Annotated in this window: 83 protein-coding genes, 1 tRNA gene and 7 pseudogenes; 52 read left to right on the top strand and 39 right to left on the bottom strand. The window is 44.6% G+C overall.

All coding sequences use genetic code 11. The features are described 5' to 3' along the window. Positions 1 to 23: 23 nt before the first annotated feature. The 8 genes from LG003_RS07670 to tccC all read left to right on the top strand — a co-directional run bounded on the left by LG003_RS07670 (position 24) and on the right by tccC (position 14,315). Positions 24 to 491 (top strand): DUF6392 family protein, encoded by a 468-nt coding sequence (locus LG003_RS07670; RefSeq protein ID WP_262980463.1) that lies wholly within the window; start codon positions 24 to 26, stop codon positions 489 to 491. 108 nt (positions 492 to 599) lie between these two features. Next, a complete protein-coding gene (locus tag LG003_RS07665) occupies positions 600 to 1,067 on the top strand; it encodes a DUF6392 family protein (protein WP_262980462.1) in 468 nt (155 codons plus the stop codon). Between the two features lie 108 nt (positions 1,068 to 1,175). Continuing rightward, positions 1,176 to 1,301 carry a DUF6392 family protein gene (locus LG003_RS07660; RefSeq protein ID WP_387440124.1) on the top strand — a complete coding sequence of 42 codons (126 nt, stop codon included), beginning with the start codon at positions 1,176 to 1,178 and terminating at the stop codon, positions 1,299 to 1,301. 97 nt (positions 1,302 to 1,398) lie between these two features. Then, positions 1,399 to 1,932, top strand: a complete 534-nt coding sequence (gene abiEi, locus LG003_RS07655; protein ID WP_262980461.1) for a type IV toxin-antitoxin system AbiEi family antitoxin — start codon at positions 1,399 to 1,401, stop codon at positions 1,930 to 1,932. Then, positions 1,925 to 2,845 carry a nucleotidyl transferase AbiEii/AbiGii toxin family protein gene (locus tag LG003_RS07650; RefSeq protein WP_262980460.1) on the top strand — a complete coding sequence of 307 codons (921 nt, stop codon included), beginning with the start codon at positions 1,925 to 1,927 and terminating at the stop codon, positions 2,843 to 2,845. Before abiEi ends, LG003_RS07650 begins: the two co-directional genes overlap by 8 nt. Positions 2,846 to 3,372: 527 nt before the next feature. Then, positions 3,373 to 6,270: an insecticidal toxin complex protein TccA gene (tccA, locus tag LG003_RS07645; protein WP_158537773.1), complete on the top strand. Its 2,898-nt coding sequence runs from the start codon at positions 3,373 to 3,375 to the stop codon at positions 6,268 to 6,270. A gap of 88 nt (positions 6,271 to 6,358) precedes the next feature. Continuing rightward, a complete protein-coding gene (gene tccB / locus LG003_RS07640; protein ID WP_112878021.1) occupies positions 6,359 to 11,050 on the top strand; it encodes an insecticidal toxin complex protein TccB in 4,692 nt (1,563 codons plus the stop codon). Between the two features lie 133 nt (positions 11,051 to 11,183). After that, the gene (gene tccC / locus LG003_RS07635) at positions 11,184 to 14,315 is read left to right on the top strand and encodes an insecticidal toxin complex protein TccC (protein WP_112878020.1); all 3,132 of its coding nucleotides are present in this window, start codon (positions 11,184 to 11,186) and stop codon (positions 14,313 to 14,315) included. A 134-nt stretch (positions 14,316 to 14,449) separates the two neighbouring features. On the opposite strand, the gene LG003_RS07630 is transcribed toward tccC, so the two are convergent. The 4 genes from LG003_RS07630 to LG003_RS07615 form a co-directional block, all read right to left on the bottom strand. Beyond that, a complete protein-coding gene (locus LG003_RS07630) occupies positions 14,450 to 14,776 on the bottom strand; it encodes a type II toxin-antitoxin system RelE/ParE family toxin (RefSeq protein WP_262980459.1) in 327 nt (108 codons plus the stop codon). Between the two features lies 1 nt (position 14,777). Next, positions 14,778 to 15,044, bottom strand: a complete 267-nt coding sequence (locus LG003_RS07625; RefSeq protein ID WP_112878018.1) for a ribbon-helix-helix domain-containing protein — start codon at positions 15,042 to 15,044, stop codon at positions 14,778 to 14,780. 94 nt (positions 15,045 to 15,138) lie between these two features. Beyond that, positions 15,139 to 15,270, bottom strand: coding sequence for a hypothetical protein (locus LG003_RS07620; protein ID WP_262980458.1), 132 nt, complete (start codon positions 15,268 to 15,270; stop codon positions 15,139 to 15,141). A 147-nt stretch (positions 15,271 to 15,417) separates the two neighbouring features. After that, on the bottom strand, positions 15,418 to 15,819 hold the full coding sequence (locus tag LG003_RS07615) for a hypothetical protein (protein ID WP_262980457.1): 402 nt from the start codon (positions 15,817 to 15,819) through the stop codon (positions 15,418 to 15,420). A 242-nt stretch (positions 15,820 to 16,061) separates the two neighbouring features. Between LG003_RS07615 and LG003_RS07610 the strand changes: the two genes are divergently transcribed. From LG003_RS07610 to LG003_RS07565, 10 genes are all read left to right on the top strand, one after another. Beyond that, positions 16,062 to 18,566: a type VI secretion system Vgr family protein gene (locus tag LG003_RS07610; protein ID WP_262980456.1), complete on the top strand. Its 2,505-nt coding sequence runs from the start codon at positions 16,062 to 16,064 to the stop codon at positions 18,564 to 18,566. 21 nt (positions 18,567 to 18,587) lie between these two features. Further along, positions 18,588 to 21,137 (top strand): DUF2169 family type VI secretion system accessory protein, encoded by a 2,550-nt coding sequence (locus LG003_RS07605; protein WP_262980455.1) that lies wholly within the window; start codon positions 18,588 to 18,590, stop codon positions 21,135 to 21,137. Then, positions 21,134 to 22,192: a pentapeptide repeat-containing protein gene (locus LG003_RS07600; protein ID WP_158537772.1), complete on the top strand. Its 1,059-nt coding sequence runs from the start codon at positions 21,134 to 21,136 to the stop codon at positions 22,190 to 22,192. Before LG003_RS07605 ends, LG003_RS07600 begins: the two co-directional genes overlap by 4 nt. Before the next feature lie 29 nt (positions 22,193 to 22,221). Then, positions 22,222 to 22,857: a DUF3540 domain-containing protein gene (locus LG003_RS07595; RefSeq protein ID WP_112878014.1), complete on the top strand. Its 636-nt coding sequence runs from the start codon at positions 22,222 to 22,224 to the stop codon at positions 22,855 to 22,857. Beyond that, on the top strand, positions 22,858 to 23,382 hold the full coding sequence (tssE, locus tag LG003_RS07590; protein ID WP_112878013.1) for a type VI secretion system baseplate subunit TssE: 525 nt from the start codon (positions 22,858 to 22,860) through the stop codon (positions 23,380 to 23,382). Positions 23,383 to 23,385: 3 nt separating this feature from the next. Further along, positions 23,386 to 25,254 carry a type VI secretion system baseplate subunit TssF gene (tssF, locus tag LG003_RS07585; protein ID WP_262980454.1) on the top strand — a complete coding sequence of 623 codons (1,869 nt, stop codon included), beginning with the start codon at positions 23,386 to 23,388 and terminating at the stop codon, positions 25,252 to 25,254. Continuing rightward, complete coding sequence (gene tssG, locus LG003_RS07580; RefSeq protein ID WP_112878011.1) at positions 25,251 to 26,336, top strand: type VI secretion system baseplate subunit TssG; 1,086 nt, start codon at positions 25,251 to 25,253, stop codon at positions 26,334 to 26,336. The genes tssF and tssG overlap by 4 nt, the downstream gene beginning before the upstream one ends. A gap of 46 nt (positions 26,337 to 26,382) precedes the next feature. Further along, positions 26,383 to 29,016, top strand: a complete 2,634-nt coding sequence (tssH, locus tag LG003_RS07575; protein WP_112878010.1) for a type VI secretion system ATPase TssH — start codon at positions 26,383 to 26,385, stop codon at positions 29,014 to 29,016. Between the two features lie 266 nt (positions 29,017 to 29,282). Further along, complete coding sequence (locus tag LG003_RS07570) at positions 29,283 to 29,453, top strand: hypothetical protein (protein ID WP_155416494.1); 171 nt, start codon at positions 29,283 to 29,285, stop codon at positions 29,451 to 29,453. Between the two features lie 51 nt (positions 29,454 to 29,504). After that, positions 29,505 to 30,410: a hypothetical protein gene (locus tag LG003_RS07565; protein WP_262980453.1), complete on the top strand. Its 906-nt coding sequence runs from the start codon at positions 29,505 to 29,507 to the stop codon at positions 30,408 to 30,410. Between the two features lie 497 nt (positions 30,411 to 30,907). Here LG003_RS07565 and LG003_RS07560 read toward each other — a convergent pair whose 3' ends face one another. The 10 genes from LG003_RS07560 to LG003_RS07515 form a co-directional block, all read right to left on the bottom strand. Next, the gene (locus LG003_RS07560) at positions 30,908 to 31,894 is read right to left on the bottom strand and encodes a type VI secretion system-associated FHA domain protein (protein ID WP_112878009.1); all 987 of its coding nucleotides are present in this window, start codon (positions 31,892 to 31,894) and stop codon (positions 30,908 to 30,910) included. A gap of 139 nt (positions 31,895 to 32,033) precedes the next feature. Beyond that, positions 32,034 to 32,555, bottom strand: coding sequence for an Hcp family type VI secretion system effector (locus LG003_RS07555; protein ID WP_112878008.1), 522 nt, complete (start codon positions 32,553 to 32,555; stop codon positions 32,034 to 32,036). Positions 32,556 to 32,586: 31 nt separating this feature from the next. Further along, a complete protein-coding gene (gene tssC / locus LG003_RS07550; RefSeq protein ID WP_262980452.1) occupies positions 32,587 to 34,095 on the bottom strand; it encodes a type VI secretion system contractile sheath large subunit in 1,509 nt (502 codons plus the stop codon). Beyond that, positions 34,082 to 34,639, bottom strand: coding sequence for a type VI secretion system contractile sheath small subunit (gene tssB / locus LG003_RS07545; protein ID WP_112878006.1), 558 nt, complete (start codon positions 34,637 to 34,639; stop codon positions 34,082 to 34,084). Before tssB ends, tssC begins: the two co-directional genes overlap by 14 nt. A gap of 100 nt (positions 34,640 to 34,739) precedes the next feature. Next, positions 34,740 to 35,753 (bottom strand): type VI secretion system protein TssA, encoded by a 1,014-nt coding sequence (gene tssA / locus LG003_RS07540; protein WP_262980451.1) that lies wholly within the window; start codon positions 35,751 to 35,753, stop codon positions 34,740 to 34,742. 11 nt (positions 35,754 to 35,764) lie between these two features. Next, positions 35,765 to 39,304 carry a type VI secretion system membrane subunit TssM gene (tssM, locus tag LG003_RS07535; RefSeq protein WP_112878004.1) on the bottom strand — a complete coding sequence of 1,180 codons (3,540 nt, stop codon included), beginning with the start codon at positions 39,302 to 39,304 and terminating at the stop codon, positions 35,765 to 35,767. 16 nt (positions 39,305 to 39,320) lie between these two features. Further along, positions 39,321 to 40,487 (bottom strand): type IVB secretion system protein IcmH/DotU, encoded by a 1,167-nt coding sequence (gene icmH, locus LG003_RS07530; RefSeq protein WP_112878003.1) that lies wholly within the window; start codon positions 40,485 to 40,487, stop codon positions 39,321 to 39,323. Continuing rightward, positions 40,484 to 41,833 carry a type VI secretion system baseplate subunit TssK gene (gene tssK / locus LG003_RS07525; RefSeq protein ID WP_262980450.1) on the bottom strand — a complete coding sequence of 450 codons (1,350 nt, stop codon included), beginning with the start codon at positions 41,831 to 41,833 and terminating at the stop codon, positions 40,484 to 40,486. The genes icmH and tssK overlap by 4 nt, the downstream gene beginning before the upstream one ends. Before the next feature lie 25 nt (positions 41,834 to 41,858). Continuing rightward, on the bottom strand, positions 41,859 to 42,386 hold the full coding sequence (tssJ, locus tag LG003_RS07520; protein WP_112878001.1) for a type VI secretion system lipoprotein TssJ: 528 nt from the start codon (positions 42,384 to 42,386) through the stop codon (positions 41,859 to 41,861). A 13-nt stretch (positions 42,387 to 42,399) separates the two neighbouring features. Next, positions 42,400 to 42,792: a DUF4150 domain-containing protein gene (locus LG003_RS07515; protein WP_112878000.1), complete on the bottom strand. Its 393-nt coding sequence runs from the start codon at positions 42,790 to 42,792 to the stop codon at positions 42,400 to 42,402. 292 nt (positions 42,793 to 43,084) lie between these two features. Here LG003_RS07515 and flhD point away from each other — a divergent pair, with 292 nt between their 5' ends. The 8 genes and pseudogenes from flhD (at position 43,085) to LG003_RS07475 (ending at position 52,264) form a co-directional block, all read left to right on the top strand. Further along, on the top strand, positions 43,085 to 43,447 hold the full coding sequence (flhD, locus tag LG003_RS07510; protein WP_112877999.1) for a flagellar transcriptional regulator FlhD: 363 nt from the start codon (positions 43,085 to 43,087) through the stop codon (positions 43,445 to 43,447). Next, positions 43,440 to 43,949: pseudogene (flhC, locus tag LG003_RS07505) on the top strand (flagellar transcriptional regulator FlhC); the annotation flags it as partial. The gene flhD and the pseudogene flhC, both read left to right, overlap by 8 nt. 406 nt (positions 43,950 to 44,355) lie before the next feature. Further along, positions 44,356 to 47,157, top strand: a complete 2,802-nt coding sequence (locus tag LG003_RS07500; RefSeq protein WP_262980449.1) for a two component system sensor kinase — start codon at positions 44,356 to 44,358, stop codon at positions 47,155 to 47,157. A 1-nt stretch (position 47,158) separates the two neighbouring features. Then, the gene (locus tag LG003_RS07495) at positions 47,159 to 47,794 is read left to right on the top strand and encodes a two component system response regulator (RefSeq protein ID WP_112879802.1); all 636 of its coding nucleotides are present in this window, start codon (positions 47,159 to 47,161) and stop codon (positions 47,792 to 47,794) included. 347 nt (positions 47,795 to 48,141) lie between these two features. Continuing rightward, positions 48,142 to 48,678, top strand: a pseudogene (locus tag LG003_RS07490) (IS4/Tn5 family transposase DNA-binding protein); the annotation flags it as partial. Next, positions 48,645 to 49,274 (top strand): annotated as a pseudogene (locus LG003_RS07485) (IS1634 family transposase); the annotation flags it as partial. The pseudogenes LG003_RS07490 and LG003_RS07485, both read left to right, overlap by 34 nt. A gap of 12 nt (positions 49,275 to 49,286) precedes the next feature. Continuing rightward, entirely contained in the window at positions 49,287 to 51,944 is a 2,658-nt protein-coding gene (locus LG003_RS07480) for a DUF637 domain-containing protein (RefSeq protein WP_262980448.1), read from the top strand. Between the two features lie 2 nt (positions 51,945 to 51,946). Continuing rightward, positions 51,947 to 52,264, top strand: coding sequence for a YacL family protein (locus tag LG003_RS07475; RefSeq protein WP_262980447.1), 318 nt, complete (start codon positions 51,947 to 51,949; stop codon positions 52,262 to 52,264). A gap of 240 nt (positions 52,265 to 52,504) precedes the next feature. Here the strand turns inward: LG003_RS07475 and LG003_RS07470 are convergent, their stop codons facing one another. Then, positions 52,505 to 52,924 (bottom strand): GFA family protein, encoded by a 420-nt coding sequence (locus LG003_RS07470; protein WP_262980446.1) that lies wholly within the window; start codon positions 52,922 to 52,924, stop codon positions 52,505 to 52,507. 479 nt (positions 52,925 to 53,403) lie between these two features. Between LG003_RS07470 and LG003_RS07465 the strand changes: the two genes are divergently transcribed. From LG003_RS07465 to LG003_RS07430, 8 genes are all read left to right on the top strand, one after another. Next, a complete protein-coding gene (locus LG003_RS07465) occupies positions 53,404 to 54,639 on the top strand; it encodes a multidrug effflux MFS transporter (protein WP_262980445.1) in 1,236 nt (411 codons plus the stop codon). After that, positions 54,632 to 55,570, top strand: coding sequence for a 3-hydroxy-3-methylglutaryl-CoA lyase (locus LG003_RS07460; RefSeq protein ID WP_262980444.1), 939 nt, complete (start codon positions 54,632 to 54,634; stop codon positions 55,568 to 55,570). Before LG003_RS07465 ends, LG003_RS07460 begins: the two co-directional genes overlap by 8 nt. After that, positions 55,567 to 56,310 carry an alpha/beta hydrolase gene (locus LG003_RS07455; RefSeq protein ID WP_112878231.1) on the top strand — a complete coding sequence of 248 codons (744 nt, stop codon included), beginning with the start codon at positions 55,567 to 55,569 and terminating at the stop codon, positions 56,308 to 56,310. Before LG003_RS07460 ends, LG003_RS07455 begins: the two co-directional genes overlap by 4 nt. Further along, positions 56,307 to 58,472, top strand: a complete 2,166-nt coding sequence (locus tag LG003_RS07450; RefSeq protein ID WP_262980443.1) for an isocitrate/isopropylmalate dehydrogenase family protein — start codon at positions 56,307 to 56,309, stop codon at positions 58,470 to 58,472. The genes LG003_RS07455 and LG003_RS07450 overlap by 4 nt, the downstream gene beginning before the upstream one ends. Then, positions 58,472 to 59,149 carry an RraA family protein gene (locus tag LG003_RS07445; protein WP_112878233.1) on the top strand — a complete coding sequence of 226 codons (678 nt, stop codon included), beginning with the start codon at positions 58,472 to 58,474 and terminating at the stop codon, positions 59,147 to 59,149. The genes LG003_RS07450 and LG003_RS07445 overlap by 1 nt, the downstream gene beginning before the upstream one ends. Next, positions 59,146 to 60,027 (top strand): DUF6282 family protein, encoded by an 882-nt coding sequence (locus tag LG003_RS07440; protein ID WP_112878234.1) that lies wholly within the window; start codon positions 59,146 to 59,148, stop codon positions 60,025 to 60,027. The genes LG003_RS07445 and LG003_RS07440 overlap by 4 nt, the downstream gene beginning before the upstream one ends. 439 nt (positions 60,028 to 60,466) lie before the next feature. Next, entirely contained in the window at positions 60,467 to 60,697 is a 231-nt protein-coding gene (locus LG003_RS07435) for a hypothetical protein (protein ID WP_112878235.1), read from the top strand. Further along, positions 60,687 to 60,839, top strand: a complete 153-nt coding sequence (locus tag LG003_RS07430) for a hypothetical protein (protein WP_158537779.1) — start codon at positions 60,687 to 60,689, stop codon at positions 60,837 to 60,839. Before LG003_RS07435 ends, LG003_RS07430 begins: the two co-directional genes overlap by 11 nt. A 437-nt stretch (positions 60,840 to 61,276) precedes the next feature. Here the strand turns inward: LG003_RS07430 and LG003_RS07425 are convergent, their stop codons facing one another. Both LG003_RS07425 and LG003_RS07420 read right to left on the bottom strand, forming a co-directional pair. Next, positions 61,277 to 62,107 carry a phosphoenolpyruvate hydrolase family protein gene (locus tag LG003_RS07425; protein ID WP_262980442.1) on the bottom strand — a complete coding sequence of 277 codons (831 nt, stop codon included), beginning with the start codon at positions 62,105 to 62,107 and terminating at the stop codon, positions 61,277 to 61,279. A 10-nt stretch (positions 62,108 to 62,117) separates the two neighbouring features. Then, on the bottom strand, positions 62,118 to 62,312 hold the full coding sequence (locus tag LG003_RS07420; protein WP_240000803.1) for a Tm-1-like ATP-binding domain-containing protein: 195 nt from the start codon (positions 62,310 to 62,312) through the stop codon (positions 62,118 to 62,120). Between the two features lie 85 nt (positions 62,313 to 62,397). Between LG003_RS07420 and LG003_RS07415 the strand changes: the two genes are divergently transcribed. Continuing rightward, positions 62,398 to 63,438, top strand: coding sequence for an IS630 family transposase (locus LG003_RS07415; RefSeq protein WP_262980441.1), 1,041 nt, complete (start codon positions 62,398 to 62,400; stop codon positions 63,436 to 63,438). A gap of 72 nt (positions 63,439 to 63,510) precedes the next feature. Here LG003_RS07415 and LG003_RS07410 read toward each other — a convergent pair whose 3' ends face one another. Further along, positions 63,511 to 63,753 (bottom strand): SymE family type I addiction module toxin, encoded by a 243-nt coding sequence (locus LG003_RS07410; RefSeq protein WP_112878236.1) that lies wholly within the window; start codon positions 63,751 to 63,753, stop codon positions 63,511 to 63,513. A gap of 102 nt (positions 63,754 to 63,855) precedes the next feature. Next, positions 63,856 to 64,155, bottom strand: coding sequence for a helix-turn-helix transcriptional regulator (locus tag LG003_RS07405; protein WP_112878237.1), 300 nt, complete (start codon positions 64,153 to 64,155; stop codon positions 63,856 to 63,858). A gap of 19 nt (positions 64,156 to 64,174) precedes the next feature. Here LG003_RS07405 and LG003_RS07400 point away from each other — a divergent pair. The 3 genes and pseudogenes from LG003_RS07400 to LG003_RS07390 form a co-directional block, all read left to right on the top strand. Then, positions 64,175 to 64,503: pseudogene (locus LG003_RS07400) on the top strand (transposase); the annotation flags it as partial. A 632-nt stretch (positions 64,504 to 65,135) separates the two neighbouring features. Further along, positions 65,136 to 74,129 carry an insecticidal toxin MCF gene (gene mcf, locus LG003_RS07395; protein ID WP_262980440.1) on the top strand — a complete coding sequence of 2,998 codons (8,994 nt, stop codon included), beginning with the start codon at positions 65,136 to 65,138 and terminating at the stop codon, positions 74,127 to 74,129. 181 nt (positions 74,130 to 74,310) lie between these two features. After that, positions 74,311 to 74,460: a hypothetical protein gene (locus LG003_RS07390; protein ID WP_238399278.1), complete on the top strand. Its 150-nt coding sequence runs from the start codon at positions 74,311 to 74,313 to the stop codon at positions 74,458 to 74,460. A 396-nt stretch (positions 74,461 to 74,856) separates the two neighbouring features. Here LG003_RS07390 and LG003_RS07385 read toward each other — a convergent pair. The 5 genes from LG003_RS07385 to aspA all read right to left on the bottom strand — a co-directional run bounded on the left by LG003_RS07385 (position 74,857) and on the right by aspA (position 80,434). Then, positions 74,857 to 74,932, bottom strand: a tRNA-Phe gene (locus tag LG003_RS07385). A gap of 128 nt (positions 74,933 to 75,060) precedes the next feature. Next, positions 75,061 to 75,633, bottom strand: a complete 573-nt coding sequence (gene dicD, locus LG003_RS07380; protein ID WP_112878239.1) for a division control transcriptional repressor DicD — start codon at positions 75,631 to 75,633, stop codon at positions 75,061 to 75,063. 17 nt (positions 75,634 to 75,650) lie between these two features. Then, positions 75,651 to 77,378, bottom strand: a complete 1,728-nt coding sequence (locus tag LG003_RS07375) for a protein-disulfide reductase DsbD (RefSeq protein ID WP_262980439.1) — start codon at positions 77,376 to 77,378, stop codon at positions 75,651 to 75,653. Positions 77,379 to 77,567: 189 nt separating this feature from the next. After that, positions 77,568 to 78,869: an anaerobic C4-dicarboxylate transporter gene (locus tag LG003_RS07370; RefSeq protein WP_112878241.1), complete on the bottom strand. Its 1,302-nt coding sequence runs from the start codon at positions 78,867 to 78,869 to the stop codon at positions 77,568 to 77,570. Between the two features lie 140 nt (positions 78,870 to 79,009). Next, entirely contained in the window at positions 79,010 to 80,434 is a 1,425-nt protein-coding gene (gene aspA, locus LG003_RS07365; RefSeq protein ID WP_112878242.1) for an aspartate ammonia-lyase, read from the bottom strand. 377 nt (positions 80,435 to 80,811) lie between these two features. On the opposite strand from aspA, the gene LG003_RS07360 reads away from it, so the two are divergent. The 5 genes from LG003_RS07360 to LG003_RS07340 all read left to right on the top strand — a co-directional run bounded on the left by LG003_RS07360 (position 80,812) and on the right by LG003_RS07340 (position 86,386). Then, a complete protein-coding gene (locus LG003_RS07360) occupies positions 80,812 to 81,300 on the top strand; it encodes an FxsA family protein (protein WP_011148252.1) in 489 nt (162 codons plus the stop codon). Between the two features lie 197 nt (positions 81,301 to 81,497). Continuing rightward, a complete protein-coding gene (locus tag LG003_RS07355; protein WP_036809429.1) occupies positions 81,498 to 81,791 on the top strand; it encodes a co-chaperone GroES in 294 nt (97 codons plus the stop codon). Positions 81,792 to 81,840: 49 nt separating this feature from the next. Then, positions 81,841 to 83,487, top strand: a complete 1,647-nt coding sequence (gene groL, locus LG003_RS07350) for a chaperonin GroEL (protein WP_112878243.1) — start codon at positions 81,841 to 81,843, stop codon at positions 83,485 to 83,487. Positions 83,488 to 84,113: 626 nt separating this feature from the next. Next, positions 84,114 to 85,022 (top strand): LysR family transcriptional regulator, encoded by a 909-nt coding sequence (locus LG003_RS07345; protein WP_112878244.1) that lies wholly within the window; start codon positions 84,114 to 84,116, stop codon positions 85,020 to 85,022. A gap of 1,019 nt (positions 85,023 to 86,041) precedes the next feature. Beyond that, positions 86,042 to 86,386 (top strand): DUF4156 domain-containing protein, encoded by a 345-nt coding sequence (locus tag LG003_RS07340; protein ID WP_158537780.1) that lies wholly within the window; start codon positions 86,042 to 86,044, stop codon positions 86,384 to 86,386. A 58-nt stretch (positions 86,387 to 86,444) separates the two neighbouring features. On the opposite strand, the gene epmB is transcribed toward LG003_RS07340, so the two are convergent. Continuing rightward, entirely contained in the window at positions 86,445 to 87,473 is a 1,029-nt protein-coding gene (gene epmB / locus LG003_RS07335; protein WP_112878246.1) for an EF-P beta-lysylation protein EpmB, read from the bottom strand. Between the two features lie 37 nt (positions 87,474 to 87,510). On the opposite strand from epmB, the gene efp reads away from it, so the two are divergent. Both efp and sugE read left to right on the top strand, forming a co-directional pair. Beyond that, entirely contained in the window at positions 87,511 to 88,077 is a 567-nt protein-coding gene (efp, locus tag LG003_RS07330; protein WP_036776062.1) for an elongation factor P, read from the top strand. A 235-nt stretch (positions 88,078 to 88,312) separates the two neighbouring features. Next, positions 88,313 to 88,627 carry a quaternary ammonium compound efflux SMR transporter SugE gene (sugE, locus tag LG003_RS07325; RefSeq protein ID WP_112878247.1) on the top strand — a complete coding sequence of 105 codons (315 nt, stop codon included), beginning with the start codon at positions 88,313 to 88,315 and terminating at the stop codon, positions 88,625 to 88,627. 155 nt (positions 88,628 to 88,782) lie between these two features. On the opposite strand, the pseudogene LG003_RS07320 reads toward sugE, so the two are convergent. The 5 genes and pseudogenes from LG003_RS07320 to frdA form a co-directional block, all read right to left on the bottom strand. Beyond that, positions 88,783 to 89,655 (bottom strand): annotated as a pseudogene (locus tag LG003_RS07320) (Rpn family recombination-promoting nuclease/putative transposase); the annotation flags it as partial. A 184-nt stretch (positions 89,656 to 89,839) separates the two neighbouring features. Then, positions 89,840 to 90,193 carry a fumarate reductase subunit FrdD gene (gene frdD / locus LG003_RS07315; protein WP_262980438.1) on the bottom strand — a complete coding sequence of 118 codons (354 nt, stop codon included), beginning with the start codon at positions 90,191 to 90,193 and terminating at the stop codon, positions 89,840 to 89,842. Between the two features lie 16 nt (positions 90,194 to 90,209). Then, positions 90,210 to 90,602, bottom strand: coding sequence for a fumarate reductase subunit FrdC (gene frdC / locus LG003_RS07310; RefSeq protein WP_112878249.1), 393 nt, complete (start codon positions 90,600 to 90,602; stop codon positions 90,210 to 90,212). Positions 90,603 to 90,618: 16 nt separating this feature from the next. Further along, positions 90,619 to 91,353, bottom strand: coding sequence for a succinate dehydrogenase/fumarate reductase iron-sulfur subunit (locus tag LG003_RS07305; protein ID WP_112878250.1), 735 nt, complete (start codon positions 91,351 to 91,353; stop codon positions 90,619 to 90,621). Continuing rightward, the gene (gene frdA, locus LG003_RS07300) at positions 91,346 to 93,142 is read right to left on the bottom strand and encodes a fumarate reductase (quinol) flavoprotein subunit (RefSeq protein ID WP_262980437.1); all 1,797 of its coding nucleotides are present in this window, start codon (positions 93,140 to 93,142) and stop codon (positions 91,346 to 91,348) included. The genes LG003_RS07305 and frdA overlap by 8 nt, the downstream gene beginning before the upstream one ends. A gap of 698 nt (positions 93,143 to 93,840) precedes the next feature. On the opposite strand from frdA, the gene LG003_RS07295 reads away from it, so the two are divergent. Both LG003_RS07295 and epmA read left to right on the top strand, forming a co-directional pair. Then, positions 93,841 to 94,125 carry a fascin domain-containing protein gene (locus LG003_RS07295; RefSeq protein ID WP_205072943.1) on the top strand — a complete coding sequence of 95 codons (285 nt, stop codon included), beginning with the start codon at positions 93,841 to 93,843 and terminating at the stop codon, positions 94,123 to 94,125. A gap of 139 nt (positions 94,126 to 94,264) precedes the next feature. Beyond that, complete coding sequence (gene epmA, locus LG003_RS07290; protein ID WP_112878252.1) at positions 94,265 to 95,242, top strand: elongation factor P--(R)-beta-lysine ligase; 978 nt, start codon at positions 94,265 to 94,267, stop codon at positions 95,240 to 95,242. Positions 95,243 to 95,285: 43 nt separating this feature from the next. Here the strand turns inward: epmA and glpQ are convergent, their stop codons facing one another. Beyond that, positions 95,286 to 96,362, bottom strand: coding sequence for a glycerophosphodiester phosphodiesterase (gene glpQ, locus LG003_RS07285; RefSeq protein WP_112878253.1), 1,077 nt, complete (start codon positions 96,360 to 96,362; stop codon positions 95,286 to 95,288). A 179-nt stretch (positions 96,363 to 96,541) separates the two neighbouring features. After that, on the bottom strand, positions 96,542 to 97,894 hold the full coding sequence (gene glpT, locus LG003_RS07280) for a glycerol-3-phosphate transporter (protein ID WP_112878254.1): 1,353 nt from the start codon (positions 97,892 to 97,894) through the stop codon (positions 96,542 to 96,544). Positions 97,895 to 98,399: 505 nt separating this feature from the next. Between glpT and LG003_RS07275 the strand changes: the two genes are divergently transcribed. The 3 genes from LG003_RS07275 to LG003_RS07265 all read left to right on the top strand — a co-directional run bounded on the left by LG003_RS07275 (position 98,400) and on the right by LG003_RS07265 (position 100,987). Further along, positions 98,400 to 98,831 carry a DUF29 domain-containing protein gene (locus LG003_RS07275; RefSeq protein WP_112878255.1) on the top strand — a complete coding sequence of 144 codons (432 nt, stop codon included), beginning with the start codon at positions 98,400 to 98,402 and terminating at the stop codon, positions 98,829 to 98,831. 450 nt (positions 98,832 to 99,281) lie between these two features. Beyond that, positions 99,282 to 100,409: a hypothetical protein gene (locus LG003_RS07270; protein WP_240000801.1), complete on the top strand. Its 1,128-nt coding sequence runs from the start codon at positions 99,282 to 99,284 to the stop codon at positions 100,407 to 100,409. Then, a complete protein-coding gene (locus LG003_RS07265) occupies positions 100,406 to 100,987 on the top strand; it encodes a tetratricopeptide repeat protein (RefSeq protein ID WP_262980436.1) in 582 nt (193 codons plus the stop codon). Before LG003_RS07270 ends, LG003_RS07265 begins: the two co-directional genes overlap by 4 nt. Before the next feature lie 198 nt (positions 100,988 to 101,185). Here LG003_RS07265 and LG003_RS07260 read toward each other — a convergent pair whose 3' ends face one another. Together LG003_RS07260 and LG003_RS07255 are read right to left on the bottom strand one after the other, a co-directional pair. Beyond that, a complete protein-coding gene (locus LG003_RS07260; protein ID WP_262980435.1) occupies positions 101,186 to 102,286 on the bottom strand; it encodes a glycerol dehydrogenase in 1,101 nt (366 codons plus the stop codon). Positions 102,287 to 102,746: 460 nt separating this feature from the next. Next, positions 102,747 to 103,409 (bottom strand): annotated as a pseudogene (locus LG003_RS07255) (L-fuculose-phosphate aldolase); the annotation flags it as partial. On the opposite strand from LG003_RS07255, the pseudogene LG003_RS07250 reads away from it, so the two are divergent. Continuing rightward, positions 103,384 to 103,739, top strand: a pseudogene (locus LG003_RS07250) (L-fucose operon activator); the annotation flags it as partial. The pseudogenes LG003_RS07255 and LG003_RS07250 overlap by 26 nt on opposite strands. 123 nt (positions 103,740 to 103,862) lie before the next feature. Here LG003_RS07250 and LG003_RS07245 read toward each other — a convergent pair. After that, positions 103,863 to 104,537 carry a 7-cyano-7-deazaguanine/7-aminomethyl-7-deazaguanine transporter gene (locus LG003_RS07245; RefSeq protein WP_112878260.1) on the bottom strand — a complete coding sequence of 225 codons (675 nt, stop codon included), beginning with the start codon at positions 104,535 to 104,537 and terminating at the stop codon, positions 103,863 to 103,865. A 182-nt stretch (positions 104,538 to 104,719) separates the two neighbouring features. Between LG003_RS07245 and tusA the strand changes: the two genes are divergently transcribed. Further along, positions 104,720 to 104,974, top strand: a complete 255-nt coding sequence (tusA, locus tag LG003_RS07240; RefSeq protein ID WP_011148230.1) for a sulfurtransferase TusA — start codon at positions 104,720 to 104,722, stop codon at positions 104,972 to 104,974. A 274-nt stretch (positions 104,975 to 105,248) separates the two neighbouring features. Here tusA and LG003_RS07235 read toward each other — a convergent pair whose 3' ends face one another. The 4 genes from LG003_RS07235 to rsmD all read right to left on the bottom strand — a co-directional run bounded on the left by LG003_RS07235 (position 105,249) and on the right by rsmD (position 109,583). Beyond that, positions 105,249 to 107,534 carry a zinc/cadmium/mercury/lead-transporting ATPase gene (locus tag LG003_RS07235; RefSeq protein ID WP_262980434.1) on the bottom strand — a complete coding sequence of 762 codons (2,286 nt, stop codon included), beginning with the start codon at positions 107,532 to 107,534 and terminating at the stop codon, positions 105,249 to 105,251. 144 nt (positions 107,535 to 107,678) lie between these two features. After that, positions 107,679 to 108,305, bottom strand: coding sequence for a lysoplasmalogenase (locus tag LG003_RS07230; RefSeq protein WP_262980433.1), 627 nt, complete (start codon positions 108,303 to 108,305; stop codon positions 107,679 to 107,681). 388 nt (positions 108,306 to 108,693) lie between these two features. Next, positions 108,694 to 108,975 carry a DUF1145 family protein gene (locus LG003_RS07225; RefSeq protein WP_112878263.1) on the bottom strand — a complete coding sequence of 94 codons (282 nt, stop codon included), beginning with the start codon at positions 108,973 to 108,975 and terminating at the stop codon, positions 108,694 to 108,696. A 23-nt stretch (positions 108,976 to 108,998) separates the two neighbouring features. Then, positions 108,999 to 109,583 carry a 16S rRNA (guanine(966)-N(2))-methyltransferase gene (gene rsmD, locus LG003_RS07220; RefSeq protein WP_262980432.1) on the bottom strand — a complete coding sequence of 195 codons (585 nt, stop codon included), beginning with the start codon at positions 109,581 to 109,583 and terminating at the stop codon, positions 108,999 to 109,001. Between the last annotated feature and the right edge of the window lie 301 nt (positions 109,584 to 109,884).

Below are 109,884 nucleotides of genomic sequence, written 5' to 3'. Positions count from 1 at the left end.
CAAGAACGGGGGTTGTATAAATAATGACTGTCAACGTTGAAGCCCTAATTAATAGTTTGGGGAAAACTTATCAGGAAATTTTTGATGAAGGATTAATTCCTTATAAAACTAAGCCATCAGGTTTCTCTGGTGATGAAGTGGTATGTCTGGATATGGTAAGAGAGGGAGTTTTTCTGGCGTTTTATCGCGAGGGAAAGCGTTTAAAAGAAATTACATTGACTCTATTTGATGAAAAGAAACCCTTATATCAATTTTCGAATGAGTTACCATCTCCTTTAGTTTCTCAAATGTCACGACAGTGGGTTCATGAGCAGTTTGGGGAGCCTGAAAAATCACAGCCTCCAGAGGTAATAATGAAGCGTCAATTTGGATGGGCTGATTTATACACTGTTTTGGATTTTCGCATACCAACCAGTATGCAGGTTGATTACGATCTGCTGGAACAAGTGAAATCAATTGCATTCTTACCCACATCAGAAGTCCGTTGGTAATCAATAAGTTATGAGTGGTTATTTTTGAAAGCCAATTCATTTGCGAGCAGTTTGGAAAGTTAAGTCTTAGATGAATTGGCTAAATCAAGAGCTGAGGTTATATAAATAATGACTATCAATGTTGAAGCATTAATTAATTGTTTAGGTAAATCTTATCAGGAAATTTTTGATAAAGGGCTAATCCCTTATAAGACAAAACCGACAGGTTTTCCCGGAGATTCTGATATATCTCTTGATATGGTTAAAGAAGGGATTTTCTTATCATTTTTGCGGGAAAATAAAATACTTACTGAGATAACGTTGACTTTAATTGATCACAAACGACCTAATTTTATATTTCCTAATGAATTGCCTTCCCCTTTGATACTGCTGATGTCTAGGCAATGGATTCATGAACATTTTGGTGAGCCAGAAAAATTACTTCCGCCAAGGAAAAGGTTAACGAGAGAAATTGGCTGGACTGAGTTATATACCTTATTGGATTTTCGTATTCCAACTAGCATGCAAGTTGATTATGATTTGCTGGAGCGGGTCAGATTGGTGACTTTTTTACCCACATCAGAAGTCCGTTGGTAATCAACAATAGATGGACGGTTATCTTCGAAAGCCAATTCATTTGCGAGCAGTTTGGAAAGTTAAGTCTCAGATGAATTGGCTAAATCAAGAGTTGAGGTTATATAAATAATGACTATCAACGTTGAAGCCCTAATTAATAGTTTGGGGAAAACTTATCAGAAAATTTTTGATGAAGGATTAATCCTTTATAAAACCAAACCCGCTCTGTCTTTACTGATTTATGTTAACACATAACCCCCATTAAAGGGGTTTATGTGTGTAGATATAATTGCTACAATATACATCTATACACAAAACCCCCTTTAAAGGGGGTTAATGTGGAGATGGAGAGTTGGATAAGGTCACTGCAATTAAAACATTAGACGAATTCGGTAAGATGGGTAAAAACATCTTTCTTTTGCGGGACTTGGAAGTCATTTTTGCTGATGAAACGTTACGAACATTGAAGAAATCCATCGACCGTCTTATCAAATCGGGGTTATTGGTGCGCATCACCAAAGGGATTTATGCAAATGCTCGCATGAGCTTGGGAGCGTATCCGTTGGAAAGTATCGCAATCAATATCAGGCGTGGAGAATATAACTACATCAGCCTTGAGTCTGCGCTGTCCCAGTATGGAGTTATCTCGCAAATCCCTATTGATAGACTCACGATCATGTCAACAGGCAGATCAGGGGAGTTTGAGACTCCCTGGGGGGTCATTGAGATTACGCACACGAACAGGAGGCCAAGCGAAATTCTGAAAGGAACGCTGGAAAGCCGGGGGCCGATGCGTATCGCTAAAAAAGAAACAGCTATTCGTGATTTAAGGCGAGTAGGCAGAAACACATATCTGATCCAACAGGAGGAATTGGAATATGCCTGATAAAGCTGATTTTAATATTATTGTCGATGAAATCGTTACTCAGGATGGGCTTGCCAACATCAGGCCCGTGGTTGAGAAAGAACTGCTGCACTATGACATTTTATATTGCTTGGCTAAAGATGGTTTACTGAAGACCTTGACTTTTCAGGGGGGAACGTCGCTAAGGCTATGCTATGGTTCTAACCGGTTCAGTGAGGATTTAGACTTTGCTGGTGGCCGAAACTTTTGTTCGGCAGACTTGAACAGGATTAAAGAGAGCGTCGAAAAGTATCTGGGGGAACGTTACGGTCTTGAGGTTACGGTAAAGGAGCCGAACGAACTCAGAAAAGAACCTGAGTATGCCGATGTGAAAATCGATAAATGGCAAGTTTCCGTCACTACAGCACCAGAGCGGAAGGATTTGCCAAAACAGCGTATCAAGATTGAGATTGCAAACATTCCGGCGTATACCAAGAATCCGCGCCCATTAACACGCAATTACTCTGTTTTACCTGATGGCTACTCAGAAACAATCGTATCGGTGGAAGAGTTAACTGAGACCATGGCTGATAAGCTGGTTTCATTCCCCGCAACAACCAAACATATTCGTCATCGTGACATGTGGGATTTGGTCTGGTTGAAACAGCAGGGGGTTGCCCCTGATGTCAGCCTGATCGAACGCAAGCTGTCGGATTATCATTTAACTGAATTTGCTGATTTGCTCCAGGCACGACTGGACTCTATTCAAGCGCTCATCGCCTCAGGCACATTCCAGGAAGAAATGAAACGCTTTATCCCTGCGCCAGTTTACAGCAGGACTATAGGGAAGGCTGATTTCATGCGCTACCTCGAAAACACACTGAAAGAACTACTCATTACAGTGCAAAAAGGGTTGTATGCAGAGGAAAACAACGACATTCCTTTTAAGATGTAAGGATTTTAGACATAAAAAAAGCCAGTTACAGCTCTGGCTGAGCCTGTAATTTGATTTATTCACTTCTCATTACCTTTCAATAGAATATTTTGTTTAGAAAAATAATAAAAACACATCAAGAATATTCATCACATTGATATAAAAGACTATTCTCCTGCTATTATCTCAGTCATGTATTAATATTCCAGCACACTGGTATTACCTTATTAAAAGTGAGTTCTTACAAACTATTATTAATGATTTTGTAAATTAATCATAAATATAAGTAAATATTTACTCTAAATAATTATATAAAGGTAAAGTTATTTTATTGTCTGTATTTTATTTTTTAATGTAAGCAAGTTTTGTGATTTATTATATTTTTCCTCACACATCATCACTGTGTATAGCGCCTTTAGAAGGCAGGAGGACCTGATGTTCTAAAGGCACATGTTTGATCTGGTCCCTCTCTTATACATAACGATGGTGATTATTTTTTTGCGCGAAAAAACCTGTTTCTCATGATAAACCTCAATTCAGGAGTCCGTATGAATCAACTCGCCAGTCCCCTGATTTCCCGCACCGAAGAGATCCACAACTTACCCGGTAAATTGACCGGCCTTGGTTATACCTCAGTGTTTGATGTGGTACGTATGCCGCGTGAGCGTTTTATTCGTGAGCATCGTGCTGATCTAGGGCGCAGTGCTGAAAAAATGTATGACCTGGCAGTGGGCTATGCTCATCAGGTGTTACATCATTTTCGCCGTAATTCTCTTAGTGAAGCTGTTCAGTTTAGCTTGAGAAGTCCGTTCTCTGTATCAGGCCCGGATTACGCCAATCAGTTTCTGGATGCAAACACGGGCTGGAAAGATAAAGCACCGAGTGGTTCGCCGGAAGCGAATGATGCGCCGGTAGCTTATCTGACTCATATTTATCAATTGGCCCTTGAACAGGAAAAGAGTGGCGCCAGTGCCATTATGAATACGCTGGTGGAGCGCCGACCCGATATCGGGGCTTTGTTAATTAATGATAAAGCGATCAATGAGGTTGTACCGCAATTACAATTGGTTAATGAAATTCTGTCCAAAGCCATTCAGAAGAAACTGAGCTTGGCTGATTTGGAAGCGGTAAATGCCAAACTCTCCACCACCCGTTACCCGAATAATCTGCCGTATCATTATGGTCATCAGCAGATTCAGACAGCTCAGTCGGTATTGGGTACCACGTTGCAAGATATCACCTTGCCACAGACGTTGGATCTGCCGCAAAACTTCTGGGCAACAGCAAAAGGAAAATTGAGCGATACGACTGCCAGTGCTTTGACCCGACTGCAAATCATGGCGAGTCAGCTTTCGCCGGAACAACAGAAAATCATTACAGAAACCGTTGGTCAGGATTTCTATCAGCTAAATTATGGTGACAGTTCGCTTACGAAGAACAGTTTCAGCGATATGACTATACTGACTGGCCGAACAAGTTTGACTGTACCCCAGGTAGAACTGATGTTGTGTTCAACTGTCGGGGGTTCTACGGTGGTTAAGTCTGATAATGTGAGTTCTAGTGACACGACAGCGACGCCATTTGCTTACGGTGCCCGCTTTATTCATGCCGGCAAACCAGAGGCGATTACCCTGAGTCGCAGTGGCGCGGAGGCGCATTTTGCTCTGACGGTTAACAATCTAACCGATGACAAGTTGGACCGTATCAACCGCATCGTGCGCCTACAAAAATGGCTGAATCTGCCCTATGAAGATATTGACCTGTTGGTGACTTCTGCTATGGATGCGGAAGCGGGAAATAGTGCGCTGTTGATGAACGACAATACGCTGCGTGTGTTGGGAGTGTTCAAACATTATCAGGCGAAATACGGTGTTAGCGCCAAACAATTTGCTGGTTGGCTGCGTGTGGTGACCCCGTTTGCCATTACACCGGCAACTCCGTTCTTAGATCAGGTGTTTAACTCCGTCGGCGCCTTTGATACGCCGTTTGTAATAGATAATCAGGATTTTGTCTATACATTGACCACCGGGGGAGATGGGGCGCGTGTTAAGCATATTAGCACTGCACTGGGCCTTAATCATCGTCAGTTCCTGTTATTGGCGGATAATATTGCTCGCCAGCAGGGAAATGTCACGCAAAGCACGCTCAACTGTAATCTGTTTGTGGTGTCGGCGTTCTACCGTCTGGCTAATCTGGCGCGTACATTGGGGATAGATCCAGAGGCTTTCTGTGCCTTGGCTGATCGATTAGATGCAGGTACAGACATCGTCTGGCAGCAATTGGCAGGAAAACCCATCATCACTGCACCGCAAAAAGATTCCCCATTGGTGGCGGATATTCTGAGTTTGCTGCAAGCGCTAAGTGCGATCGCTCAATGGCAACAACAGCACGATTTACCCGTTGAAACCTTACTTTTACTGTTGAGCAACAACTCTACCTTCACTGCTCAGGGCACTGACGATCAATTGAATTTTATCCGTCAGGTGTGGCAGAACCTGAGCAGTACGTTTGTGGATGCCTCGTTGTTATCCCGCAGTGGTGCGCCATTAGTTGATACCAATGGTCAGGCTATTGACTGGTTTGCTCTGCTCTTGGCAGGTAATAGCCCGCTTATTGATAAGGTTGGTCTGGTGACCGATGCAGGTCTGGAAAGTGTTATAGCAACTGTGGTCAATGCACAAAGTTTGTCTGATGCAGATAAAAAGCTGGCAATCACCACTCTGAAAAATACGTTGAATCAAGCACAGCGAACTCAGCAAGGCGTGGCCGTCAGTCTGTTGGCGCAGACTCTGAATGTGAGTCAATCATTGCCCGCATTGTTGCTGCGTTGGAGTGGAAAAACTGTCTATCAGTGGTTGAGTGCGACTTGGGCATTGAAAGATATCGTTAAAACCGCCGCCGATATTCCCGCTGACTATCTGCGTCAATTACGTGAAGTGGTACGCCGCTCCTTGTTAACCCAGCAATTCACGTTGAGTCCTGCAATGGTGCAAACCTTGTTGGACTATCCAGCCTGGTTTGGTGCTTCCGCAGAAACAGTGACCGATATTAGTTTGTGGATGCTCTATACCCTGAGCCGTTATAGCGATTTATTGCTCCAAGTGGGTAAAGCTGGTGGTACCGAAGATGATGTACTGGCCTACCTGCGCACGGCTAATGCTACCACGCAGTTTAGCCAAGCTGATGCTGCACAAACGTTAGCAACTCTGTTGGGTTGGGAGGCTAACGAACTGCAAGCCGCTTGGGCGGTATTAGGCGGGATTGCTAAAACCACTCCGCAACTGGATACGCTTCTGCGTCTGCAACAGGCACAGAACCAGACGGGTCTTGGTGTTACACAGCAACAGCAAGGCTATCTTCTGAGTCGTGGCAGTGATTATACCCTTTGGCAAAGCACCGGTCAGGCGCTGGTAGCTGGTGTATTCCATGTCAAGGGTAGTAACTGAGTACGTTCACTATCTGAGTGGATTTGATTTTTCCGTACGGCCCCAATGAGGCTGTTTCTAAACCGCCATTTAAGTAAGGCAGATAATTATGTTATCGACAATGGAAAAACAACTGAATGAATCCCAGCGTGATGCGTTGGTGACTGGCTATATGAATTTTGTGGCACCAACGCTGAAAGGCGTCAGTGGTCAGCCAGTGACGGTGGAAGACTTGTACGAATATTTGCTAATTGACCCGGAAGTGGCTGATGAGGTTGAGACGAGTCGGGTAGCACAAGCGATTGCCAGCATACAGCAATATATGACTCGTCTGGTCAATGGTTCTGAACCGGGGCGCCAAGCAATGGAACCTTCTACCGCTAACGAATGGCGTGATAATGATAACCAATATGCCATCTGGGCTGCGGGGGCTGAGGTTCGAAATTACGCCGAGAACTACATTTCTCCCATCACCCGGCAGGAAAAAAGCCATTATTTCTCGGAGCTGGAAACGACTTTAAACCAGAACCGACTCGATCCGGACCGGGTGCAAGATGCTGTTCTGGCGTACCTCAATGAGTTTGAAGCAGTGAGTAATCTGTATGTGCTCAGTGGTTATATTAATCAGGATAAATTTGATCAAGCCATTTATTACTTTATTGGTCGCACTACCACTAAACCGTATCGCTACTACTGGCGTCAGATGGATTTAAGTAAAAATCGTCAAGATCCGGCGGGAAATCCAGTAACGCCAAATTGTTGGAATGATTGGCAGGAAATCACCTTGCCGCTGTCTGGTGATACGGTGCTGGAACATACCGTTCGCCCAGTATTTTATAACGACCGACTGTATGTAGCTTGGGTTGAGCGTGACCCAGCGGTACAGAAAGAGAAAGACGCTAATGGCAAAGATATCAGTAACACCCATGCTTACAGCATAAAGTTTGGCTATAAACGCTATGATGATACTTGGACGGCACCAAATACTACCACGCTGATGACGCAGCAAACAGGTGAAAGTTCAGAAACACAGCGATCCAGCCTGTTGATTGATGAATCGAATATGGCATTACGACAGGTTAATCTGCTGGCTACTACCGATTTTAGTATTGACCCGACAGAGGAAACTGACAGTAACCCGTATGGTCGCCTGATGTTGGGGGTGTTTGTGCGTAATTTTACGGGGACTCCATATCAAAACCGTCCTGCTGTGTATGGTTATCTCTATTGTGACTCAGCCTTTAATCGCCATAGTCTCAAGTCGTTAAGTAAAAACTTTTTGTTCAGTACTTACCGTGATGAAACAAATGATCAGAATTGCCTGCAATTTGCGGTATACGATAAAAAGTATGTGATTACTAAGGTTATTACTGGTTCAACAGAAGATCCTGAAAATACGGGTTGGGTAGGTAAAGTTGATGACTTGAAGCAGGGTACTACCGGTGCCTATGTGGATATCGATCAAGATGGTCTGACACTCCATATCCAAACCACAACTAATGGGGATTTTATTAACCGCCATACGTTTGGGAGTGCTGACAGAGAGAACAATTCTACGTCTGGTTATGGCTTTTCATGGACAGGGGATGAGGGTTTTTACCTGGATTACGATGATGAAGACTATTACAGCTTCCATAATGCAGTAATCACCTATTATCCCCAGGGTTATGGTGGAGGGTCTACTCCTAATGGAACATGGGATATAAACCAGCCTGTTAATGATGCATGGAATTCCATATTCCTGCTTTATGGGCACCATTCTGTTACTGTGAAAAATGGCGGTATCGCTTGGGTAGGGGATGATCCTAGCAGTTATAACCTGTATATTCCGGATGGTACTCGTTTGGGGGATTGGGCCGGTGCAATAAATTATGCTATTAGTACTGATACCTTGATTGCCTTTTTCGCAGGTGCTGGTCATCTCACTTATATAAAAAACTTCAAGAAAATCGCCGATAACCGCAAATTCTATCAGGAAATCAATGCTGAGACGGCGGATGGGCGTAATCTGTTTAAACGCTACAGTGATCAAACTTTCAAACTTGCCAGCGGTGCGACCTATTCTACAACCTATACCCTGTCCGAAGCGGATTTCTCCACTGATCCGAATAAAAACTACCTACAGGTTTGTTTGAATGTCGTGTGGGATCATTATGACCGCCCATCAGGGAAAAAAGGGGCCTATTCCTGGGTCAGTAAGTGGTTCAATGTCTATGTCGCATTACAGGATAGCAAAGCGCCAGATGCCATTCCGCGATTGATTTCCCGTTACGATAGTAAACGTGGTTTGGTGCAATATCTGGATTTCTTGACCTCATCTTTACCCGCGAAAACCCGTCTTAATACCACCTTTGTGCGTACCTTAATTGAAAAGGCAAATTTAGGGCTGGATAGTTTGTTGGATTATACCTTGCAGGCAGATCCTTCTCTGGAAGCTGATTTAGTGACTGACGGCAAAAGTGAACCAATGGACTTTAACGGTTCAAATGGCCTCTATTTCTGGGAGTTATTCTTTCACCTGCCGTTTTTGGTTGCTACACGTTTTGCCAACGAACAGCAATTTTCGCCGGCACAAAAGAGTTTGCATTACATCTTTGACCCGGCGATGAAAAACAAGCCACACAATGCCCCGGCTTACTGGAATGTACGCCCGTTGGTTGAAGGACACAGCGATCTTTCTCGTTATTTGGGCGACTCTATAGACCCAGACACTCAGGCTTATGCCCATCCGGTGATATACCAGAAAGCGGTGTTTATCGCCTATGCCAGCAACTTGATTGCTCAGGGAGACATGTGGTACCGCCAATTGACTCGTGACGGTCTGACTCAGGCCCGTGTCTATTACAATCTGGCCGCTGAATTGCTAGGGCCTCGGCCGGATGTGTCGCTGAGTAGCACTTGGACACCACAAACCCTCGATACCTTGGCTGCCGGGCAAAAAACGGTTTTACGTGATTTTGAGCACCAGTTGGCTAACAGTAATACCGTTTTACCTGCATTGCCGGGCCGCAATGTGAGCTACTTGAAACTGGCAGATAATGGTTACTTTAATGAACCTCTCAATGTTCTGATGTTGTCCCACTGGGATACGTTGGATGCACGGCTATACAATCTGCGTCATAACCTGACCGTTGATGGCAAGCCGCTTTCGCTGCCGCTGTATGCTGCACCTGCTGATCCAGTTGCGTTGCTGGCTCAGCGTGCTCAGTCTGGTACCCTGACGAATGGTGTTAGTGGTGCCGTGTTAACAGTGCCACCGTACCGTTTCAGCGCTATGTTACCGCGGGCTTACAGCGCTGTGGGTACGTTGACCGGTTTTGGTCAGAACCTGCTTAGCTTGTTGGAACGTAGCGAACGGGCCGGTCAAGAAGAGTTGGCGCAACAGCAACTGTTGGATATGTCCAGCTATGCCATCACGTTACAACAACAGGCGTTGGATGGATTGGCGGCGGATCGTCTGGCGCTGCAAGCCAGTCAGGCGACGGCGCAACAACGTCATGACCACTATTACACCTTGTATCAGAACAACATCTCCAGCGCGGAACAACTGGTGATGGACACTCAAACGTCAGCACAATCCCTGATTTCTTCTTCCACCGGTGTACAAACTGCCAGTGGGGCACTGAAAGTGATCCCGAATATCTTTGGCTTGGCTGATGGTGGCTCGCGCTATGAAGGGGTAACAGAAGCGATTGCCATCGGGCTGATGGCTGCCGGACAAGCCACCAGCGTGGTGGCCGATCGTCTGGCAACCACGGAGAATTACCGCCGACGCCGTGAAGAGTGGCAAATCCAGTACCAACAGGCACAGTCTGAGGTCGACGCATTACAGAAACAGTTAGATGCGTTGGCAATGCGCGAGAAAGCAGCTCAGACTTCCCTGCAACAGGCGAAGGCACAGCAGGTACAAATTCGAACCATGTTGACTTACTTAACTACTCGTTTCACCCAAGCGACTCTGTACCAGTGGCTGAGTGGTCAATTATCCGCGTTGTATTATCAAGCGTATGATGCCGTGGTTGCTCTCTGCCTCTCTGCCCAAGCTTGCTGGCAGTATGAATTGGGTGATTACGCCACCACTTTTATCCAGACTGGTACTTGGAATGACCATTATCGTGGTCTGCAAGTAGGGGAGACGCTGCAACTTAATTTGCATCAGATGGAAGCAGCGTATTTGGCTCGTCACGAACGCCGTCTTAATGTGATCCGTACTGTGTCGCTCAAAAACTTATTGGGTGATGATGGTTTCAATAAGTTAAAAACCGAAGGCAAAGTTGATTTTACATTAGGCGAAAAGCTATTTGACAACGACTATCCGGGGCACTATTTGCGCCAGATTAAAACCGTGTCAGTGACGTTGCCGACGTTGATCGGGCCGTATCAAAACGTGAAGGCAACGCTCACTCAGACCAGCAGCAGTACATTGTTAGCAGCAGATATCAATGGTGTTAAACGTCTCAATGATCCGACAGGTAAAGAGGGTGATGCGACGCATATTGTCACCAATCTGCGGGCCAGCCAGCAGGTGGCGCTCTCTTCTGGCATTAATGATGCCGGTAGCTTTGAGTTGCGTTTGGAAGATGAGCGCTATCTATCATTTGAGGGGACTGGAGCAGTTTCCAAATGGACGCTCAACTTCCCGCGTTCTGTGGATGAACATATTGATGGCAACACATTGAAGGCGGATGACACTCAGGCGTCACTGTTGGCGAATATGGATGATGTACTGGTGCAGGTACATTATACCGCCTGCGACGGCGGCGTCAGCTTCGCTAGCCAAGTCAAGAAAACACTCTTTTAAATTAACTTTTAACTAAGACTTCCCACTCTGGTAGCCAGAGTGGGAGAGGATCTGTCATACCTAAAATCAATCTTGCTATCTTTCTCCATTTCATTGGAAGGGAAGCTTTAAAACAAAATAAAAGGAATATGATATGAGTACGTTTGATACTGCTCTTTATACTCAAACCCCAACAGTCAGTGTGTTAGATAATCGCGGCCTGTCCATTCGTGATATTGGTTTCCACCGTGTTGTGGCAGGCGGGGACACTGACACCCGCGTCACCCGTTACCAGTATAATGTTCGTGGACACCTGAATCAGAGTATTGACCCACGCTTGTATGATGCAAAGCAGACCAATAACTCGGTGAAGCCTAATTTTGTCTGGCTGCATGATCTGGCTGGTAATGCTTTGCGGATAGAGAGTGTCGATGCTGGCCGTACTGTTGCATTAAATGATATTGAAGGTCGTCCGGTAATGACGATGAATGCGACAGGTGTTCGTCAGACTCGTCTTTATGAAGACAACACGTTGCCCGGTCGCTTGTTATCTGTGAGCGAACAAGTTTCCGACCAAGAGACTTCTCAAGTGACAGAGCGCTTTATCTGGGCTGAGAATACAACAGAGGAGAAAGAGTATAACCTCTCCGGTCTGTGTATACGCCACTACGACACGGCGGGAGTGACCCGGTTGATAAGTCAGTCACTGGCTGGTGCTATTTTATCCCAATCTCACCAATTGCTGGCTGAGGGGCGGGAGGTGAACTGGAGCGGTGACGATGAAACTGTCTGGCAGCGGATGCTGGCAAATGAGGTCTATACGACACAAAGTACAACTAATGCCATAGGGGTTTTGCTGACCCAAACCGATGCGAAAGGCAATATTCAGCGTCTGGCTTATGATATTGCTGGTCAGTTAAAAGGGAGTTGGTTAACGGTGAAAGGCCAGAGTGAACAGGTGATTGTTAAGTCCCTGAGCTGGTCAGCCGCAGGTCATAAGTTGCGTGAAGAGCATGGTAACGGCGTGATTACGGAGTACAGTTATGAACCGGAAACTCAACGTCTGATTGGTATTACCACCCGACGCGCCGAAGAGAGTCAATCAGGGGCGAGAGTATTGCAGGATCTACGCTATGAATATGATCCGGTGGGGAATGTCGTCAGTATCCATAATGATGCCGAAGCTACCCGCTTTTGGCGCAATCAGAAAGTGGAGCCTGAGAACCACTATGTTTATGATTCTCTGTATCAGCTTATTAGTGCGACAGGGCGTGAAATGGCCAATATCGGCCAGCAAAGCAACCAACTTCCCTCACCCGTAATACCTGTTCCTACCGACAACAACACCTATACCAATTACCTTCGTACCTATACTTATGACCGTGGCGGTAATTTGGTCCAAATCCGACACAGTTCACCTGCGACTCAAAATAGTTACACCACAGATATGACCATTTCAAGCCGCAGTAACCGGGCGGTATTGAGTACATTAACGACAGATCCAACCCAGGTGGATGCGCTATTTGATTCAGGCGGTCATCAGAAGACGTTAATGCCAGGGCAAAATCTGGATTGGAATATTCGTGGTGAATTGCAACGAGTCACACCGGTGAGCCGTGAAAATAGCAGTGACAGTGAATGGTATCGTTATAGCAGTGATGGGATGCGGCTGTTAAAAGTGAGTGAACAGCAGACGGGTAACAGTACTCAAGTACAACGGGTGACTTATCTACCGGGATTAGAGCTACGCATAACTGGAGTTGCAGATAAAACAACTCAAAATTTGCAGGTGATTACAGTAGGTGAAGCGGGTCGCGCACAGGTAAGGGTATTGCACTGGGAAAGTGGTAAGCCGGCAGATATCGATAACAATCAGGTGCGCTACAGTTACGATAATCTTCTTGGCTCCAGCCAGCTTGAACTGGATAGTGAAGGGCAAATTCTCAGTCAGGAAGAGTATTATCCGTACGGCGGCACTGCGGTATGGGCAGCGAAAAATCAGACAGAAGCCAGCTACAAATTTATTCGTTACTCCGGTAAAGAGCGGGATGCCACTGGATTGTATTATTACGGCTATCGCTATTATCAGCCTTGGGTGGGCCGATGGTTGAGTGCTGATCCAGCAGGAACTGTGGATGGGCTGAATTTGTACCGGATGGTGAGGAATAACCCAATCACATTAACTGACCATGATGGGTTAGCACCGTCTCCGAACCGAAATCGGAATACATTTTGGTTTGCTTCATTTCTGTTCCGTAAACCCGATGAGGGGATGTCTGCGTCAATGAGACGGGGACAAAAAATTGGCAGAGCCATTGCCGGCGGGATTGCGATTGGGGGTCTTGCGGCTGCCATTGCCAGTACGGCTGGCGCGGCTATCCCTGTCATTCTGGGGGTTGCGGCCATAGGTGCTGGGATTGGTGCGTTGATGGGATATAACGTGGGTAGCTTGCTGGAAAAAGGCGGGGCATTACTCGCTCGACTCGTACAGGGGAAATCGACGTTAGTACAGTCAGCGGCTGGCGCGGCTGCCGGCGCGAGTTCAGCTGCGGCTTATGGTGCGCGGGCACAAGGTGTTGGTGTTGCATCAGCCGCCGGGGCGGTAACGGGTGCTGTGGGATCATGGATAAATAATGCTGACCGTGGGATAGGTGGCGCTATTGGGGCCGGGAGTGCCGTAGGCACCATTGATACCATGCTGGGGACTTCCTCCACTCTTACACATGAAATCGGGGCAGCGGCTGGTGGGGCGGCTGGTGGGATGATCACTGGTACGCAAGGAAGTACTCGGGCAGGGATCCATGCCGGTATTGGCACCTATTATGGCTCTTGGATTGGTTTTGGTTTAGATGTCGCCAGTAACCCCGCCGGACATTTAGCGAATTACGCAGTGGGTTATGCCGCTGGTTTGGGGGCGGAAATGGCTATCAACAGAGTAATAGGTGGCGGATTTTTAGGTAGGTTCTTAGGCCGGGCTGTCAGCCCATATGCCGCTGGTTTAGCCAGACAATTAGTGCATTTCAGTGTAGCCAGACCTGTCTTTGAGCCGATATTTAGTGTTCTCGGCGGGCTTGCTGGTGGCATTGGAACAGGCCTGCACAGAGTGATGGGAAGAGACAGTTGGATTTCCAGAGGGCTAGGTGCTATCGGCAGTGGTATCGATAATATTGCTGGTATGATTGGTAATCAGATCAGAGGCAGGGTCCTGACCACAACAGGGATCGCTAATGCGATAGACTATGGAACCAGTGCTGTGGGAGCCGCACGACGGGTTTTCTCTTTATAATAGTCAACATTGTTGTAGTAAACATCGCTAGATATCTTCGCCCAATATTGGGCGAAGATATCAGGGCCGGGAGCAGCCACTTTATTACCTCAACCATTAATCGCTGCTTTTGAGATTATAAGGTCATCACAGATCTATATGTCAGATTCTGAATCGCTTTGCAGAAAAGTTTCGTAATCCTGACCGCCGTAGAAGATGCCAATAATAGAAACTAATTCAACATCGCTATCAACATCAAAAGCAATCACGGTTCGTTTCTTGTAATTGGTAATCCGTAAGCCGGAACAAATATCATCACGTTGAGTCCCGCGATGAGGAAAAGTTTGCAAACTCTCGCAGAAAGCGATAATACCGTCGGTATAACGTGTTGCAGTGTCTGGGAAGGCAGTAACAGCCATATAGTGGTAAAGTGTCACCAATTGCTCTGAGGACTCTGGTGAAAAGACAACACGATAGCTCACTTTAATTCTGCTTGCGTTCAGTAGCTAATCTTGCTCGTACTTGGTTAACAGTCAGTGCTCGTGCCGGATCCGCTTTCATGGAATCGTACGCAGGGACGACTTGTTCGCGTAACCAGCTTTCAACCGCACGATCACGGGCCATTAACGCACGCAGGCCATCCCGAATAACTTCACTTTCCGTGGCATATTCTCCCGTCATGACCTTAGTTTTTACGATATCAGCCATTTCATTTGGCAATGTGATACTGAATTGTTGTGTAGTTCGCATGGCATACCTCCAGTTAGGTGTGTAGGATTTAATCCTACTCTGAAAATAAATATATGTCCAAAAAATAGACTCATAAAACAAAAAATTTTGGTGCCTATCTAGGTTGCAGATCGGCAATCATTCGCAACAGTTCTGGGCGATCAGGATGTACATTGCGCTCAATATTAACTTGGTGGGGCAAAGTTCTACGACGCATCGGATAAATAGTGCGGTATATACCCATCATCTTTCAAGTTGCCTCTTTGTTGGCGGCACTCACTCACCCCGGTCACATCGTTATCTATGCTCCCGGGGATTCGCTCCCTTGCCGTCGCGATCCATCTTGAAATCCATAGGGTATAGTTGATTTTCTTAATGAGTGACTGATTATTCTTTAATTTTTTAATGCGTTTATAATGCTCGTAGCTTGTTCTTTATCTTCTACCCCCATTCTGAATGAAGGATTTAAAGAAGTTTGAATAGTCGCTGTGACAAGATGAGTACCTTTAAATGATATTGTCATTTGGGTACCGATGTTTTTATTGATTAAAGCATCAAAGTGAGCAAAGCATTGTTTATCGTTTTTTATCGTTATTTCTATCTGGTCATTCCCCTCTTCGTCTGGCCCTAAATAATCGATTTTATCGGTACAAGCGTGAGTTAAGATAAAATTGCCACCGGATGAAAAGGCAAATTTCAATCCCTCTTCTGCTTGTGTTTGTCTGTTTGGGTTATTTTTACCGGAGCACCCGGTTATTACAGAGAGAAGTAATATAATAACAAACAAAATTTTCATGATTCCAACCCTGTTATATTGAATAATTACCTGAAATATACGCTATACCCGTCATCTTTCAAGCTGCCTCTTTGTTGGCTGCACTCGTTCTTTGAATTTCGTATCATCTGTTGCTCCATTTTACTTAACCATCATCAATTTCATGTTATCACCTGATGTTCTGCTTAGATCTGTAAGGTTTATGATCGTCTAAGAAGGTCAGCGTGAGTGTTGCTCCCTGACAGTGAGACGTGGAGAAGATTATGATGAGTCATACATCCGATTATCGTACAGATGTCCGCATTGTGGCGCATATACCACTTAATAAGTCTGACAGCGATAAATTGCATTTCAGAAAATTAATTGGTAGCGAATCGTTGTCGCAACTGTATCAGTTTAAAGTGGAGTTTCTTTGTCCACGTAATGATCTCGATATGAAGTCATTGTTGGGTAAAAGTATGGCTTTGGAGATCCCACTAATACAGGGTGGTTCCCGTTTCCTACATGGTGATATTACCCGTATTGAATATGTCGGACATCATTTACAGGAAGAAAACGATAAGTTATATATTTTCACGTTGCATCCTTCGCTCTGGTATTTGACACAAAACCGTGACTGCCGTATTTGGCAGGGGCAGAGTGTGCCGGATATTATTGCCAGCCTGTTGGCAGAATATCATATTAATATAGAGAATCGTCTCCGTAGCCATTATCGTCAATGGGAATATTGTGTCCAATATCAGGAAAGTACTTTTGATTTTATCAGTCGATTAATGGAACATGAAGGCATCTACTATTATTTCAGCCATCATGAAAAAGGACATACTTTAATTCTGGCTGACTCGCCAAATGCCCATCAGCCATTTAATGATGATTATGTCCAAATCCCCTATTTAGCAACACGACCCGGTGTGGTTGATCACCAGGAAGGTATTATGTGCTGGCGCACAGCACAGGAAATTACGCCACGAGTTTATACGTTGGATGATTACGATTTCCGTAAACCACGGGCGCATTTATTAGAAGTATGCAGTAATCCAGCATCATGTGCGGTTAATAAGGCGGATGTTTTTGAATGGCCGGGGCGTTATATCGACAATCAACATGGTCAATTTTATGCACAAATCCGCCAACAGGGATTTGAAGCGCGGCAACAACAGATGTACGGCAAGGCAACGGCGTGCGGATTAGCGCCGGGATGCACTTTTACTTTACAAAACAGCCCTTGTCCGCCTGATGCACAGCCCTTTCTGGTGACGCATGCGGAATATGAATTATATGACTGTACGCTGTATGACGAATTGGATGGGAGTTGTTGGGACCAAGGACCGTTCCGAGCCGCATTTCACGCAATACCCGCTAATGTTATTTGGCGTCCACAACGGGCAACGCCTTGGCCGAAAACCTATGGTCCACAAACGGCGGAAGTTGCCGGTCCAGTGGGAGAAAGCATCTGGACCGATAAATATGGTCGCGTCAAATTGAAATTCCGTTGGGACAGATATAGCCAGCCGGATGATAGAAGTTCTTGTTGGGTGCGGGTTTCCAGCAGTTGGGCTGGTTGGAAATATGGCAGCTTACAAATTCCACGTATTGGTGAAGAGGTAGTGGTTGATTTTATCAACGGCGACCCGGATCGCCCATTGGTGACTGGGCGGGTTTACAATGAAGAGTGCATGCCGCCTTGGCAGTTGCCCAACGATGCCACCCGAATGGGGTTTATGAGCCGCAGTAAGAAAGGCGGGGTAGAAAATGCCAGTTTTCTGTTCCTCGAAGATGCGCCGGGACGTGAATCATTCACCATGCACGCCGAACGCGACATGAATATCTCCGTTGAGCACGATAAAAATATCACCGTTGATGGTGTCTTAGCTCAGGAGATAAAAGGCGAAACTCATCTCAAGCATCATGGTGTATGTCATACCCTGAAAATGATGCCGGATATACAAACTTTCCGATTGGGGAAAACCGCGATTATCGGTGCCGGTGGGCGGGCAGATTTTATTGCGGGTGGTCGGTATGAACGTATTCAAGGTAAATCAGAGACGCAGGTCAGTCAGAATATTAGCCAACACGCCGGAGAAAATATTAGCCATCATGCCTTGGGAAATATTCTGTTCGATGCCGGTAAGCAGATCATCTATGGCGACAGCCTATATCTCAACCGAGAAAGCAACGATCCCAATAATCAGGCGCAGCAGAAGCTGATGACATTGCAGACATTAACCCCTGAAGAAATGGCGGATCAGCAAGCATCAAAGCAGCAGCAACAGCAGAAAATCCCGACCTCAGTAATTTATAAGAGAGGTGTCAGTGTCGAGATCAACGGTGTTGATCAGCAGCGTGTGGATAAAGATCAGAAAGTCGAGATCAATGGGGCGGTCACTCGAAGTATTGAGGGTAGCTGGCAAGAGCATGTTAAAGATAACCTGAAAATTCAGGCAGATGCGGATGCTTATCTTAATTGTGGCGGCAAGGTGTGCATTGAAACCAAAGATATGGTGCACAAGATTGAGGGGCACATAGAAACCCATGCCGGCAATACTTTAACCGTCTGTGGCACGACGGAAAATGTCAATATGCTCAACTATACCAACTCTTCCGTTGCCATGAAAAACGAGGGGGTGGTGATGTCGAATAATATGCTGAACATCGGTAATACCACGCTGCATATGTCAACCAATACTCTCAATCTTAGTTTGGGGCAGATAAATATCAATGCTGTGGCACTGAATCTGAGCCTCAGCGGTTTAACTATTTTTATCTGACATACCAAGACGGGAGAATGGATGATGAAAATCATGAAACCTCTGCGACTGGGTGTTTTGCACCGCCCGTGGCGTTGGCAACAGCAGAACTATCTGGGGGTGGCGGTGATGGCGCTGACGGATATGAGTGATTCGCCGCAAATCAGACCAGAGCCGGAACTGTGGCAATTGGTGGCTCAAGAGTTACAAAGTACCGGTGGGGTGTTGGATCTCTCTATTCCTAAACCCTGTGCAGAATTCTTTGCTACAGGTTATGCCTGGACAAATCATCAACCACAAAAAGAGGCCTGTATAGCGAAAATTCAGGTTGCCGATAAAGAAAAAAGCCTGATGGTATTTGGTGATCGCTACTGGCAGAACGGGCATCCTTCATCGCCACAGCCGTTCGAGAAGATGCACCTCGATTGGCAAAATGCCTTTGGCGGTCACTGTACCGCAGAAAACCCGTTGGGTAAGGGAGATGAACCTGTTACTCGTGAAGGGGTATTGTGGCATCCATTACCTAATGTTGAACTTCCTGATCAACTGCTACATTCACAGCATCAGCGTGTGCAGCCTGCCAGTTTTGCACCCCTCGATTTTAGCTGGCCGCAACGTAGCCGGCTGATGGGAAAAAAATACGATAAGCAGTGGCTGGCGCATGAATTCCCCGGTTTTGCCCGCGATACAGATTGGCACTTGTTCAATATGGCCGGATCGGATCAATGGCTGGATGGGCAACCCGTTTTACCGGCAGGCGCCACTTGGCGTATCTGGAATATGCATCCCACTTGGGCCGTACAACAGGGAAAGTTACCTTGCTGGCGGACGCGTTGTTTTATCACTCGTCAGCGTGGTGAGGAAATGCGCCTTGAGGAGATCCATTTACGTGCTACCACGGTGTGGTTTATTCCTCATTTGGAACGTATGGCGCTCATTTGGCACGGCGCTTGTCCAATTAATGAAGATGATGCAGCGGATGTGCATCAAATGCTGGTGGCGATGGAGTTGGCACAGGCTGAGCGGCCGGTTGCTCATTACCAACAGGTGATGGCGCAACGGGCAGAGAAAGAGAAGGGGGCGCTTTTTACCCTGCGAGAACAGGATTTGATGGATGAAAGCCTGATTGCGCCTTGGATAGATAATGACGTACAGGTTACCCCCAGCGCACTGGCAGAGACGATGACAAGGCGTGAAACTTATTTGCGTCGGCGGCATCAGGCGAGGAGTGAGAAGCAAGAGCAGGATATTAATCAACTGCTTGCAGAATTGCCTCAGGAAGAGGGAAAAGCGCTCACTGCTGATAAGTTACCGGAGCTGGTTGCCAGCTTGGAACGACAGGCAGAACGGATACAACAGCGGGTTCAGAAAAAAAGTGCTGCATATGCAGCGGCTGAACGTGCCAGTGCTCCAGCGGTTGGTCCTGCAAGTTACTACCGTATGCTGGACTTGTTGCATAAACAGTCACAGAAAAAACCGGAATGTCAGACACCAGAGGCGTTGAAATGTACGCAGCGCAGTTTACATCAGATGTATTTGCTATCTGCGGATACGCGTCCGCCGGCAGGCAGATTACAGGGTGAACAGGCTGAGGTGTTACGCCGCCATGTGATGGCTTGCATGGCAACAAAACGCGATCTCAGTGGGATGGATCTAACGGGTGCCGATCTTTCTGGTTTGGATCTGCGGCGAGCTAATCTACAGCATACTCTGTTGGAAAATGCCAATCTGGATAACTGCTGTTTAGATGAGGCTGATCTGAGTGAAGCTATGCTGGCTTATGCTTCATTGAATAACACTTCGCTAAATGCTGCTTGTCTGAATAATGCTTCCCTGACCGGAGCGAAGTGCCACAACGGTTATTTTATCGGCGCACGCCTTGGCGGTGTGTTGTTGGAACAGGCTGAACTGGTCATGTGTGATTTTTCCCAGGCCGCTCTAAGTGATATTACGTTACGTCAGTGTACGTTGCATCATTGTCGTTTCCCTCAGGCGCGGTTGAAAAACTGCCTGTTTATGGATCTCATACCGGAAGCGCTGGATTTTAGCCATGCCTATTTGACGCGTGTGACGGTCATCAATGGCGGCTTTACCGCAGTTCGTTTCAACCATGCGGTGATGGAAAGTTGTACTTTTCTAAACAGCGCGTTAGATCATGCTCAGTACCAGCATGCCCATTTAGACAGTTGTGTGTTTACGGGTAAAACGCATATTCGTGCTGGTCTGTTTCAGCATGCGCGGCTGACCAGTTGTAATTTTCGTCTTATTCTGCTTGAAGCGGCTGACTTTTCAGAGGCAGTACTACAAAACTGTGATTTCAGCGAAGCGGATCTCAGTTTTGCGCAAATGTGCGCCGTCAATGGCAGTCATTCACTGTTTATTCGTACTCTATTGACTAATAGTTATTTGCAGGGCGCTAATCTGATGGGCGCATTACTGCAAAAATCCCATTTAGCGGGCGCGGATTTGCGTCGCGCCAATCTGTTTCGTGCCGATATTTCTCAATCCAGTGTTGATGTGAATACGCAATTGCAGGGAGCTTTGCTTGATCAGTGCAAAACCCTGCCATGTGCCGGAGGCAAATTGATATGAAAACCTTAACGCCGGAACAATTGAGCGCGCTGATTTCCCAAGGGGAAATCATTCAGGATGTATCTCTGACGAGTGAGTTGCTGGCAGAGAGGGATCTGGCTGGTATGGTGTTTGTTAATGTTACCTTTGAAGGAACTGAGTTCCGTTGTTGCAGACTTGATGAGACCGTGTTTCAGCAGTGTCAGTTATCATATACCTCTTTTCAGGGGATGACGCTGAAAGGGTGTTCATTTCAGCAATGTAATTTGTCGCAAGTCTGCTTTGATCGCACTCATCTGGATAACTGTATATTTCACGATTGCCAACTGGAACAGTTCTCTTTGCAAGATGCTGCACTAAATTCTACCTATTTCATCTCTTGCCAGCTTAATCATGCACGTTTTGTCAATAGCACACTTGATAAAGTCACTTTGTACGATAGTGATATGCATAACGGTACTGTACATAATTGCCATTGTCAGAGTTTGACTTTGTTCGGTATGGATCTACGCAGTGTGACCTTTACAGGCAGCCGGTTTGAACGAGGGGTGTTTGCCCATTGTGATCTGCGCGAAGGGCAGTTTCGGGGACTCACCTTTCTGGCTTGCCAATTTACTGATAATCCGTTGGATCGTGCCGATTTCCGGCAGGCGATACTGACGCAAAGCTGCTTTAAAGGCGCATCACTGCGTGGCGCCTGTTTAGATGAGATAGAGGCCGAAGGGGCGCTATTTATTGAAAGTGATTTACGTGAAGCGCAGTGCCGGCAGGCAAAAATCAATCACGGCCAGTTTATTGCGGCCTGTCTACATCAAGCTGATTTCTCCCACAGCATGTTAGTTCAAAGTCAATGGCGCTATGCGCAAGCGGATAGCTGCTCTTTTGTCGCCTGCGATTTGAGTTATGCCGATTTCAGTTGGGCGGATATCAGTCATGCGGATCTGCGCCAGGCGCGTTTTAAGCGCACATTGATGCATCGGGCCTGTCAGCAGGGCAGTCGCTTCTCCGATCGTCGGGGGATTTTGGCGCGAGATGAGGCACTGTTTGCGGCAGAAACATGGAATGCGCGTGGTTAGCGCTTAACGGGATATCGGGATTTTTATTTATGAACGCAACGCAAAAATCATTTCCATTGGAGATTAATCTTCCTCAACAGGCTGTCGGGCAAGTTGTTAATACCTTGCCAACAGGGGAAGTGGTCGTGGAGTATCAGCAGCGTGGCTGGCAATGTGGTGTCGCCATCAGTTGTTTGTTAATACCGCAAATCGGTGATGAGGTGCTGATTCATGGTGATGATAACCATCGGCTATGGGTGCTGGCGGTGTTAAGTCGGGCTGATGAACAGCAACCAGTGACGCTCACTGTTCCGGGAGATTTGCATATTGCTCCGCAAGGCGAATTGATGTTCCACAGTGCTGAACAGATCACTATTGATAGTCAATCTGTGCAGATTAGTGCGCAACAGAGTGATTGCCATATCACCCATATGCGTTACAGCGGTGATGAGTTGACGGCTTGGGTCAATGTGGCCTGTCTGCTTGGCCAGCGTGTGGAGGCATTGTGGAAAACCGTGGTTCAAATCAGCCAGCGCGTATTGCGTAAGGTCGAACAGGCAGAACATGTACGTGTTGGGCAACTGGATTGCCAGGCCCGCGATTATGTACGTTTACATGCACGTAATACCATCATTACGTCGCAGGCAGTGACGAAAGTGGATTCTGAACAGATTCATATGGGCTAAATGATGAGCAGAATACCAGAGAAAAACGCCGGGGTATACCGTTCTCCTGCAATCTATGGCGCTCCTATGTTGCTTGAGCGTCTGACTGAAAATGGCAATGATGGGGAACAGGTACCGTTTGGCAATAGCGCTCAACAGCTTCGCCTTTCGGTACTGCATAATTTGCAGGCTCTGCTTAACTGCGATCACTACTCTTCTGGAGCCGATCTTTCATCTTGGCCGCATGTTAGTACCAGTACGTTAAATTTTGGCATCCGGGCGCTGGCCGGAAAGTTTATTTCTCAGGTGAACTGGGAAAGTATTGAGTGCGCGATACGTGAAGCCATTATCCATTTTGAACCGCGCATTATTCCGCAGGAATTAATCATCACGGGAATGCGGGGTGATCAGCAACTGAATGCTCACAATATTCTCTGTTTTGAAATCCGAGGACATCTGTTGGGTTTTTCTCGCCCATTAGCCTTCACTTTCAGTAGCCATGTTGATCTGGAAAACGGGCATTTTGAGCTGGTGGATGGAGGATAAATCATGCATGAAAAATTACTGGAGTATTACAACCGCGAGTTGGCATGGCTACGTGAAATGGGAGATGAATTTGCCCGTTATTATCCTGGCATTGCCGGGCGGTTAGGGATGCAGGGCAATGACATTACCGATCCTTACGTTGAGCGTTTGCTGGAAGGCGTTGCTTTTTTGACTTCGCGTATTCAACTCAAGATGGATGCTGAATTTCCACGTTTCTCTGCCCAGTTGCTAGAAGCGCTTTATCCTAACTATCTTGCTGGCTTGCCTTCAATGGCAATTGTTGAATTACAACCAGATCCCACTAAGGGGGATTTGAGTAAAGGTTTTCTGGTGCCGCGAGGTTCATTGATGGAAAGTCAGGCACTGAAAAAGAAGGGGATCAGTTGCCGCTATCGTACCGCGCAGGATGTGACTTTGCAGCCGTTGCGTTTATTACAGGTGGAATTGGGGGGAGTATCCGCGGATGTTCCTCTTTCTGCTTTTGGTGGTGCTAAGGTGCAGGGCACTTTGCGTATTCAGCTATCGTGCTTTGACAATGTGTCATTGGGTGAATTGCAATGTGATGCGTTGATGTTCTACCTCAGTGGCGGTGATATTCCCGCTTTACAACTATTAGAGCTACTGATGGTGCATTGTCAGGGGGTATTGTGCCAAATCCCCGGCAATGCGGTACAACGGTTATTGTTGCCACCTCAGTCACTGCGTCATGAGGGGTTTACTGCCGAGCAGGCGTTGTTGCCCGTTGATTTGCGCAATGTCGACGCGTATCGCCTGTTGCAGGAATATTTTGCCTTTCCGGCCCGTTTCCAGTTTTTCAGCATCAGTGGCTTGCAGCCGTTGCTAGCGCAGGCCGGTAAACAACAGCGATTGGAAATTCAGATCCTGCTGGATGTACGTTCGCTACAGTTGGAAAAGGTGGTGGATGTTAGCCACTTGGCTCTACATTGTACCCCTGCTATCAATCTTTTTCCCCGTACCGCTGAACCGATGACGCTCAATGAACAACAGCATGAATACCATGTTGTGGTCGATAACATGCGTCCGCTTGATTATGAGGTTTTTTCTGTCACAGCATTACGCGGTATTGGTACTCAGCATGACAGCAACGAACGCTATATTTTCCATCCCCTTTATCGTACCCAATGTAGTGATGCGTTAGTTAATGCGGGGTATTTTTCTATCCGCCGTGAATCGCGCCTGTTGCCTCAGCATGTGAATCGTTATGGCATGCGTTCTGATTATCTTGGCAGTGAGGTCTATCTCTCTTTGGCAGATGAGCATCATCCGCCTTGGCGCAGCGATTTGAAATATCTCAGTGCGGAAGTTCTGTGTACCAACCGTGATCTACCTTTATTACTGCAACGACAGGCGCAAGAGGGGCTGGTGATGCAGGATTCAGTTCCCGTTGCTGCTGTACGGTTGCGTAAAGGCCCTACTGAACCTCGTCCGGCATTGGCAGAGAGTAGTGCCTGCTGGCAGTTGATCAATCAATTACAGTTCAACTATTTCAGCTTGCAGAATTGCGCCACTGAACAAGGTGAAGCGGAATTACGGCGGTTATTACGTTTTCATGCCAGTCAGGCTGATGCGGTGATTGCTCAACAAATTAACGGCATCCGGAGTTGCCGCTTGCAAGCGCAGAATCGTCATATGGTTGGCACACCGCTATTTCGACGCGGGATTAGCGTGGCGTTGGAGATAGACGATCAGACATTTTCTGGCCGATCTCCTTGGCTAATAGGGAGCGTATTGGCACATCTATTTAGCCGTTTGGTGACAGTAAACAGTTTTGCGGAAACAACATTATCCAGTGTGCAACGGGGAGTTATCGGGTTCTGGTCGGCATGTGATGGAGTGAGGACATCGTTATGAAGATATTCGCCATACATGCCGACAATCAGATCGTACCGGCTGGAGAGAAAGCGCATGCTGCGTCATCTGCACTTGATGCGTATTTTTGGGCTGAAAGAGAAAAGAGGCCGTGGAATTTCGATCTGCTTCAGTTGTTGCGGCGGATTGATGCGCAGTCAGGTTCACCTTATCCACTGGGGCGTTCACCTTTACCGCGTGATGAACCCTTACGTTTGGGGCAACAGCCAGCATTATGCTTTGCGCCGGCAGAAATTGCGGCTATTGCACCTTATCCAAATGGCACTTGTTATCAGATTAATATCAATAACTTTGGCCTGTTTGGCCCGAATGGGCCTCTGCCTTTGCATGTCACCGAGTTTGCCTGGCAACGTCAGAAGCAACATAAAGATCATGCATTGAGTGCTTTTTTTAATCTGTTTCAGCACCGTCTGATCACTCTGTTTTGGCGTGCATGGGCGGATGCTCAACCTTGCCTCTCTTTTGATCGCAGTGATAACCGCCGCTTCGATTATTTTTTTGCCAGTTTGATCGGCCGGGGCCATTGCCTCCGGCACCAGCGGACACACCACTATATGGTGGGGCATCTGAACCGGCAGCTGCGTAACAAAGATGGCCTGTTGTGTCTGCTGCGTTACCACTTTGGCTTGCCGGTGACATTGCATGAAAACCAGTTTCATTGGTTGACGATAGACCGTGATGATCAGTTGCGGTTGCACAATGGTCATGCTGGTGCTCGGTTAGGCAGTACTACTCGTCTCGGTATTGCGGTGGCTGATGTGCAATATGCATTTTGTCTGGAACTTGGACCGCTCTCTTGGCCGGTATATCAGCGTTTCTTACCGGCTTCACGGTTTGCAACATCCTGTAGTGATGAGCTGCGGCAATTGTGTGACTGGGTTCGGTGTTATGTCGGCCTTGAATATGCCTGGAAGCTCAGAGTTACGCTGGATCATCAGCATTATCAAGGATGTTCGCTAGGAAGCGCTCAGTCTCTAGGGCAGAACTGTTGGTTAGGGCTGAATATCCACCATCATGATCGCAGTGATCTCTGTTTTAGCCCAGATAACCCTGCGCAGTCATAGCAGACTGTACTTGTTTTCTTTATCTACCAATATGGACGAGGATGTTATGTTGGATATCAATCGCCAATCACTGTTTAATAAACTGAATGCGCCGTTATTTCGAGCTTTGGACAGCGCCAGCACGTTTTGTAAATTGCGGGGCAATCCTTATGTGGAACTGGCGCACTGGTTGCATCAACTGATGCAGCAGGCAGCGGGTGATCTGCAACAGATCATGGGTTATTTTGCGCTGGATAAACAGCAAATGGCGCTGGACATTGTACAAACGCTGGATTCATTACCGCGTGGAGCCAGCTCGATTTCCGATCTCTCTACCCATATTGATGAAGCAGTGGAACAGGCTTGGGTATGTAGTTCTGTGACTTTTGCGGCAAGTGAGATCCGAGGGGCGCATCTATTGCTGGCATTGTTAACCACCTTTAATCTGCGCCAACATCTATTGGCGATTTCTGCTCAGTTTGCCCGGATTAATGCGGAGAGTCTGGCACAGGATTTTACCCGTATTCTGTGCGGCAGTACGGAAAATAGCCTACTGAAAACAGTGGCGGCAGAGAGTGGGGGAGAGCAGTTGGCATCCGACAGTGCGCTGCAATGTTATGCACAGGATATGACTGCATTGGCGCGTGCTGGACAAATTGATCCGGTTGTCGGGCGGGATAAAGAGATCCGCCAACTGATTGATATTCTGTTACGCCGTCGGCAAAACAATCCGTTGATTACCGGTGAGGCAGGGGTGGGTAAAACGGCGCTGGTAGAAGGGTTGGCGCTACGGATTGCATCGGGTGATTTACCACCGTCATTGTGCCATGTTCAGCTTTGGTCATTGGATATTGGCCGTTTAGAAGCAGGGGCGGGCCTGAAGGGAGAATTTGAAGCACGTTTGCAGGCGGTGATTAACGAGGTTCAACAAAGCCCAGTGCCCATTATTCTATTTATTGACGAGATTCACATGTTGATTGGCGCCGGTGGCGGGCAAGGGATAGGTGACGCGGCAAACCTGTTGAAACCGGCTCTGGCGCGTGGGCAGTTGCGCACTATTGGGGCGACCACTTGGGCAGAATACAAAAAGCACATTGAAAAAGATCCGGCGTTGACGCGACGTTTTCAGGTGTTGCAGGTTGCACAGCCGGACGAAGCATTAGCTTTACAGATGGTACGTAGCCTGTCCAGACAATTAGAACGACATCATGGCGTGTTATTGCTGGATGAAGCGTTAGAAGCCGCGGTATCGTTCTCTCATCGTTATATTCCGGCTCGCCAGTTGCCCGATAAAGCAATAGCCCTGCTTGACACCACTTGCGCACGGGTAGCGGTCAGTCAGCACAGCCCGCCGGCAGTATTGGAAGATTACCGCCGTCAGCTTGATGCACTTCAGATTGAATATGAGATTGTTTGCCGCGAACAGCAACTGGGTGGTGATGGCGATCATAGTGCACGTTTAGCACAGCTTGACGGCCAACGTCATGAATTGCAGGCAGAGGAGCAGCAAATCGCGCAGCGTTGGCAGGATGAAATGCGGCTGGCTCAGCAGATTATCAGCTTACGCCAGCAACTGATTGCTAATGATGAAGTATCGGCAGATGATGCGCAGCGTTTGGCTTGGCAAACACAATTACAAGATTGCCGACAACAATTGAGTTTATTGCAGGGGGAACAGCCATTAATTACGGTTGCAGTGGATGCCCACAGTGTTGCAGCCGTGGTTGCGGATTGGACTGGAATTCCTCTTGGCCGGATGGTGAAAAATGAGATCAGTATTGTCCAGAATTTGGAACATAGCTTGGAACAACGGGTTATTGGCCAGCAACATGCGTTAAGTATCATCAGTGAACGGGTACGTACGGCACGTGCACACTTGGGTGATCCCAATAAGCCGGTGGGGGTATTTCTGTTATGTGGCCCTTCTGGGGTAGGGAAAACCGAAACAGCGTTGGCATTGGCTGAAAATCTGTATGGTGGTGAGCAGAATCTGATCACTATCAACATGAGTGAGTTTCAGGAGCCACACAGTGTATCAACGTTGAAAGGGGCGCCGCCGGGATATGTCGGTTATGGTGAAGGTGGCGTGCTGACGGAGGCTGTTCGCCGACATCCATACAGTTTGGTGTTACTGGATGAGGTGGAAAAAGCACATCCTGATGTACATGAGCTGTTTTTTCAGGTGTTCGATAAAGGCTGGATGGAAGATGGAGAAGGTTGTCGCATTGATTTCCGCAATACGTTAATCATACTGACCTCGAATGTGGGTAGTCAGGAGGTTATCAGTGCCTGTACCCGGCAGGATGGTTTGCTGGATGTGGAAATGTTGACGCAGCAGTTACGTCAACCGCTGCTACGGATATTTCCTGCGGCTTTGCTTGGCCGTCTGACGGTCATTCCTTTCTTGTCATTGAGTGATGAAATGCTGGAAAAGATTGTACAATTGCAATTGACGCGGGTAGCCCAACGCCTGTGGGAAAATTATGGTATTAAAGCGCAATTTGATCGCCGAGTGACACAACAGATTATGGCTTGTTGTATGGAACAGGAATCTGGCGCTCGCAGGGTTGATTCTATTATTACTAATATTTTATTGCCGCAGATGAGTCGTAAATTGCTGACAGCAACGATGGAGAATCAACGTTATTCTCAATTGAAAGTTGCTTGGGAGAATGCGGCATTTCAGTGTTATTTTTGTTGAGATTGCCATATGTGCATAAAAACTTAAGCCTATATACCCAATGGATTTCAAGATACATCGCGACGGCAAGGGAGCGAGTCCCCGGGAGCATAGCAAACTATGTGACCGGGGTGAGTGAGTGCAGCCAACAAAGAGGCAACTTGAAAGATAACGGGTATAGAACATAGTGAGTATTGAATACCCAAAAATCTTTGCGATAGTATGTAGGAAGCGTTAGAATTAATTTTAATTAAGTAATCCTTATTCCGATTTTTAGGGGGTGTTGTATGAAACTTCAATCAGCACGTGATATTAAGCAAGTTCAGCATAAAATTTACGGTAACTACCTACGTCAGATTGAATCCGGTGAACGTGAATCGATGCAATTCATGCCTAAATCTGATCTTGGTCAATTACAACACTCAACCAAGCTGAAAAAGCAATTTAGTTTTGCTTAATATTTCAATTTAAGACAATATAAACCATCTTAATTTTAAGGTGGTTTACTTATGCTTCATATAGAACCTCTTGACCAGTTGTATTTACTTAACCGGGAATTAATGGAACATGCAGATAATTTTACTGCACCAGTTATAACTATTGGTGGACAGGCTGTACATTATTGGGTTACATGGTATTATAATAATTATAGTGCTAAGCCTCTTAGTGAATACATAACCTCAAATGATGTGGATTTTTCTGCACGCAAAATAGATGTGGAAGCTATAGCTAAAGCACTAAACGTTTCTATTCAACATAATGAAAATAATCCACCGCCAGCAATAGCCATATTTGCACTTAAAAATAAAGATACGGGAAAGATAAAGGAATATAAAAATAAACTATTTGTGAATAAACAGATTTATAATGAAAAACATATTGAAATACCAAATGTCGTTGATATTATCGATTGGCCTGCGGGTTTTGAGCTTAGTGACTTTCAAGCAAATAAATTATTTTTAAATACTGAGGTGTTTTATATTCCTATTACAGATTTAAAATATACACCTCATTATAATGTTAGAATAATTAATCCAATAGCTTGTATGAAATCCAGATTTTTCAATGTATATTCAAAGGTGAAAACAGATGTAATACAAGAGGTTGAGAGAATAAAGGCTCTTTGTATTCCTGTATTGATATTCTTGTATGAGAAATTTGAAAAGTATGATTTTAGAGAAGCAAAAATATATTTTTATAAATTCTTGGAAATTGTAGAGAATACATATTATAAACGATTGCAGGTTGAATGTAATATCAGGCTAGACAAGGTGTTAGAGGAGCTTTATAATTTATTGTTAGAAGGTTATGGTGATTTTTGTGTGCCCAGTATGTTCATGGAAAATGAATTTCCTTCAATTATTAAAAGAGTAAATAATAAAATGAATAGAAAAAAACTTCAGATCTACGCATAGAATATTATACCTTATGGATTTCAAGATGCATCGCGACGGCAAGGGAGCGAGTCCCCGGGAGCATAGCAAACTATGTGACCGGGGTGAGTGAGTGCAGCCAACAAAGAGGCAACTTGAAAGATGACGGGTATATAAAGAAGGAAAATATATAATAGTACACTTTAGTTTTCACATAATCTCATCAATTAACTATTACATCTTAAAAAAATTTTGTGTTATTCAATTTGTTAACAGTGAGATTAATTTTTACCATTTATCGATACAAGGTAATAGTTGTAATAAGTCGGTCTGACAAGGTTATGAGGCAGGTTATCTTAACATAATGATCTGCATATTTTTATACATAATTTTATTAATAATAACCTGTTGACCGAGAGGTGAGCGCGTTATTATTAATTTGGAATCCTGTCCTTTCGAACAGGATTTTGTCAACGGATTGGTTTCATTGTTCATGATAGCTGGCATCATTAATGGGACGAAGTTATCACCCGTATTTATTAATCATCACTATTGTTGAAAACAGCATTTAATTTTTGTTGGTAAACGCTAAGGAAAAAAGCGTTGAATAGCGTTGACGATTGTTGGCGTATCTCTTCGGCGGTTTGTTGATAGCGGTCAGTAAAGTTATCCCATAACCTTGCTTTACGGTGTTGTGTGTTATTCAGGGGCCAGAAGTGGGCTGCCGGGACACTGTTTTCGTCGTAGGACGGATCAAAGCGATTTATTATGGTGTTAAGACAATAGAAAAGCGCTTCTTTCATTGCCTGTTCATGCCCGCCTGACATGGGGTATGTCTGTAGTGTGGTCATGTCGTTGGTTGTAGATGCGGAGGGTTCTGTTTTGAATAGACATAATGGATCGAGTTGTTTTATCTGCTCTTCCCATAGCTGTAGCGGTGTGGTAGAGCGGTAGGTGTTTGGCTGAAACAGGGCATGACTGTTGGTGCGTTGGCATTGAGTGGTAAAGAGTTCTATTGGATCAATAGGGCGGGTAGCGAGTTGATCAAGAGTTTGCAGGATCTCTGTTTCTGGTGACGAAAAATTGGCCGCAGAGAGTTGATCACTCGCTTTTTGGCTTTCTTCGGCGGGTAATGTTGTATTTAATTCATCCCATATTGCCTCAGAAAGATCGGCTTTTGTTATTTCCTGTTTGACGGAATGATATTTTGCCGTTTCTATTTCGTTCACAGTTAGGTAGTAATCACCAATTTGGAGCTTATTATTTTCTTGCAGAGATGCGATTTCTCCACGCGCTAATGGAATATTGTTAATCATCATGAAGGCCGTTCCAATATTAGTAATAGTGCAGACACCTTGGGCAGAAATATGTACACTGGCTTGTAATGCCGAAATACAACTATTTAGATCTGGCAACACAAAATGATTATTTTCGCTGGTGCCGATAGTTCCTCCGGGAGGATAAAAAATATGACTGCTATTGGCTGCCATATTGCCTGATGGAGGATTGATAAGGGTTATTTTCATAACAACGTTGCTTATTATATTGAGTAATAATTTACCCTTCCGCCACGAAAAAGGGATGCAGCATCCTAAAGAACACGAACATAGCGTATTCCGGGCGGAAGGTTATTTTTTACTGATTTAGTTATCAGTGCGTGTTTTCTTATTTACTGGTGTTCTTTTGGGTATCCCAATTAAATTCTACATCGGCACCACTTTTTCCTTCGTTATCTTGTTCTTTATAAACCACTTTGGCGATATTCGGTGAAAAGCTGTATTTCACGCCAATAGTGCCGGGTATAATGGCTGTTGAACCTTCTGTTAAATGTGGAATATCGCGGTTAAAGTCAACCAGTTCAATGCTGTCAAGCAATGCGCTACCAAGCGTAATCGTGGTGAACTCTTGTTGTTCGCCTCCTGCTTTACGCATGGTTAACTTTACTTCGGGCAAATGAACGCCTTGTGCTAATTTCTGCATTAACGTTGGCATTGCCTTATCCATCCGGGCATAGACCACCAGAGAGTGTACTTTGGCGCGTCCGCTGCCGCCTCCACCGCCACTACCGGTTTCTACTGGTTGTGATAGTTTCCATTCAAAGGTATGCACATCAATACCGTTAGGATGATTGCTATCTTTACATTCACCGGAGACATCTTTGATATCCAAATAGATGCTGTTGTTCATGATCACATTCCTTATTCAGTCATTTTCAGAATTAACCACCACTCTGTTTTAGAGAGGGCAGTTTTGATACCAGCCGCAGGGAAACCGTTAATCCCTCCAGTTGATAGTGGGGACGCAGGAAGAATTTGGCTTGATAATATCCGGGGTTATCTTCCTGTTCGATGACCTGTACTTCAGCCGCTGCTAGTGGTTTGCGCGCTTTGGTCTGTTGTGAGGAGTTGGCGGGATCACCGTCAACATAGTTGATGATCCATTTATTTAGCCAGCGTTCAATGTCGTCGCGGCTCTGAAATGATCCCACTTTGTCACGCACAATACATTTCAGATAGTGTGCAAATCGGCAGCAGGCAAACAGATAAGGTAAGCGAGCGGCCAGATTAGCGTTTGCTGTGGCGTCGGCATCCATATATTCCGCAGGTTTTTGCAGTGATTGTGCGCCGATAAATGCCGCAAAATCGGAGTTTTTACGGTAAACCAACGGGATAAAGCCGTTTTTTGCTAACTCAGCCTCACGGCGATCACTGATAGCAATTTCCGTTGGGCATTTGATATCCAAACCACCATCATCTGTCGGAAAGGTGTGACAGATCAGTTTATCCACTGCTCCGCCTGATTCGACCCCTCGGATGGATGCACACCAGCCATATTCTTTAAAGGAACGGTTAATGTTCACCGCCATCGCATAGGCTGCATTGCTCCAGACATAGTTACTGTGGGTAGCTCCTGCGGTTTTTTCTTCAAAATCGAATCTTTCAACGGGATTAGTGCTGATACCGTAAGGTAAACGTGCCAGAAAACGTGGCATGACCAAGCCAATGTAACGAGCATCTTCCGATTCGCGCAGACTACGCCAGGAAGCATATTCCGTGTTGAGAAAAATTTTGCTTAGATCGCGCGGGTTTGCCAGTTCTTGCCAGGTTTCCATCTGCATCACCCCCGGCGAAGCACTGCTGATAAAAGGGCAGTGGGCGGCAGCGGCGATACGGGCCATCTCTCCCAACAGTTCGATGTCTTGTGGATTGTGGTCGAAATAGTAATCACCTACCAAACAGCCAAGTGGTTCGCCACCAAATTGACCGTATTCTTCTTCATAAATCCGTTTGAAAACCGGGCTCTGATCCCAGGCGGTGCCTTTATAGCGTTTTAATGTACGTGCTAATTCTTTCTTTTCGACGCTCATCACACGTATTTTCAGCATTTCGCTGGTTTCCGTGTTACTGACTAAATAGAGCAGACCACGCCATGCACCCTCCAGTGCTTGAAAATCAGGGTGATGGAGAATTTCGTTGATCTGCTGCGAAAGTTTGTTATCAATGGCGGCAATCAGCGCCTGAATGGTGCCGAAAGTGTCGCTCGATAAGGTCAGGCTGTTTTCCAGTGCTTGATGTGCCAGAGTTTTAACGGCGTTTTCCACGGCAAGGCGTGCCTGATCCGTTTTAGGGCGAAATTCTTTCCTGAGTAACGCATTAAGTTCACTCTGGTTGTAGTGAGTGATTTGGCTAGGTTTTTCACCGGCTAAGTGGATTTCAGGCTGGCTCATGGCTGTCTCCCTGATCTTGTTTTGCTTCCGGGTTTATGGATTCTGTGTTGTTCAGCGGTGCAGTACTTAGCGATTTCAGTAATGCCGGATCTTGCAGGATAGTCGCGATTAGCTCTTCGGCTCCGCTTTTGCCATCCATATAAGACAGTAGGTTAGCCAGTTGAGTACGTGCTTCCAGGAGCTGATTAAGTGGTTCAACCTGACGTGCTATCGCATCAGGTAGAAAATCATCCATTGTGTTGAAAGTGAGAGCGACTTGAATTTTGCCTTCACCGCTTAAGGTGTTGTCCACCGGAAAGGTAACGCTTGGGAGTAGTGATTTCATGCGGTCATCGAAATTATCAACATCAATGTCGAGAAATTTTCGCTGACTGAGTGGAGGAAGTTGATCAGCAGATTTTCCGGCTAAATCCGACATTACTCCCATGACAAAAGGGAGTTGAACCTTACGTTCATCACCGTATAGTTCGACGTCGTATTCAATTTGTACTCGTGGTGCACGATTACGGGCGATGAATTTTTGCCCGCTGTTTGATCCTGACATAGTATTCTCCATCGACAAAATCAGTAGTTATGAGTCATTGACGGAGTAACAGCGGCTTTTCCAGCGTATTACCCCCATTTTGCGGTCTCCTCAGCTCGCGTTATGTCTGCTTTTTACAGCCCAAAAAGTGTTCAAGTTGATCGACAGCCTCTGGAGCAAGATTGCGCATAATGTTCATAAAATCCTGGTTAATGAGATGTTGCACTCGTGCAATCATCAATGGTGCCGGATGACTGGATTCATGTAATAGAAAGTACTGCCGTACCGCTTCCAGCGCTTGTTGAGCCTGTTCACGATTCTGGATACTGGATGGCTGCCAGCTATTGGATAGGCTTGGTTGGTGCGTATTGTTACCATTGCCCGGTAGGGGATGTTGGCTATCCTCCTCAATTTGAGCAGTATCGGGTTGCGGGGTGAGAAGCTGTACCAGATGGTGAAATATTGCCATTTGACGGCGCATATCTGGCAGGCCACTGTCACCAAGATGGCTACGTAATGTGTTAATCAGGCATTGCAGGGTGGCGGCTATTTGTGGGATTAGCTTTATCACCGGTGCTTCACCTTGCTGTAATTCAGCAATCAGAAGATCTATCCCGCCGGGAAATGGACTCTCTTCCGTGTTACTGCCATCCAGACATTTCATGATATCTGCCACGGTGAGGGTTATCCCATTCCGGCGGGCGAATTCGCACTGGCGCACCTGTTTAGCCAACGCAAAACCATCACCTAGCCCCTGTAACGCGTTGATACGCATCAGTGGATCCGGTTCACCATCCTGTTCTACGGCGGGCCACAAGGTTTCCCAATAATGCGCAACTGTCTGTTCCAATAACATCAGACCTTGTGCATATCCAACCAAGCCGTATTGGCGGCACCAGGCTTGCATGAGCAGGATAATAATGTGCAGATCTTTGCTGCGTACTAGCAGAGCAAGTGCGCTTTTCTCTATCTGTCGCCAGTCAGGTTCCTGTGTCGGAATGATAAAGTCGCCGAATTGCTGTTCAGCTTTTCCCTGCGACAATTGAATCAGATGTATGAATTCAGCGCTATATTCCAGATCTTCGCCACCGGGATGTTCCTGGCTGACCGGGTTAAGCAGAGGTGTGATATCCATCAAGGTTCTCCTTATGATTTGATACAGGTAAATTCCGGTACGACAAATGGGTTGTGTATGCTGTCGGGTATGAGTATCAGCGTGGCTTGGTGTCCTGCCAGATTAAAGGTGATGCGGTAATGTAGGCTGTCTTCCTGAAACCGCTTTCCGGCATCAATTAGCCTGTTTAATGCCCAAGGTCCTGAGGTTTCTAGTGACTTGGTTTTGCCATTAGCCAACAGCATGGTCAGTTTGGCTTTACCAGCATTGTTGCCGCCGGGCCAAGTGAAGTACCAAGGGGTCAGTGGGCCGTGGCTGTAACTGACGCTCTGATCGTTAAATGTCAGCGTTAAAGTCAAAATATCGTTGTCCATTCGCAGCGGTTGTAAAGTAAGAGAAAAAGAGGGTTGCGAAGAGGCCGTACTAAAGAATGCGTCACGGACAAACTGCGCTTGCCGGAATGTTTTTAGCAATGTCTGATCTTCGGGTTTAGTACTGCCTAATACCCAAGGGAAAAAGTGCCATTTATCACTTTGAGTGTTGACCTTATCCACCAAATACTGATTAAAAAAGCGATCCATCAGCCCCTGATTTGGTGCAAACATATGCGCCATGTCATCAAGGGTAATATCGCGTTTGCTGTGACGTGATAAGGGATAACGTCCGGCAATGGCTCCGCGACAGAAGTCACTAAGTTGAGCGCTGGCGAGTTGATGTATGCGTGAAACAGCCTGTTGCTGTGTGTCACCTTTGGCGCTCTGGGTCATGTCCATGACCATGTTGCGGAACGGTGCTGGTAGTCGGCCTGCGTCAGCTTGTAATTGTGTCAGGATCGTGTCGGAGGATGCTGTTGTGGTTTCGCCACTTTCCTGTAAAGCGGTAAGGTAGCGATAGAGATCGCCCAATTTTTTGAACGTATCATCGAAGGTAATAGTATTGCTGTTATCTCCCTGCGAGCGAGCCAGATCGAGTAGATCGCGGTAGTGGCTTCTGACAATCTGTTCTGGTGCAGGTAATGTAGAGGGAATGCTGGCAGCCGGAAACAGATTTTGCAGTTTTCGGCTGGTTTCATCATTCAATCGCTGGCCTAGTTGCGTGAGTTTATCGTTATCTTCCGGTGAGGAGAGTGCAATGATGTGGCTGATGTTAATCAGCAGATTGCGTAAGGGAGAATGGGTGCCGGAGAGAATCCGTACATTATTAATACGCTGGTTGAAGCTATTGGCCGGGATTAGGGCGATATCATTGAGAAAGGTATCCCATTCCAATATAAAATCGTTCATATAAAGTTGGCGCACTTGGTCAGCAGTATTATCTTCTGATTGTGATGGCATATTGAGGACCCAACAGTCAGTGTCGTGCACTGTTTTTACCGTATCATCTAGCTGTGCAACCAGACCGTGCCAGTATCCATCTGGCGTAAAGAAACCGGGGATGGCTGTCGTATCGGGCAGACCGCTGTTTCGTTTCAATACCAGTTCAGTCTGAGGGCCCGCGAGATCAATCAGATTGACAGATTTGAAACGTCCGTTATTCAGTACTCTTTTTTTGATGCTGGTATACACCCGTTGGGAAAACGTGGAGCGCATGATATTTTTTATCGCTTCCTGTATCAGTTGCTGATCTTTGTGCGGGGACCAAGAAGGCTGATTTTGATTCAGTAGTTGATAAAGATGCTGTTGGAATATCTTGCGTTGTGCCTCGTTTAGCTTGTCACCACCGGGAATATGAGACAGATTCAGCATCAGCCAAGCGGTAAGGAATTTGCCATCGTAATGCTGGGGCTGAAATAGCATCTGATAGGCTTTCAGGGCCTCATAGGTTGATTCGCTGTTATCGCCATCGGCTTGCTGACGCAAAATACTTTCAACCTGCTGTGTTACCAGTGGCAGTAATAAATTCTTTAACGCATGTTGATAAATCGAATAATTTGCACTGTTCAGTTGAGGGCCTCGATACAGCCCCATACCATAAGCAAGTGGAGGGTAGTCTGAATCAATTTGATGGTTTGTGGTGAATGACTGTAGCTGTGTCAGATATTGGAGCAAGTGTGGCAGATCACGAGTTGATGATTGGCTCAGCGCCTGACCCTGCTGTTCCAGCATTGGCAGTCGGGTTGTAATTTGTGCCAGATAGCTGTGGTTATTGTGGTAACTGGTCAATAATAGTACGCAGATCCCCGCCATGAAAGAGAGTAATAAGCTACATCCTACCAATAGGAAAAAGCGTCGGCGTAATTCATACAGGCGGTTGGTGCTGGCTAATCCGCTTTCAGCCAAAATAATTTTTTGAAATAGCTGTCTCAGGAAGTAGCTGCGGGCAGTTGTTCTGTTATCGTCGGTGTTTGCCGAGGAAAATGTATAACGGTAATCAGGCAGGTTATGCTGTGTAGCACCGTTGTGCCATGATTCCCCCTGTTTTTGATTGGCGCTGGTGAAATAGAGACCATGTGGTAACCACGGGCGATCAAAGCCGGAAGAGGTGAAAATAATATTGAGATAACGTATCAATACCGGACGAAGGTTCTCAAATGCTTGTGGGAAGGCGAAACTCTGTTCCCGCTGCACGATATCTTGTTGGGCCAGTAAGGTATCTGCCAGTGCAGCATCCAGACGCTGTTGCAGGTGATTATATTGTTCATCCAGCATCTGTTGTAAATCAGCATGGGAATGCCGTTCTTGTTGCCAAGGGAACGTAAAGCCCCAGACCTGATCCAACGCTTCGCCATAAAAACGGCTAAAATAACTGTTAAACCCCGGTAGCAGATCGGTTTTGGTGACCATCACGTAGACAGGAAAGTCAATTTTTAGCTGTAAACGCAAATCCATCAGTCGCTTACGTAGCAATAAAGCCTGATGATATTGGGCATCATTATCCTGTTGTAGTAGATCTTGGATGCTGATCGCCAAAATAACCGCGTTGATGGGTTGGCGTGGACGATAACGTTTTAGTAGTTTCAGTAAGGTCTGCCACAGAGGATTACCCTCTTTTAGGTATTCTCCGGCAGGGCTAAGGATGACGCCCTGAAAAGTGAAATACCATGAGCAGTGTGATTCGGCACTGGTTTCAGGGAGAGCAAATTGGCTTGGATAAGTTGTATGGTAGAAATCTAACCCTGAGTTCAGCAAAGCTTTGTCTTTGCCGCATCCCTGGGTACCTAAAACCAGATACCAAGGCAGATGATAGAGGTAGAACTTGCCTAGACGTATGGTAAGAGGGGCACCGTTTAAACGCAGACCGTGTTTAATCAAGGATGACGCCTGTTTAAAGCTATCCGCGAGGGATTGAGCAGCACTTCGGGGTGTTGGTGTGACATTGCTGACATGGTGTAAGCGGCGGCGCAAATGACCATTGGCCCAAAGCTGATAGAGGAAAGGTAACAGCCGTAGTAACAACCACAGCGAAATTAGTACAGCGATTGCTATTTGGCGTTGAGTTTCAGTGACTAATGGATGTAGATCGCCGATGGCGATAAATGGCCCCATGATCCAAATGAGCAGGCACAGCCCGGCAACAATGAGTGCCCCCCAAAACAGGCGATTGGTGATGATGGCGATAAATGCTTTCAACATTTTCTTTCTCTCTTGCCTACTGATCTGAATTATCTGGCGTGGTGTTGAAAATAATTTCAATACGACGGTTCAATGCTCGATTCTTGGCGTTGGTATTGGGGACTAAAGGGGCTTGTGCACCGGCGCTTTCAACCTGTAGCCGTTGTGGTTGCCGCAGACCAGTGCGGAGCTGTTGTGCTACGGTTTCTGCTCGCGCCAGTGACAGGGCATAGTTAGAAGAGTAGGCATGTGTATGAATTGGCAGGTTGTCACTGTGCCCGCGGACGATAATTTTTCCGGTAGTCAGATTCAGTTGTTTGGCAAGATCCTGGAGAGGTGCCAGATAACGCGGGTTCAGCGTTGCTGATGCAGAAGCAAACAGGTTGCCTCCCTGTAGGGTAACACTGACATTATCTGCGTTCTGGCTGACGGTGCTCTCTTGCTGCCCCAACATGGATTGCAACATCTGCCGTAGATGAGCAACAGAAAAACGTTCAACCGGTAATGTGGCTTCCGGTAGGGGCAGGTTATATATGGATGTCAACACCGGTTCTGTCTGTTGATTAAGCCGGGTATTCAGCCCAATGTAGAGTAGACCGGTCAACAGGACGCAGGACAGTGAGCAAAACAATAGAAAGTGGGATAGCCGTGATGGTTGATCTGTGTTAACTGGCAGAGAAGGAGGTGCTACGCTTAAGGTGGCAGAATATTCCCCTCTTACCTGAAGCAGGCGTATTGCCAGGCGCTGAATTAAGGTTTCCAGTTGAGCGAGACCATTTTCCACCAGACGATAGCGTCCACCAAATCCTAGCAGTAAGCAGAAGTAGAATAGTTCGAGCAGATCGATATGTTTACTCGGTTGTTGCAGCAACATATCCAGTAACTTGAAAAATTTTTCACCACCGCTGCTCTCTTTGTGGAATGTGACTAACAGGCCATTACCTGACCAGATACTGTTGTCTCCCCAAGAGGTCAGTGCCACTGCCTCATCCAGAGAAGTACACAGGCAGTAACGGGCGCCGAGAATGGTTTCATAGCTGAATCCTGCCTGTTGGCACTGTTTCTCAAAGCGATAGATTTCTCCGATCAGTTGTTGACGTAACTGACCTGAATCTTCCGGTTTAGCGGCGTGACGGATGTGTGGCATGGCATTTAACAGTGGATAAGCAGCCTGCACCAATGGGTTATAGTAGTTGCGATTCATCGGTTTATCTCCTCATCATCAGACAGGCGTTTAAGTGCCCAAAATGCCATTTTTAGACTAGGAAACTCGCCAGCAACGTAGAAGGCGAACACACCGGATTTTCTTAACGACTGCTCAGTCTCTCCATCAAGCGCCAATTTGAAGTAGCAGAACCCATTCTGATAGGGAAGTTGCCTGGGGATCTGTGCCAGGTGGTGCAGAGCGATACCGGGCAATTGCAAACGTACGAGATCGCGTATGTGGTCAGCGGGGGCGATTTTGATTTGGGCCGGAAAGTGAGCCATAAAAGCGTTATGTTCTATTTCTGACTTTACGGCTAAGATGAAGTGATAATCACTCAGATTCATCTGTTCCGGTAGTGACGCTACATTCAATCCTGGCAGACGTTTAGTTAGGGGCAGTGAAACAACATATTCTTCCAGCACGATGGACAGATTGCGTTGCAGTAATGTCAGGAGATGGGTGAAGCAGCCGCCAATATCCTGATGGTTGTAGCGGGGTAACTCGCCTTCCAGCGTATAGGGCACCTGAAATGAGCTCATTTCCAGTGCGTAGCTGATCCAAATGAGAAAAAGCGTTTCCGGTGCTTGTTGAGGCAGATGCATGATGTGTTGAAGTTGAGCACAGAAACGGTTTAACAGTGCTTGTTGTAACAAATCGCGGGTACTGGAGCCGTTGTATTGCAGATGACGGCTAAGTTGTTGGCAGCGTTGCAGTAACAGGCCATAAAGATCACTCGTCATGCGCTGTAATAATGAATTTGCCCAACAATTAAGCAACGGCGGAATGTACCCAGTATCCAGAATGACGACACCATCCTGATTTTTTTCTAAAACCCGCAGTACACCCATAGCAATCCACTCACCATTCAGTTCATTTTTTGGCAGCAGGCGCAGGCGTAATCTGCCGCAATGTAGGGTAGTACTACCGAGTGTTAACGCATTGACGTCGTTGACCTCTTTTTCGAAAGCTTGATAACGTGCCAGAGAGTCGGGAGCATCATCGAAACTAACGGATTCGCGTCCGGCCAAATATGCCGGTATAGCTAGGGTGATAATTTGCGAACGCAATGAAGGGCTGATTTCTAACGTGGGTGGTGCTTCATCGGTTTCAGTAAATTCAAAGGTGGTACCGTCAGGCATAATACCACTGGCTGCCAGCAGTGAGATTTTTCCCAAAGCAAGTTGGCTTTCATCGAGTTTTAATGATGAAAATCCCCAATTGTAGGCTCGTTGTAGAGCTCCCCATTGACGCAGGCGTGCATCTACATATTCATCTGCTTGTTGAAAATGGTGGGGGCGTAAAAACATGCCTTCCATCCAGAGAACTTTATGTGCATTTTTCATGGGTGATCTCCTGAGCATGTGTGATTTATTTATCGGATGCAGATGCAATCTGTAATCCGTGTGAAGTAACAGTAATCAACTGATAAGGCTCAGAGGATGAAAAAGGATTCAAAACCGATAAATAAGAGGCGGTTGGAAACGATGATAAGGGAATAGTGAGCCGCCATTGTTTATCGGTAATATTTTGATATTCTGCCCAGATAGCAATATATTTTTCTGTTGACGGTGCATTAACTGTAATACTGATATTATTTTCTTCTTTTCGTGGCAACAAGAAGATTGATCTTTGATAAATCACCGTATTAGCTAAGACGGAATGGGTATTTTTTTGTAAAGCCCCGATATCTGCCTGATTAAATTTATCTGGATCATTTAATAACAATATATTTAATTTTAGCGGCGCATGATGGTTAATATCACCTTGCGCCTGAAATTTAATGGTGTACAGAATATTTTTTTCCACTTTATTTGTAGAACAGCTCACAGTCAGCAGTATGCTCAACAGGATAAAAGAGGAAAAAGAGTGACGTTTATAGTGAGGTAAAAATAGCATAGAAATCCCTCCATTACAGTCCTAACAGCAGTACCTTAAGCTGGCTAGGAATTAAACGCATGCCGATCATGTTGGTGCTATTTTGCAAACTCAAGCTGGTGACACGTGTAGCGGGAAATCCTTTAATTAAAGTGGTAAAGGAGCCGATTAAATGGCGTGAAGGTCCCATTACGGTACCGGAAATAATACCGAGATTGACGCCAAGGTTATCGCCAAAGCTGGTATTCGTCACTGTTGCCATATTATGTGCCGGCATTCCCATAAACAGCACTTTATAAGTGTGAGGCGTCGCCATCAGACCTAGAGTCATATTAGGGTATGGAACAGGCACGGGTACAGGCAAAGGTGTCATACAGACATCTGGAAATGCCAGATCCATACCAAAAAGTTGGCAATTCGCAAACATATCATCACCTATTAAATTAATGTGTTGCTATTTATAGCCAATAGATTAGCAAAAGAGAAAATAAAACCAATAAGGTATTAACCTTATTTTCTGGAGTGATTTTAAAATATGAATATTGTTATCAACTTATTCTGAAAAATAAGGGTTTTGTCTGATCCTAACTGAAAGAGTATTCTAGGAAAATCTTATAAACAGTAGGGAATAAAATTAGTCATTAATGTATGAAATGGCAATGCCGGGATTTCTTTATAATAAAAAATACTTAAGAACATTAATGTAATCGGATGGGATAATGAATACAGTTGAATTGCTCAAACATATTTATGACATAAATTTATCGTATCTGCTATTAGCTCAGCGGTTAATTAACCATGAAAAAGCATCAGCGATGTTCCGTTTAGGTATTAGCGATTCTATGGCTGATACGTTATCTAAATTGACATTACCTCAGTTGGTCAAACTTGCTGAGACGAATCAATTAATTTGTCATTTACGGTTCGAAAACAGTAAAACTATTCAGCAACTTACCAAGAAATCTCGGATAGATGATTTACAAAAAACACATACAGGGATTTTGTTATCGACTCATCTGTTTCAACAGTTATCTTCGAAAGATGATATTTCAGTGAAGAAAAGAGTATTGAGAGATGGTTGAGAAAAGTATCGTTCAAGAGATTAAGGATATACAGCTAGCGGTGGAACTGATCACTTTAGGCGCACGGTTACAAATGCTGGAAAGTGAAACGAAGCTGAGCAGAGGACGATTAATTAAGCTTTATAAAGAGTTGAGAGGAAGCCCACCGCCTAAGGGAATGCTCCCGTTTTCAACCGATTGGTTTATGATCTGGGAACAGAATATTCATTCATCCATGTTTTACAATGCCTATCGTTTCTTACTTAAAGGGGGTTATTGTGAAGGTGTAGGGGCTGTGATTAAAGCTTATCGACTCTACCTTGAACAGTGTTCTCCTGTTGAGGGAAATGAGCCGATTCTGGCGCTGACTCGTGCCTGGACTCTGGTACGTTTTATAGACAGTGGTATGTTGCAACCTTCACCATGTCGTACTTGTGGTGGAACGTTTATTACTCATGCTTATCAACCGGTGAATAGCTTTATTTGTAGCCTTTGTCAGCCGCCATCACGTGCAGTAAAGAGAGTTACTTTTCCCCTTAGTCTGCTAGGTGTTTAATCCAGTCGCAATTTTTTGCTTATGTAAATCTGACAGAGGTCGGTATTTCAGGATAATTAAGTTGTCAATGGTGAGAGAAACGTTTCGTTGATGGATATTCATTTTTGTTGGGATTCTGTTGATATGAAACCAGCGTAAAATTGATTTTAGTCATAATTTGGTTAGACGATTTTGGTAAGTTTTATCTGATTGTTATCTGATGTAAAGTATTTATTATCTTCGGGTGTATTTTCTTGAATTATAGTATGCCGGAAAGATAACGGGTATAACCCAATGAGATAAGTTCTAAACCTGTTGTTAATTAACCTGATAGGCGAGGAGTAATTTGGGTTTTTCACAAGGAGATATCTCTGAATAATAAGGAGATTATAAAATGAGAACAGGCTCATCATTAGTAATTAAACTCACTGTATTTCTATCATTGACGTTGTTTCTGATATGGCTGATTTCTGTCGTAGCAACGGCATTTTTTTCTTTCAAACATGCACATCAGCATGTGATGGATGAATTATCCCATCTTGCGACCTTACGGGCTGATTTAAGTAATCATCGCTTTGAGGGGGCGGAGAAAGATGCGCAGGAACTAGCGAAACGTTATGATGCTTATTATGAAAAGTATGAAAATAATAAAAATATTACGTCGAATACTGATAGCAAATATCTTCCCATCAATGGCAGTATCTGCCAACCCGATCACGAAATAAATCAGGATAATTGGTTTATTCAAGCATATGGCGCTGCCGGGCAGGCTTATTATCTGGACAGCTTTATTTTTAAGCGATCTCAGGGGATCTCCATTTATCCCCCGGAAAAAATCTCAGATGACTACTTTGTCAAACGATGTTTGGAGTTAGCGAATTTTCCTATGAACCCCAACCACGATAATATTTACTGGGGACAGCCGGAGCATATTCCTGGCAGTGGCTGGAGTATCTCGGTTGCCGCGAGTGATAAAATGGGCCGACTGACCGGATATGCGATTAAGTTCAATGATCTATTGTCATACGGGCAAGCGGTGACTAATTATGACATTGATCTCTGGTTGGACAGCAATCAACAATTATTGCCGTTTTTTAAAGGGAAATTACCGCAGGATCAAGAACAACATATTTTAGCATTGTTGAAGAAAGTTAAATTACATGATGGCTGGCAATATATTCCCGGTTATCAGGTATTACGTATCCAGCTGAAAGGTCCCGGTTGGCAGCAATTGGTACTTTATCCCACAAGAAGTCTATTTGAGGAAGTCGTTGATCAGGCGATTATTCAGCTTCCATTTGCGTTAATTATTCTATTAATGATAACGCTGACGATATTCTGGATGTTGCATTATTATCTGGCTAAACCGTTGTGGCAATTTGTAGATATTATCGATAAGACTGGACCACACGCGCTAGATGTACGTTTGCCAGAGAGCCGGCGTGATGAATTGGGGCAGATAGCCAGGGCCTACAATACGTTACTTGATACCCTGAATCAGCAATATTCCACGCTGGAAAATAAGGTCGCAGAACGTACCAAAGCATTAACAGAGGCAAAACAACAGGCAGAATTGGCTAATAAGCGTAAAAGTAGCCATCTGACGACCATTAGTCATGAACTAAGAACGCCACTGAGTGGGACATTAGGTGCATTGGAGTTACTGAAAACCAGTGAGATGAGCAGCGAGCAGCTACAATTGGCAGAGACAGCTCATCAGTGCACGCTATCTTTATTATTCATTATCAATAAATTGCTTGATTTTTCGCGCATTGAAGCTGGACAGGTTGAGCTACAGTACGCGACCAGCCAGTTGTTACCATTGCTGGATCAGTCAATGGCGACGATACAGGGAATGGCACACAATAAAAAGTTGACGCTAGAAACCTTTGTTGCTGCTGATGTGCCACAGGTATTAATGCTTGATGCAAGCCGGGTAAGACAGATTTTGGTAAATTTGTTAGGAAATGCCTGCAAATTTACCGATGATGGCGGCATTTCTCTGACTGTCACCCGTTCAGATAATATGTTGATTTTTGATGTTACTGACAGCGGATGTGGTGTCGCTCCAGAAAATATCGCCTCGATATTTAATCCCTTTTATCAGGTGCAGGAACATGCGCAGGGAACGGGCCTTGGGCTGACGATTGCGGTTACGCTGGCCAGAATGATGGGAGGAAATCTGGAATTTAACAGCACCTTTGGCTTAGGCACTAGCGTAGTGTTTCAACTGCCATTGATGGATTTTACTGAACCCGTGTTGTTACAGGGAGAGATAGGCGCACCGTTTGTCTTACATCGTCAACTGATGGCATGGGGCCTTATTTGTTTGACTGAAGAGCATTCCGGCGAATTATCCGCCAATGATTTGCGTTTTTTGCCCGGTCGTTTGCGGGATATTGTCGAACGTCAGTTATCTGGTGCGTTGCCGCCGGTACAAGATAACGTACCGCTACAACCTTGGCGTATGCAGGTATTGCTGGTTGATGACGCAGTGACCAATCGGGACATCATTGGCATGATGTTGACGCGATTGGGGCAGGGAGTGCGGCATGCTCAGGATGGTACAGAAGCCTTATTGTTGGGACAGCGTTACCGTTTTGATTTGGTACTGATGGATATATTGATGCCGGGGCAGTGTGATGGTCTGGAAACTACCCGGCGTTGGCGTATTGATTCTGACAATCAGGACCCAGAGTGCATGATTGTTGCTCTGACGGCAAATACAGTTGCCGAAGAGAAGGAACGCGCGGCTCAGGCCGGGATGAATGATTACATATCCAAACCGGTGACGATTAACCAATTGGCCCAAATATTAGAGATGACTGCGGAATATCAGTTGCGGCGTGATATTGATCTAATGGTGCAGCAAGAAACAGATAAACCATTACTGCCCATGAACTTATTGCGTATGCAGGTAAAAGTCCGCAGGGAATTATTAACTTTACTTGATGAAGCTGAACAACATATTACTCAACAGGAGGTATTAGAAAAGCTCTTACATTCCATGAAGGGAGTGAGTGGGCAGGCAGGGCTTAATTCATTATTGTGTGTCATTGTTGAAATGGAAAACCAGATACATAACGGTTCGCTGCCGCAAAAAAATGAGCTGATGAAACTACGCAAATTGATTAACGCAACGCTGTGCTCTGCTGAGGAACACGAGCAGAATGCACCTTTTTCCGCGAGGTCCTAATATGATTTGCTATAAAGTTTTGCTGGTAGATGATCATGAGCTGATCATAGATGGAATAAAGAATCTTCTTGCCGCATACCCGCGTTATCAGGTAGTCGCGCAAGTTGATGATGGACTCTCTGTTTATGCTGCCTGTCGGGATCTTGCACCAGATATTGTGATTCTTGATCTTGGCCTTCCGGGGCTGAATGGATTGGATATCATTCCACAACTTTGCCAACGCCGGCCGGATTTGCGCATACTTGCTCTTACGGCCCATGATGATGAGCTGACTGCCAGCCGTGTACTGCGTGCGGGAGCATTAGCTTATGTCTTGAAAACCAGTTCGCAGCAGATATTACTTGCTGCGATTACCAGTGTTGCTGCCAGAAAAAGTTACGTTGATCCTCATCTTAATCAGGAGGCAATCCGCTTGCTGGGAGAAGGAATAAATGATGACAGCACATTGCTTACCCGGCGTGAGCGCCAAATATTACAGCTAATTAGCGAAGGTAATGGCAATCGTAATATTGCTGAGGTGTTAAGTATTAGTATTAAAACAGTAGAAACTCACCGCCTTAATATGATGCGAAAACTTAAAGTTCATAAGGTGACTGAATTACTTAATTACTCAAGAAAATTGGGATTGATAACTTGATCATGCGGATAGTGTTAATGCTACCGGATGGTAATTGACTATTAGCAATAGCATGCAAAAACAGCTCGATTATAGGGCTGTTTTTGTGTTTTTCAGTAATATGTATAAACGAAATTTAGGATATTTTTTATCTGATTGATATATAAATATGGTAGATTCACATAATAAGTGCAACATCGTTAATCCGGAAGTAAACATGTTCGTATTCCCTTAAATAATTCATTCGATGTTTTCCCACCCCGTGTTTTTCCTGTCTCTTATACACAAATCCCTCAGTAAATATTGAGGAATTTGTGTACTTCTGCCTAAATGATAGTTTTCAGGATAAAACGATAAATTGAGGTAAATTGACCAGGTTTGTAACGGAAGCAGAACACTGGGCAAAAGAGACGTTCTCAGGCGCAAAACTGGGTGACCAGCGGCGCACCGAACGGTTGGTAAAAGTCTCCTCATCACTCGTTAACAACATAGGAAAATCGCTTGTGAAATCTCTGGATACCCCCGCTGATATCGAAGCGGCTTACCGTTTTATCCGTAATACGGATGTTAAAGCCGATGCCATTGCAGAGGCGGGTTTTGCTGCCACCGCTTCGCGGGCGATGGCGGCACGTTTGGGGCCGGAGATGACAAAGGAGATCAGTGTCTGTGATCGGGAATCTGATGTGATTGAATACCTGGCCTATAAGGTCATGAATCAGCAGCGTTTTGTTGTTCGTTCAATGCAAAGCCGGCGGATAGCAGAGAGTGAAGAGACTCTTTATGCCTTCAGCGATACTTTGCAGTCCGCAGGAGAAAGACAGGTTCAGGTCAGGCAACGGGGCGGCCGCAAAGCCCGGGAGGCGCTCTGTGAGATACGTTATGCGCCCTGCGTGATTTTGGCTCCGAATGCCAGTTTATCGGTATTGACGCCCCACAAGTGGAGGAAATCATGACATATCAAGGGCGTCGACGTCCGGCTAAAGATAAACCCTCTCAGATTTATTACCGGCTCTCAGGCCGGGCTTACAGTCAACTGGATAAAGTCGTGTATGCCCGACTCAAGGTGGGGATGTTTATTTTGGCGACCAATGAAACGGACGATAAGGCGCTGGATATGGCCGCGTTGCTCGCGAATGACAAAGCCCAGCAGAAAGTTGAGCGAGGTTTTCGATTCCTAAAAAGTCCCGAGTTCTTAACCTCATCCATGTACCTGAAAAAACCGGAACGCATCGAAGCCTTATTGATGGTGATGACGTGTAGCTTAATGGTGTATGCGGCGCTGGAACATAAAATTCGCACGAGTCTGAAACAAAGCCAGGCATTCTACCCGGATATGAAGCAGCAGCAGACGCAATCGCCCACCGCTCGTTGGGTATTTTTAACTTTCGAAGGTATTAATACCTTTGAATTTGAAGAACACCGGATGGTGACGGGAACGCAACCGTACCAAAATGCCCTGCTGAAAATATTGGGGCCACCATACGAGTCTTTTTATTCCTGAATTGGGTGCGGAATGTCGGTAGTAAACTTTAAGGCAGAAGATTTAAGCACTAAAATACGTGCAAATAATGCTGTGATATCAAGCGGTAAAGATATTGTTGGAAAAGCTACTCAAATCCATTCAAAAGGTGATTCATTATTGTATGCAGGAAGAAATCTTGAATTATCTGCTTATGATTATAAATATTTCCATTATCCTAATGGCATGCTTAATTCTCATAAGGATATAGCAGTCCCTAATATTCACTCTAATAAAAATCTAACATTGTTAGCAAATAATGCTATTTCTATATTTGCTTCTAAATTATCTTCTGATGGAGATATTAAATTGTCTTCTGGTGGAGATATAGGATTTGTAGCTCTTAATAATTATTTTGAACTGAGAAGTAACAACTCAACACGTGAAGAAATAAAACCTCAAGGTGTTGAATTAAATAGCGGGGGTAATTTATCTATTATCACTGATGGGAATTTATTATTTCAAGCTACTAAGTTAATGGCTAAAGGAGCTATAAATATAGCTGCTAAAGGCGGTTATCTTTATGCGCAAGCAAAGGAGGATATTAGTCATTATGAAACCGAAGAAACAAAGCGTAAATGGTATGGTAAGAAGAAAACAACTACAAAAATTCGCCACGATGTGACTAATAAGGTGACTGAATTCATTGCTAACGGTGATATTAACCTATTAAGCCATGATGACAGTACTTATGAAGCCAGTAAGATTGAAACTAATAAAAATGCCAAGTTAACCAGTACACATGGAAAGGTAAATTTTAAGGCAGTAAAGGATACCTCTTTTGAACAAACTATTAGCGAATCCAAGGGTTTCTTCATTAAGAACAGAGATAGCGGCCATACTAAAGAAAAATGGGTACTGCCTTCTATTCACATTGGCGGAAAACTAACTGTCGATGCAGCAAATGGGATTAGTGCTGATATCAAAACGAAGAACGATAAATCCTTACAGAATGTATTGGCAACACTCGGCGATACACCTGAAACAGCTTGGTTAAAGGAGTTAAATCGACAGCAAGATGTAAAATGGAATGAAGTTAAGGATGCTTATGATAGTTGGGATTATAAGAGCCAGCATTTAAGTCCAGCAGTTTCTGCTGTTATTGCTATAGCAGTTGCTGTAGCTACAGCAGGCGCGGGGGTAACTGTTGCGGCAGCCGGTGGAGCAGCAGGTGTGGTTGGAGGAGCAGCTACTGCGGCTGGAGCGAGTGTAGCAACAGCTGCGGCAGCAAGTACTGCTACATATGGAGCAGTGACTTCAGGTATAGCGGTTTTGGCTTCTAAAGCAGCAGTTACACTTGTAGATAATCAAGGCAATCTGTCTAAAACCTTTAAAGTAATGGGCAGCAGTGATACTGTAAAATCAACCATCACTTCAATGGCGATTGGTGGTGTTTTGGCTGGATTTGATAATGTTATGGGTTGGGATAAAGCTGCTGACGGGGCTGTTGCTGCAAAATCAAATATACCTTTATTAAGTAAGGGTGATTGGAGCAAAGTCGCTCAACGTGTTGCTGGACAATCAATTATCAGTTCCAGTTTAAATACCACAATTAATGGCGGCAGTTTTAAAGATAATTTCACGGCAGCATTGCTTGCCAATGTCGGTAATCAAATCAATGCAGAAGGGGCGGATTTCATAGGAGACTATGAGAAAGTATTAGGTGAATCTGGAAGAGCAATTAGTCATACTGCCTTATCTGCTTTTGCAGCAGAAATTGGTGGCGGGGATGCCAAAGGTGCTGCTGCTGGCTCATTGGCTGCTTCGCTTGCGTATCCAACTTTAGATAATACATTCAGCGATCCGGCTAAAATACAAGCTGGAGGTAGAATCATTGGTGGTATTGCTGGTGCATTTTCTACAAATAGTGCTCAGGGTGCTAACTCCGGAGAAATAACGATTGTATACAATCATTTAGCTCATGCTCTAAGTGCCGCAGAGAAGCATAAGCCTGGAACGATAAAAGCTCATGAAGAAAAAACAGCCGAGCTTTGTGTACAGTCACCGGATGTGTGTGAAAGAGCTGCGGCAACATTTAGCGTATCTGCTGATTTTCTTCCTGTGATTGGAGATATTAAAGGGTTTGCCGAAGCAGAAACCGCGATCGATTATCTAGCAGCAGTAGTAGGCCTGATACCAGGAGCTGGTGATGTTGCTGGGAAACTCCTAAAAGGAGCAGATAAGGCACTGAAACATGGTGACCTTGAAACCGCCTCAAAGCTGATTCATCAAGCTCATGATGAAATAGGTATATTGTCAAAAGTTAATGTTGAACATGTTTTTCATGGTGAAATAAACCGTAAAGGAAAAGCTGTTGGCTTCCATCATGAAGCCAGCATAGGCCATCAAGGAAAAGCCCGTATTACTGAAATTACAGACCTCTCAAATGCTCAAGGTGTCTATCGAGGAAAAGTTGAAGTGTTTAACTCACAAACTGGACAATGGGTGTCGAAAGATCCTAAATCAACATTCTTCCCACAATCATGGAATCGTCAGCAGGTACTATCTGAAATAAAAGGGGCATATAAAAATTCCACTATGCAAGGCTCTAAGTGGGAAGGAATATCGCCAAGTGGGGTAAGAATTGGTGGTTATTTAGATAAAAATGGAAATATTAATACAGCATTTCCTGTTTATGAAGGTGTTAAATAAAAATGAAATTTTATGTTGATGAACATGGTTATTCTCGCGCTCAAGCAGATGAAGAACATCGCCTTATAGCATGGTTTTTAAATGACGATGTTCAGGGCAGTTTACACAGCGTTGAAGAATATATTTCTTGGTGTGAATCAGTTAAAAATGGCGAAATACCACAATGGGAAGGAACTGGTAATGCCCATACTGTTACTATTAAGCCAGATGGCGTCGAGATCTTTAACGAATACACAGAAGAAAGTCTTGAGATCGCAACCATAGAAGAATTCAAAGGTTATCTTGAACAATGGAAAGAGTTACTTCTAAGCAGAAAGTAATCTGATTAAAAAGCCGGAAGATCTCTTTGATCTTCCGGCTTTGTTCTTTCTTACCGTGGCGAATACCCATGATAGGCCAGAGCTGATTGAAGTCGTCCTGATTACCCATGCTTCTTCGTCATCAACCGTACAGGCGCGTATTTTCGCTCAACTATGCTGACACAGGGGTGTTATTGCGCGATCTCCATTCATGAAAATACGCAAATGGTAAGACCAGATATTATTTTTCTCTGATATAACCTATATATATTCAACATTAGCAATCCAGTTTTGTTGACGACGAGTCAATCGAGCTTGCTCATTTTCGTCAGTGAACTTAGCAGAAACATATTTAAGCAATGTAGGATCAACGTCTTCAAAGGTATTAACGTTAACGACGGCATAATCGTGACCGTTAATCTGGCTGATGACAACAGGTACTACTCCACATTGGCTACAAATATGAAACTGAGCTGTACCTGTGTCAAAAGAGTATTTATGTAGAAGTTTTTGTTCTTGGATACTCAGCCGAAGCTGCCCTGCTGGGTATGATGTCCAGATAGCACTGTGCTTGGTACAAAAAGAGCAAGTACATGCTCGTGCCGGAATCTCCAGAGGCTCAGGCTCCCAGTTAAACGTAAATTCAATATTCTTACAGTGACAACTACCGGAAATTAGCATGTGTACCTCCTTAGTTTGCGTGTCTTAACAATGGTAGGGAATGTGATTTGGTATTACTAGGTTGTGAGTTTTTAAAAATATATCATTGCTCATATAATAACATCAGTTATTATATTTGTAATAATAATGACTTTGTTTTTAGTATTATATGTTGTGTTTTGTGTTTTTTTTATTTGTTTTTGAATTTAAATTTTATGTTTTTTTGTTTACTAAAAAATGTTATTGATGTTACTATGTTTTCAGTTGATATTTACTTGAGTTTATTTTTTTAAGTGTTAATTATTAAATAAGGTGTGTAAATTAATAACTATGCCAATGTGGAATTTGCTAATGTGAGATTATAATTGTTTTGATGTTATTAATTTATTCATTAAATAAGTTATTGTGTGCATTTGGTGTGTTTTAACTGGTGCGTAGTTTTTATTTTATACGGAATCTATTCTGGGATAATGTTTATTATATTGATTGGTTAATGGTCCATGAACAATAAATCTTCGTCTTTATTATTTATCGTTTTAATGGCTTTTCTTTCTATGGGAGGGTTGGTTTCATCGGATATATTCCTACCCGCCTTGAGTAAAATGGGAAACTATTATCACGTTAGCGAATCCAGTATACAAAGTGCAATAGCTATATTTTTATTTGGTATAGCATTTTCTCAACTTATTTATGGGCCATTGAGTGATTGTTTAGGAAGAAAAAAGGTTCTTATTTCTGGAATGATTATATGGCTGATTTCAACAATCGGTATTTTTTACAGTACGCATATTAGTGAGTTGCTATTATTGCGTTTATTCCAGGGAGTAGGCGCTTGTGCTGGTATTACATTAAGTCGTGCCATTATTAATGATTTGATGGGGAAAGAAGAGGCAGCTAATTTATATCTGATTATTTTCCCTTTTGTGGGAATGTCACCCGCTGTCGCACCAATGATCGGCGGTGTGTTAAGTGAATATTATGGTTGGAAAGCCTGTTTTTTATTTCTTACTTTATTTATAACAGCCACGCTTATATTGTGCTTGCTAGTTCTGAAAGAATCACTACCAATAAAAAAACGCCAAAAATTGAGTGTTAAAAATATATTGGTTAGTACTTACCAAGTGATCATAAATAAAGAGTTTCTTTTCTATGCAGCAATACCTTGCTTCGCTTATACGGCATATTTTTCTTATTTGATTGAATCTCCATTTATTCTTACAGCTATGGGATTACCAGAAAAATATGTTGGCTACACCTATATAATGCTCTCTTTGAGTTATGTGTTGGGTAATCTTACTGCTAAGAAATTAAGTCGCCAGCAAGGCATGAGAAAGACGATTTCTCATGGCTATCTCATCTTTGCTGTTGGAGGTATTGCTTTCACGATACAAATGTTTTTTAGTTCCTACCCATTGATAACTTCTGTACTAACAATATCAGTATTGACTTTCGGTAATGGTTTTTTGCTGCCACTTGGTACTGCATCGGCAATTGCCACTCATTCTCAAGCGGCAGGGACAGCTTCCGGCGTGATGGGAACATTGCAATTAGGTAGTGCAGGACTGGCATCATTGCTTATTGGTTATATATCTCACCATGAACCTATTAAAGTGGCATCTATCATCACAGTTGTTTCCTTAGTCGGTAGCATTATTTATATAACTGGTAATAGAGGTAATAAAGAAATAAGTAAAAAACAAACAATAGAAACTAAAATAGGAATGAAAAATGGTTAATAATATAGATGTCACATTACGTGATGGTGGATACCTGAATAATTTTAATTTTACAACAGAATACGCTATAAAACATGTTGAAGCGTTGACTAAAAGTGGTGTGGAATGGTTTGAAATTGGTTATCGCAATGGTTCTTTCAAACCTATTTCTAATATTGGCCTAACAGGTATGTCTCCGGATAGTTATATCCGAGATATTCATCAATCGGTACCTGAGGCAAAATTGGTAGTCATTGCCCATCCTCACAATATTAATGCTGATGATATCTATGCAATGAAGACGAATGGCGTTAGCTTGCTTAGGTTATGTATTAAAGCTGATAACCCGCAGCCATGCTTAGAGTTGTGCGAGATTGCTCAAGCTACTGGAATGGTGGTGGGTATTAATTTTACACGAGTGAGTCAGCTCTCTATCAGTAAAATTATTGAAGTTGCCAAACAGTGTGAACAAGCTGGTGCTGATATTATTTACCTGGCAGATTCAAATGGTAGTTTGTTCCCTGAACAGGTAGCGCAGATGTTTTATAAGTTAAAGTCTGCCACGCAATTGCAATTGGGATTCCACCCTCATGATAATTTGGGTCTTGCCACAGCGAATAGTATTGAAGCTATGAGAGCTGGAGCTAATTTTATTGATAGTTCTCTATCAGGGATGGGAAAAGGTGCCGGAAATCTCAATTTGGAAAGCTGGCTATCATTTCTCAATCTGAGCCAAAATAGCAAACAATATGACCTTGAACGAGTATTTAATCAACTCAATGAACTGCAATCCCATCATTTTTTTGCCGCCGCCCAGCGCGATCTTATCGATATAATGATGGGTATGTACAATTTGAGTGTGGAAAATAAAACAGCTCTCGAAGAAGGGTTACGAAATGGTATTAATTATGCGTTTCAGGTTGTTAAATCTTTGCGAGGAGCAACGGCATGACACGGCATAATAACCATGCCGGATGTTTCAGTCTCGAAGCGGTAATTCTTTCACCTGTGATGCCGCTTTGGGATCATGGTGATTTTTGCACTCCATTGCGTATATTATTACAGAAAGTGGGATATCAGGTGTCTATTATTGATACATTATCCTTAATTAATTTATCTGATCCCGACTACGCTATTAATATTATTGAATCTGAACTCAATCAACGTTTTTCCCAGCCTTATTTGCTTATCGGTTTTGCGATGTCTGGTACTCTGGCACAATTGCTTGCGTCGCGCCTGAAAAATCTCACGGGAGTAATCTCAGTGAGTGGTCCTGGATATGCTGATTCGTTACTGACCAATAGGCTGGAACAATTAATAGCATTACTGAATAGAAATCAGCTAGATGAAGCGATTTCTGTGTTACATAACTTTGTTATTCCTGAAGGTGGGACTCCACTTCCTAACATGCCTGCGATACCTGACAATTTAAGAAATACTGCTCGGGAGCGCATGATAGTGGGATTTTCACTGCTGCTACAATTGGATGCCAGAACAATATTGTGCAATTACAAAGGAAAATTTCTGAGTATAGTTGGTGGACGTTCACAATTAGCCACAGAATGTAATCAGGTGGTCAGCACTAATACTACGCACTGTTTTGTTGTCGTGGATGGGGCAGGAATGCGGCCTTGGGAAGACAAGCCGTCATTTATTAACAACGTAATTAACGATTGGCTCAAAACCTTATGAATAAAAAAATTCTTATTTTACCTGGGGATGGTATTGGTCAGGAAGTATGCGATGCCGCTCTTCCCGTTTTTCAGGCCCTAAATCTTCCTGTGACATTGGAAACTGGGGATATTGGTTGGACTTGTTGGGAAAGAGAAGGTAATCCAGTACCTGCCAGTACTTGGGGAAAAATAGCTTCAGTAGATGCGGTGTTACTCGGCGCTATTACTAGTAAAGGTAAAGAAGAAGCACAACAAGCGTTGCCGCCGCCTCTGCGTGGGAAAATGAGAAATTATGTGTCACCCGTTATCCAATTACGCCAGCGTTTGGGATTATATGCAAATATCCGACCAGTGCGTTATGTAGAAGGGGACCGTAAACCATTTCGCTGTTGTGTTATCAGGGAAAATACCGAAGGACTATATGCAGGGTTCGATTTTAAAGGAATTCCCGCTACTGCGACAACTTGGTTACGGCATCCAAATATAGATAAATATGGCTCTGAAGAAGCAGCATGGACAGTCCGTCTACAAACCCGTTTTGGTTTAGAACGTTTGTTTATTACTGCATTTGAGTATGCAAAGGAAAATAACTACTCCCGTGTAACCTTTGCGGATAAACCAAATGTAATGCGGGAAAGTGGGCACTTTGCAAAAGGTATTTTCGATACTGTTGCGGCACGTTACCCTGAAATAAAAGCGGATATCCACAATGTAGATGCGGTAGCTTTATGGATGGTAAAAAAACCGCATGAATTTGGTGTCATTGTCGCTGAGAATATGTTCGGTGATATTTTGTCTGATTTGGCAGCGGGAGTAATGGGAGGGCTTGGTTTAGCGCCTAGCGCTAATATTGGTAGTGATATTGCATACTTTGAACCTGTACACGGTAGTGCGCCTGGTATGGCAGGTAAAAATAAAGCCAATCCGGCAGCGATGTTTTACACAATCGCATTACTACTGGAACATCTTGGCTTTTCTGATGCAGCACAGCAAATTAACTGTGCAGTAGATAATGTGATACGTGAAGGACGAACTGTTACTTATGATCTGGGTGGTAGCGCAACAACCCAACAAATGGCGCAGGCTATTATTAGTACTCTAAGTAAAAAATACACTAGCTATTCTGCATCGGTTATTACTGTTGGTGATGAACTCCTGAGTGGTAAATATCCTAATACTAATCTTCAGGATATTAGTGAATATCTCACGGAGCAGGGATATAAAGTGAAGCAACATCAGGTTTGTGCTGATGATATTAACCAGATTGCTACCGCAGTGGTTCGTAGGCTGGGGCAGGATACTCTCATTATTGTGTGTGGCGGTCTTGGCCCGACACCGGATGATAAAACTCGTGAGGCGATAGCAAAAGCGGCAGGAAGCCCTCTGGAAATACGTGATAATGTCTGGGTGGAAATACAGCAACAATTGGAAAAACTGGGAGTATATTGTGATCTCTCGAATCGATTCCAAGCCATGTTTCCATTCGGAGCAAAGGTTATTCCCAATGTTACAGGTACAGCACCTGGTTTCAGTCTTAATGTTGATGGTAGTAAAATAGTTGTGTTGCCAGGGCCTCCGTCCCAAATGCGGTTAATGTTGTCAGAAGAACATTCTATCGGCCCAGTAGTCGGCATGAGAGAGAGAAACTACCATTGGACACTAATCGGGGTTAGTGAAAGTAAAGTAGGTACGATGGTGAATGCATTCTTTGATGGTGTTGAGTGTGATATTCACTATCTGTGGAAAGCGCCTTATGTCGTAGTACAAGTTATTACGCCTGCTGATGTCCCTCTTTCCGTACAGCAATTGGCTAACTTTAGCGTCATGTTTGAAAACAAATTGGTTAGTGATTGCCAGATGACTGCTATGGAAAAACTCAGTGAACAATACCGCATTAACTGGTTCACAGATGATGATGAATTAAATACATATCTACACACAACATATGCAGTAAATAATCCTTCAAAATTTCTTTCGGTGAATATTACAGTGTCTCCTTCTATAAGTTCATTTTTGTCTGGTGAAGAAATGCTTGGACAGATGACCTTGACGACCATAGATGATGAAGGACGACAATATTCAGTGGATTTTCCATGTAATAAATTGCTACTGCAACAATCTATACCAGAATATGCCGCCTGGAGTGTCCTGCGCGCACGTGAACCCAAAGGGGAAATGTAATGCAAACTATACAAATTGATCAAATCAAAAAGCGTTTAATGAAGCTTGACAGTGCGGCCATATCGGATGCAATGGATAGTCTGCATATTCCTGCTGGACTAGCTGGAATTGTGCCACGTAGTAATGTCGGGATTAAAATGGCTGGACCAGCTTTTACTGTGCGCTATGAACCTATCATTCCGGAACAGGGTAAATTTCTTAATGCTGGAAACTACATTGATGAAGTACCTGCTGGATATGTAATAGTGGTTGATAATCAGGGGCGTACGGATTGTACCAGTTGGGGTAATATTTTAACTTTTAAGGCTGTACAAAAAGGAATCGCAGGTTCTGTGATTTATGGGTCAGCCAGAGACTTGTCTGAGGTTCGCAGATTGGAATATCCCTTATTCACGACAGGGGTTTATATGGTATCTGGAAAGAATCGAGCCAAGGTTGCTGCAAAACAATGCACTCTGGATATTGGCGGTGTAGCAATATCTCCAGGAGATTGGGTTTTTGCTGATGATAATGGTGCGCTAGTCATCCCGCAGCAGCATTTGCTTACCGTTATTGAGCGTGCAGAAAATGTTGACAAAACTGAACAAGCTATTATTGAGGCGATAACTAACGGAGAAGATCTAGTTAACGCCCGCGAAAAACTGGGATATGCCGTACCTTGGAAAGCTGCGCAATGAGTCAGCTGTTTATAGAATACTGGGAGAGAAAACTTCGTTTTCTGGATGTACATTATCATGCCCGTCCCGATAGTTACATTCGGCGGTACAATGTACTTGAAGCAGGAAGGGAATACGTCCGACATGGTGGTGGGGTTGTACTTAAAAACCATCTGGGGAGTGTTACTGCTTTGTCGTCACTGGCTCAAGAAGCAGGACTTCCGGTTTTTGGTTCGATAGTATTGAACGCAACTGCTGGAGGGCTGGCAATTAACTCTGTTATCCAGTCACTGAGTCAGTACCAGTTCTGTAAAGCTCCGCGGCTGTTGGTTCATCTGCCGACTATTGTCCCGACAAGCCATAAAAGTATAATGAAACGTGCTTGGGCAAATGCTTTCGCGCAAACTTTAGCACAGCAACCTTTGTCTGTTGTCGATAGCAATGGGCGATTGCATAACGAGATCCATGAGTTAATTAGTTTTGCGCAGCAGCATAATGTTGTATTGTCATCCGGCCATGCTTCACGTTATGAAGTTATGCAACTTATTGATGCGATTACCGCTGCGGGTGGTTGTAAGTTCATGCTGAACCAACCTGCCAGTCCTATGACAGGATTAAAAGCGAAAGATCTTAAGGCGTTGGGTGAACATGATTGGCTTTATGTGGAGCAAACGGCATTAACTGTTTATCTTGGTTATCAGACAACTGAGGATTTTTTTGAAGTGTTATCGGAGGTGAATAATGTTGTCTATAGCTCCGATCTTGGACAGCCAGTCCAGCCGGATGTTGAGCAATGGTTGAGCGATAGTGAACGCTGGTTTAAAACCGCTGGCCTTAGTGAAGAACACATCCGAGATATCTCTTTACTGAATCCACTGCGGATGTTGGCTCCGGATTAGATATTAGATTCATCGGCTGAGAAGACGATAATTATCCGTTGTTGGTTGAATATGGAAAATTGCAATAAAGATCTATGAAACTAGCCGAAATTATTTGACTACAACACCACTAGAACATGACCATGCTCGCATTTTCAAAAATGGTATAGCAATATCCAAATCATTTGTGAAGTTGTGGGCAATGGTCTTTATTTTGTTACAAGAAAAATAAATGTAGGCTCTGTGTGTGAGAACCCTCTGGTGCAAGTTATATACCCGTTATCTTTCAAGTTGCCTCTTTGTTGGCTGCACTCGTTCACCCCGGTCACATAGTTTGCTATGTGACCGGGGATTCACTCCCTTGCCGTCTCGATGCATCTTGAAATCCATTGGGTATAGAGTGATAGCATAGTAGATGCCCTTATTTAAGCTCTTTGCTCTAAGTTATGAGAATGGACTAATGAAAGCACCTGACCGGAATTTGCAAATGGTGCGTGGATTATTAGTGGGCTGTAGTATGACTACTACGAATGCTATGGCTAATATGAATAGTAACATATCCTCATACTCAAAGCGTTATACATTTAACGCGCAATTTAATGTAGAAACCGAAGTACACACCTTGCTTGCAGACTTTTCTTTGGTTTTAATTTTTTCTAAACCAATTGAGAAGCAATATTATGCACAGTAGTATCCTAGATACTTCCGAGAGTTTGTGTCAGCTCGGGCATAGCCTATCGGCGCTGAGTTCTCTATTACCGATGCTGTTTACCATGCATGAAAAAGCGAGTGATGAATATCATCGTAGAACTTTGGAAGACGAGATAAAATAGCCTTGTTAAATGAAACAGGGGAATTTTTGGATGGTTTTCCGGTTTAAAGGCATAAACTATCGCCGACAGGGTGTTCGATATTGTTGGTACTCATCAGGGCCGATTTTTTCCCTTCCCGGGGCCTGAACCGGCACCAGGAGGTCATCACCGAGGCATCAGCATGCTAAAGAAAGTATTGTGGTGTGTGGGGCTTCTGTCCAGCCAATTGCCGGCCATTTTTTCGTTAACATCGTTGAGTAAGCCCCGGAGACAAGCGAGACTGAGTTGTTGCGGACCGACAGGATGAAATAAGGAAGCCAGACAGACATGTGTTGGCTGGGGATGGCATATTGGGTATCTTCCCGTATTTTGAGGAAAAGAAAACAATGCGTCATCATAACGTAACAGATATTACGGTTGTAGTACTCAGTTTCCACATAGCTTAAGTATAATTCTCACTAACCTCGATTAATTTCTTTAAATTTCTGGATCGTGTGCTTGATGGTTTGTTCTGTTGGCAAACGCTCCATTGCACTAGCTCCATAGAACCCATGACAATCGGGGCAATGAGCCAAAATATAGGCGACATCTTCCGGTTCCGAAATTGGGCCGCCATGGCACAAAATAATAATGTCATTTCGGACAGTTTTAGCTGTCGAAGCGCAAGCATTAATGATTGGTATACAAGATTTCAGATCATATGAGGTATTAGCACTAATATCGCCGCCAGTGGTTAGCCCCAGATGTACGACGATGATATCAGCACCTGCTTGTGCCATAGCCTCAGTTTCTTTTACATTGAAAACATAAGGAGTGGTAATCATTCCCTTTTCATGTGCCAGGCGGATTAGCTTCACCTCCAGTGCATATCCCATGCCTGTTTCTTCCAGGTTTTTTCTGAACTTTCCATCAATAAGCCCTACTGTTGGGAAGTTCTGAATACCAGCAAAACCTTGTGCCTTCAGTTCATCCAGGAAAAGAGATAAATTACAGAATGGATCAGTACCACAGACACCCGCCAATACAGGTGTTTCCTTAACTATCGGCAATATTTCATTACCCATTTCTCTGACAATTTCATTTGCATTACCGTATGGCATTAATCCGGCCAGAGGTCCTCTGCCAGCCATTCTGAAGCGCCCAGAATTATATACGATAATGAGGTCTGCCCCTCCTGCTTCTTCGCAACGCGCCGAAAGACCAGTGCCTGCACTTGCTCCAATAATAGTTTCGTTATGTTCGACTTTTTGTTTTATAGTTTCAATAATCTGATTATATTTCTTCTTCATAAGAAATTCCCTAGTGTTCTATTATTTCCTTGAATTGTTGTATTACAAGGGTACAAAATTGTGGTGAATTTATGTGAAAAGGTGTTTTTATAACTTTTCGCAATTCTGTTTGTTTTATTGTTTTTTTTAGTCCATGACAGAAAGCCTGTGTTGATGCAGGTAAATAAAAAGGTTGTTCAGGGCAATCTAAATAAGCTTTCGAAATAATAGATCACTTGGAAGGGAACTCAGTCCGATTTTTGCGATCTGATCAATCGCTAAAAATCACAAACCCCAAAACGGACTGAGCGATGCCCATCATAGCACCCATCCCCCGAAATGAACGACAGCAGATGAAAAAACTTATCCATAAAACCCGTGATAAGGATTATGCCCGCCGATTAATGGTATTATTAATGCTACATGAAGGTCATACGGTGACTCATGTCGCCAAAACCCTGCATGCTGCACGTTCTTCGGTTAATCGCTGGATTCACTGGTTTACCTTGTATGGCCTGGAAGGGCTGAAAAGTTTACCCGCCGGCAGGCCCATTGTCTGGAATTTAGCCCCGCTCTATCCGCTCTTGTCTTTCTCATTGCAGCACTCGCCTCAAGATTTTAGCTATCTTCGCTCACGCTGGAGCCTGGCGCTCATCACTCAGACTATCAATCAATTGCTCAAGTTATCTCTCACACAAAGTACGTTATATCGCTACTGCCAACAGGTCGGTATTGTCTGGCGCAGGGCCGCCCCCACCCTAAAACGACCTGATCCTGAATATCATGAAAAAATAGCAAAAATCACAGAAGCCCTGACCCATACCTCAGCACAACATCCGGTGTTTTATGAAGATGAGGTCGATATTAATTTGAATCCGAAAATCGGGGCGGACTGGTGTTTTAAAGGGCAGCAAAAACGCGTTGTCACGCCAGGAAAAAATGAAAAACATTATCTTGCCGGCTGCCTCAATGCCCAAACAGGGAAAGTGACTTATGTTAAAGGGACAAAGAAGGACTCTAATTTATTTATCAAGATGTTAGATGAGCTTAATACCCACTATCCTGATGCGAAAACGATCACATTAATCTTAGATAATTACTGCATCCATAGCAGTCAGAAAGTCAAACATTGGTTGGCACAGCATCCGAAATTTAACCTCTTATTTTTACCGAGTTATTCCCCCCGGTTGAATAAAATAGAACGGCTCTGGCAATCGTTGCATGAGACAGTCACCCGGAACCACAGCGGCCAATCTATGTGGCGATTGCTAAGTTATGTTGATGCTTTCTTGGCGTCGATTTCAGCACAGCAAAAACCAGGAATGAATAAAATCGGTGTAGCATCATTATGAATTCTTATTTAGAACAACTACCTTGTTAACATTAAGATCCCAGCCCAAGCGCTGGGATCTTCCTTTTAGCCGTCAGCCATTCTCAGCTAGCCGGATAATCAACTGCCCGCGTTCAACGGTGATGTTCACCGCCTGCCCGGTGGCAAATCCGGCCTCTTCCAGCCAGTTGCCTTTAAGGTGCAGGCTGGGATGCTGGCTGTAATAACGGGTCATCCCCGTGTTGCGGTCTTCGTGGCGGGTGCTGGTATAGCCCACCTTATAGTTGCGTCGGGCTTTTGAAATCTTCAAATCTGCATTACAATCGCGGTTAGCCATGGTAACTACTCCTGTTAGTTGCCTACGGTTAGCAGCGTTACCGGATGGCCGTCTGGTAATGCTGCACTAAATAAAAATCGTCTTTCCTGTAGCAAATCCTTTCTACGATGTCAGTAACTGCGTCATCTTCGAACGTTTAAGCAAACTGTCCATCAACACAATCAGCGCCTGCTGATCTTCATCTGATAATGAATCCATCTGCATCACAAGCGCCTGTAAACGCGGGTTATGTATCTGTGGCGGTGTCATGGGTTCCAATCCGACAAGTGAATCCAGACTACTTTGTAATACCTGAGCGATCCTGACCACAGCATCCAGTTGAGGAACAGAAGCACCGCGCTCCCAGCGGTTATAAACCCGGCGATCAACGTTGAGCAGCTCAGCTAATCTTGCTTGTGTCATCTTGCGGGCTTCTCTGGTTTCCTTTAACAGTTATCGCATCGTAGGGTTTTTTATTGCCATCCGTGGAACCTATCCAGTCAGAAGGTTCATATTATCCTTGACGGAGCAGTTACCCTCGGAGTGAGTTGGTGAAAGAGTGGGCTTATGTGATATATCGACCTTCATTACTTACCGCCATACAGTCTGAACCTGATAGAAAGGTTGTGGAAGGTGATGAATGAAAAGGTCAGAAATAAGCATGACTTCGCCTCGACGACCCTGTTCAGGCAAGCAATACATCGTTTTTTTACGGAAATATTACCGGAACTTGCCGGGAACCTGTCGTACCGTATTAATGACAACTTCTAGGTTCTGAATTCTGCATCTTCAAGTTAAGCGGGTATACCTAATCGAACAATAGTAAAACATTATATTAATTGGGGTCGCTTGACAGTTGCAGTAGAACTTTTAAATATCGCGCTCTAACTCAAAAATCAGATACAACAATTCACTAATAAATAACCTTCCTAAGATTCGTTATTATTTATTCAACGTCTTATAAAAAACGCAACAATATAATTAAAAATACTTTCACATGTAAATAATTTCATTGGATAAATAATTAAAATTACAAATAATATATATTTAAATATATAAAAAATTAATTATATTGCAATGTTATCATTCATGTGATCTGAAATATAAACGAAAAATAAAGGAGATAATTATGACTACAACTACAGAGCAAATAAATGTTGACTATCTAATATTCACTAATATAAATAACAATAATATGTAACTATCACCTAAATAAAGGAATGCAAAATGACATCTGCCTTTGACTCGATCGTATGTGTGGGAACCCCCGCGGTAACTGAATACGTTCGTACCTACAGTTATGGTCTTTAGGTCGGGGAGAATGTCAAATCTGTATCGACAAACGACAAACAGCTTTTCGCAGCGCGAAGGGTTTCGCTTAAAAACAGGCAAGGATCATTGCAATGGCTTATATATCCAAAGACTTCACGAACCTGCTCAATACCCTGATCGATGGACAGATTAAGGCAGCAAGTCGTCAGACCGAATGGTTTAACATGGGGCCTGATGAGCGTGCCGGCTACATCAGGCAGGTAGACGAGCGGTTACAGGAAATGCAGCAGAGTACGCTGAGTGTGCTGGCTGCCCAGCATTTTCAGATGCAGGACAACTCCGTTTCTGTTGGTGACCAGTTGCAGACATTGCAGCAAAGGCGGCAGCAGATGAACGATGTGCCCGGCACACCGGCGATCAACGCCTATAAGCAGCAACTGGACCGCGACATCCTGCTATACAGCCGACAGCAGATGGCCATAACGCACTTTGACAGCACTTGGCGTAAAGCTTTGACCATGCTCAATCCCGGCGGCTCTAAGACCTTGAAGACGACGACCCTGAGGGAGGACGCGGCGGACAAGCAGGCTAAGCTGGATACCGAGATCAAACGTCTGGAACAACAACTGACTATACAGGTGGCTGCCTCCACGTTCAGCCCAAAATACGTGACGCTGTTTTCCAAATTACAGGCCTACAAGGAGGTCAATGCACGCTACAACGCCTTACTCAAAGCATCCTCTACGGAAGAGGCCGCAGCTTTCGGCGGGCTGACCACGGTGCCTCCGGCCTCCGATGATCTGCCGGTAAATATTTCGTTGCTGATGATGGAGGAGCGCCCTGGCTACATCCGCATGAACGTCGCACTAGTTAATGCCAGCACCGATGGCCGCTTCAAAGATTTCTTCCTGGAGAACGGCAGATTAGTTGTGTCGGCGGACAGGGTATTCAACTTCTCCTTCGGTACCGCAGCCCGCTCCCTAGCCTGGCAACAACAATACCGGCTCAAGAGTGAGCCGCCATCCTTTCGCTCGCCGACCTATGCACCAATTCGCTCGGTGCTGGTCAAAACCGAATTCGTCGAGAAGTACTTCGCCAACTACCTAGTTTCGGAAAGCACCTTGCGTGAAGGCTTCAAGGCGCAGTTGCTGGGTAATGGTCGCAAAATGCTACTGACCAGCGTTGACCGCAAGGTGCCGAACCAGGTCGGGATTCAGGTGTCCGGCCAGGTTTCGAATACCACCATCACCCGTGAGGTACCATTGGCAAGCGCCTTGAGTGACCTGATCAACCAGAATGCTGATATCGCTAGCTTCCAGACTATCGGCCTGGAGGGGTTTCGCCAGAACGGTTATCACCCGGACCGTGACGGGCTTTTCGTTAATATCCATGAGCTGGAACGTTCGGTCGGTTTTGCCAGTCGTCAGTACTTGTTGGAAATGCCCCAGGGCAACGGTTACCTATCCGCGACGCCCTTTGGGGTGATGAGCGTTGACGACAACAAGGTCAGCAGCAGTCACTTGAGCAAGGCGCAGACCGACATACTGTATCAATACAACGCCGCATTTTTCGAGAAGCTGGAGCAACTGCGTGAAGGCGGTACGAAGGCCAGTCGTCTGTTTAAAGGCAGCGAAGATCGCAAGGCGTTCGAGCAGCAGCTGGTACGTTTGCTCGAGCGTAACCACATCACCCCCGCAGGGGTGTTGGCGCCGGAGTACTTCCGTAACAACATGCGCGATATCAAGGGTAATAACCTAAACAAAGCGCTGTGGGAACAGGCGTTTGCCGCTTCGGTCTGGCGAAGCAGCGATAATGACCCGCTGCTGTTCGGGCTGGCGACGAGACTGGTGAAGAACCCGGCTATGGTTAAGGTCTTGCAAAATGGCTATGTGCAAAGTGATATTGCCCAGGCTAGGGGGCTATTGGCACCGTTGTACGAACAATGGCGCATTCGAGCCATCGAAGCGGAAATCCAGTGGGTTGCTAGCGCCAATGCGGCACAGCATCCAAGCAATCCGAAAGTACATGTTTTCGATCAAACTGCGGTTGAGCACTCGCTGGACGACAAACTGCTCACCCTGTTACTGACCGGTCCCCAGGGCCTTGAGAACGCCGATGCGCAACTGCGCCCGGCGGTTGAGGCGGCGCTGTTGAGCAATGAGGGCAGGAGCTTGCGCAAACAGGTCTTGTTCCATGCTTTGCGTCCGGTAGCCGATAGCTTTTCTAAGGCTGCGGTCCCGGTCAATCCTCACGCTGCGCTGGGTGACGGCAAGGTCATGATCAATAACCGGTTGAATCAGCCCGATCCGTATCTGATCCTCAATACCAGCCCTGAGGAGCAAACGTATCACGAGGATTCGTACCTGATCAAGGACGATAAATACCGCAGCTACAACCAGTTCCGTCCGGACCCGAAGAATGACGCCACACGCTACATGAATGACCTGGACACCCCGTTCGTGGGGGGGATTTCCGGGACCACCCAGACCGTCAGTAATGCCTTGCCGGAATTGTTCGGTGGTGCGTTGAGCGTCAAGCAGTATTGGCAATTCCAGATGGCCAATGCGGCATTCATGATCCGTAACGGCTATCACTCGTTCTTCGAAACCCTCTATGTCGCTGCGCGTTACGAACCGGAGGGTGCGGACAGTATCGGCAAGGATATGTTGCAGATGTTCGACAAGTACCGCGCCGAAGGCAGCAAGAGAGAGTTGCAGGGTGAACTGTATGATGGAGTGATAGCGCGGGTCTTGCCAATCATTAATCAGGGCTTGCCAGCGGCTGACGAATTCCATCCACCGCGTTTTACCTACATGGGTCCAAGACCGGCGCTGCTGGGGCAGGCGGTGAAGGATCTCGAACTCAAGGTCGGGCTGGTGTCTGTAGGTGATGGATTTGAACCCCGACAAGGCAGTGCTGACATCCGTCAGTTTGCCACTGATCCTGCACTGTTCGCCAAAACCCGCACCATCAGTGCTGAGGTGCTGGTCAGGTCAGGGCACCTCCCGGCAGAGGGGAGTGCCCAGTTGGTGAAGGTCAGGTCAGGCTTATACGAGCTTGAGTACACTAAACAAAATGCTAATAGCATATCTTCAAGTAGCGTGTCGGCGTACTTCCTCGGCTACAATGGCCCGAACCAGGCCAATGCGGTACCCGCCTATGTGGACATTCCCAAGCATGTGGCTGCAGGGAGCTTTCTGTTCACCGGGACACTATCGGGCGGCTCGCTAGTGGTGACCAGCATCGACGACAATACCTACCGGGTTTACCACGATGGCCGATTCAACAGCTCGCTTCTGTATGACAATGTGGTGATGGCGGTCGACTACAAGGATTACCAGATATCCGGTACCACTGAGGGCCTTGCTGCGGCGTACATGCAGTACGTCAATGGCGAGTGGCAACTGGTGTTCCAGAGCCAGGAATATCAACGAGATGGACAGATGGTCTGGCCGAAGTTGCGCGGTGGTGTGGAGCCACTCTCGATTCAGGTTGCCGGCAGTCAGGTGGTGGAGCGCAACCAGGCCGAATTCGCCACTTACCGCGAGCAGGTTCACCAACAACTGAAGACGGTGGCGACGCAGTTTGGGGTGTCGGTCGAAGGAGTTACCGACGGCGTCTACACAGAGGGGGCATTTTCTCCTGAGCATCCGGCGATTGCCGCATGGACCCGGTTGCGCGAAGCGGTTCAGGCCAAGGTCAAAGCTAACATTGACCAAGTGGCGGACAAACGCTACCAGCTCCAGGAAGCACGACGTACCTCAAGTGATACGGCCTTGATCGACCAGCAGATCAAGCAACTCAATCTTACACAGGACTACTACAGAGCGCAGTACGATCCAGTATTGCGTGAAGCCAGTTCTGTCGAAAAGACTTGGCTCTGGCAGCAGATCAAAGCTAAGGACGGCAGCGTTGCGGTGGTACGGATTGACGATACGGCCATTCAAGGCGAGGAGCGCACTAGCAGCGTGGGAGAACGTTACGCGGCCTCCGAGGCCTATCAGCGCGGGGCACAGGATAGCGGGTTCAATGATGGTTTGCGTAACTTCCGGGAGATCAAGATCCCCGGAGTGGATGACAAAATGTCGGTTCTGGAGATGAAACGCCTGTTTCTTGAAGGAAAACTTACCCATGAGCAACGGGGGGCCTTGAGCGGTCGCATCACCGAAATCAGCCAAGCCGAGTACATCGACAAGGTACTGCGACAGACCGCAATGTTCAGTGAGGACTTCCATGACGCCGGCAGTGTCTTCGACCGCTTAGTACCACAGGACTTTTATTTGTCGCTGGTCGGTGACCGAACCGGTGGCCGTTGCTACCCTTTGGTCAGGACCATGGCTGTGGCATTGGCGGGTGGTGGAGAGGCTGGCATCAATAGCCTGGTACAAAAGCTGTTCTTCGCCTCCGCTGACCCGCAGGCGGGCAGCTCCACGCTGCTCAAGAATAGCCTGATCAGTCTGCACTACAATGTTGAGGCCGTTCAGGCTTCCACGGAGCTGGGCCAGTTCAATTTGTCCGAGGTGGTGTTGCGACTGGCCGCAACAACCAGCACCTCGATGTTTGCACTCAATACCCAGAATCACTCGATGATGGTAGGGAGCACTGTCACGGCCGAAGGCCGTCGCTACTACTTCTATGACCCGAATGTTGGGATCTTTGCCTTCAACAACACCAAGAGTCTGTCCAGGGCTATGGAGCAGCACTTGGTGGTGCGCGGGCTGGCCGCGCACTATGGCTCGTTCGGCAGCAAATCGGTGCCAGTCTTCAACCTGATTGAGATCGATACCGGCAAGATGGCTGAGGTACCAGTGGGTAATGGCCTAAACGTGTCTGACCTGACCCGATTCGAGGAACTGTCCAGTGTCATCGGGCAACGGCACCAGGTCGAGCAGGTGGTGAGTGTACAAGAGCGGGTCATGGAAGACTTGCGACTGAGCCCTGCACTGAAGACCTTTGATGCCGAGCAATGGGGCGCCCGGTTCGAAGTCGCCAGCACCCGGCTGGCGCGAGAGCACCAACTGGACAGCCTCTGGCTACCGATTATCGCTACGACGGAAGACCAGGGGGAAGGTCGCTACCGGGTCCAGTTCATTAACCGTGACCAACCCGAGCAGACCCGCTGGTTGATCACCAACGATAGCACCTTTGTTGAATTCCGGCGCTTCGTCGATGAGCACATGGGTGTACTGAACGAGCACTTTACCCTGGAGCACGGCCGGATACGGCCTCGCGGCGGAGTTGGCGAGGCCGCTCCGGTGGATGGGCTGAACGCCGGGTTTGCGGTTCAGACGCTAATCCAGTGGTTTGCCGACAAGAACCGCCACGATGCGGCAAGCGGGGTGACTTCGCCTGATCTGGCCACCGCGCTCAAGGTTCACAGCTACCTCAACTTGGTCCAGATGGCTCACGGTGGTGTACAGGATATAGCCAAGGTCACCGCGTTGGTGCGTACGGCGCTGCGCGGTGAAGTGGTGGCCGCCGAAACCTCGTTAAAGGACTTTGCTTCGAACCTAGGCCACACCGTCAACGAAGGTGCCGGTGTGTTGTTTGGCGGAGCTATGGTCGGTCTGGATGCTTATGAATTGGCCTACGCTGAGAACGATGTGCAGAAGGCGGTGTTCGGTACCCAGTTAGCGTTCGACTCGGCGAGCTTTGTCACTGGTACCGCCGGGGTGGGGGCTGGTTTGGTCGGTGCTTCGACGGCCGGGGCGGTACTCGGTGGAGCCAGCGTGATCCTTGGCGGACTCGCGGTGGGCTTTACGGCATTGGCTCAAGCCTTTGGTGCGGTCGCCGAGGATGCCAAGGCGGTAGGCCGTTACTTTGATACGGTCGACAAGGCGTACAAAGGTAACGGCTATCGATATGACAACGAGAAAAAGGTGCTGGTGCCTCTTGCCGGGGCGGTGATCAAGAGCCTTGACTTGCGCAGGAACCAGATCAGCTTCGACAGCCAGTACATCTACCGTACCCATTCGGGCTCTACCGGTTCGGGGAAAATCAATTACTTCTTCTGGGTCGGTGACTTTCCGCGAATGGTCCATGATCGTGGTCAGGCTATCGAAGTGCGTAGCGGTATTGGTTACAAGGATATCTCCCGGCCTCTTGAACACGGCGACAGCAATGTCGTGATCCTGCCGGGCACACCTAAGTCTTACATCAGTTACGAATACATGCTGCTCCCTGGCACCACCACACGCCATGATGCTGGTTTCGACGTGATACGCAGGCTAGAGGAAGACAAGCGGTTTGACTACGACTTTTATATCTTTCCGGGTGAGGAGACAATCCGCAGGATTCATCATGAGTACGTCGACACCCCAATCGAGGTGATACTCGATCAGCGCAACCGGCAACTGGTGGTGCCCGAGCTACCCAAAGAGCTACACGGCTTTTTGCGCTACGAGATCAAGGGAGCGGGTGGCGAGTACCTGATCGGCCTCAACGAAGGCACCCAAGTTAAGCTCACGAGCGATAGTGCGAGTGCATTATCGCGCTGGATCATCGATAGCAGTCAGCTCGCCAGTGACAGCATCAGCGTGTCGAAGAACCAACTGGTGGTCGGCGGGGTGGTAGTCGAACGCGATCCGATCCAGAACGGGCAGGTATTGGTGGTCAACGGCAAGGGAGAGGTGCGCGAAGTTGACTTTGCTGGCCTGACAACTCAGGTGGTAAGCGAAGATGCGAGTAAGTGGCAGGTGCCCGGCCAGCAAATTGAGCAGCACCTGAGTGATCTGGCCAAAGCGCATCAGTTGCACGGGCAGTACGTAGTGGTGGAGAACTACAGCCACAACGGGCGAGATGTTGGTCGAGCGTTTTACGATGTAGGCAAGGAGCGGATGTTGTTCACCAACGCCACCCACGAACAGACCAGACATGCCCAATTGGGTGCGGTGATGGGTGACCATGCCTATTTCTACGACGCCGACAATGCGGCGACGTGGCGGGTAGACATCGCCACCGGACAGGTCGATGTGCAGTTTGAGCCATGGTTTAATCAAAATGCGGGTAAGATCAGTCGGCTATGGCAGGAGGGAGATGCGGTCTACCTGGCACGCCGTTATCGACTAAAAGAGAAGGAGGCTGAACTAGAGAAGGAAGCTGAGCTGTGCTATCGGATACTCGATGATCGAATGGAGTTGGTCAGTGCGGTGGGTGATGATGCGCTGCTCCAGCTTTTAGCTCGTACCAGCCGGCATAGTGATGAGCTCAAGACTATACTCAAGGGCTACTACGAGAGCAAAAGTATACAGCGTGAGACTCCGACGTATATATTGGGCGCACGGTTGATCCAGCCGACCAGTGCGGCGCTAGTCACGGTGTTCGGCGTGGATGCGGCTGGCGTGGCGCACCGCTACTGGATACGTCCCGGCGACGGGACACTGATCAAGCCGAATCTGGCGCCACTGGCAGATCAGTCCCCGCACTTTAAAGAGTACGAACAAACCCGCAGTGCCTGGCCGATCCCGGCCGACCTGGTGTTAGCGGGGAGCATGTCGCAGCCCGGCGACAAGGAAGTGTTTTTCTTCTACAGTAAAGAGCAAAAGGCCCTGTTCCGACAGGAAGGTCCCGGGCAGGCTGTTCTCGACGCCAGCCATCCCACAGCATTACGCATCAGTACTCCAGCGTTAGCCAACCTGGTCAATCTGAACGGCAGCTTGCTTGTCATCACTGAGGATGGGCGTGTGGCCCGGCTCGATGCACTGGGGCAGCTTAGCTACGAAGCGGTCAACGAGCATTGGCTCAAGGGACGTACCCACTGGTGGCAGGACCTGGCTAGCGTCGCCGACGGCAGAGCTACTCTGGCAGTGTTCGGGGTCAAGGGTACCGACGGCAAGAGCCTGCTGCCAGTGTGGTACCACAACGGTCAGGTAGTCGTGGCTTCGGCCCCCCTGCAAGATAAGCGTTTGCAGTTCTTGGGTTTTGAAGCTGATGGCTCCGGTGCGCGACTGTTCGAACCCGCCAGCGGCAAGTTGTATCGTCAGCCGCCTATGACTGCCGATGCGCTGGCTGCCGCGTTCGGTACCGACGAGGTGCTTGAGGTTTCGCCACAGCTTCCCGCCGCCAGTGAGCTGGCGTCTGGACTGCACCTCAAGGCGGCGGAGCAAGTCGATGCCGGGCTACGCCTGACCACCGTCAAAGGCGAGATCCTATTGCGAACCAATGACGGTAAATTGCAGTTGGTCGCCGTCGACAAAGGCTGGCAACAGGACAACTTCGCTCGTCTGCCACAGGCACTTGCTAAGATCGCTGGTCAGTGGCGAGCCAAAGGTGTGCTGACCTTGCAAGGCGATGACACACAAGGCTGGTTCGATGTCGGCAGCGGTCAAGTGTTCTCCTGCGGTAGCATCCAGGCTAAAGACAATCTGCGTTTCATCGGAATTGCTACCGGGAAGAAGGGCGCATATGTGTACAGCCCAACGAACCAGGCGCTATACCGGGTCAAGGACGATGGTGTGCAGAAGCTGAATCATTACACTAGTGTCGAGCGTATTGGTTCGTCGTTGTTAATTCGGAGCGGGGGCGCGGATGGTCGCCGGGACGACTTGACCCCACCGCTGATCGCCGGTGTTGACAGTGTGGTGTTGCATGGCGGTGCCGATAACGATACCTACCGCCTCAGCCAAGAGATGTGGTCGTATTACCGCACGGTTATCATTGACAACGATGACCCGGGCCAGGCCCTGGACCGCTTGATCATTCCGGTGGTTGATGCGGAAAAAATCCTCGTGAGCCGCCATGAGGATAACTTGATGCTGACTGACTCGACCAATGGCACGACCTTGGTGATGCGCAAGGTGTTCGGTAGCCAGGCGGTGACGCACCAGCATTTGCAAATCGAACTGGAAGGTTCTTCGCTGGTGATGGGAGTGGACCATCTGGTCAAGAACTTTACTCAGAGGAGTTACACCAAAGGGGGGCTGGTAGAGCTGTCTTGGGCCAGTAGACAACCCGTCATCATGCCTCATGCGATTCATTCCGTTGCTGCTGTCCCGGACACGGAGGGGCCGAGCCTAGCGAAGCTGAGCGGGGCGATGGCCTCGTTCCCTGATATCGGCGGTGCCCGCGAGCACCTGCCGCAAAACCGTCAGGCTACGCAGGCGGCGCTGGTGCCACCGCTGTCTTGAGTTAGCAGGAGAAACCACAGGAGGGGCGCAAAGCCCTTCCTGTCTCCGGGCTCCGGTCGAATCATTCCTCCTGTAGTAGAAGCAGATCATGATCAAACCCATCGAAGGCTTACGGTCAAGTTATTGCAAGGTGGTGAATACATTCCTGATGTTTTCAGGTGTGAACAATCGGCCTGCTTAAGTGATCCGCCAGCAGGTACTAGCATTGCGTGGATATGTGTTGCATCAGGTCGGGCTGAAAGGTGTTACTTGGAATAGTAAGATTGCGCATTTGCTGGAGTGTGAGTTGATGCTGTACATCGATGTTGAGCCACAGAGAGAAGAATGTTAATAGGATAAAACAGAATATTCTCGCTGCTGGCTGAACCTGTCTTTTCTACATAAATTCCTTGTTACAAGATGGGGAATCTTTTTGAACTGAGGCAATCTTTTATAACTAACCCTATTCTGATTAATAATAAGAAAGCTGAGCAACCAATAATAAACAATATCGTGTTAATGAATTCATTGATTTTAGTTTGGATGGATTGACAGGTGCAATAGAACTTGCAAGTATTTCGCCAAAGAAAAAATTGACGCCTAAATTTTTAGGTATCCTAGCTTGGTAACCCTTATGTTCAATTCAGTATCGAAGTACTGAAAAGCCAAACCAACTACAGTTATGCATCCGGGTTCTTGTATTGAGTGGGCCGTCGAGTTTTTATCTCCTAACCAACGCACCTTGAATTGGTGCCCGGAGGCGGAATCGAACCACCGACACGAGGATTTTCAATCCTCTGCTCTACCGACTGAGCTATCCGGGCAACGGGGCGCATTAAACCGTATTCAGCCTAAGTCGTCAATGCCTTTCTGATAAAAAATGATAAAAGCGGATTGATTGCTTTCTTTTTGCTCGGAATTTGTGTGGTTGTTCATCTTAGGCTGATTTTTGTTAACTTAACGCACCATTTTTGCGGCATAAGGCAATAGCTAAAACATCTTCTGCCAGCAGTTTTGCCGTAGTGATATCACCAATATCCCGTTTGAGTAGTAGCTTACTCAGGCAACCTTCCAGAATCAGTTCCATCTGTTTAGCAACGAGTTCGCAATCTTCAATATCCAGTTGATGTAATAGCTCGGTGGTGTAACGGGAAGAACTCTGTTTTTGTAATTCAGCTAATTGATGGATAGGGTGGTCAGATTCAGGGAATGCGCTACAGGCTGCGATAAATAGGCAGCCTGGGTAGCGTTTCTCCTTTACTTTTTCATCAAGGGCTGTGTAACGAGCCAGTAGCTTCTGCTCTGGTGTCAGAGTTTCATCCAGTAATATCTGTCGCTGCCAGACTTCAATCTGTTGGCCGTGATAACGTAGACAGTCATAAAGTAGAGCTTCCCGATCGGGCCAGAACTGCTTGAGATATTCGATATCCATGTTAAGCGAGCCAAAAAGTACCTCAGTTGTGATGGATAAGCCATGTTGCTCCAGTAAGTTTAAGGCATGACTAAGAACTTGTTCTCGTTGCATGGTGTTCTCCTTCTGAATCATTTTGGCAGATGTTGCAAATGCTCATTAAAGTGGGTTGCATCCATAAAACCATTTACCCGTGAATCGGGGATCTCTTTCCCCTGAGAATCAAAAAACAAAATAGTCGGCAATCCCCGAACGCTAAGTTTTTCTAAAAGCTGCTTCTGTTGCGGGCTGTTGTTCGTGACATTGGCCTGTAACAGTAAGGTATCACCTAGTTGTGACTGAACTTGTGGATCGCTGAAAGTATATTTTTCAAATTCTTTACAAGCGGTACACCAGTCAGCATAGAAATCAAGCATAACGGTTTTATGGCTGTTTTGTGTCATTATCTGTTCTAATTCCTGCCAGTTATTTATCTGGCGGAAATTTAAACTGTGTTGCGACTGTTGTGTGACCGTTGTACCCCAAAACCAATCCTGCAATGGGCGGGTAGCTATCAGCATCAAAATTAACAATATCAGTTGTATGACTCGTACCCAACCGTTTTGGCTTCTAATCGTCAGAACAAATCCCCATCCTAGGAAACTGACTGCTAGCAGGCTCCATAATTGTATTCCCCATGCATCACCGATAACCCTTTCCAGCAGGAAAATGGGTAGCGCAAGAATAATGAAGCCAAAAGCTTCTTTAACATACTGCATCCAAGGCCCACTGCGTGGCAGGAGTTTGTGACCAAATAGGGTGACAGCAATGAGCGGTAATCCCATTCCCAAAGCGTAAAGATAAAGGGTTAGGCCACCTGCCACGGTATTACCACTTTGAGCAATGTAGAGCAGAATCGCGCTTAAAGGCGCGGTAGTACAAGGAGAGCAAATTAATCCCGCTAACGCACCCATAGCGAATACACCGAAAAGTGAACCGTTTTTTTGCTGGTTACTCCAGTTGACTAAGCGCGTCTGAACAGCGGAAGGCAGTTGCAGAGAATAGAGGCCGAACATCGACAGTGCCAGCAGAATAAACAATACTGATAAGCCGATCAGTACATACGGATGTTGCAGTGCGGCCTGAAATTGTAGACCGGCAGCCGCTACAATCAATCCAAGTAGCGTATAGGTGACTGCCATGCCTTGAACATAGCTTAGCGCTAACCAAAATATCTGTCTCAGGCTTTTAGGGCGTTGGCTGCCAAGAATAATGCTGGAAATCAATGGATACATCGGTAGTACACAAGGTGTAAAGGCGATACCGATGCCAATCAAAATTGCCCAGAGTGGTGAGAAAGGTAAATGTTGTTGGTCATTCGATGCACTTTCTGGCGTTTTGTGAACAGGTTCAGCAGGTATGGCGTCAGTTGTTTTTGATGGAATAACTGCACTCAATGGAACAAGGCGGGTTTCAGGTGGATAGCAATATCCTGCGGCGGCACAGCCTTGATAAGTGACAACGATATTAGAATTGTTGTTCGCCTTTGTAACAGGAACATTGACGATGAGTTGTTGGAAATAAACTTTAGTTTCACCAAAGAATTCATCTCGATGAGCTGTACCTTGTGGCAACGTGATTTTACCTAGTGTGGCCTGTTGCGGCTCAATATGAAGTTGTTTGCGATAAAGGTAATAACCCGGTTTGATCTGCCAGTCTAACGTCAATTTGTCGTTTTTTTGCTGAAAATCAAACATGAATGCCTGATCTACTGGCAAATATGGGTTTTGCCCCGGCTGTTCAAACAGCGCGTTTGCTGCCGTTGGGGTAAGGAGGGGGCTGCAAAGCAGCAAAAATAGCATCAGAGTACGTTTAATCATAAAGATAATGATCGCTAATCGAATGAAACAGATTCAGCACTATAACCGAAGGCGGCCAGACCAGAAAGTGTTCTGGTTAAGATTAAGACAGTTATTGAAGGTTTTCAGAGAAAATGTATCGCTTGGTAGAAGAGAGTATATAGGGGCGGTATACGCCCCTATATTAAGCGGTTATTGGCAGGCAGAGAATTAAAGGATCATACTGCCGAATAGGAAACCGAAGGCAACAGCTAGAGCAACCCCAATGGTGCCAGGGATAAAGAATGGATGATTAAATACAAAACGGCCGATACGGGTCGTGCCGGTGTCATCCATTTGAACTGCGGCAACTAAGGTTGGATAAGTAGGTAGAATAAACAATCCAGAAACTGCGGAGAAAGAGGCAATGGCAGTCAATGGAGTGACGTTCAGAGCCAAAGCCATCGGCATCAACGCTTTTGCGGTAGCTGCCTGAGAATAGAGTAGGGCGGAACAGAAGAAGAAAATAATCGCTAGCAGCCAAGGTTGAGAGTGGATTAACTCTCCAGCGGTGCCTTTAATCCAATCCATGTTTGCCTGTACAAAAGTATCTCCTAGCCATGCAACACCCAGAATACAGATACATGCGCTCATACCCGCTTTAAAGGTACTGGAGTTCAGGATGGCGTCAGTATCAACTGAACAGAACATGGTGGTGATAGTTGCAACACTCAACATAATGATCAGAATAGCGTGAGTAGTGTTCATCAGGGGTTCTGCAATCAGGCCGATGCTTGGGCTGTTGACGATAGCGTAAATAACAACACTGATAACACCCGACAGGAATAACAGAACAGAAGCTTTAGCCCTTGGTTTGATCTCAATCTGTTTGCTGCCACGCAGAGTTACCAGGTTTTCTTCCAGACGTTTCAGATAAATGGGGTCATCAGATAGTTTGGAATTGAACATCCAGGCGATGATGAAAGACATCAGAACGATAGCGGCGAAAGTGGATGGTAATAGCACCATCAACAGATGGATATAGCTGACGCCGTGGCCTTCCATCAGAGAAGACATATAAACGACTGCTGCGGAAATGGGTGAGGCGGTGATGCCAATTTGGGCTGCTACAACCGCCGTGGAAAGTGGACGGCATGGCTTAATGCCTTGCTCTTTCGCAACTTCAGTAATAACAGGTAGCGCTGACAGAGAGATGTTACCTGTACCTGCAAACAGTGTCAGGAAATAGGTAACGATAGGTGCGAGTATCGTGATGTATTTTGGATTTTTACGCAGCAGTTTTTCAGTCTGCTGGACCAGATAATCCAGACCACCGGCAACCTGCATTGCAGAGATAGCGGCGATAACGGCCATAATGATGGAAATAACATCAAATGGGATATGCCCTGGTTTAACGCCAATTATAGCCAGCACCAGAACGCCAAGACCACCGGCAAATCCAATGCCAATTCCCCCTAATCTTGCACCCAGGAAGATGGCCAGCAGAACGATAATCAATTCTACGGCTAACATAATAGTGACTCCTTGAAATAATTAAAAATTTGAAAATTTTAGGTTAATACTTTGTGCATGTAGGGAAGTAAAAAGGCACGCTATCCAGTTGGAGTTGCGTGCCTTGTTGCTAAGAGCTATTTTTTATTATATTCAACAACTTAATCGTCAAAACGTTTTGCCTTGTAAGATGGGCATTTTAGGTTCTCTACAGAGAAGATGTCATCCAATTGAGTTTCGGTCAGTAGACCTCGTTCCAGCACGACTTCACGAACACTTTTACCGGTTTCAGCACAAATTTTACCAACAATGTCACCATTGTGGTGACCGATGAATGGGTTCAGATATGTCACGATACCGATCGAGTTGAATACGAAATTTTCGCAAACTTCTTTGTTAGCCGTGATGCCATTAACGCATTTTTCTACCAGGTTGCGGCAAGCGTTGCTTAGCAGGGAGATAGATTCAAACATGGCCTGACCGATAGCAGGTTCCATTACATTGAGCTGTAACTGGCCTGCTTCGGATGCCATAGTAACACAAATATCGTTACCAATAACTTTGAAGCAAACCTGATTCACAACTTCTGGAATAACCGGGTTCACTTTTGCCGGCATAATAGAAGAGCCTGCCTGTAATTCTGGTAGGTTGATTTCATTCAGGCCAGCACGAGGGCCAGAAGAAAGCAAACGCAGGTCATTGCAGATTTTAGACAGTTTGACAGCCAGGCGCTTCAGAGCACCGTGGACCATAACATAAGCCCCACAGTCAGAGGTGGCTTCAATCAGGTCTTCGGCTGGTACGCAGGGTAAACCTGAAACTTCCGCCAGTTTTTCAACTGCCAATTTCTGATAACCTGGTGCTGTATTCAAGCCGGTACCGATAGCAGTAGCACCAAGGTTAACTTCCAGCAATAATTCAGAGGTTCGGTTGAGGTTTTTAACTTCTTCTTTCAACAGAATAGAGAATGCGTTGAATTCCTGCCCTAGTGTCATGGGAACAGCATCCTGTAATTGGGTACGACCCATTTTTAGGATCTCATTAAATTCTTTGGCTTTTTTATCGAAACCTACAATTAACAGTTCAATAGACTCGATCAGTTTCAGGATGGAGTTATAAACTGAGATGCGGAAGCCAGTTGGGTAGGCGTCGTTAGTTGACTGGCTTTTATTCAGATGGTCATTGGGATTCAGGTACTCATATTCGCCTTTTTTATGGCCTAACAGTTCCAGACCAATGTTTGCCAGAACCTCATTGGTATTCATGTTGAGTGAAGTACCGGCACCGCCTTGAAACACATCGACCGGAAATTGATCCATGCATCTGCCGGTATAGAGCACTTCGTCACATGCTTTGATGATGATGTCTGCAATTTTTTTAGGAATAGTTTGTAGCTCTTTGTTAGCTAAGGCTGCGGCTTTTTTTACCATCACCATGCCACGGATGAATTCGGGTACATCATTAATGGTGTTGTTACTGATATGGAAGTTTTCAATCGCACGTAAGGTGTGAATACCATAATAGGCTTCAGCAGGAACTTCTCGTTTACCTAACAGGTCTTCTTCGATACGAATGTTGTTTGACATGAGAACCTTCTTATTAGATGACGTTTTTACTGTCTAATTATGCGTTCGTTAAATCATTATGTTGCCAACTGCAATAGTTATGATATGAACTTTTTATCACCGGATGGCCAGCGTGATCATATGCTGGTTAGCAATAAATGCATTGAATCTGGATCACTTTATAGTGGTATTTGTTTAGTCTGATTTGATATATGTGATATCTATCACAATTTCGTATCTAATTAGAAAGATTTTCAGCGGATTGAAAACGATAGCTGTGACCCCAATTATATCTTTAATAAACTGAAAAAATATTAATTTGGTTGTCCCTTGGATTTTGTTGATATGATTTATTCAGGATACAACCTGTTCATCCAAATCAATTGAAGGAGCACCAAGTGCGTTGGTTGCCATTTATCCTGATATTTTTGCTTGTCTATATCGAGTCAGCCTTATTTGTGCGTGTTGCCTCTGAACTAGGTGTATTGTTGACTCTGTTACTGGTGTTGTTTACTTCTTGTATCGGTATCTCTTTGGTACGCAGTCAGGGCATAAAGAATTTTATCCAGATCCAGCAGAAGCTGATTAATGGGGAGAGTCCGGCTGCGGAAATGATAAAAAGCGTCTCTCTTTTACTGGCGGGTTTCCTGTTACTCCTCCCCGGTTTTTTTACGGATTTTCTTGGATTGTTGTTGTTATTGCCACCGGTTCAAAAAACATTAGTGATGAAACTGATGCCACATATCAATTTCTATCGTCCTCATAATAGTGGTGGATTTAGACGGGATAGTAATACTTTTGAGGGGGAATACGAGCGTAAGCAGGATGACCCCTCCCGAACGTTGAAAGACCATAAACCCGATGACGACGAGCATAAGCCTCATTGATAAGCGGTTATTTTCTGAATGTTTGGTTTAATCATCGGTTTTTTTCTGTGGGCAAGAAAAAAGTAAAATATTTTTTTGCCTGCCCTTGAAGTATCATAAGTAGGTCCCCATTTAATTTATTATGATACTGGTTTAATGAAAGCGTACTGGTATCAATCCTCTTACCTGATATGGACTTTCTTATAGGAGAGCTATCAATGAATATTCGTCCATTGCATGATCGTGTAATCGTCAAGCGTAAAGAAGTTGAATCAAAATCTGCTGGCGGTATTGTGCTGACTGGCACTGCTGCGGGTAAATCCACTCGTGGCGAAGTTTTGGCTGTGGGCAATGGCCGCATCCTTGAAAACGGTGATGTAAAAGCACTGTGTGTGAAAGTTGGAGATATCGTTATTTTTAACGATGGTTACGGTGTTAAATCAGAGAAGATCGACAACGAAGAAGTGTTGATCATGTCTGAAAGCGACATTCTGGCAATTGTTGAAGCGTAATTGTTGCGCTTAGATCTTCTTAACTGAACGAATTTAAAGGAAAGAAACAATGGCAGCTAAAGACGTAAAATTTGGTAGCGACGCTCGCGTTAAGATGCTACGTGGTGTGAATATTCTTGCTGATGCAGTAAAAGTAACCCTTGGCCCTAAAGGCCGTAACGTTGTGCTGGATAAATCTTTCGGTGCTCCTACAATCACCAAAGACGGTGTTACCGTCGCTCGTGAAATTGAACTGGAAGACAAGTTCGAAAACATGGGTGCTCAGATGGTGAAAGAAGTTGCCTCTAAAGCGAATGATGCTGCGGGCGACGGTACAACGACCGCAACTGTATTGGCTCAGTCTATTGTTACTGAAGGTCTGAAAGCCGTAGCCGCTGGCATGAACCCAATGGATCTGAAGCGTGGCATCGATAAAGCCGTAGTTGCAGCAGTTGCAGAGCTGAAAAAGCTGTCCGTACCTTGCTCAGATTCCACCTCTATTGCTCAGGTAGGTACTATCTCCGCGAATTCCGACGAAACTGTGGGTAAATTGATCGCAGAAGCGATGGATAGAGTTGGTAAAGAAGGTGTAATCACCGTTGAAGAAGGTACTGGCTTGGAAGACGAGCTGGATGTCGTTGAAGGTATGCAGTTCGACCGTGGTTACCTCTCTCCTTATTTTATCAACAAACCAGAAAACGGTTCTGTTGAATTAGAAAACCCATATATTCTTCTGGTAGATAAAAAAATCTCCAACATCCGTGAACTGTTACCCGTTCTGGAAGGTGTAGCTAAGGCAAGCAAGCCTTTGCTGATTGTTGCTGAAGATGTTGAAGGTGAAGCACTGGCAACTCTGGTTGTTAATACCATGCGTGGCATCGTCAAAGTTGCTGCGGTTAAAGCGCCTGGCTTCGGTGACCGCCGTAAAGCTATGCTGCAAGATATCGCTGTCTTGACTAACGGTAATGTTATTTCTGAAGAGATTGGCTTGGAGTTGGAAAAAGCAACTCTGGAAGATCTGGGTCAGGCAAAACGTATCGTTATCAACAAAGATACCACCACCATCATTGATGGCGTTGGTGAAGAAGTTGCAATTGCAGGCCGTGTTAATCAGATCAATCAGCAGATCAAAGAGTCCACTTCTGATTATGACCGTGAAAAACTGCAAGAGCGCGTAGCTAAACTGGCTGGTGGTGTTGCTGTTATCAAAGTTGGTGCTGCAACAGAAGTTGAAATGAAAGAAAAACGCGCTCGCGTTGACGATGCTCTGCATGCAACTCGCGCAGCAGTAGAAGAAGGCGTAGTAGCTGGTGGTGGTGTTGCACTGGTTCGCGTTGCAGCGGCTATTGCTGGTCTGAAAGGCGATAACGAAGATCAAAACGTAGGTATCCGTGTTGCAATGCGTGCGATGGAAGCTCCTTTACGTCAGATCGTTGATAACTCAGGTGAAGAGCCATCTGTTATCGCAAACAGCGTGAAAGCAGGTGAAGGCAACTACGGTTATAACGCAACGACTGAACAGTATGGCGATATGATCGCAATGGGTATTTTGGATCCAACCAAAGTGACCCGTTCTGCACTGCAATTTGCAGCATCTATCGCTGGTCTGATGATCACCACTGAATGTATGATCACTGATCTGCCTAAAGATGATAAAGCTGATTTAGGTGCAGCAGGCGGTATGGGTGGCATGGGCGGTATGGGCGGCATGATGTAATAGCCGCGTAGGTCGCTAGCCGAGCGGGTTACGTCCATAGTGGTCACCGATTAATAGTGGTCACCGATTAATATCGTGGTGAATATTCCCACCCCGCTAAAATAGCATTTAAAAAAATCCGATATCCGGGCTGAGGTTCAAGTCTGGATATCGGTCTCCGGGTCTGATTTCAGATAGGGGTGAAAGCCTGTATTTCCGTAATATTCATGAAAAACGTACGTTGAAGTGATGTTGTTTCCAATATTGTGATGAAACGGCATCGTGTTTACTAAGTGATAAGTCTACTAGGATAGCTGAAGTGCTTTCCCGTCAACTTTATTTTTGCTGATGTTCCAATGAACGATACAAGGGACTGCTCTTGCTAAACGTTCTCTTCTCCTGTTTCCTTCTGTAGTGCTGCTATACTCGTGATTAAAGTTTGTGCAACACTGCTCCTGCTCCATGTGAAACTACGGCTTTACAAAGTGATTGCTCTCTTCATTAGCTTAAAAAGCGTAAGTAATAAAGATGATTTGGCATAGGGGAAATTCTTAAGGAAAAAAATATTTCCTTAAACTTAGAAAAAATGAGTTTATTAGACTAAAATTCATTTATTCATAGGACTTTGGAAAATAATTCAAATATCTATGCACAAATTTAATCGATCTACAGAAATGGCGGTATTCGTTCAGGTCATTGAGTCGGAGAGTCTCTCTGCCGCTGCTCGCAAGCTCGACATGACGCCATCAGCAGTCAGTAAGCTTATTAATCGACTGGAGATGCGACTTGGTGTACGGCTGTTGAATAGAACGACACGTAAACTTCAGTTAACGGCTGAGGGTTCTGTTTTCTATGAACGTAGTGTCAGAATTTTGGAGGACATCATAGCCGCAGAACAAGAAGCAAATCAGGGAACCGCGCTACGTGGACGGATACGTGTGAATTGTCATGTTGCGTTTGGAAAACATTGCTTGATGCCTTTACTACCGGATTTCCTGCAACGCTACCCAGAGATCACACTCGACATCTCATTATGTGACTTGATAGTGGATTTACTTGATGATCGTAGCGATGTGGCGATTCGCACCGGTCCTCTGGACGATTCATGCTTCATGGTACGCAAGTTGGGGGCAAGTCGAATGGTTGTGGTAGGATCTCCTTCGTACCTTGAAAGGATGGGAATACCCTCTATGCCTAGCGATCTGGGGCGCTACAATCGACTTGGTTTTGGCTTTACCCGTCATATGAAAGCTTGGCCTTTCATCGATTCGGAAGAGTGGGGGCAACAATTGCCTTCAGGGAACTTGCTACTTGGTGATGGAGAAACCATGCGTAAAGCTGCAATAGCAGGACTTGGCTTAGCACGATTAGCTCGTTTCCATGTGGATGCTGATATTCGGAACGGTTTGTTGCTACCTGTACTTGAGAACTATAATCCTGGCGATAAGGAAGAAATATATGCAGTTTTTGTCGGCCAAGGTAGGCAACTCCCATCACGGATACGGGTATTTCTGGACTATCTGACAGAGCGTATCCACATTGGTGATGGATGGTGATAGTCGGAAAGTATGATGCCACGAAAATGTTTGATGGCCCATTATCGTGGTATCAATGGAGGTATTTCTATCCAAATGGGGCACAGTTTCTTGCATCCATGTTAAAAAAGTATCATTATTTACACACAATAAAATCCACATGAAATTCATATATACCCTATAGATTTCAAGATGCATCGCGGCGGCAAGGGAGCGAATCCCCGGGAGCATAGATAACTATGTGACCGGGGTGAGTGAGTGCCGCCAACAAAGAGGCAACTTGAAAGATGACGGGTATAAGTATAATTTCTTAATCCTATTAATATGTGAAGTTTTTATGGGATATAACGTCAGATAATTGCTCAATAAAAAATTGTCGTGAGATATTATCAAATCAAAACTGTCGATATACCCTATGGATTTCAAGATGCATCGCGACGGCAAGGGAGCGAATCCCCGGGAGCATAGGTAACTATGTGACCGGGGTGAGTGAGTACAGCCAACAAAGAGGCAACTTGAAAGATAACGGGTATAGATGTTTTAATAGTGTTTTGAGTGAGATGGTTTAAGTTTAATATCATTCGCAACATGGGAATTGAATTTATAAGATGGAAAAATAAACATAAATATGCCAACAGGAAATATATGTCAGATGATTATTATAAGTTTATTCAAGATCTTGCTGTAAGAGGGTTAATGAATTAAATATTTACATTATGACTTTTAGTATTGCATATAATAATATTTTTAGTGTTCTATCTGGTAGTCAATATCATGGATAAAAGGCTTTTTTAATAGATAATTTATGTATTGATTAATGAGTGATGTTTTTTGAAGATAAAGCATTTATCAAACTTATTCATGTTATTTATTCGATTATTTTCCTCTATTTTCTTACTGCATTCACCTTGGCATAAAATATTTTTGACCTAAACATTTTACTGAAGGATGACTTTATAAATTATTTTTTGCGATACTGATGTACAACAAGGTATATTGATGACTAATTGTCGAATTTCCAACAATGGGTGAGGAAAAACATGCGAATTAAAATTTTGCTCAGTGCTTCAGTATTGTTACTATTGGCAGGGTGTACAACTACTAACCAATTAACTTCTGGTGGTTCACAGGTTCGATTTGTTGATACTAAGCCAGGCAGCGAGTGCCAGTTATTAGGTGAAGTAACAGGTACTCAAAGCAATTGGATGACTGGTGTAAGTAATGAAAGCAGCTCAATGCGTGGGGCAGCCAATGATTTACGTAATAAAGCCGCACTCATGGGGGGAAATGTGATTTATGGCGTCACCAGCCCGAGTGAAAGTCTGTTATCGAGCTTTGCGCCACTGGACAGTAAAATGATTGGTCAAGTTTATAAATGCCAGTAATGGTATTCGGAATTTGAATGATATGCCCGGCTGAAAGTATCCGGGCATGAATTTTTTGTTAGTTTTGTTTTAATCCCAAATCAAGAGGTGTCTTACTCGGTTCTCCGCCGATTTCCCTTGCGAGACGTGGTACTAAATAACCTGAAATTTTTGTCAGCAATTCCCGGATAAGCGCCTTGGCTTCTTCATCACTGACCATAAAATGAGCGGCTCCTTGTACTTTATCCAGCACGTGAATGTAGTAAGGTAGGATACCTACATCGAACAGAGCATTGCTCAGGTCAGCCAGAATATCAGAATGATTATTGATACCGCGTAACAGCACACTTTGATTTAGTAACGTAATACCTGCTTGTTTCAGCAACATCATGCTGTTCCGTAAGGATTGGTCGATCTCATTAGCATGATTGATATGTGTCACCATGATCACCTGTAATCTCGATTGTGCCAGTCGATCGCAAAGCGTTGTTGTGATCCGGGCAGGAATAACCACAGGCAGACGAGTATGAATACGCAGTCGTTTAATATGAGAAATCTTTTCCAGATTGCTGATTAACCAGTCAAGTTCGTGATCTTTTGCCATTAAAGGATCGCCGCCGGAGAAGATAATCTCATCAAGTTCAGGATGTTGCTGAATATAATCTAACGCTTGTTGCCAATTGCGTTTATTACCTTTGTTATCTTCGTATGGGAAATGACGTCGGAAGCAATAACGACAGTTAACCGCACATCCTCCTTTAACTAGCAACAGTGCGCGATTACGGTATTTATGTAATAGACCGGGGACAGCACTGCGCTGTTCATCCAGAGGATCGGTAGAAAAACCAGGCGTGAGCGTGAATTCTTCGGGTGTCGTTATGACCTGAAGTAACAGCGGATCATTAGGATCGCTTACTTGCATACGCGCAACAAAAGCCTTGGGTACCCGTAGTGGAAACAGGCGACGTGCGCTGCTCCCCTTGGTCAAGGTCGGGTGTTTATCTAAAGATAATAATTGTAATAATTCATCAGGATCGGTAATAACATCTGTAAGTTGTTTCAACCAGTCTTCTCTGATGATGATCTTTGGGGTTATAATGTGCGCCATTTTTTGGCTAAGCCATTTTGTTTAAAAGAGGATCTCCATGGCTACTTATAGTACCAATGAATTCCGTTCAGGTCTTAAAATCATGTTAGATGGTGAGCCGTGCGCTATTCTTGAAAGTGAATTCGTGAAGCCGGGTAAAGGTCAGGCGTTTGCCCGTGTTCGTATTCGTAAGCTGATTTCCGGTAAACTGCTGGAAAAGACCTTCAAATCTACTGACTCTGTAGAATCTGCTGACGTGATGGATATGAACCTGACTTACCTATATAACGATGGTGAGTTTTGGCACTTTATGAATAACGAAACCTTCGAACAGTTAGCGGCTGATGAAAAAGCAGTTGGCGATAATGCGAAATGGTTAGTAGAACAAGCTGAGTGTATCCTGACGCTGTGGAATGGTCAGCCTATCTCTGTGACTCCACCAAACTTTGTTGAATTAGAAATTACTGATACTGATCCAGGTCTAAAAGGTGATACCGCAGGTACGGGTGGTAAACCAGCAACCTTGAGCACAGGTGCTGTAGTTAAAGTACCTCTGTTCGTTCAAATTGGTGAAGTGATTAAAGTGGATACCCGTTCTGGTGAATACGTTTCTCGCGTAAAATAATTACCGACGGTATTTAATAAAAGCCGCAGTTCTGGAAGCAGGCTGTGGTTTTCTTTATTGGTGATTATACAGAGGGCATGGCTATTTATGTCTTTTGAGCTCACAATATTGTGTTATTGATATTGCCATTTTACACAACTATAATTTATCACTGTTTCTAATGGTTATCCGGGACGACCTGGATATACTGCCGTTTTCTGGAGACGACTCCACAACACTATTATGGGGCGTTGATATGTCCTGGTTTATTCTTGTTATTGCTGGTTTATTTGAAGTCGTCTGGGCGGTTGGCCTGAAATATACTTATGGTTTCACCCGGTTGATACCGAGCCTTATTACAGCCGGTGCTGTGGCGCTCAGTATGGGATTGCTTGCTTATGCAATGAAAGGCTTACCAATAGGTACAGCTTATGCGGTATGGACTGGAATTGGTGCAGTGGGTACCGCTATTTTTGGTATTATAGTGTTTGGTGAATCTGCAAGTTTTGCCAGGATTTTAAGCTTTGCTCTGATTATCGCCGGTATTATCGGTCTGAAATTGTCCAGTTAATAGTGAACTGCACTCCAAAGGTTTCATATTTTGGCAGTGCAGCTTCTATATGAGATATTCTTTATCAAGAAATACCGACTTTTTGTAGTGCTTCTGCACGTTTCGTGCATTTGTGCGTAGATCTTTACGTTATCAAAAAGGGTTGGTAGCGTGAATTAGTGACGTATTTGCTCCAGTTCATTCTGACTTAGTCCGGTAGTTTTCATTACTGTTTCACGATCGATGCCAAGATCCAGCAGTGAACGGGCAATTTTCAATGCCGCTAGTTTTTCACCTTCCAGACGCCCTTTCTGTTCTAATTTCTGTGCAATGGTCATTAGTACCTCCTCATACTTCGGCACCTGCTTTGCCAGTTGCCGGATAAACCGTATCGCCTGCCTGTAACAGATAGTTTAGCACGTTTTTTAACTGCTCATCCGTGTAGTAATCGTACGCCAGCAGTATCACCAGTTCTGGCAATAGCTCCGCGATGTCGCGCTGTCGGATATGTTTTTGTACCATCTCCAGCAGGGCTACCCGTTTGTGCGTCAGTATTTCATCATCAGGGATAACCGTGAGGTCCACCAGTGGGAATGCATTGGAGTAGATTTCTGCTGCCAACGTCGGAGTATCAAAGCAGTCGAGCCAGTTGGTACTCCAGGGATATGGCCGCGTTTTCCCGTGGTAAAACAATATTGGGATCACCAGCGGTAATTTCTTATGTCCTTGCTCTAAATGCCGCTGTATTGCTGAAATACTGTAACGCATCAGCCGGAACGCCATCATTTTGTCTGGGGAACTTGGTGTTCAATTACACAATACACATAACCGTCACCTTGCACCGTTTTCAGGGAATAGAGGATATCGGAATAGTATGCTCGCAAATCCTCTTCAATAAACGACCCAGGTTCTAGCCGGAGTGTATCGAGATCACACACTGCCTGTAATGCCGCCGACAAATGTATCTCCAGAAAATCCTTGGCTGTTTCAACATGACTTAAAAACTGCTTAAAAACGGCATCATGTGGCGTTGGTGTATTTTTCCCTTTCGTGAATCAAAAGCAGGAAAGTTTCGGAGAAATACATATATCTCAGATGATAGCTTGAATAAGTTAAAGGCCGGATAAACCAGCCTTTAAAGATATTTTCCAGCATAAAAACGTGTGAGGGTAGGTTTTCGACAACATCGATTAGGGTAAAGAGTATTTATAACCTTAGCTCGTTGCTATTCGACTACAGAGTAAAAACCCCGATAATTGCGACAACACTCAGGATCGCGGCCAGGCCGTAGAAAATCCATTTACTTGCAGGGATATGAATTTTCAGGTCATGCATACCGTGGTGGATACGGTGTGATCCGCACCATACTGGTAGAACGATCATCAGTAATAGGAAAGTACGACCAATAAAACTCTGACAGAAAGCCAGAATTCGTGTGTAGCTTAACGCTTCCGGTGCTACTCCCAATGGTAAAAGGATGGCTACTAGTAAAATAATGACTGGAGCCACAATTGCGCCCCACATACCACCGGCACCAAATAATCCCCAAAAAATCGGTTCATCGGAACGTTTAGGTATTTGATTCATTAGATCCTCCTTGAGGTTAAAGTAAGGCTATACCTAAGATAATCGTGGTGACGATAATAGTGACGGACCATAGTAGTTTGATTACTGGCCCTGCTCCTATCTTTTCACCTTTTATCACGACGTTAGCTGCCTTAGGCGCTAGCTCAAACCAGGTTTTAGTATGCAGCAGAGCGCCTAGCAGAGTGATGATATTAATCAGCAGGATGACGGGGTTTTTCAGGAATGTGACAAATGCATCCCAGTTTTGTGCGCCGCCTTTTAGAGCGAATAGGCCGTATATCAGCAAGATACTGAACCACATAGTCGTCACTGCGGTACTTTCACGCAGGATATAGAAGCGGTAAAAGCCCAGTTTCTGCCACCAGTTGGGAGCCATGCTGCGGATATAAGGTTTACGTTTAGTCGTCATTACTTTCTTCCTCCCCTTATTGTGGTTTTAGCATGGCGATCATGAAATCTTTCGCGCTTTCGATCTTGCCTTGTTGGATAGCTGCGGCTGGATCGACATGTTTCGGACAAACCTCAGAACAGTAACCAACGAATGTACAGCTCCATACCCCATTCTGGCTGTTAAGTTGAGGCATACGCTTTTTTTTACCGTGGTCGCGGTTGTCGAGGTTGTAACGGTGAGCTAGCGTGATCGCCGCCGGGCCGATAAATTCAGGGTTCAGACCAAACTGAGGGCAAGCGGCATAACATAAGCCACAGTTGATACAGCCGGAAAATTGATGATATTTTGCCATCTGTGCTGGAGTTTGAATATTTGGGCCTTCAGAAGGTCTACGGTCATTCCCAATGATGTATGGTTTGATGGCTTCCAGGCTTTCAATGAAGTGGGTCATATCAACTACTAGGTCACGTTCAATAGGAAAGTTAGCCAGCGCTTCAACTTTCATTCCTTGAGGATAATCACGCAGGAAGGTTTTACAGGCCAGTTTCGGCACACGGTTAACCATCATGCCGCAAGAGCCACAGATAGCCATACGGCAAGACCAGCGGTAAGAGAGATCGGGAGCGAGATTGTCTTTAATGTAACCTAGGGCATCAAGTAGAGAAGTCTGCTCATCATAAGGAATTTCATAGGTGATAAAATGGGGTTTATGGTCACTTTCTGGATTATAGCGCATGACCTCCATTCTCAGGGTGTTCATATCAACCATTCTCCTGCTCCTTATACTTTTTCTCTTGTGCCGCGGCTTCACCGCCATATACACGTTTTGCGGGTATGGATTTGGTGATTTTCACATCACTGTATTCTAGGTGAGGAACACTCTCAGGGTTATAGAAAGCGAGCGTATGTTTTAGGAAGTTTTCATCATCACGTTCGGTACAACCTTCATCCAAACGTTGATGAGCGCCACGGGATTCTTTACGGTTTATCGCAGAGTGAATCATACATTCAGCCACATCCAAGCCAAAGCCAAGCTCAATGGTGTACAGTAGATCCGTGTTGAACACATTGGTGTTATCGGTGATTTTCACCCGTTTGAAGCGATCTTTTAGTTCAGCAATCTTATCGATCGTTTTTAACATGAGTTCAGGGGTGCGATAGATACCGCAGCCTTCTTCCATCGAGATCCCCATTTCATCACGGATCTTTGACCAACTTTCCGTCCCTTTCTGTTTTAGTAAGTTGTTCAAACGTGCGACTACATCACGTGCCTGGGCATCCAATGTGCGGTCATTAACGGGTTTGGTTTGTTGAACATGTTTTACTGCTTCTTCACCAGCCAGACGGCCAAAGACCACCAATTCAGCCAGAGAATTGGAACCAAGGCGGTTTGCGCCATGCAGGCCGACAGAAGAACATTCACCGACAGCGAATAGCCCTTTAATGCGGGTTTCACATTTCTGGTCAGTTTCGATACCGCCCATCGTGTAATGTGCCGTAGGTCGGACTGGAATGGGCTCTTTAACTGGATCAACGCCGACATACGCTTTTGCCAGTTCACAGATGAAGGGGAGGCGTTCAAGTAATTTTTTCTCCCCCAAATGGCGTAGATCCAGATAAACCACATTGCCACGTGGAGTTGAAATAGTACGACCGGCCCGCCATTCATGCCAAAAAGCCTGAGAAACTTTGTCACGGGGACCCAGTTCCATATATTTGTTTTCAGGTTTGCCTAATGGCGTTTCGGGACCGAGGCCATAATCTTGTAAATAGCGGTAGCCATCTTTGTTGACCAGAATTCCGCCTTCACCACGACAACCTTCTGTCATTAGGATACCGGAACCCGGCAGGCCGGTTGGATGGTACTGAACAAATTCCATATCACGCAGTGGTACTCCGTGACGGAATGCTATACCCATGCCATCACCGGTCACGATACCGCCGTTGGTATTGTAACGGTATACACGGCCTGCGCCACCGGTTGCCATAATAACGGCATTAGCCCTGATCTGAATTTTGGTACCTTCCATCATATTCAGCGCAATTAGGCCACGCACTTGCCCTTCATCTACCAGAATATCGAGGACAAAATGCTCATCAAAGCGTTGAATTTGAGGATACTTAAGGGAGGTTTGGAATAGCGTATGTAACATGTGGAAGCCAGTTTTATCCGCAGCGAACCAGGTGCGCTCTATCTTCATACCACCAAAACGACGCACGTTGACGGAACCATCTTCTTTACGGCTCCACGGACAACCCCACTGTTCTAGTTGGATCATTTCTGTCGGGCAATGTTCGACGAAATATTCAACAACATCTTGCTCGCATAACCAGTCACCACCGGATACGGTATCGTTGAAATGGAAGTCGTAGGAGTCGTGAGCTTGGGTGACTGCTGCTGATCCACCTTCCGCTGCCACAGTGTGGCTACGCATTGGGTAAACTTTTGAGATCAGAGCAATCTTCATCTGAGGATTAGCCTCAGCGGCGGCAATTGCGGCTCGTAGGCCTGCGCCTCCGGCTCCGATAATCGCGAGATCGGCATTAAAGATTTGCACTGTGCTTCTCCATTGTTTAAGTGAAATTAATTAGTAAGCAAAATCGTCGTAACTTTCCTAAATGTTGTTATTTTTCATATGCAACATTCTGTAGGTAAAATCCGGTGTTTTAACGATCAAGGGAAGCTGTTTATTACTGTTTGTATTGAATTAAGTATAACGGGTTCTAAGTGAGATAAATTTGATATGAAAGGGTATTTTGTCGGATTTGAACACTAAAACTTGATCTAAGACAGGAATTAGTGACTTTAATTTATCATTGACCGACAGAGTTATTACCTAGAGGGGAATCACTTGTGGAGCTGATTATCAAGGCCATACAATATGAATTTGGCTTGCTTGGTATTTTTTTGTCGATATTAGAAATTATTTAAATGCAACGAGATTTAAAAGTTTTATTTTACTTTGGTAATGTTGCAGTTAATAATTTTATACTGGTCATATTATAATTATCATCTTAAATTATTTTTCAGTTTCTTTATAATATCTTACTTTTAATCTAAATATGATAATTGCTTCTGGTCATTTAATAATTATAAGTGATAATTGGTAATGTCATCCATAATAAAGTGATAATACGTTTTATTGTTTAACGGTAGTAGTATATATTCAACAAGGGAGTTTTATTTCTATGGGCATAGAGAGTCGATATGAGGATTAAATGGTATTCTATAATTAATTATATTTAAACGGAGGGTATGATGGCATTATCAGAGCATACTATCGCATTGATGGCAGATAATGGACTTTATTTGAGTCGGGTTGCTCGGCCTGGTGGTAATTATATTGAAGCGGCAACATTGGATGTTGATACTTCTTCTACGTTTACTGTAGAAGATGTCGACGATAATGTGATAGCGCTAAAGGCAGATAATGGAAAATATCTGACTAGGCTTAGTATAAAAGGTATTAATTATATTAAGCCTGATAAAACCAATATGGACGGATTTTGCCACTTTAGATTGATAACTCTGTTAGAGTAAATAGTGATTTTGTCTGGTATTGGCTTTGTTGTGATACAAGACAAACTAAGTTGTTCCGGGATGATCAGGCGGTAATAATTTGTCTGATATGTGTGATGCAGGTAGACTGCACGTTTTGTTTTATTTTGGAGTCATTTACATGAGCGAAACAGCAAACTGGCAGCCAAGCGCACCTATCGCCAACTTGTTGAAACGAGCGACTATTTTAGCAGGAATACGGCGCTTTTTCGCAGATCGTGGGGTATTGGAAGTTGAAACACCTGCGATAGGTCAGTTTACAGTGACTGATATCCAATTGTTTTCTTTTCAGACGGAGTTTGTTGGTCCAGGCGCCGCAGATGGTATGACTCTTTATCTGATGACAAGTCCGGAATATCACATGAAACGCTTACTGGCAGCAGGAAGTGGCCCTATTTATCAGCTCGGTCGCTGTTTCCGTAATGAAGAGGCGGGTCGTTATCATAATCCTGAATTTACCATGCTGGAATGGTATCGGCCTCACTATGATATGTATCGTTTGATGAATGAAGTTGATGATTTACTTCAACAAATCCTTGACTGTGAAAGTGCAGAATCACTCTCTTATCAACAAGCTTTCCTGCGTTATCTGGGTATTGATCCGCTATCAGCAGAGAAAGAAAAGCTGCGTGAAATCGCCGCCAAGCTGGATCTGAGTAATATTGCTGATATAGAAGAGGATCGGGATACTTTATTACAACTTTTGTTTGCTGTTGGTGTTGAACCGCACATTGGTACTGAAAAACCAACTTTTATCTACCATTTTCCGGCTTCTCAGGCTTCTTTGGCGGAAATTAGCAAAGAAGATCATCGAGTTGCAGAGCGTTTTGAAGTCTATTTTAAAGGCGTTGAATTGGCAAATGGCTTCCGTGAGCTGACTGATGGCAATGAGCAGTGCCAGCGTTTTGAACGGGATAACCGTAAACGTGCAGCGTTGGGTTTACCTGTTCGACCAATTGATGAAAACCTGATTGGCGCCCTGAAACAAGGAATGCCTGAGTGTGCAGGTGTGGCGATTGGTGTCGATCGTTTGGTGATGTTGGCTTTGGGGGCTGAAAAGCTCAGTGATGTTATGGCCTTTTCGATAAGTAAGGCGTAATTATTAAGTGACAGGGCGCTGGTTGAGGCGCCCTGTTTGCATCTTATTTATATTGATACTGTTTTTGCAGGAATTTCACACCTAAGTCAGGAAAATCGGTGAATACACCGTCTACACCCGCTTGGTTATACATGATATCGAAAAGTTGATCGCCGCTGGTGGCGTATTTAGGCAGTTGATCAACTCGAATCGTGTATGGATGGACTTCCAGATTGTTGGTGTGAGCCTCTTTTACCAGACTAGTTAGCTTAATATTGGTTGGTGTGGAATACTCCGCTACAATCATATGATAATCAGGGCCGATGCCATCAGCGTATTGTGCCACTTCTCTCATCGCACCTGGTTTGAACATCCAGTCATAGCTGTAATTTGTCCATTTGCCGTCTGATTGTTTTTCATAAGTTTCATTCCAATCGGTGTAGGCGATAAGTTGAATCAGTTTCAGATCCATGCCTAACTTAGGTTCCAATTCGTTTTTGATGCGTTTGAGTTCGTTGGTATCAAAACATTGCAGATAAATTTTGTCGCTTTTCTTGGTGTAACCATACGCTTTTAACACGGCTAGTACCTTAGTAGAAATATCTTTTCCCTCTTGTTGGTGGAACCACGGTGCTTTGATTTCAGGATAAATACCGATGTTTTTGCCGGTAGATTTGTTTAATCCTTGAACAAATTCAATCTCTTCCTGAAAAGTGTGGATTCGGAAATCAGATTTCCACATCGGGAAACGATTGGTGTAGCTTTGTATCTGTTGATTATTTTTAATATCGAAGCTTTCCGTGAATTTTAGTGACTTGATTTCGGACAAGGTAAAGTCAATGGCATAGTAGCGTCCATCTTGGCGAGCACGGCTAGGGAATTTATTGGCAACGTCAGTGACACGATCAAGGTAGTGGTCATGTAAGACTATCAGTTCATCATCTTTAGTCATGACCAGATCTTGTTCCAGATAATCAGCACCTTCGGCATAAGCCATTGCTTTGGCTGGTAGAGTGTGTTCAGGCAGATATCCACTTGCGCCTCGATGGGCGATAACAATCTTATCTGCCGCTTGTGTGATGCCTGACATCGATGAGGCTAAAATAATACCTGTTATTATTGTTTTGATTGGAGTTTGCATGTGTGTTTCTCCGTTTTAGCAATGAGATGAAATCTATCTCATTAAACTGTGTGTTTGTCTGTGTTAATAATACTCACTGACATAATCTCTTAGTTTAGAGGTTGAAAAAAGCCGCAGCATATATAATGCTGCGGCTTAATTAATATTATCAGCGATATATCACAGTTTAATGACAAAGGTTAGCCATATTGTTGGGCTATTTCCTGTTTATGTTTTTTTTCGGTAATCGTGACGATTAGCAATAGAATAACGGACAAGATACTACCACCAATCATCACCATAAAGCCGCTATCCCAACCGAAAAACTCAACGGTATAGCCGATGATAGCACTTGCAGCAACAGAGCCACCTAAGTAACCAAATAAGCCGGTGAAGCCAGCGGCTGTACCGGCGGCTTTTTTTGGCGCCAGCTCAAGGGCATGTAGACCCGTCAGCATCACTGGGCCGTAGATAAGGAAGCCAATAATCAACATGCAAGCCATATCTACAGTAGGATTACCTGGTGGGTTCAACCAGAATACGATAGTGGCGATAGTAACCAGTGTCATAAAGAACACCCCAGTTGCACCACGGTTGCCTTTAAATACTTTGTCTGACATCCAACCACAGAGTAGCGTGCCTGGGATACCGGCATATTCGTACAGGAAATAAGCCCATGAAGATTTATCCAGTGCGAAATGCTTGGCTTCACGTAGATAGGTTGGCGACCAGTCAAGAACACCGTAACGTAGCAGATAAACAAATACGTTAGCCATAGCAACCATCCACAGCAGTTTGTTAGGTAACACGTACAGCATGAAAATCTGTTTAGCTGTTAACTCTTTTTCATCTTTCTCTGTGTAATCAGAAGGATAGTCGTTTTTGTACTCTTCGATTGGTGGCAAGCCACAAGATTGTGGTGTATCACGCATCAGCGCGAACGCAATCAATGCAACGAGAATCGCGGCGAAAGCTGGCATATAAAGTGCGGCTTTCCAGTCATTGAACCACGCCATACCTAACAGGAATAGCAATGGTGGTAAGCCGCCGCCAACATTATGTGAGCAGTTCCAGATAGAAACGATACCGCCACGTTCTTTCTGTGACCACCAGTGCACCATAGTACGACCACAAGGAGGCCAACCCATGCCTTGAAACCAGCCGCACAGGAACAGTAGTACAAACATAATGGTAATACTGGAAGTTGCCCAAGGTACGAAACCCATAAACAGCATAACAACAGCCGCGAGGATCAGACCCGCAGGTAAGAAGAATCGTGGGTTAGAACGGTCGGATACGGAGCCCATGATGAATTTGGAGATGCCGTATGCGATAGAGATCCCTGATAGTGCGAAACCGAGCTCACCTTTGGAAAAACCTTGCTCAACCAGATAAGGCATTGCAAGTGCAAAGTTTTTCCTTACCAGATAGTAAGCCGCGTAACCAAAGAAGATCCCCATAAAAATTTGCCAACGTAAGCGACGATAGACTGGATCTATCTGTTCTGTTGACAGTCGGGACCTATGAGGTGCCGGCTTGAAAATACTTAACATATTTTGCCTCCGATGGCATTTTTGGTTTTATAAACAGCTTGCCGGTTGACTAATGCCACCGGATGGGAAAATGAAAGGTTTTGTAAGTGGTTATTTTCCATAACGAAAATTATGATAGTCGAAATCACTCAACCTCGTCTGTGAAACAACACTCAGTTGTTAAAGTTGTTTTGCCCTAGCGGTAATTCTGAGTGATTTGTTAACTTTTTGAAATGTGCTTTACCAATGAAATTGTGACTATTGTCACAATAACGAGCTTTACTTAATTGTTGGTGAGCGTTTTTGGTTCGTTTTTGTTCTTTATCAAACAAAAACCACAGTTTTCATACATCTTCTATTTGTTATTTTATATGTATCCTTACTAAACGAAGGGATCTTCTCAATTTATGGTGAATGGGCTGCTAATCGATTTTGATGATAAACATACTGTTTTGACGGTATGCCAATAATCTGCCAGACTCATAATTTATACAGTTGTATAGCTGATATACCCAGTGGAGGACCCATGACGACACGTTATGACAGCGATTTTTATGGTTGGACGCAGGAGCAGGCAGGTTTGCTTCGTTCCGGCAATCTGAATCAATTGGACAGGGAAAACCTTTCGGAGGAAATAGAAAGTATGGGAAATAGCCAAAGAAACGAGCTGGAATCTCGTCTTGAGGTACTGTTTCTTCATCTCCTAAAATGGCAATTCCAATCTGAACGGCAAGGTCGGAGCTGGGAGCTTACGATTGAAGAACAGAGAAGAAAAATAGCCCGTCGTCTTAAAAAAAATCCCAGCTTAAAGTCAGAACTTAGCGAAATTTCCTCTGATGCTTATGGTGATGCCATTATTGCAGCAGAGAGGGAAACTAATATTAGGCGTAGTGTATTTCCTGAAACTTGTCCTTGGATATTTGAGCAAATAATGGATGAAAATTTTTGGCCTGAATAGGCTCGATAAATTTGTTTCCTAACGCACTGATTTTGAACAGTGCGTTTTCTCGGTTGATCGATTTTCACTTCACTGCAAGCAGTATTAACAGAAATTATTTGCTTTTCGGTGGATATTCATTGGGTTAGCCAAGATTATCCTTTTTAATTTTCATGACCTTTGTAGTATTAATGATTATAGAAAAATTCATTGTCATCGCTGTGGCTATATTCAAGACAACGGTAGGATCCAAAATAGCGATGCAAAATGCCAACAGTTCTAATTTCTTATCGAAGAATATAATAATGAAGTAATAATAAGATAAAATATTAGTAAACTATTAATTTGATTTTTTGATATAGATTTATAAAATTTCAGTAGTGATATTGATAATTATTTCTATTTGCAGTAAATTGTATTTCCTTTAATTTGTCAAAGAAAATCATGGAAATTTTCAATAAGGAAATAACTATGCCAAGTAAAGACTATGGGTTAGTTGATAAAATTTTTAACGAAAATTTTAAAGAAATGCATGTAGAAACAATAACAGTAAAAATAGCACCTTCAGGTACTAAATATACTAATGCGACAGGAGACGTTAGTAAATCTACTTTTGGACATGTATGGGTTGAATTTCAGGGTGAATCAATCGGATGCTTAGGTGATAATAAGCAAGTAGGAGGAGTTGAGAACATCTCTTTTAGAGACTCAATAGCATACGATAAATCAAAAATTTCCAGTGTTACATATCCAATATATTCAGAGAGTGTGGTTAATAATATGAAAAGTTACATCTCTGACTTAAAAAATGGAAATTTCTATGATTTTAAACCGAATTACAATCTCCTTACCAATAACTGTATAGATTTTGTAAATTCAATTCTTCGAGTTTCACATTATGATAATGATAAGAATGGTATAGATTTCATTCAGGAATTACGAGGAATGAGTCCAAATGCCGTATTAGATAATCTTGAAGAAGTTGTTGAAGATCAGAAAAATACAGAAACACCACTTATTATTGATTTAACTGGCGATGGTATTATTACCATCGCGGAAAATGGTTCTATATATTTTGATCATGATAATGATGGTATTGTTGAAAGTTCAGGATGGATAGAAGCCAATAATGCATTTCTGGTATGGGATAAAAATGGAGATGGAAAAATAAATAATGGAAATGAGTTGTTCGGGAATAATTTTATATTAAAAAATGGAAACAAATCAGAAAATGGGTTTGTCGCATTAGCAGATCTTGACGATAATTGTGATGGTATTTTTGATCAAAATGATAGTCTATGGAATTCATTAGAGTTATGGATTGATGCCAATAAAGATGGTATAACTGATGACGGAGAGTTGTATAAATTAAGTGAGTCAGGAATCTCTGCTATAAATCTTACATATAAAGAAAATGGATTTAAGGATATCAATGGTAACATTCATGGATTGGAAAGCTCAGTGCTCTGGAATAATGGGAATACGACTAAGATAGTGGATGTGTTTTTTACTGTGGATCAAAACATGCAGATGGCGTCACTAAATTCAAATATTGACATAATAGGGGTAAATGATACTTTTAGCGAGATTATTTTATGAGTGATTTTTTTGTAAAAAATAAGAAATATTTTCTCTATTCAGTGTTCTTTTTTTCTTTTATTGCTCAGAGTTCAGATATGAACATACAAGATACCCCATCGATTGTTTTCAATCATTCAGATGATTTTTTATCAGAATTTTCTATTCCAATGCCTAAAAATGAAAATGAATATTACGAGTTAATAAAGAGGGCAAATAATGGGAATGTAGATGCAAACTGGATGCTCGCTGTAATACAACAAACAGAAGGTTATCGTCAAGAAGCCAGTGAAAGATATAAGTTATCTATATCAAGAAATGATAAATATAAATTAAGATCTATGGTTAATTTGGGGTTTATTTTGGAAGATGAAAATAAATACTCAGATGCGAGAGCACTTTTCGAATTGGCTGGAAAAAGTGGATATTTTGAAGGCTATCGCACGATTGGAACGAATTATTTAAATGGGATCGGTGTAAATCGAGATTTTAATAAGGCAAAAGAGTATTTTAATAAAGGAAGCCAAATTGGGTGTCATGAATGCACATTTCTTATTAATAATTGGAGTGATGTTATTAAATTGAAAAAATCAGAATAGTAAATTTATATTTTGAGTTAACCTGCTAGTACTAAGTGAGATCTTTCCAGGAAGAAAAATTTGGGGGGGCGTAGTTCTTAATATGGCGGCAGGTTCTGTTTGATGAACGAGACTTCATTAAATTAAAACAAATGATTGGATAAAAAATCAGTGCTTTGTCAACAAGTTGAGCGGACAATTTGCCCGCTCTTGTCAAACTTAATACAGCCAGTCGCGTCCCATCCGGTCAGCAGCCATAATAGCGGCGTACACTTTTTCAGGTGTCACTTCAAAAGGCATGTTGTGAATGGTTTCATCCTCGGCACAACTCGCTTTCGCCACTGCCATCACTTTTTCTTTCAGTTTTTCACCATCTTTTACTCCAAGTTGATCCAGAGTAACCGGTAGTCCCATCTGTACACAGAAATCAAGGAAAGTATCTAATTCTTCATTTGGGCTATTTTCCAGTATTAGTTGAACTAATACCCCGAAGGCGACTTTTTCGCCGTGGTACATGTGGTGGCATTCTTCCAATACGGTAAAGCCATTGTGTACGGAATGAGCGGCGGCTACCCCCGTATTTTCAAAGCCCAGGCCGCTTAAGTAAGTAATAGCTTCGATGACATTTTCCACCGCAGGTGTACTGACGTCTGTTTCAACAGCCAATTTTGCTTTATAGCCTTCTTCTAACAAAGTTTCGTAACAGAGATGAGCGAGGGCTATTGCGGTACGGGATATCCCGCCATCTGTCATTCGAGGTTTATGGCCGGCTCCACAAATGCGGGTTTCGAAGTAAGTTGCCAGCGCATCGCCAATTCCGGCAATCAGAAAACGGGTTGGGGCTTTAGCGATAATGCGGGTATCGATTAGGACAATGTCTGGGTTTGTTGGGAGAAACAGATAGTCTTCATATTTGCCATCATCGCTGTAAATAACAGAGAGAGCACTGGTTGGCGCATTAGTGGAAGCGATAGTGGGAGCAATCAGAACAGGTAATCTGGATTCGTAAGCGACTGCTTTTGCTGTATCTTGTACTTTGCCACCACCGATACCAATAACGGCTTGGCATTCATGTTTTTTAAGAATGTCAGACAGGCGTCTAATCTCATTCCGACTACATTCGCCGCCAAACACTTCAAAATGGCGGGTGATTTCATACTGTTCCAGACTGTTATGAACGGTATCTCCCACTAATTTCATCGCTGAATTACCGATGATAACTAAAACGTGATCGGCGATGGTTTTTGTGTATTTACCAATATGGAGCAGAGCATCAGGTCCTTGAATATATTTGGATGGGGATTGAATAATTTTCAGCATAAGAATATTCCTTTTGTGGAAACTCAGTATCTGTTTGCTGCATAAATTTTTTAACAAACAGGGAGCAAAATGTGACAGACTGGTAAACTATTTTCGGATGAAAAAAGTACTTAAATTACTTCACAGACTAACACCATCTATAAAAATTAATGGTTGGTTATGGATAAATAAAGTTGTTATGCCCATTTTGTCGTGGGAAATGTGTGTTTTTTTGATCTATGCCCGGATCTCTGCACTGGAACAGGCCCTTTTTCTTCATAGCTGCGTTTGGGGAAGCTAGTGGGTTGGACAGGTAAAAAGCGGACAGAGTGGCAGGCTATTGCTTTACCAATCTCTTAATTAGCAGTTCTGACTACGAGACAACTCTTTTCTTTTGACGCGAGGAATAATTCATTAATTGCACCTTGTTCAAACCAACTTGTTTCATTAATATAATGGCCGCTTGGCAAAGTGATCCTATTTTTTCAATTTTTAAACCATATGTCTTAAATTTCTCAAGTACAATTGCTATTTCCTCTGGGCTCAGAATAGAAACTGGATTTTGGATCGCTAGAGTCTGTAAATATAGATGAGCGAGCACTTCAACTTCATGCACGAGCCATAGTGCTTTTTGTAGATTAACTTCGCAAACAATCATCCCATGATGCTGTAATAGAATAGCTTTTCTGTTTTTAAAACCATTAAATACATAGTCAGAGAGTTGTTTGGTGCCAAATGTTGCGTAAGGTACACAGGGAATTGAATCTCCTCCCGCTGCGGCAATCATGTAATGAATGGCCGGGATTGGCTTATTTAAAATAGAAACTGCTGTGCAATGAATTGCATGATTATGGACAACGGCATTGGCATCGGGTCTGGCATGATAGACTGCCTGATGAAAACGCCATTCACTTGAGGGGATTTTATTATCCTCAGGTTGACCATTTTCATCTACATAAACAATATGTGTTTCAGTCAATTGTTCATAAGGGATTCCTGTCGGCGTAATTAACATTCCATTATTATAACAGACACTGACATTACCCGCAGTGCCTTGATTTAATCCTAATCGAGTCATTTCTAAGCATGTATGAATAATTTCACGAGATAATGTATTTAATATTACTATTTTTACCAATAGCATTCGTATTTGTCATCAATTATCAAAGAAAAAAATATTCAATTAATCAGTTCAGGGGGAGTTTTACATCGTAAATATGCTTGTTATATTAATTCATCACTTATTGCACAATTAAAAAATTTAGAGATCGATCTATTTATTTTTTCCTGTGACGGCATTGATGCAAATGGCGATTTATGGGATTCGAATGTTGATAATGCACAATTTAAAGAAATTCTTATAAAACGATCATTGCAATCAATCTTGCTAATTGATAAGAGTAAAATTAACCGAAAAAGCGAAATTAAGATAGAAAATTGTAGTAATATCAATGATATAATATCGAATTATTAGGTGTAGTTGTTAACGTTAATAAGTGCATTGGCATAGAAAAATAAAATGGAAGACTATCGCTCTGCCCAATCTCTTAATCAGGCGATCTGATTAAGAGATTGGTATTTGTCTGGCGTATAAAAATCAGCGAACTTGAATGTGGGTATTGTTAGTTTGATAGGCAAAGAAGTACTTTAAAATTAGATTCAACAAAATGCCGTAAGCGGGTAGGAAAAAGAGTAAGCAGATTAATAGTTTAAAACAGTAATCGACTAACCCAATCTCGATCCAGTTAGCAGCCATAAAAGCATCGGTACTGCGATAGAATGCGATAGAGAAAAAGGCAAGGGTATCAAGTAAGTTACCGAAGAACATCGCCGCTGCGGGAGCGACCCACCAATTGCGTCTCCGGCGCAGACGATTGAAGACGTATACATCCAATATCTGCCCAAGGAAGTAAGCCATAAAGCTGGCACAGGCAATACGGGCAACAAAGAGATTGAATTCAAGTAGCGTGGTAAACTCTTGCCATTCTCCTTGGAAAAATAGGGCAGAAATTATATAAGAGATCAGCAATGCGGGGATCATAACGGTGGTAATGATCCGCCTTGCCAGTGGTGCGCCGTAGATACGAACCGTCAAATCTGTTGCAAGAAAAATAAATGGGAAAGTAAAGGCTCCCCAGGTGGTATGAAAACCGAAAATAGAAACGGGTAGTTGCACCAGATAATTACTGGAAATAATAATCAGAATGTGAAATAGCGAAAGCCAAATTAAAGCGGTAGCGCGCTGTTGTGTAATTGTAGTTGATAAAAACATATTGTACCTTTTTGGAATATGGGGTGAGGGAACCCAATGAAAGATCTGCCGTTTTAACTGACGGCGCATCACATGATACGTCGGTTGTGCACGAATTCAAAATGCTGTACGTAAAGTTAATTTTTGCTAGCTTTTTTATAATATAATTCAGTCTAATAGACTGACTGAAGTAGAGATAAGTTATGCCCGATGTGTTTACTCATCCAGATAAAACCCTTGATACACAAGGGCTTCGCTGTCCTGAACCGGTAATGATGGTACGGAAAACCGTACGTCATATGGAAGCAGGGCAGATGTTATTAATTCTTGCTGATGATCCGGCAACTACGCGGGATATTCCTAGTTTCTGCCGTTTTATGGAGCACCAATTGGTTGCGCAAGAAACGGAACAAATGCCTTATCGCTATCTGGTGCGGAAAAAAGAGAGTCAACTCTGAATATAACAGCCAAGTTGAGGAATGAACGTTTTTGCTTTTTACCATGCCTTCGAACGTCAATGAGCTTTTATCACTGAATTCATCTTGCTATAGCACAGGATATGAGCCGGGAATAAGACTCATATCCTTAATATACCCGTTATCTTTCAAGTTGCCTCTTTGTTGGCTGCAACTCACTCACCCCGGTCACATAGTTCGCGATGCTCCCGGGGATTCGCTCCCTTGCTGTCGCGATGCATCTTGCAATCCATAGGGTATAGCTAGACAATTTTCATTATTTCAGTTTAATTCTCAATAACCTGACCGCGTTTGCTGTCACAAGAGCGGTTGCGCCAGAATCCGCCAGTACTGCCATCCACAAGCCTGTAATACCCAATAGGCTAGTGATAAGGAAGATCCCTTTTAGCCCCAAGGCAATAGCAATGTTTTGGCGGATATTATTGTGCGTTGCGCGGGAAAGGGTGATGATTTCCGACAAACCTGTCAGACGGTTGTGAGTCAATGCTGCATCTGCGGTTTCCAGAGCGACATCGGTACCGCTTCCCATCGCTACACCGATACTGGAAGCTTTCATTGCGGGTGCGTCATTGATGCCGTCGCCGACCATCATTGTGCTGTGATCTTTATTCAATGCAATGACCGCTTTGACTTTATCTTCCGGCATTAACCCGGCGCGGAAATCTATTCCTAACTGACCGGCAATTGCAGTTGCTGCACGTGGGTTATCCCCTGTCAACATCACCGATTTAATACCTTGATCTTTCAGTAAACGGATAGCATCAATTGCATCTTGACGTAACGTATCTTGCATCGCGATAAGGCCAGTAAATTGTTCATCATGCATCACGGCAACAACGGTTTTACCGCAATTTTCTAACTGAACAATTTTTTGTTTCCAATGCTCAGATAACGTGTTTGCTGGCAGTTTTCCGGGCGCACTGACGAGAATACGTTTACCGTCCAACTGACCTTCAACACCAACCCCCGCCAGCGCTTTACGGTGTTCAGCTGCGGTAATACTAACGTTTTTACTCTCTGCGTATTGCAAAATGGCTTTAGCCAGTGGGTGGTGGGAGCCACTTTCTACTGCGGAAGCCAGAGTTAATAGCTGAAATTCGCTGATGTTTTCTGCTGGTTTTATATCTGTGACTTGTGGTTTACCGGCGGTCAGCGTACCGGTTTTATCAAAAGCGATAGTGGTGATTAGTCCCAGTTGTTCCAGCGCCGCGCCACCTTTAATCAATGCACCTCGGCGGGTTGCTGCTGCAAGGGCAGAGGTAATTGCGGCGGGTGTGGAAATCACCAAAGCACAAGGGCAACCGATCAGTAGCAAAGTAAGACCACGGTAGATCCATGTTTCCCAAGGTTGGCTGAATACAGTAGGTGGAATGATGATAACCAACGCAGAAAACAGCATAATCAGCGGAGTGTAAATCCGGCTAAAACGGTCAATGAAACGCTCAATCGGTGCGCGGCGTTCTTCGGCTTCTTCAATCAGTTGCAGAATACGGTCAATGGCATTGTTGCCCTGTTCGGACAGCACTTTCATTTGGACTGCACGATCCACGGATAAACAACCTGCCGGAACTTTTTCTCCCTGCATTCGTTCAACCGGAATAGATTCGCCTGTCAGTGCACTTTCATCAAAGCTAGCGAATGAATTGAGTAATTCAGCATCAGTGGGTAAACGTCCGCCTGGAGCAATCTCGATGATATCGCCAGGGCGAAGGTCTGAAACTGGGACAGTTCTTTTTTCACCATTTTTTATCAGTAGAGCCTCTTCCGGCACCAGTGCCATCAATGCGCTAACTCCTCGACGAGCACGGCCGGCAGCATAAGCTTCCAGCATTTCGCCAAGCATAAACAGCAGTAGTACCATTGCTGCTTCAGCGGTGGCGTCAATAAACAGTGCGCCAATGGCGGCAACACTCATCAATGTTTCAATGGCGAATGGCGTGCCTGATCGTATGAGCTGCCAGGCTTTGGTAACAATAGGCACCAATCCAATCACGGTAGTGATAATAAAGGCAATACGGCCAAATGAGGGATTGATGTGAGAGATTCCCCAACTTATCAGCATCATCAGTGAAAGAGTGATGATCGGGGCAAGTTCTTTCCAGCGGCTGCTTTTTTCTGCTTTCTGACTTGAATCGGAATTGCGTAGAGCAAATCCAGCCTGATTAACGGCTTGAATAACGGCTGAACGTATATCTGTATCCGCATCCACAACTAGTTTTTCTGTTGCGAATAGAACCTTGGCTTGTTTCACTTCTGGAATTTTGCTGACTGCGGTTTCAATTTTGCGGGCACAACTTGGACAATCCATACCATTAACCACCCAACTGAAACGTTGGTTTGCCAAAAGCTCAGGTGCTTGTGTCTCTTGTGTATCATGGGAAGGGTGATGCTTATGTGAGCAAGTCTTACCATGTTCATGTTCATGATTATGTAAATGCTCACTAACTTGTTTAGCCTGATCTGAACAAGTAGTAGTCGCGCAGCAGCTTCCATGCTGGTGGTTATGTTGATGAGCACTATTTTTGTTTGAATTTGAGTACATGGACTCCCCCTGAATAGAGTTAACTCAAAGATAATGATTAAACTCTACACTTTGGAGCCTACTCCAGAGTCAATAAAAAGAAAAAATAAAGTTGTCAAATTGTACGACTGAGTGCTGATATCTATTTTCAACTTAATCTTTTTATTAAAGATAAATAGAACGGATAATCAGAAAATGGCCGATAAAATAACAGGTTGCTACAATCGCCTTAGAAGATTTGAACTGGAAACGGTAATGGTTAATCAACCAGACACTATGTGACAGCAACAACAAGATAGTGCCTGTTAACAGGGAGAAACCATACGCTGTATTAAGGGAGAAATATTGTTCACCTGCCATCCACACCATTATCAGGAGCATGACAACTGAGGCAACGACTAGCCAGCGCATTTCCTCCAGTTTATTCCAAATAACCAGCAGAATAACGGATCCCAGAACCAGTAAAATTAATGGCAGCGGGAAGAAGAAACTGAAATTCATCTGCATTACAAAGCTTATTGTGTAGAGCAGATAACAGAGGAATAATGTGCTTAGAGAGAGTAGTGAATACTTACTGGGGAGCATGCGCAGAGCATCTGATATTAAAGCAGTAAATAACCCAAGACAGATTAAATAACCTGAAATATGCAGCTCAGGCGCTTGCCATGCCCACAATAACAACAATAGCAGAGTGACTGGCCTGAATAGCCATCTTTGCCAGTTTGGACCACGGTAAGCTGCATTAACATACAACCAACCAGAAAGAAATACTGCAATAAATGGCCAGCTCATCTTTGTTCCTTAAATAAGTGATGGATAAGGGGTCTACTCTTTTACTATCAAAATATAGACTTAAATAATAGAGATTGGTTTAAGTATCTGTGCGGAAATAGGCAATAAATTAAGAAATGATTTATCTGTTCAGCAAAGAAAGCAGGCAATAAGTTGTGTTGAGACAGAATTCTAAACACCCTCCTCATAACCGGAAAGGGGAATGAAATGAATCATTCCTCACATAATTGTATACCCTATGGATTTCAAGATGGATCGCGACGGCAAGGGAGTGAATCCCCGGGAGCATAGGTAACTATGTGACCGGGGTGAGCGAGTGCAGCCAACAAAGAGGCAACTTGAAAGATGACGGGTATATATACTTTCCGGGTGTTGGGGCGTGTGTCTACTATTTGAGGTGATGGCTTTTCTCTTTCCGTTGTTTTTTCTGCATTGACAGTAGTTCAAAGACACCAAAAAAGAAGATCTTGGTTTGCATCAGGCTAGAGAGTTTTTGGTCTTTGGGCTGACTGGTTTTCAGAAGCAGCATTTGAAATGCATGCATGACCACCATGAAAATCATGGCGACATCCATAAAATACTTCAATGGTTTTGGAAATGGATGGATCAGGTTAAAGATCAGAAATCCCCAAACACAGATCATTAACAGTTTGCCCAATTGAATAAACATCAGTGTGTACTCCAAAGTAAGCGTTATGCAGGTAAGTAACGGATATAGAGCCGGTATGCGACTTGTCCGGCGACTTTTTCACGATGAAGTTGCCAGTTAACAGGCACATCAATCGCCGTTGATTCAGATTCAGCCTCAACATAAATCCAGCTTTCATCTGCCAGCCAATTTTGCTCTTCCAACAATTTTATGGTTTCGCTAAGCATTCCTTTACGAAAAGGAGGATCAAGGAAAACGACATCGTAGGGTTTTCCTGATTGGGATAAATAGGTTAATGCACTGTCGTTAATGACCTCGGCGTTTTGGGTACTGAGCAGATCCAAATTCGCGGAAAGCTGTTTGGCTATATTACGTTCATATTCAATTAGGGTAACTTGGGCTGCATAACGAGAAAGCGCTTCTAATCCAAGCGCTCCGCTTCCTGCATAGCAATCCAAGCAGTGTGCTTCCTGAATAACTGGGGATAGCCAGTTAAATAGCGTCTCTCTGACGCGATCTGTCGTTGGACGTAATCCAGGGCTATCCGGTACAGGTAATTTTCGGCCTCGCCATTTTCCGCCAATAATGCGGATTTGTCCCATTGATTGCCGTTGTGATTTCTTTGCCATAATTTGCGTAACAGTTGTTAAGACTTACAGGCATTAATTTACCATGAAATTCATGATTGATATGTGTTGAGCTATTACGAAAATGTTAGACTGTTTCTAATTTCGTTATTATTCCTTGTTGTAACGCCATGATTTAACCTTGAGGAGTGCAGTAGCTAATGGCAAAAGAGAAAAAAAGAGGCTTTTTCTCCTGGTTCGGGCGTGGCCGTCAGGAAGAGCAGCAAAAAGAAGAACAATTGGCGGCAGAGCAGGCGGAACAACAGCGTGTTGCAGAGGAAGCCGCAAGGTTAGCGGCAGAGCA

This window comes from Photorhabdus kleinii (assembly GCF_025384885.1).
GTDB lineage: Bacteria > Pseudomonadota > Gammaproteobacteria > Enterobacterales > Enterobacteriaceae > Photorhabdus > Photorhabdus kayaii.
Note: the sequence above shows the minus strand (reverse complement) of the source record. Positions and strands in the feature narration are given on the sequence as shown.

What these genes read in the sequence shown, in the direction of transcription:
- LG003_RS07235 (WP_262980434.1), bottom strand. Translation starts at nt 107,534, where the DNA reads ATGTACTCAAATTCAAACAAAAATAGTGCTCATCAACATAACCACCAG.
- tssC (WP_262980452.1), bottom strand. Translation starts at nt 34,095, where the DNA reads ATGAGCCAGCCTGAAATCCACTTAGCCGGTGAAAAACCTAGCCAAATC.
- tssA (WP_262980451.1), bottom strand. Translation starts at nt 35,753, where the DNA reads ATGGATATCACACCTCTGCTTAACCCGGTCAGCCAGGAACATCCCGGT.
- tssH (WP_112878010.1), top strand. Translation starts at nt 26,383, where the DNA reads ATGTTGGATATCAATCGCCAATCACTGTTTAATAAACTGAATGCGCCG.
- tssM (WP_112878004.1), bottom strand. Translation starts at nt 39,304, where the DNA reads ATGTTGAAAGCATTTATCGCCATCATCACCAATCGCCTGTTTTGGGGG.
- LG003_RS07615 (WP_262980457.1), bottom strand. Translation starts at nt 15,819, where the DNA reads ATGAAAATTTTGTTTGTTATTATATTACTTCTCTCTGTAATAACCGGG.
- LG003_RS07355 (WP_036809429.1), top strand. Translation starts at nt 81,498, where the DNA reads ATGAATATTCGTCCATTGCATGATCGTGTAATCGTCAAGCGTAAAGAA.
- LG003_RS07270 (WP_240000801.1), top strand. Translation starts at nt 99,282, where the DNA reads ATGCCAAGTAAAGACTATGGGTTAGTTGATAAAATTTTTAACGAAAAT.
- aspA (WP_112878242.1), bottom strand. Translation starts at nt 80,434, where the DNA reads ATGTCAAACAACATTCGTATCGAAGAAGACCTGTTAGGTAAACGAGAA.
- glpQ (WP_112878253.1), bottom strand. Translation starts at nt 96,362, where the DNA reads ATGCAAACTCCAATCAAAACAATAATAACAGGTATTATTTTAGCCTCA.
- LG003_RS07605 (WP_262980455.1), top strand. Translation starts at nt 18,588, where the DNA reads ATGATGAAAATCATGAAACCTCTGCGACTGGGTGTTTTGCACCGCCCG.
- LG003_RS07595 (WP_112878014.1), top strand. Translation starts at nt 22,222, where the DNA reads ATGAACGCAACGCAAAAATCATTTCCATTGGAGATTAATCTTCCTCAA.
- LG003_RS07650 (WP_262980460.1), top strand. Translation starts at nt 1,925, where the DNA reads ATGCCTGATAAAGCTGATTTTAATATTATTGTCGATGAAATCGTTACT.
- LG003_RS07620 (WP_262980458.1), bottom strand. Translation starts at nt 15,270, where the DNA reads ATGATGGGTATATACCGCACTATTTATCCGATGCGTCGTAGAACTTTG.
- LG003_RS07445 (WP_112878233.1), top strand. Translation starts at nt 58,472, where the DNA reads ATGCAAACTATACAAATTGATCAAATCAAAAAGCGTTTAATGAAGCTT.
- tssB (WP_112878006.1), bottom strand. Translation starts at nt 34,639, where the DNA reads ATGTCAGGATCAAACAGCGGGCAAAAATTCATCGCCCGTAATCGTGCA.
- tssF (WP_262980454.1), top strand. Translation starts at nt 23,386, where the DNA reads ATGCATGAAAAATTACTGGAGTATTACAACCGCGAGTTGGCATGGCTA.
- LG003_RS07500 (WP_262980449.1), top strand. Translation starts at nt 44,356, where the DNA reads ATGAGAACAGGCTCATCATTAGTAATTAAACTCACTGTATTTCTATCA.
- LG003_RS07440 (WP_112878234.1), top strand. Translation starts at nt 59,146, where the DNA reads ATGAGTCAGCTGTTTATAGAATACTGGGAGAGAAAACTTCGTTTTCTG.
- LG003_RS07260 (WP_262980435.1), bottom strand. Translation starts at nt 102,286, where the DNA reads ATGCTGAAAATTATTCAATCCCCATCCAAATATATTCAAGGACCTGAT.
- LG003_RS07370 (WP_112878241.1), bottom strand. Translation starts at nt 78,869, where the DNA reads ATGTTAGCCGTAGAATTGATTATCGTTCTGCTGGCCATCTTCCTGGGT.
- epmB (WP_112878246.1), bottom strand. Translation starts at nt 87,473, where the DNA reads ATGGCGCACATTATAACCCCAAAGATCATCATCAGAGAAGACTGGTTG.
- LG003_RS07625 (WP_112878018.1), bottom strand. Translation starts at nt 15,044, where the DNA reads ATGCGAACTACACAACAATTCAGTATCACATTGCCAAATGAAATGGCT.
- LG003_RS07565 (WP_262980453.1), top strand. Translation starts at nt 29,505, where the DNA reads ATGCTTCATATAGAACCTCTTGACCAGTTGTATTTACTTAACCGGGAA.
- LG003_RS07460 (WP_262980444.1), top strand. Translation starts at nt 54,632, where the DNA reads ATGGTTAATAATATAGATGTCACATTACGTGATGGTGGATACCTGAAT.
- LG003_RS07600 (WP_158537772.1), top strand. Translation starts at nt 21,134, where the DNA reads ATGAAAACCTTAACGCCGGAACAATTGAGCGCGCTGATTTCCCAAGGG.
- LG003_RS07295 (WP_205072943.1), top strand. Translation starts at nt 93,841, where the DNA reads ATGATGGCATTATCAGAGCATACTATCGCATTGATGGCAGATAATGGA.
- LG003_RS07475 (WP_262980447.1), top strand. Translation starts at nt 51,947, where the DNA reads ATGAAATTTTATGTTGATGAACATGGTTATTCTCGCGCTCAAGCAGAT.
- icmH (WP_112878003.1), bottom strand. Translation starts at nt 40,487, where the DNA reads ATGAATCGCAACTACTATAACCCATTGGTGCAGGCTGCTTATCCACTG.
- LG003_RS07225 (WP_112878263.1), bottom strand. Translation starts at nt 108,975, where the DNA reads ATGTTTATTCAATTGGGCAAACTGTTAATGATCTGTGTTTGGGGATTT.
- LG003_RS07450 (WP_262980443.1), top strand. Translation starts at nt 56,307, where the DNA reads ATGAATAAAAAAATTCTTATTTTACCTGGGGATGGTATTGGTCAGGAA.
- LG003_RS07345 (WP_112878244.1), top strand. Translation starts at nt 84,114, where the DNA reads ATGCACAAATTTAATCGATCTACAGAAATGGCGGTATTCGTTCAGGTC.
- flhD (WP_112877999.1), top strand. Translation starts at nt 43,085, where the DNA reads ATGAATACAGTTGAATTGCTCAAACATATTTATGACATAAATTTATCG.
- LG003_RS07495 (WP_112879802.1), top strand. Translation starts at nt 47,159, where the DNA reads ATGATTTGCTATAAAGTTTTGCTGGTAGATGATCATGAGCTGATCATA.
- rsmD (WP_262980432.1), bottom strand. Translation starts at nt 109,583, where the DNA reads ATGGCAAAGAAATCACAACGGCAATCAATGGGACAAATCCGCATTATT.
- LG003_RS07340 (WP_158537780.1), top strand. Translation starts at nt 86,042, where the DNA reads ATGCGAATTAAAATTTTGCTCAGTGCTTCAGTATTGTTACTATTGGCA.
- LG003_RS07570 (WP_155416494.1), top strand. Translation starts at nt 29,283, where the DNA reads ATGAAACTTCAATCAGCACGTGATATTAAGCAAGTTCAGCATAAAATT.
- LG003_RS07425 (WP_262980442.1), bottom strand. Translation starts at nt 62,107, where the DNA reads ATGAAGAAGAAATATAATCAGATTATTGAAACTATAAAACAAAAAGTC.
- epmA (WP_112878252.1), top strand. Translation starts at nt 94,265, where the DNA reads ATGAGCGAAACAGCAAACTGGCAGCCAAGCGCACCTATCGCCAACTTG.
- LG003_RS07415 (WP_262980441.1), top strand. Translation starts at nt 62,398, where the DNA reads ATGCCCATCATAGCACCCATCCCCCGAAATGAACGACAGCAGATGAAA.
- tccB (WP_112878021.1), top strand. Translation starts at nt 6,359, where the DNA reads ATGTTATCGACAATGGAAAAACAACTGAATGAATCCCAGCGTGATGCG.
- tccA (WP_158537773.1), top strand. Translation starts at nt 3,373, where the DNA reads ATGAATCAACTCGCCAGTCCCCTGATTTCCCGCACCGAAGAGATCCAC.
- LG003_RS07560 (WP_112878009.1), bottom strand. Translation starts at nt 31,894, where the DNA reads ATGAAAATAACCCTTATCAATCCTCCATCAGGCAATATGGCAGCCAAT.
- mcf (WP_262980440.1), top strand. Translation starts at nt 65,136, where the DNA reads ATGGCTTATATATCCAAAGACTTCACGAACCTGCTCAATACCCTGATC.
- LG003_RS07410 (WP_112878236.1), bottom strand. Translation starts at nt 63,753, where the DNA reads ATGGCTAACCGCGATTGTAATGCAGATTTGAAGATTTCAAAAGCCCGA.
- tssK (WP_262980450.1), bottom strand. Translation starts at nt 41,833, where the DNA reads ATGAAAAATGCACATAAAGTTCTCTGGATGGAAGGCATGTTTTTACGC.
- LG003_RS07275 (WP_112878255.1), top strand. Translation starts at nt 98,400, where the DNA reads ATGACGACACGTTATGACAGCGATTTTTATGGTTGGACGCAGGAGCAG.
- LG003_RS07665 (WP_262980462.1), top strand. Translation starts at nt 600, where the DNA reads ATGACTATCAATGTTGAAGCATTAATTAATTGTTTAGGTAAATCTTAT.
- tusA (WP_011148230.1), top strand. Translation starts at nt 104,720, where the DNA reads ATGCCCGATGTGTTTACTCATCCAGATAAAACCCTTGATACACAAGGG.
- LG003_RS07515 (WP_112878000.1), bottom strand. Translation starts at nt 42,792, where the DNA reads ATGTTTGCGAATTGCCAACTTTTTGGTATGGATCTGGCATTTCCAGAT.
- LG003_RS07230 (WP_262980433.1), bottom strand. Translation starts at nt 108,305, where the DNA reads ATGAGCTGGCCATTTATTGCAGTATTTCTTTCTGGTTGGTTGTATGTT.
- LG003_RS07435 (WP_112878235.1), top strand. Translation starts at nt 60,467, where the DNA reads ATGAAAGCACCTGACCGGAATTTGCAAATGGTGCGTGGATTATTAGTG.
- LG003_RS07405 (WP_112878237.1), bottom strand. Translation starts at nt 64,155, where the DNA reads ATGACACAAGCAAGATTAGCTGAGCTGCTCAACGTTGATCGCCGGGTT.
- LG003_RS07375 (WP_262980439.1), bottom strand. Translation starts at nt 77,378, where the DNA reads ATGATTAAACGTACTCTGATGCTATTTTTGCTGCTTTGCAGCCCCCTC.
- frdC (WP_112878249.1), bottom strand. Translation starts at nt 90,602, where the DNA reads ATGACGACTAAACGTAAACCTTATATCCGCAGCATGGCTCCCAACTGG.
- glpT (WP_112878254.1), bottom strand. Translation starts at nt 97,894, where the DNA reads ATGTTAAGTATTTTCAAGCCGGCACCTCATAGGTCCCGACTGTCAACA.
- frdD (WP_262980438.1), bottom strand. Translation starts at nt 90,193, where the DNA reads ATGAATCAAATACCTAAACGTTCCGATGAACCGATTTTTTGGGGATTA.
- groL (WP_112878243.1), top strand. Translation starts at nt 81,841, where the DNA reads ATGGCAGCTAAAGACGTAAAATTTGGTAGCGACGCTCGCGTTAAGATG.
- LG003_RS07670 (WP_262980463.1), top strand. Translation starts at nt 24, where the DNA reads ATGACTGTCAACGTTGAAGCCCTAATTAATAGTTTGGGGAAAACTTAT.
- LG003_RS07610 (WP_262980456.1), top strand. Translation starts at nt 16,062, where the DNA reads ATGATGAGTCATACATCCGATTATCGTACAGATGTCCGCATTGTGGCG.
- efp (WP_036776062.1), top strand. Translation starts at nt 87,511, where the DNA reads ATGGCTACTTATAGTACCAATGAATTCCGTTCAGGTCTTAAAATCATG.
- LG003_RS07265 (WP_262980436.1), top strand. Translation starts at nt 100,406, where the DNA reads ATGAGTGATTTTTTTGTAAAAAATAAGAAATATTTTCTCTATTCAGTG.
- LG003_RS07305 (WP_112878250.1), bottom strand. Translation starts at nt 91,353, where the DNA reads ATGGTTGATATGAACACCCTGAGAATGGAGGTCATGCGCTATAATCCA.
- LG003_RS07660 (WP_387440124.1), top strand. Translation starts at nt 1,176, where the DNA reads ATGACTATCAACGTTGAAGCCCTAATTAATAGTTTGGGGAAAACTTAT.
- dicD (WP_112878239.1), bottom strand. Translation starts at nt 75,633, where the DNA reads ATGCAACGAGAACAAGTTCTTAGTCATGCCTTAAACTTACTGGAGCAA.
- LG003_RS07470 (WP_262980446.1), bottom strand. Translation starts at nt 52,924, where the DNA reads ATGCTAATTTCCGGTAGTTGTCACTGTAAGAATATTGAATTTACGTTT.
- LG003_RS07480 (WP_262980448.1), top strand. Translation starts at nt 49,287, where the DNA reads ATGTCGGTAGTAAACTTTAAGGCAGAAGATTTAAGCACTAAAATACGT.
- LG003_RS07245 (WP_112878260.1), bottom strand. Translation starts at nt 104,537, where the DNA reads ATGTTTTTATCAACTACAATTACACAACAGCGCGCTACCGCTTTAATT.
- tssE (WP_112878013.1), top strand. Translation starts at nt 22,858, where the DNA reads ATGATGAGCAGAATACCAGAGAAAAACGCCGGGGTATACCGTTCTCCT.
- LG003_RS07465 (WP_262980445.1), top strand. Translation starts at nt 53,404, where the DNA reads ATGAACAATAAATCTTCGTCTTTATTATTTATCGTTTTAATGGCTTTT.
- LG003_RS07455 (WP_112878231.1), top strand. Translation starts at nt 55,567, where the DNA reads ATGACACGGCATAATAACCATGCCGGATGTTTCAGTCTCGAAGCGGTA.
- tccC (WP_112878020.1), top strand. Translation starts at nt 11,184, where the DNA reads ATGAGTACGTTTGATACTGCTCTTTATACTCAAACCCCAACAGTCAGT.
- sugE (WP_112878247.1), top strand. Translation starts at nt 88,313, where the DNA reads ATGTCCTGGTTTATTCTTGTTATTGCTGGTTTATTTGAAGTCGTCTGG.
- LG003_RS07555 (WP_112878008.1), bottom strand. Translation starts at nt 32,555, where the DNA reads ATGAACAACAGCATCTATTTGGATATCAAAGATGTCTCCGGTGAATGT.
- LG003_RS07430 (WP_158537779.1), top strand. Translation starts at nt 60,687, where the DNA reads ATGCACAGTAGTATCCTAGATACTTCCGAGAGTTTGTGTCAGCTCGGG.
- tssJ (WP_112878001.1), bottom strand. Translation starts at nt 42,386, where the DNA reads ATGCTATTTTTACCTCACTATAAACGTCACTCTTTTTCCTCTTTTATC.
- tssG (WP_112878011.1), top strand. Translation starts at nt 25,251, where the DNA reads ATGAAGATATTCGCCATACATGCCGACAATCAGATCGTACCGGCTGGA.